General features: G+C 63.9%; 113 protein-coding genes and 3 tRNA genes (2 of these 116 only partly in view). 61 read left to right on the forward strand and 55 right to left on the reverse strand.

Translation table 11 applies throughout. The annotated features are described in order from the left end of the window. From ACQY80_RS16520 to ACQY80_RS16530, 3 genes are all read left to right on the forward strand, one after another. Positions 1-574, forward strand: partial view of an amidohydrolase family protein gene (locus ACQY80_RS16520; RefSeq protein WP_428681788.1) — the end only. 2,669 nt of this gene lie to the left of the window's left edge; the window shows 574 of its 3,243 coding nt (coding positions 2,670-3,243); its start codon lies beyond the left edge, outside the window; it ends in the stop codon at positions 572-574. Between the two features lie 90 nt (positions 575-664). Next, positions 665-754: transfer RNA gene (locus ACQY80_RS16525), tRNA-Ser, on the forward strand. A gap of 35 nt (positions 755-789) precedes the next feature. Further along, positions 790-2,511 carry a hypothetical protein gene (locus tag ACQY80_RS16530; protein WP_428681790.1) on the forward strand — a complete coding sequence of 574 codons (1,722 nt, stop codon included), beginning with the start codon at positions 790-792 and terminating at the stop codon, positions 2,509-2,511. Between the two features lie 48 nt (positions 2,512-2,559). Here the strand turns inward: ACQY80_RS16530 and ACQY80_RS16535 are convergent, their stop codons facing one another. Beyond that, positions 2,560-3,195 carry a Yip1 family protein gene (locus ACQY80_RS16535; RefSeq protein WP_428681792.1) on the reverse strand — a complete coding sequence of 212 codons (636 nt, stop codon included), beginning with the start codon at positions 3,193-3,195 and terminating at the stop codon, positions 2,560-2,562. Positions 3,196-3,377: 182 nt separating this feature from the next. On the opposite strand from ACQY80_RS16535, the gene hspQ reads away from it, so the two are divergent. Then, a complete protein-coding gene (gene hspQ / locus ACQY80_RS16540; protein WP_428681794.1) occupies positions 3,378-3,764 on the forward strand; it encodes a heat shock protein HspQ in 387 nt (128 codons plus the stop codon). A 19-nt stretch (positions 3,765-3,783) separates the two neighbouring features. Here hspQ and ACQY80_RS16545 read toward each other — a convergent pair whose 3' ends face one another. Further along, positions 3,784-4,656, reverse strand: a complete 873-nt coding sequence (locus tag ACQY80_RS16545) for an ABC transporter permease (protein ID WP_428681796.1) — start codon at positions 4,654-4,656, stop codon at positions 3,784-3,786. Between the two features lie 110 nt (positions 4,657-4,766). Here ACQY80_RS16545 and ACQY80_RS16550 point away from each other — a divergent pair, with 110 nt between their 5' ends. Together ACQY80_RS16550 and ACQY80_RS16555 are read left to right on the forward strand one after the other, a co-directional pair. Continuing rightward, positions 4,767-5,450: a GcrA family cell cycle regulator gene (locus tag ACQY80_RS16550; protein WP_428681798.1), complete on the forward strand. Its 684-nt coding sequence runs from the start codon at positions 4,767-4,769 to the stop codon at positions 5,448-5,450. Next, entirely contained in the window at positions 5,447-5,848 is a 402-nt protein-coding gene (locus ACQY80_RS16555; RefSeq protein WP_428681800.1) for a PaaI family thioesterase, read from the forward strand. The genes ACQY80_RS16550 and ACQY80_RS16555 overlap by 4 nt, the downstream gene beginning before the upstream one ends. A 48-nt stretch (positions 5,849-5,896) precedes the next feature. On the opposite strand, the gene ACQY80_RS16560 is transcribed toward ACQY80_RS16555, so the two are convergent. Next, positions 5,897-6,742, reverse strand: a complete 846-nt coding sequence (locus tag ACQY80_RS16560) for an outer membrane protein (RefSeq protein ID WP_428681802.1) — start codon at positions 6,740-6,742, stop codon at positions 5,897-5,899. A gap of 170 nt (positions 6,743-6,912) precedes the next feature. Between ACQY80_RS16560 and parE the strand changes: the two genes are divergently transcribed. Then, on the forward strand, positions 6,913-8,892 hold the full coding sequence (parE, locus tag ACQY80_RS16565; protein ID WP_428681804.1) for a DNA topoisomerase IV subunit B: 1,980 nt from the start codon (positions 6,913-6,915) through the stop codon (positions 8,890-8,892). A gap of 8 nt (positions 8,893-8,900) precedes the next feature. Next, positions 8,901-10,226 carry a serine hydrolase gene (locus ACQY80_RS16570; protein ID WP_428681806.1) on the forward strand — a complete coding sequence of 442 codons (1,326 nt, stop codon included), beginning with the start codon at positions 8,901-8,903 and terminating at the stop codon, positions 10,224-10,226. Here the strand turns inward: ACQY80_RS16570 and ACQY80_RS16575 are convergent. From ACQY80_RS16575 to uvrC, 7 genes are all read right to left on the reverse strand, one after another. Further along, complete coding sequence (locus ACQY80_RS16575; protein ID WP_428681808.1) at positions 10,223-11,014, reverse strand: LysR family transcriptional regulator; 792 nt, start codon at positions 11,012-11,014, stop codon at positions 10,223-10,225. The two genes, ACQY80_RS16570 and ACQY80_RS16575, sit on opposite strands and share 4 nt — an antisense overlap. Then, positions 11,011-11,412, reverse strand: coding sequence for a Co2+/Mg2+ efflux protein ApaG (gene apaG, locus ACQY80_RS16580; protein WP_428685903.1), 402 nt, complete (start codon positions 11,410-11,412; stop codon positions 11,011-11,013). Before apaG ends, ACQY80_RS16575 begins: the two co-directional genes overlap by 4 nt. A 17-nt stretch (positions 11,413-11,429) precedes the next feature. Beyond that, a complete protein-coding gene (locus ACQY80_RS16585; protein ID WP_428681810.1) occupies positions 11,430-12,638 on the reverse strand; it encodes a trans-sulfuration enzyme family protein in 1,209 nt (402 codons plus the stop codon). 16 nt (positions 12,639-12,654) lie between these two features. Then, a complete protein-coding gene (gene leuB / locus ACQY80_RS16590) occupies positions 12,655-13,656 on the reverse strand; it encodes a 3-isopropylmalate dehydrogenase (protein WP_428685905.1) in 1,002 nt (333 codons plus the stop codon). A gap of 95 nt (positions 13,657-13,751) precedes the next feature. Further along, positions 13,752-14,489, reverse strand: coding sequence for a DNA repair protein RecO (gene recO / locus ACQY80_RS16595; protein WP_428681812.1), 738 nt, complete (start codon positions 14,487-14,489; stop codon positions 13,752-13,754). Further along, positions 14,477-14,869 (reverse strand): PaaI family thioesterase, encoded by a 393-nt coding sequence (locus ACQY80_RS16600; RefSeq protein ID WP_428681814.1) that lies wholly within the window; start codon positions 14,867-14,869, stop codon positions 14,477-14,479. Before ACQY80_RS16600 ends, recO begins: the two co-directional genes overlap by 13 nt. Positions 14,870-14,880: 11 nt before the next feature. After that, complete coding sequence (gene uvrC / locus ACQY80_RS16605; protein ID WP_428681816.1) at positions 14,881-16,815, reverse strand: excinuclease ABC subunit UvrC; 1,935 nt, start codon at positions 16,813-16,815, stop codon at positions 14,881-14,883. 68 nt (positions 16,816-16,883) lie between these two features. On the opposite strand from uvrC, the gene ACQY80_RS16610 reads away from it, so the two are divergent. Continuing rightward, positions 16,884-17,603: an SDR family oxidoreductase gene (locus ACQY80_RS16610; RefSeq protein WP_428681819.1), complete on the forward strand. Its 720-nt coding sequence runs from the start codon at positions 16,884-16,886 to the stop codon at positions 17,601-17,603. An 81-nt stretch (positions 17,604-17,684) separates the two neighbouring features. Beyond that, positions 17,685-18,116 carry a surface-adhesin E family protein gene (locus ACQY80_RS16615; RefSeq protein ID WP_428681821.1) on the forward strand — a complete coding sequence of 144 codons (432 nt, stop codon included), beginning with the start codon at positions 17,685-17,687 and terminating at the stop codon, positions 18,114-18,116. A gap of 63 nt (positions 18,117-18,179) precedes the next feature. On the opposite strand, the gene ACQY80_RS16620 is transcribed toward ACQY80_RS16615, so the two are convergent. The 8 genes from ACQY80_RS16620 to ACQY80_RS16655 form a co-directional block, all read right to left on the reverse strand. Continuing rightward, positions 18,180-18,728: a F0F1 ATP synthase subunit B gene (locus ACQY80_RS16620; RefSeq protein WP_428681823.1), complete on the reverse strand. Its 549-nt coding sequence runs from the start codon at positions 18,726-18,728 to the stop codon at positions 18,180-18,182. Beyond that, positions 18,721-19,218, reverse strand: coding sequence for an ATPase (locus tag ACQY80_RS16625; RefSeq protein ID WP_428681825.1), 498 nt, complete (start codon positions 19,216-19,218; stop codon positions 18,721-18,723). Before ACQY80_RS16625 ends, ACQY80_RS16620 begins: the two co-directional genes overlap by 8 nt. A 71-nt stretch (positions 19,219-19,289) precedes the next feature. Beyond that, complete coding sequence (locus ACQY80_RS16630; RefSeq protein WP_037515205.1) at positions 19,290-19,520, reverse strand: F0F1 ATP synthase subunit C; 231 nt, start codon at positions 19,518-19,520, stop codon at positions 19,290-19,292. Between the two features lie 42 nt (positions 19,521-19,562). Further along, complete coding sequence (locus ACQY80_RS16635) at positions 19,563-20,315, reverse strand: F0F1 ATP synthase subunit A (protein WP_428681827.1); 753 nt, start codon at positions 20,313-20,315, stop codon at positions 19,563-19,565. A gap of 61 nt (positions 20,316-20,376) precedes the next feature. Then, on the reverse strand, positions 20,377-20,706 hold the full coding sequence (locus ACQY80_RS16640; protein ID WP_428681829.1) for an AtpZ/AtpI family protein: 330 nt from the start codon (positions 20,704-20,706) through the stop codon (positions 20,377-20,379). A gap of 208 nt (positions 20,707-20,914) precedes the next feature. Beyond that, entirely contained in the window at positions 20,915-21,310 is a 396-nt protein-coding gene (locus ACQY80_RS16645; RefSeq protein ID WP_428685907.1) for a YdbL family protein, read from the reverse strand. A gap of 16 nt (positions 21,311-21,326) precedes the next feature. Continuing rightward, the gene (locus ACQY80_RS16650) at positions 21,327-21,542 is read right to left on the reverse strand and encodes a YnbE family lipoprotein (protein ID WP_428681831.1); all 216 of its coding nucleotides are present in this window, start codon (positions 21,540-21,542) and stop codon (positions 21,327-21,329) included. Further along, positions 21,539-24,697 carry an intermembrane phospholipid transport protein YdbH family protein gene (locus ACQY80_RS16655; RefSeq protein ID WP_428681833.1) on the reverse strand — a complete coding sequence of 1,053 codons (3,159 nt, stop codon included), beginning with the start codon at positions 24,695-24,697 and terminating at the stop codon, positions 21,539-21,541. Before ACQY80_RS16655 ends, ACQY80_RS16650 begins: the two co-directional genes overlap by 4 nt. A gap of 183 nt (positions 24,698-24,880) precedes the next feature. Between ACQY80_RS16655 and radC the strand changes: the two genes are divergently transcribed. Both radC and rnk read left to right on the forward strand, forming a co-directional pair. Continuing rightward, on the forward strand, positions 24,881-25,567 hold the full coding sequence (gene radC / locus ACQY80_RS16660; protein WP_428681835.1) for a RadC family protein: 687 nt from the start codon (positions 24,881-24,883) through the stop codon (positions 25,565-25,567). Between the two features lie 219 nt (positions 25,568-25,786). After that, complete coding sequence (rnk, locus tag ACQY80_RS16665) at positions 25,787-26,206, forward strand: nucleoside diphosphate kinase regulator (RefSeq protein WP_428681837.1); 420 nt, start codon at positions 25,787-25,789, stop codon at positions 26,204-26,206. Between the two features lie 62 nt (positions 26,207-26,268). Here the strand turns inward: rnk and ACQY80_RS16670 are convergent, their stop codons facing one another. Together ACQY80_RS16670 and ACQY80_RS16675 are read right to left on the reverse strand one after the other, a co-directional pair. Next, on the reverse strand, positions 26,269-26,727 hold the full coding sequence (locus tag ACQY80_RS16670) for a calcium-binding protein (protein ID WP_428681839.1): 459 nt from the start codon (positions 26,725-26,727) through the stop codon (positions 26,269-26,271). 14 nt (positions 26,728-26,741) lie between these two features. Next, positions 26,742-26,999, reverse strand: a complete 258-nt coding sequence (locus tag ACQY80_RS16675; RefSeq protein WP_428681841.1) for a hypothetical protein — start codon at positions 26,997-26,999, stop codon at positions 26,742-26,744. 197 nt (positions 27,000-27,196) lie between these two features. On the opposite strand from ACQY80_RS16675, the gene purB reads away from it, so the two are divergent. The 9 genes from purB (at position 27,197) to ACQY80_RS16720 (ending at position 34,899) form a co-directional block, all read left to right on the forward strand. After that, positions 27,197-28,507 carry an adenylosuccinate lyase gene (gene purB / locus ACQY80_RS16680; protein WP_428681843.1) on the forward strand — a complete coding sequence of 437 codons (1,311 nt, stop codon included), beginning with the start codon at positions 27,197-27,199 and terminating at the stop codon, positions 28,505-28,507. Positions 28,508-28,705: 198 nt separating this feature from the next. Next, a complete protein-coding gene (locus ACQY80_RS16685) occupies positions 28,706-29,071 on the forward strand; it encodes a lipopolysaccharide assembly protein LapA domain-containing protein (RefSeq protein WP_428681845.1) in 366 nt (121 codons plus the stop codon). Further along, positions 29,068-29,739, forward strand: a complete 672-nt coding sequence (gene pyrF / locus ACQY80_RS16690) for an orotidine-5'-phosphate decarboxylase (protein WP_428681847.1) — start codon at positions 29,068-29,070, stop codon at positions 29,737-29,739. Before ACQY80_RS16685 ends, pyrF begins: the two co-directional genes overlap by 4 nt. Positions 29,740-29,749: 10 nt before the next feature. Beyond that, the gene (locus ACQY80_RS16695; protein WP_428681849.1) at positions 29,750-30,379 is read left to right on the forward strand and encodes a phosphoribosylanthranilate isomerase; all 630 of its coding nucleotides are present in this window, start codon (positions 29,750-29,752) and stop codon (positions 30,377-30,379) included. Continuing rightward, positions 30,376-31,587, forward strand: coding sequence for a tryptophan synthase subunit beta (gene trpB, locus ACQY80_RS16700; RefSeq protein WP_428681851.1), 1,212 nt, complete (start codon positions 30,376-30,378; stop codon positions 31,585-31,587). Before ACQY80_RS16695 ends, trpB begins: the two co-directional genes overlap by 4 nt. After that, positions 31,584-31,907, forward strand: a complete 324-nt coding sequence (locus tag ACQY80_RS16705; RefSeq protein WP_428681853.1) for a hypothetical protein — start codon at positions 31,584-31,586, stop codon at positions 31,905-31,907. Before trpB ends, ACQY80_RS16705 begins: the two co-directional genes overlap by 4 nt. Further along, positions 31,904-32,695 (forward strand): tryptophan synthase subunit alpha, encoded by a 792-nt coding sequence (trpA, locus tag ACQY80_RS16710; RefSeq protein WP_428681855.1) that lies wholly within the window; start codon positions 31,904-31,906, stop codon positions 32,693-32,695. Before ACQY80_RS16705 ends, trpA begins: the two co-directional genes overlap by 4 nt. Beyond that, positions 32,692-33,543 carry an acetyl-CoA carboxylase, carboxyltransferase subunit beta gene (gene accD / locus ACQY80_RS16715; RefSeq protein ID WP_428681857.1) on the forward strand — a complete coding sequence of 284 codons (852 nt, stop codon included), beginning with the start codon at positions 32,692-32,694 and terminating at the stop codon, positions 33,541-33,543. The genes trpA and accD overlap by 4 nt, the downstream gene beginning before the upstream one ends. Before the next feature lie 18 nt (positions 33,544-33,561). Beyond that, a complete protein-coding gene (locus ACQY80_RS16720; protein WP_428681859.1) occupies positions 33,562-34,899 on the forward strand; it encodes a bifunctional folylpolyglutamate synthase/dihydrofolate synthase in 1,338 nt (445 codons plus the stop codon). Here the strand turns inward: ACQY80_RS16720 and ACQY80_RS16725 are convergent. From ACQY80_RS16725 to ACQY80_RS16735, 3 genes are all read right to left on the reverse strand, one after another. Continuing rightward, positions 34,896-35,639: a PLDc N-terminal domain-containing protein gene (locus tag ACQY80_RS16725; RefSeq protein WP_428681861.1), complete on the reverse strand. Its 744-nt coding sequence runs from the start codon at positions 35,637-35,639 to the stop codon at positions 34,896-34,898. The genes ACQY80_RS16720 and ACQY80_RS16725 overlap by 4 nt on opposite strands. Before the next feature lie 5 nt (positions 35,640-35,644). Continuing rightward, complete coding sequence (locus ACQY80_RS16730; protein ID WP_428681863.1) at positions 35,645-36,982, reverse strand: AmpG family muropeptide MFS transporter; 1,338 nt, start codon at positions 36,980-36,982, stop codon at positions 35,645-35,647. Positions 36,983-37,100: 118 nt separating this feature from the next. Then, on the reverse strand, positions 37,101-37,538 hold the full coding sequence (locus tag ACQY80_RS16735; protein WP_428681865.1) for a response regulator: 438 nt from the start codon (positions 37,536-37,538) through the stop codon (positions 37,101-37,103). 155 nt (positions 37,539-37,693) lie between these two features. On the opposite strand from ACQY80_RS16735, the gene ACQY80_RS16740 reads away from it, so the two are divergent. Next, the gene (locus ACQY80_RS16740) at positions 37,694-38,539 is read left to right on the forward strand and encodes a pseudouridine synthase (RefSeq protein WP_428681867.1); all 846 of its coding nucleotides are present in this window, start codon (positions 37,694-37,696) and stop codon (positions 38,537-38,539) included. Continuing rightward, entirely contained in the window at positions 38,539-39,081 is a 543-nt protein-coding gene (gene rsmD, locus ACQY80_RS16745; protein ID WP_428681869.1) for a 16S rRNA (guanine(966)-N(2))-methyltransferase RsmD, read from the forward strand. The genes ACQY80_RS16740 and rsmD overlap by 1 nt, the downstream gene beginning before the upstream one ends. Here rsmD and ACQY80_RS16750 read toward each other — a convergent pair. Beyond that, positions 39,068-40,333, reverse strand: coding sequence for an MFS transporter (locus tag ACQY80_RS16750; RefSeq protein WP_428685909.1), 1,266 nt, complete (start codon positions 40,331-40,333; stop codon positions 39,068-39,070). The genes rsmD and ACQY80_RS16750 overlap by 14 nt on opposite strands. A 115-nt stretch (positions 40,334-40,448) precedes the next feature. Between ACQY80_RS16750 and ACQY80_RS16755 the strand changes: the two genes are divergently transcribed. The 3 genes from ACQY80_RS16755 (at position 40,449) to ACQY80_RS16765 (ending at position 44,614) form a co-directional block, all read left to right on the forward strand. Then, complete coding sequence (locus ACQY80_RS16755) at positions 40,449-41,318, forward strand: Rossmann-like and DUF2520 domain-containing protein (RefSeq protein WP_428681871.1); 870 nt, start codon at positions 40,449-40,451, stop codon at positions 41,316-41,318. Positions 41,319-41,387: 69 nt separating this feature from the next. After that, positions 41,388-43,679, forward strand: a complete 2,292-nt coding sequence (locus tag ACQY80_RS16760) for an ATP-dependent helicase (RefSeq protein ID WP_428685911.1) — start codon at positions 41,388-41,390, stop codon at positions 43,677-43,679. Positions 43,680-43,753: 74 nt separating this feature from the next. Continuing rightward, the gene (locus ACQY80_RS16765) at positions 43,754-44,614 is read left to right on the forward strand and encodes a DUF4349 domain-containing protein (protein WP_428681873.1); all 861 of its coding nucleotides are present in this window, start codon (positions 43,754-43,756) and stop codon (positions 44,612-44,614) included. Between the two features lie 70 nt (positions 44,615-44,684). Here the strand turns inward: ACQY80_RS16765 and ACQY80_RS16770 are convergent. After that, positions 44,685-44,760: transfer RNA gene (locus tag ACQY80_RS16770), tRNA-Ala, on the reverse strand. Between the two features lie 109 nt (positions 44,761-44,869). Between ACQY80_RS16770 and ACQY80_RS16775 the strand changes: the two genes are divergently transcribed. Continuing rightward, positions 44,870-45,886, forward strand: coding sequence for an NADP-dependent oxidoreductase (locus ACQY80_RS16775; RefSeq protein WP_428681875.1), 1,017 nt, complete (start codon positions 44,870-44,872; stop codon positions 45,884-45,886). A gap of 15 nt (positions 45,887-45,901) precedes the next feature. Here ACQY80_RS16775 and ACQY80_RS16780 read toward each other — a convergent pair whose 3' ends face one another. After that, the gene (locus ACQY80_RS16780; protein ID WP_428681877.1) at positions 45,902-47,299 is read right to left on the reverse strand and encodes a DEAD/DEAH box helicase; all 1,398 of its coding nucleotides are present in this window, start codon (positions 47,297-47,299) and stop codon (positions 45,902-45,904) included. Positions 47,300-47,414: 115 nt separating this feature from the next. After that, a complete protein-coding gene (locus ACQY80_RS16785; protein ID WP_428681879.1) occupies positions 47,415-47,945 on the reverse strand; it encodes a hypothetical protein in 531 nt (176 codons plus the stop codon). A gap of 185 nt (positions 47,946-48,130) precedes the next feature. Between ACQY80_RS16785 and ACQY80_RS16790 the strand changes: the two genes are divergently transcribed. The 3 genes from ACQY80_RS16790 to ACQY80_RS16800 all read left to right on the forward strand — a co-directional run bounded on the left by ACQY80_RS16790 (position 48,131) and on the right by ACQY80_RS16800 (position 51,010). Next, positions 48,131-49,555: an FAD-binding oxidoreductase gene (locus ACQY80_RS16790; protein WP_428681881.1), complete on the forward strand. Its 1,425-nt coding sequence runs from the start codon at positions 48,131-48,133 to the stop codon at positions 49,553-49,555. A gap of 113 nt (positions 49,556-49,668) precedes the next feature. After that, a complete protein-coding gene (locus ACQY80_RS16795; protein ID WP_428681883.1) occupies positions 49,669-50,445 on the forward strand; it encodes a SapC family protein in 777 nt (258 codons plus the stop codon). A 10-nt stretch (positions 50,446-50,455) separates the two neighbouring features. Then, the gene (locus tag ACQY80_RS16800; protein WP_428681885.1) at positions 50,456-51,010 is read left to right on the forward strand and encodes a cytochrome b; all 555 of its coding nucleotides are present in this window, start codon (positions 50,456-50,458) and stop codon (positions 51,008-51,010) included. 36 nt (positions 51,011-51,046) lie between these two features. Here the strand turns inward: ACQY80_RS16800 and ACQY80_RS16805 are convergent, their stop codons facing one another. Continuing rightward, a complete protein-coding gene (locus ACQY80_RS16805; protein ID WP_428681887.1) occupies positions 51,047-51,304 on the reverse strand; it encodes a DUF1674 domain-containing protein in 258 nt (85 codons plus the stop codon). Between ACQY80_RS16805 and ACQY80_RS16810 the strand changes: the two genes are divergently transcribed. Next, positions 51,303-52,601: an RsmB/NOP family class I SAM-dependent RNA methyltransferase gene (locus ACQY80_RS16810; protein WP_428681889.1), complete on the forward strand. Its 1,299-nt coding sequence runs from the start codon at positions 51,303-51,305 to the stop codon at positions 52,599-52,601. The two genes, ACQY80_RS16805 and ACQY80_RS16810, sit on opposite strands and share 2 nt — an antisense overlap. Here ACQY80_RS16810 and ACQY80_RS16815 read toward each other — a convergent pair. From ACQY80_RS16815 to ACQY80_RS16825, 3 genes are read right to left on the reverse strand one after another with little or no spacing between them, the layout of a single operon-like run. Further along, the gene (locus tag ACQY80_RS16815; RefSeq protein WP_428681891.1) at positions 52,593-54,365 is read right to left on the reverse strand and encodes a tetratricopeptide repeat-containing protein; all 1,773 of its coding nucleotides are present in this window, start codon (positions 54,363-54,365) and stop codon (positions 52,593-52,595) included. The two genes, ACQY80_RS16810 and ACQY80_RS16815, sit on opposite strands and share 9 nt — an antisense overlap. Next, positions 54,362-55,522 (reverse strand): YARHG domain-containing protein, encoded by a 1,161-nt coding sequence (locus ACQY80_RS16820; RefSeq protein ID WP_428681893.1) that lies wholly within the window; start codon positions 55,520-55,522, stop codon positions 54,362-54,364. Before ACQY80_RS16820 ends, ACQY80_RS16815 begins: the two co-directional genes overlap by 4 nt. 52 nt (positions 55,523-55,574) lie before the next feature. After that, a complete protein-coding gene (locus ACQY80_RS16825) occupies positions 55,575-57,311 on the reverse strand; it encodes a DUF885 domain-containing protein (protein WP_428681895.1) in 1,737 nt (578 codons plus the stop codon). 126 nt (positions 57,312-57,437) lie between these two features. Between ACQY80_RS16825 and ACQY80_RS16830 the strand changes: the two genes are divergently transcribed. The 4 genes from ACQY80_RS16830 to ACQY80_RS16845 all read left to right on the forward strand — a co-directional run bounded on the left by ACQY80_RS16830 (position 57,438) and on the right by ACQY80_RS16845 (position 61,650). After that, the gene (locus ACQY80_RS16830) at positions 57,438-58,748 is read left to right on the forward strand and encodes an MFS transporter (protein WP_428681897.1); all 1,311 of its coding nucleotides are present in this window, start codon (positions 57,438-57,440) and stop codon (positions 58,746-58,748) included. Positions 58,749-58,900: 152 nt separating this feature from the next. Then, a complete protein-coding gene (locus ACQY80_RS16835; RefSeq protein ID WP_428681899.1) occupies positions 58,901-59,569 on the forward strand; it encodes an RBBP9/YdeN family alpha/beta hydrolase in 669 nt (222 codons plus the stop codon). After that, positions 59,566-60,486, forward strand: a complete 921-nt coding sequence (cysK, locus tag ACQY80_RS16840) for a cysteine synthase A (protein WP_428681901.1) — start codon at positions 59,566-59,568, stop codon at positions 60,484-60,486. The genes ACQY80_RS16835 and cysK overlap by 4 nt, the downstream gene beginning before the upstream one ends. A gap of 6 nt (positions 60,487-60,492) precedes the next feature. Next, positions 60,493-61,650 carry a cell wall hydrolase gene (locus ACQY80_RS16845; protein ID WP_428681903.1) on the forward strand — a complete coding sequence of 386 codons (1,158 nt, stop codon included), beginning with the start codon at positions 60,493-60,495 and terminating at the stop codon, positions 61,648-61,650. A gap of 17 nt (positions 61,651-61,667) precedes the next feature. On the opposite strand, the gene ACQY80_RS16850 is transcribed toward ACQY80_RS16845, so the two are convergent. From ACQY80_RS16850 to ACQY80_RS16870, 5 genes are all read right to left on the reverse strand, one after another. Then, positions 61,668-62,804: a zinc-binding dehydrogenase gene (locus ACQY80_RS16850; RefSeq protein WP_428681905.1), complete on the reverse strand. Its 1,137-nt coding sequence runs from the start codon at positions 62,802-62,804 to the stop codon at positions 61,668-61,670. A gap of 76 nt (positions 62,805-62,880) precedes the next feature. Beyond that, a complete protein-coding gene (locus tag ACQY80_RS16855) occupies positions 62,881-63,630 on the reverse strand; it encodes a 3'(2'),5'-bisphosphate nucleotidase CysQ (RefSeq protein ID WP_428681907.1) in 750 nt (249 codons plus the stop codon). 3 nt (positions 63,631-63,633) lie between these two features. After that, positions 63,634-65,535 (reverse strand): sulfate adenylyltransferase subunit CysN, encoded by a 1,902-nt coding sequence (gene cysN / locus ACQY80_RS16860; RefSeq protein ID WP_428681909.1) that lies wholly within the window; start codon positions 65,533-65,535, stop codon positions 63,634-63,636. Positions 65,536-65,653: 118 nt separating this feature from the next. Next, a complete protein-coding gene (cysD, locus tag ACQY80_RS16865) occupies positions 65,654-66,559 on the reverse strand; it encodes a sulfate adenylyltransferase subunit CysD (RefSeq protein WP_428681911.1) in 906 nt (301 codons plus the stop codon). 87 nt (positions 66,560-66,646) lie between these two features. Further along, positions 66,647-67,543 carry a LysR family transcriptional regulator gene (locus ACQY80_RS16870; RefSeq protein WP_428681913.1) on the reverse strand — a complete coding sequence of 299 codons (897 nt, stop codon included), beginning with the start codon at positions 67,541-67,543 and terminating at the stop codon, positions 66,647-66,649. 100 nt (positions 67,544-67,643) lie between these two features. On the opposite strand from ACQY80_RS16870, the gene ACQY80_RS16875 reads away from it, so the two are divergent. From ACQY80_RS16875 to ACQY80_RS16890, 4 genes are read left to right on the forward strand one after another with little or no spacing between them, the layout of a single operon-like run. Beyond that, entirely contained in the window at positions 67,644-68,813 is a 1,170-nt protein-coding gene (locus ACQY80_RS16875; RefSeq protein WP_428681915.1) for an isovaleryl-CoA dehydrogenase, read from the forward strand. Then, the gene (locus tag ACQY80_RS16880; RefSeq protein ID WP_428681917.1) at positions 68,810-69,160 is read left to right on the forward strand and encodes a hypothetical protein; all 351 of its coding nucleotides are present in this window, start codon (positions 68,810-68,812) and stop codon (positions 69,158-69,160) included. Before ACQY80_RS16875 ends, ACQY80_RS16880 begins: the two co-directional genes overlap by 4 nt. A gap of 2 nt (positions 69,161-69,162) precedes the next feature. Continuing rightward, entirely contained in the window at positions 69,163-69,576 is a 414-nt protein-coding gene (locus tag ACQY80_RS16885; RefSeq protein ID WP_428681919.1) for a VOC family protein, read from the forward strand. Next, positions 69,573-69,854 carry a hypothetical protein gene (locus ACQY80_RS16890; RefSeq protein ID WP_428681921.1) on the forward strand — a complete coding sequence of 94 codons (282 nt, stop codon included), beginning with the start codon at positions 69,573-69,575 and terminating at the stop codon, positions 69,852-69,854. The genes ACQY80_RS16885 and ACQY80_RS16890 overlap by 4 nt, the downstream gene beginning before the upstream one ends. 20 nt (positions 69,855-69,874) lie before the next feature. On the opposite strand, the gene ACQY80_RS16895 is transcribed toward ACQY80_RS16890, so the two are convergent. Next, a complete protein-coding gene (locus tag ACQY80_RS16895; protein ID WP_428681923.1) occupies positions 69,875-71,962 on the reverse strand; it encodes a M13 family metallopeptidase in 2,088 nt (695 codons plus the stop codon). A gap of 146 nt (positions 71,963-72,108) precedes the next feature. On the opposite strand from ACQY80_RS16895, the gene ACQY80_RS16900 reads away from it, so the two are divergent. The 6 genes from ACQY80_RS16900 to ACQY80_RS16925 are packed head-to-tail and all read left to right on the forward strand — an operon-like array spanning position 72,109 to position 77,779. Continuing rightward, positions 72,109-73,707 (forward strand): carboxyl transferase domain-containing protein, encoded by a 1,599-nt coding sequence (locus ACQY80_RS16900; protein ID WP_428681925.1) that lies wholly within the window; start codon positions 72,109-72,111, stop codon positions 73,705-73,707. 2 nt (positions 73,708-73,709) lie between these two features. Next, positions 73,710-74,183 (forward strand): DUF4262 domain-containing protein, encoded by a 474-nt coding sequence (locus tag ACQY80_RS16905; RefSeq protein ID WP_428681927.1) that lies wholly within the window; start codon positions 73,710-73,712, stop codon positions 74,181-74,183. Beyond that, entirely contained in the window at positions 74,180-76,018 is a 1,839-nt protein-coding gene (locus tag ACQY80_RS16910) for an acetyl/propionyl/methylcrotonyl-CoA carboxylase subunit alpha (RefSeq protein ID WP_428681928.1), read from the forward strand. Before ACQY80_RS16905 ends, ACQY80_RS16910 begins: the two co-directional genes overlap by 4 nt. After that, positions 76,015-76,473, forward strand: coding sequence for a GNAT family N-acetyltransferase (locus tag ACQY80_RS16915; protein WP_428681930.1), 459 nt, complete (start codon positions 76,015-76,017; stop codon positions 76,471-76,473). Before ACQY80_RS16910 ends, ACQY80_RS16915 begins: the two co-directional genes overlap by 4 nt. Before the next feature lie 2 nt (positions 76,474-76,475). After that, positions 76,476-76,928: a MaoC family dehydratase gene (locus ACQY80_RS16920; RefSeq protein WP_428681932.1), complete on the forward strand. Its 453-nt coding sequence runs from the start codon at positions 76,476-76,478 to the stop codon at positions 76,926-76,928. Beyond that, a complete protein-coding gene (locus ACQY80_RS16925) occupies positions 76,928-77,779 on the forward strand; it encodes an HpcH/HpaI aldolase/citrate lyase family protein (RefSeq protein WP_428681934.1) in 852 nt (283 codons plus the stop codon). The genes ACQY80_RS16920 and ACQY80_RS16925 overlap by 1 nt, the downstream gene beginning before the upstream one ends. Here ACQY80_RS16925 and ACQY80_RS16930 read toward each other — a convergent pair whose 3' ends face one another. From ACQY80_RS16930 to hisI, 6 genes are all read right to left on the reverse strand, one after another. Next, on the reverse strand, positions 77,780-78,796 hold the full coding sequence (locus ACQY80_RS16930; RefSeq protein ID WP_428681936.1) for a TIR domain-containing protein: 1,017 nt from the start codon (positions 78,794-78,796) through the stop codon (positions 77,780-77,782). Positions 78,797-78,853: 57 nt separating this feature from the next. Next, positions 78,854-80,341 carry a phospholipase D-like domain-containing protein gene (locus tag ACQY80_RS16935; RefSeq protein ID WP_428681938.1) on the reverse strand — a complete coding sequence of 496 codons (1,488 nt, stop codon included), beginning with the start codon at positions 80,339-80,341 and terminating at the stop codon, positions 78,854-78,856. Positions 80,342-80,387: 46 nt separating this feature from the next. Further along, the gene (locus ACQY80_RS16940; protein WP_428681940.1) at positions 80,388-82,190 is read right to left on the reverse strand and encodes an acyl-CoA dehydrogenase C-terminal domain-containing protein; all 1,803 of its coding nucleotides are present in this window, start codon (positions 82,188-82,190) and stop codon (positions 80,388-80,390) included. A 67-nt stretch (positions 82,191-82,257) separates the two neighbouring features. Further along, on the reverse strand, positions 82,258-82,689 hold the full coding sequence (locus ACQY80_RS16945; RefSeq protein WP_428681942.1) for a MerR family transcriptional regulator: 432 nt from the start codon (positions 82,687-82,689) through the stop codon (positions 82,258-82,260). Positions 82,690-82,754: 65 nt separating this feature from the next. Next, on the reverse strand, positions 82,755-83,291 hold the full coding sequence (locus ACQY80_RS16950) for a hypothetical protein (protein ID WP_428685913.1): 537 nt from the start codon (positions 83,289-83,291) through the stop codon (positions 82,755-82,757). Next, positions 83,284-83,658, reverse strand: a complete 375-nt coding sequence (gene hisI, locus ACQY80_RS16955; protein ID WP_428681944.1) for a phosphoribosyl-AMP cyclohydrolase — start codon at positions 83,656-83,658, stop codon at positions 83,284-83,286. The genes ACQY80_RS16950 and hisI overlap by 8 nt, the downstream gene beginning before the upstream one ends. Before the next feature lie 142 nt (positions 83,659-83,800). On the opposite strand from hisI, the gene purF reads away from it, so the two are divergent. The 3 genes from purF to ACQY80_RS16970 are packed head-to-tail and all read left to right on the forward strand — an operon-like array spanning position 83,801 to position 86,450. Further along, positions 83,801-85,258: an amidophosphoribosyltransferase gene (gene purF, locus ACQY80_RS16960; protein ID WP_428681946.1), complete on the forward strand. Its 1,458-nt coding sequence runs from the start codon at positions 83,801-83,803 to the stop codon at positions 85,256-85,258. Between the two features lie 10 nt (positions 85,259-85,268). Continuing rightward, positions 85,269-85,997 (forward strand): SDR family NAD(P)-dependent oxidoreductase, encoded by a 729-nt coding sequence (locus tag ACQY80_RS16965; RefSeq protein WP_428681948.1) that lies wholly within the window; start codon positions 85,269-85,271, stop codon positions 85,995-85,997. Between the two features lie 60 nt (positions 85,998-86,057). Next, the gene (locus ACQY80_RS16970) at positions 86,058-86,450 is read left to right on the forward strand and encodes a hypothetical protein (RefSeq protein WP_428681950.1); all 393 of its coding nucleotides are present in this window, start codon (positions 86,058-86,060) and stop codon (positions 86,448-86,450) included. Between the two features lie 6 nt (positions 86,451-86,456). Here the strand turns inward: ACQY80_RS16970 and ACQY80_RS16975 are convergent, their stop codons facing one another. Genes ACQY80_RS16975 through ACQY80_RS17000 form a run of 6 tightly spaced genes read right to left on the reverse strand, consistent with a single transcriptional unit; the run spans position 86,457 to position 94,240 of the window. Further along, entirely contained in the window at positions 86,457-87,632 is a 1,176-nt protein-coding gene (locus ACQY80_RS16975; protein ID WP_428681952.1) for a serine hydrolase domain-containing protein, read from the reverse strand. 20 nt (positions 87,633-87,652) lie between these two features. After that, positions 87,653-88,933: a class I SAM-dependent methyltransferase gene (locus ACQY80_RS16980; protein ID WP_428681954.1), complete on the reverse strand. Its 1,281-nt coding sequence runs from the start codon at positions 88,931-88,933 to the stop codon at positions 87,653-87,655. Positions 88,934-88,978: 45 nt separating this feature from the next. Next, entirely contained in the window at positions 88,979-90,355 is a 1,377-nt protein-coding gene (locus ACQY80_RS16985; RefSeq protein WP_428681956.1) for a cryptochrome/photolyase family protein, read from the reverse strand. Further along, positions 90,352-91,305 carry a metal-dependent hydrolase gene (locus ACQY80_RS16990; protein WP_428681958.1) on the reverse strand — a complete coding sequence of 318 codons (954 nt, stop codon included), beginning with the start codon at positions 91,303-91,305 and terminating at the stop codon, positions 90,352-90,354. Before ACQY80_RS16990 ends, ACQY80_RS16985 begins: the two co-directional genes overlap by 4 nt. A 38-nt stretch (positions 91,306-91,343) precedes the next feature. Continuing rightward, positions 91,344-92,381 carry a 2-oxoacid:ferredoxin oxidoreductase subunit beta gene (locus ACQY80_RS16995; RefSeq protein ID WP_428681960.1) on the reverse strand — a complete coding sequence of 346 codons (1,038 nt, stop codon included), beginning with the start codon at positions 92,379-92,381 and terminating at the stop codon, positions 91,344-91,346. Next, positions 92,381-94,240, reverse strand: a complete 1,860-nt coding sequence (locus ACQY80_RS17000; protein WP_428681962.1) for a 2-oxoacid:acceptor oxidoreductase subunit alpha — start codon at positions 94,238-94,240, stop codon at positions 92,381-92,383. The genes ACQY80_RS16995 and ACQY80_RS17000 overlap by 1 nt, the downstream gene beginning before the upstream one ends. Before the next feature lie 185 nt (positions 94,241-94,425). On the opposite strand from ACQY80_RS17000, the gene ACQY80_RS17005 reads away from it, so the two are divergent. Continuing rightward, complete coding sequence (locus ACQY80_RS17005; RefSeq protein WP_428681964.1) at positions 94,426-95,367, forward strand: alpha/beta hydrolase; 942 nt, start codon at positions 94,426-94,428, stop codon at positions 95,365-95,367. Next, on the forward strand, positions 95,364-95,837 hold the full coding sequence (locus tag ACQY80_RS17010; protein ID WP_428681966.1) for an RNA pyrophosphohydrolase: 474 nt from the start codon (positions 95,364-95,366) through the stop codon (positions 95,835-95,837). The genes ACQY80_RS17005 and ACQY80_RS17010 overlap by 4 nt, the downstream gene beginning before the upstream one ends. Here ACQY80_RS17010 and ACQY80_RS17015 read toward each other — a convergent pair. Further along, on the reverse strand, positions 95,798-96,487 hold the full coding sequence (locus ACQY80_RS17015; protein WP_428685915.1) for a uracil-DNA glycosylase: 690 nt from the start codon (positions 96,485-96,487) through the stop codon (positions 95,798-95,800). The genes ACQY80_RS17010 and ACQY80_RS17015 overlap by 40 nt on opposite strands. A 23-nt stretch (positions 96,488-96,510) precedes the next feature. Here ACQY80_RS17015 and folK point away from each other — a divergent pair, with 23 nt between their 5' ends. Then, positions 96,511-97,047: a 2-amino-4-hydroxy-6-hydroxymethyldihydropteridine diphosphokinase gene (gene folK, locus ACQY80_RS17020; RefSeq protein ID WP_428681968.1), complete on the forward strand. Its 537-nt coding sequence runs from the start codon at positions 96,511-96,513 to the stop codon at positions 97,045-97,047. 43 nt (positions 97,048-97,090) lie between these two features. Then, a tRNA-Lys gene (locus ACQY80_RS17025) sits at positions 97,091-97,166 on the forward strand. A 15-nt stretch (positions 97,167-97,181) separates the two neighbouring features. On the opposite strand, the gene ACQY80_RS17030 is transcribed toward ACQY80_RS17025, so the two are convergent. The 3 genes from ACQY80_RS17030 to ACQY80_RS17040 form a co-directional block, all read right to left on the reverse strand. Then, positions 97,182-97,418 (reverse strand): hypothetical protein, encoded by a 237-nt coding sequence (locus ACQY80_RS17030; protein WP_428681970.1) that lies wholly within the window; start codon positions 97,416-97,418, stop codon positions 97,182-97,184. A gap of 135 nt (positions 97,419-97,553) precedes the next feature. Beyond that, on the reverse strand, positions 97,554-98,651 hold the full coding sequence (locus tag ACQY80_RS17035) for a flavin reductase (RefSeq protein ID WP_428681972.1): 1,098 nt from the start codon (positions 98,649-98,651) through the stop codon (positions 97,554-97,556). A gap of 106 nt (positions 98,652-98,757) precedes the next feature. Next, complete coding sequence (locus tag ACQY80_RS17040) at positions 98,758-99,738, reverse strand: NAD(P)H-dependent flavin oxidoreductase (protein WP_428681974.1); 981 nt, start codon at positions 99,736-99,738, stop codon at positions 98,758-98,760. A 119-nt stretch (positions 99,739-99,857) separates the two neighbouring features. Between ACQY80_RS17040 and ACQY80_RS17045 the strand changes: the two genes are divergently transcribed. The 6 genes from ACQY80_RS17045 (at position 99,858) to ACQY80_RS17070 (ending at position 105,557) form a co-directional block, all read left to right on the forward strand. Next, entirely contained in the window at positions 99,858-101,045 is a 1,188-nt protein-coding gene (locus tag ACQY80_RS17045; protein ID WP_428681976.1) for an acyl-CoA dehydrogenase family protein, read from the forward strand. Positions 101,046-101,150: 105 nt separating this feature from the next. Continuing rightward, complete coding sequence (locus tag ACQY80_RS17050) at positions 101,151-102,245, forward strand: acyl-CoA dehydrogenase family protein (RefSeq protein WP_428681978.1); 1,095 nt, start codon at positions 101,151-101,153, stop codon at positions 102,243-102,245. After that, positions 102,242-102,745, forward strand: a complete 504-nt coding sequence (locus ACQY80_RS17055) for an acyl-CoA dehydrogenase family protein (protein WP_428681980.1) — start codon at positions 102,242-102,244, stop codon at positions 102,743-102,745. The genes ACQY80_RS17050 and ACQY80_RS17055 overlap by 4 nt, the downstream gene beginning before the upstream one ends. Further along, positions 102,691-103,446, forward strand: coding sequence for an acyl-CoA dehydrogenase family protein (locus tag ACQY80_RS17060; protein ID WP_428685917.1), 756 nt, complete (start codon positions 102,691-102,693; stop codon positions 103,444-103,446). Before ACQY80_RS17055 ends, ACQY80_RS17060 begins: the two co-directional genes overlap by 55 nt. A gap of 11 nt (positions 103,447-103,457) precedes the next feature. Then, on the forward strand, positions 103,458-104,240 hold the full coding sequence (locus ACQY80_RS17065) for an SDR family NAD(P)-dependent oxidoreductase (protein ID WP_428681982.1): 783 nt from the start codon (positions 103,458-103,460) through the stop codon (positions 104,238-104,240). A gap of 66 nt (positions 104,241-104,306) precedes the next feature. Beyond that, positions 104,307-105,557 carry an acetyl-CoA C-acetyltransferase gene (locus tag ACQY80_RS17070; RefSeq protein ID WP_428681984.1) on the forward strand — a complete coding sequence of 417 codons (1,251 nt, stop codon included), beginning with the start codon at positions 104,307-104,309 and terminating at the stop codon, positions 105,555-105,557. Positions 105,558-105,567: 10 nt separating this feature from the next. Here ACQY80_RS17070 and ACQY80_RS17075 read toward each other — a convergent pair whose 3' ends face one another. Then, complete coding sequence (locus tag ACQY80_RS17075) at positions 105,568-106,941, reverse strand: alkaline phosphatase PhoX (protein WP_428681986.1); 1,374 nt, start codon at positions 106,939-106,941, stop codon at positions 105,568-105,570. A gap of 131 nt (positions 106,942-107,072) precedes the next feature. Between ACQY80_RS17075 and ACQY80_RS17080 the strand changes: the two genes are divergently transcribed. The 3 genes from ACQY80_RS17080 to ACQY80_RS17090 all read left to right on the forward strand — a co-directional run bounded on the left by ACQY80_RS17080 (position 107,073) and on the right by ACQY80_RS17090 (position 109,891). Further along, entirely contained in the window at positions 107,073-108,203 is a 1,131-nt protein-coding gene (locus tag ACQY80_RS17080; protein ID WP_428681988.1) for a CaiB/BaiF CoA transferase family protein, read from the forward strand. A gap of 102 nt (positions 108,204-108,305) precedes the next feature. Continuing rightward, on the forward strand, positions 108,306-109,109 hold the full coding sequence (locus ACQY80_RS17085) for a crotonase/enoyl-CoA hydratase family protein (protein ID WP_428681990.1): 804 nt from the start codon (positions 108,306-108,308) through the stop codon (positions 109,107-109,109). A 2-nt stretch (positions 109,110-109,111) separates the two neighbouring features. Continuing rightward, positions 109,112-109,891 (forward strand): tyrosine-protein phosphatase, encoded by a 780-nt coding sequence (locus ACQY80_RS17090; RefSeq protein WP_428681992.1) that lies wholly within the window; start codon positions 109,112-109,114, stop codon positions 109,889-109,891. A 7-nt stretch (positions 109,892-109,898) separates the two neighbouring features. Here the strand turns inward: ACQY80_RS17090 and ACQY80_RS17095 are convergent, their stop codons facing one another. Next, positions 109,899-110,829: the 3' portion of an amidohydrolase family protein gene (locus tag ACQY80_RS17095; RefSeq protein ID WP_428681994.1), read on the reverse strand. It continues 404 nt past the right edge of the window; the window shows 931 of its 1,335 coding nt (coding positions 405-1,335); its start codon lies beyond the right edge, outside the window — the gene reads right to left on this strand; its stop codon occupies positions 109,899-109,901.

Below are 110,829 nucleotides of genomic sequence, written 5' to 3' on the forward strand. Positions count from 1 at the left end.
GGGCCAGACCAAGACCGATTACACCCCGACGCTGGTCGTCACCTATGGCGGCCCCGCTGGAGATCCCTATTGGCGGGCGCACACGAATGTCTGGGAGGACCCGATCCTGTCACGCCACGCGCCGCCCGCCGAACTTGCCGCGAACAACAAGCGCCGCGTGATCGCGCCCGAGAGCGACTATGTCGACGATGATTCGGCGCGCGAAGCAAAGAAGATCGCCGATGCGGGCCGCATGGTCTCGATCGGTGCACACGGGCAGCAGGCAGGCCTTGGCGCGCATTGGGAGATTTGGTCGTTCGTGCGCGGCGGGTGGAGCAATATCGACGCGCTGCGTGCCGCGACAATCATGCCCGCGACCTCACTCGGCTATGCGAAGGACGTCGGGTCGCTCGAGCCGGGCAAGCTGGCCGACCTTCTGATCCTCGATGCCGATCCCACGCAGGAGATTCGCAATACGGAGAAGATACACCGCGTGATGCTCGGTGGGCGGCTCTACGATCCGCTGACAATGAACGAGGCCGAGACGGGCAATCGCAAGCGCCAGCCCTATTGGTGGGAAGCCGACAAGCCCTGAACATCAATCGATCCCTGTGCGGTTCGCGATTTTGTGACGAGAGGGTTGCAAGTCTCGCGAGCCGCCGCTAGGGGCGTCTCCTCTCAGCGAGGAGAGTTGGCTGAGTGGTCGAAAGCGTCGCACTCGAAATGCGAAGTGCCGGCAACGGTACCGAGGGTTCGAATCCCTCACTCTCCTCCATTTTTCTTCCCTAGCGAATTGATAGCCCACCCCTTTTGGGGGGAACCCCGTCGGCTAGCTTTGACACTCGGTTGAGGCTGGTTCCCACGACGGCTACCCTACCCTTCGAAGCTGCGGGCGATCGAGTCATTTCCGGTAAAGGATGCGGCGTGCACCCTGCCGTACGACGGCATAGGGTCCGGAGAGCGATTATCATGAAACGGCACGACCGGCCCATTTTCCCTCATCAGCTACCTCGTCTTTCGCGGCGCGAGATTCTGGCGGCGACGGGCGTGCTCGCTGCGATGCCGTCGAACATCGTCGCCGGAGCGCAACAAACGCCGAGCCTGACCGATTTCGGCGGTGTTGGTGACGGCGTGGCGGACAATTTCGAAGCCTTGAAAAGGGCGCTCGCTGCGATCGGCGCCTCGGGTACGCTCTATATCCCGCCCGGCAACTTCAAACTGCATGACGATAATGCCGCCGCAGGCGCGCCCCCGTTGACTTTGGTCGACGGGCAAAAGCTTCTGGGCCAGCCGGGGCGCTCGATACTGACATTTTCGCGCCGAAAGCTCTCCGCCTTCTATGGACTGGGGATCGCGGGCGACGGAATTCTGATCGAAGGGCTGGAGTTTCGATGTCTGTCGGCGCGTCCAGGCTGGACTGCCGCGGTTGGTATCACCGGCGACGCGAGGAACACGACGTTTCGCCGCACCTCCTTCGTCGGACAGGGCGGACGATCAGGTTATTATGGCGTTCTGCCGATCGGGGCCGATCTCGATCATTTCACGATGGAACAGTGCCATTTCCAGAGCCTCGACTTCGGGTTCCTCCGTCAGACGTCCGACACCGCAAGCTATCGCTATCTGGCGTTTCTCGATTGCACCGGCACGGACTGCACCGAGGTGATCGAAATCAACGCACCCGGCCTGCTGCTGGCCGAGACCCGCGTGGGTTCGGCGACACTTCAGAAGATTACGGACCCGGATGGTGGCGCCATTCCCGCAACGGCGCTGAAGAAGGGGCAGCCAATCCGTTCCGACGCCTTCCCCGCCGGCACGACCGTTGCCGGAACCGATCGATCGGGCCAGCCGATCTTCAGCAGCGCCGCGACTTCCTCTTCGCGTCCGGGCAAACCGGTCCGGCTATCCTCTGGGAGCGCCTCGCACGGGCGGATAAGCAATCTAAGGGTCCGCAATATCGGCCAATGGGCCGTCGGGCTCGCCAATTGCGACGATTGGGATATCGATGTGACGGGCGACATGATCGGGCACGAGCTTGTCCATATCGAAGACGCGAGCCGAAACATCCGCATCAAGGTTTCCGGAACGAACACCAATTTGCAGCGCGGCGTTGTCGGCAGTCCCGATGCCGAGAACGGCATGGTCCAGATTTCGTCGGGATGCAGCGATATTCGCGTCGAGTTCGCTTCGGTCGACCTCCGCCGGACAACAAGCGCCAATCCCGTCGGTCTGTGCGTCTATCCGGGTGGAATCATGGGGACGACGGGACGCGAGGTTGCGCCAAAGGGCATTCGCGTCGCGGGCCGGATCATCTGCGGAAGCAGGGGGCGCGCCGTTGTCGCCTTCGAAAGCGAGCTTATGTTCGACGACCTTTCGGTCGTTGTAACTTCGGCGCTGGATGCGCTCGTTCCCCGGATGCGTCTTGCGGGGTGCAGGATATCGGGAACCGTGCGAACCAATATTCCTCAGCAATCGCTGGTTCTGCAGGAATCCAACAGGCCTGTAGGCGCGATCCAGGTGGTCGCGGCGGAATAGGCTCACCAATGCGGCCGCCCCGGATAAACCGGGACGGCGGCTGGTTTGCTATCTGATAGTGAGGAGCGCCGGCGCCGATACGGCTGCAACCACCGCACCGACGATGAGGAAGAGCACGATCGCGACGAGGATCACGACCACCGTGTAACCGAGGGCTTTGTCCTCCGGGGCTTTCATCAGCACGGGCAGGCCAAGATACAGGATGTAGAGGCCATAGAGCCCGAACAGCACGCCGATGATGGCAAGCGCCGGGATCAGCCCGAAAATGCCCCCTACCCAGCCGGCGGTGCCCGTATAGGCGGCGACCTTCAGCGCCTGCACCTGATTCTTCTGGCCACCAAAGTTAGGAGCAAGGCCATCAATGACCAAGGCCAGAATGAAGACGGTCGCGAGAGCAAGCCCGTAAGAGACGATCGCCGACACCAGCGCCCCGACGATAGGGGGATGGTACGTCACGCCGAGAATGGTGATGCCGAAGACTTGGCCGCCGATAAAGCCGGCCAGCGGGCCGATCGCCGCCAGTACAAGAACATAGGGCATATAGATCGACTGGGTGGTCGCCGGTTCGGCGGCGATGACCGGCCAGGTTTCCTTAGGCTTCAGGAGGATGTCCTTCGCGCGCTGGATAATCCCTGCGGCGGGACCGCCGACGGGCGTCGGGCTGGTAGGTGGCGTGTCGGTCATGAAATGCGTCTCCCCTTGTTAGGCGGCCCGCAACCCGATCCGGTCGAGCGAAAGCTGCAGGGGCAGTCTAGCCCTGTTGGCCCACGCATCTGTAACCCCGGTCACAGCCGGGATTCGGCTTGCTACGGTCGTGCCCACTGTAACGGGGTTGAAACGGGCGTAAATAGCCATAGATTGAAATCATGACCGCTCGAACTTCATCCGATTTCCGGGATTCGATCCCGCCCCATGTTGCCGCTCCGCTCATCGAACGGGCACGTTTTGCGCCGGGCGACATCGTGCGGCATCGCATGTTCGATTTCCGCGGCGTGGTGTTCGACGTCGACCCGGTCTTCGCGAACAGCGATGAATGGTATGAGGCGATCCCCGAGGAAATTCGTCCCGCAAAGGCGCAGCCCTATTATCATCTGCTCGCCGAAAATGACGATTCCTCCTACATTGCCTATGTCAGCCAGCAGAATTTGGTGAGCGATGCCGAGCATGGCCCTGTCGATCATCCACAGATAGAAGCGATGTTCGACGGGCTGGTAAAGGGCCGTTACCGCGTCCGCGCGATTCACCGTCACTAAGGCAAAGGCTGAGAGGCTGTCAGGCCTTCAGCTTCCACCCAGACGCCAGCAGGCGATATGTGATCACACCGAGCACTAGGTTGACGGCGAGCAAGAAGAGCGCCGCAGTCAGCACCGGGTTCGCGATCGTCGAATCGACGGTACCGATGAATCCGTAACGGAAGCCCATGATCGCATAATAGACGGGATTAGCGTGAGCGATGGTCTGGAACCAGGGCGCCAGCCGATCGATCGAATAGAAGGTTCCCGATAGCAGCGCGAGCGGCGTCACGACGAAATTGGTGACGGCGGCGGCGTGATCGAACTTCTCGGCCCATACCGATGTGATGAGACCGAGGAAGCCCAACATCATTGCGCCAAGCACGCCGAACAGCGCAACCGCCCACAGATGATCAGGGCCGACATGCACGCCGGGCCACAGAAGCATCGCAAGCCACAGCGCACAGCCGACAAGAATCGCGCGCGTGACTGCGGCGCCGATCAGCGCGATGATCAACTCGCCGACCGCAAGCGGGGGCATCAGATAGTCGACGATTGTCCCCTGGATCTTCCCGACGAGCAGCGAGAAGCTGGAATTGGCGAAGCTGTTTTGCAGCATGGCCATCATGATCAGCCCCGGCGCGATGAAGTCAGCGAAGGGCACGCCGATAACCGTGCGCCCCGCGCCGCCGAGCGCGACGGTGAAAATGACAAGAAAAAGAAGCGTGGTGATCGCCGGTGCCCAGATAGTTTGGAGCTGGACCTTGAAAAAGCGGCGCACCTCTTTGACATATAGGGCCTGCAACCCCGGAACGTTCAAAGCCCGGATATGCGGAACACCGGGTTCGGCGAAAGCCGGAACCGCGGCCGGATTTGTCGAGTCGGGGCGCGAAATTTGGGGCTGGTCGTTCATGGCGTTCTCGCCTATCGCCTCCCCGATCTTACCGCAAGCTGGGCAGTGACGGCGCCGGTCCTTTCGGGATCGCCGGCTGACGGGCAGCGTGGAATGATGAGGAACTATATATGTCATGGACCGATGAGCGCATCGAACAGCTGCGCAACATGTGGGAAAAGGGGCTGACTGCCAGCCAGATCGCTGACGAGCTTGGCGGGGTCAGCCGCAATGCCGTGATCGGCAAGGCGCATCGGTTGGGGCTGAAATCGCGCCCGTCGCCCGTGAAGGCGACGGAAAAGGCTGCGAAGCCCGTCAAGGCGCCCGTTGCGCCAAAAACGTCGTCGCCCGCTCCGGCGCAGCGTGCGGCAGCGCCCGTCGCTCCACGCCCGGTTGCTGCTGCGCCGAGGCCCGAGCCGAAGCCCGTCACCGAAGATTCGGACGAGGATGGCGTCGAAGCAGCCCCGAAGCCCGATGCGCCGCGGATCGTCTCGATCGGCCCTGGTGGCTTCATTCGTCAGGGCCCTGGCGATCAGCAAGCCCCGATCCCGCCTGCGCCGCCGCGCCGTCTCGTACCTGCAAAGCCGAGCCCCGAGATCGCCGACAAGACGAGCCTGCTCGATCTCAATGACCGTATCTGTCGCTGGCCGATGGGGCATCCGGGCGAGCCTGACTTTCATTTCTGCGGCGTCGCGGTGAACCCCGGATTCCCCTATTGCGTCGAGCATTGCGGCCGCGCCTATCAGGCGCAGTTGCCCCGCGGCACGCGTCGCCCGCCCCCGCCCCCGCCGTTCGGCGGACCGCGGGTCCGTTGAAGCCTTTCGGGCAGGATTTCCAGTTCGCTCAAGCGCTCGGCCTTCAAATGGTCGAGCGCGGCGGCGGGCGTTGCACGATGGCGATCGACGTCGATCGCGATCAGCATTTCAGCCCGCAGGGGGCAGCGCATGGCGGCGTTGCCTATTCGCTTGCCGACACCGCGATGGGCGGCGCTCTGACTAGCCTGCTCGATGATAACCAGTGGTGCGCGACGCTCGAAATCAAATTCAACTATCACGCCCGCGTTGTAGAAGGCCGGCTGACGTGTGAGGCCGAGGTCCTGCATCAGGGCAAGCGCATCGCCAATATCGATGCCCGCCTTTACCAGCACGGCAAGCTTGTCAGCAGCGCAAATGGCAATTTCGCGATCTTCCCGGCGCCCGGCACACAAGCGTAAGGCGCCGGACCCAAGGGCCCGGCGCCTTCGATTCCGCTTCCCGAGAGGTCAGAAGCGGAAGCTGAGCGTGCCGCGGACACTATGCGTCCGGAAATGCGGATCACTCCGCTGGATGTCGGTACCGCCTCCGTTCAGCAGAAACGGGTTGGTCGCCGGATTGGCGGTCCCCTGCCCGACGCTCACAACATAGTCCTTGTCCTTGAGGTCGGTGTAGAGATACTCGAGCCCGATCGCGATGTTGTTGCTCACCATGATCTCGGCACCGCCGCCGGCGGCGTAGCCCCAGCCATTGGTCTTGCCGGTGTCGGCGAAGCTGTTGGCGGTGTTGGTGGTGGCGAATTTGTTGTCGAGCCGGGCATAGGCCGGACCGCCGGTGACATAGAAGAGCGCCCCGCCGCCCGGCGTATAGCCGGCACGAAGCCGGGCACTGGCTTGGTAATCGGCTTCGCGGCTCAACGTGTAGGCCGCAGGCGTCGTCGAAAATCCGCTGACGCTGTCGCGCGCTTCACTCCGGCCTCCTTCGATCAACGCGCCAAGGACGAAATTGCCCATCCGGCGGTCGTAGCCCACACGTCCGAAATATTCAGGTCCATCCTTATCGTTGCGGCAGCCCAGATTGGCCGTGCCAGTCGCGGCGCCGTTACAAAAGCCCGGAGCAAAGGCGTCGGTGCCGCCCACGGTGTTGACGGGATCGCCATAGACCCCGTCGCGATCAGTATCAAAGATCAGCGTTTCGCCGCGGTCGCTGCCCTGCAGCGTGCCGCCGCCGCCAATCGAAATATAAGGTCCGTTGAAGTCCTGTGATCTATCGCGATCGCCGCCAGTGTCTTGCGCGATAGCGGGAGCGGCGATCATTGAGGCCGCGGAAACAGCAAGGAGAGCTGCGAATTTCATTTTATTTCTCCACTTTTTGAATGACTTTGCAGTCGGCGGAGAAACTCGCGGCGATGGGGTAAGTTTCCCCCTGTGCCTAAAACGGGACGAGCCGAGCCATATGCAAGCGCCGCCGTCAGGCCCGAAAACCAAGCTTGCCAGCGCCCTTTCCTGCCCCGTATAGCCTGAGCATGAGTCACGATTTGTTCGACGGCGACCAGCCCGCTACCGAAAGCTACAATGCCTCCCAGATCGAGGTACTTGAGGGGCTGGAGCCCGTTCGCCGACGGCCGGGCATGTATATCGGCGGCACTGATGAGCGTGCACTCCATCATCTTGCCGCCGAAATCATCGATAACAGCATGGACGAGGCGGTTGCGGGTCATGCCAGCCGAATCGAAGTCATCCTCGACGTCGGCAACCGCCTGACCGTGATCGACAACGGCCGCGGCATGCCGGTCGACCCGCATCCCAAGTTTCCGGGAAAGTCGGCGCTTGAGGTCATCATGACGATGCTCCACTCGGGCGGCAAGTTCGAGGGGAAGGCCTATGCCACCTCCGGCGGTTTGCACGGCGTCGGGATCAGCGTCGTCAACGCGCTTTCGATCGATACGGTAATCGAAGTAGCCCGATCGAAGCAATTATACCGGCAATCCTTTTCGCAGGGGCTTCCGCAAGGACCGCTTGAGGAACTTGGCCCGACGCCGAACCGCCGCGGCACCAGCGTCTCGTTCATTCCCGATCCGGCAATTTTCGGCGAGCACGGCCGTTTCAAACCGCAACGCCTCTATCGCATGGCGCGGTCGAAGGCCTATCTCTTCGCTGGCGTAGAGATCCGCTGGAAATGTGCGCCAGAGCTGATCGGCGACGATACGCCGGCAGAAGCGGTGTTCCAGTTCCCCGGCGGCCTTGCCGATCATCTGAAGGAACAGATCGGCACGCGGGAATGCGCAACGGCCGAACCTTTCGTCGGCCGCCAGGATTTTCCGGGCGATCAGGGCCGCGCCGAGTGGGCGATCGCCTGGCCTTTGTGGTCCGACGGTAGCTATAGCTGGTATTGCAACACCATCCCCACGCCCGCCGGCGGCACGCACGAAGCGGGGCTTCGTTCAGCGCTGACCAAGGGACTGCGTGCCTTCGGCGAATTGATTGGTCAGAAAAAGGCGGCGCAGATAACTGCCGAAGATGTTTTCAACGGCGGCGAGATGATGTTGTCGGTGTTTATCCGCGACCCGCAGTTCCAGAGCCAGACCAAGGACCGGCTTTCGAGCCCGGAGGCCACGCGCCTGACCGAAAACGCCGTACGCGACCATTTCGACCATTTCCTGTCCGATAACATGGATCGCGGCCGCGCGCTGCTCGGCCTGATCCTCGAACGCATGGACGAACGGCTGAAACGCAAGGCCGAGCGGGAGGTAAAGCGCAAGACCGCGACGAGCGGACGCAAGCTCCGCCTGCCCGGAAAATTGACCGACTGTGCCAATGATGGCCCGGAAGGTACTGAATTATTTATTGTTGAAGGCGACAGTGCCGGCGGCAGCGCCAAGCAGGCGCGCGACCGCAAGACGCAGGCGATCCTCCCGATCCGCGGCAAGATTCTTAATGTGGCGAGTGCCAGTGCCGACAAGATCCGTGCCAACCAGGAAATCGCCGATCTCGCGCTCGCGCTGGGGTGCGGGATGCGGAAGGATTGCGACGCTGACCGCCTGCGCTACGAAAAGATCGTGATCATGACCGATGCCGATGTTGACGGCGCTCACATCGCCACATTGCTGATGACATTCTTCTTCCAAGAGATGCCTGACATCGTTCGCGAGGGGCATGTCTATCTTGCCCAGCCGCCGCTCTACCGCATCACCGCAGGATCGACCTCGGCGTACGCGCGCGACGACGCCCATCGCGCCGAGCTGGAGGCGACGCTGTTCAAGGGCAAGCGCGTCGAGGTCGGCCGCTTCAAGGGGCTGGGTGAAATGAACCCGAACCAGCTCAAGGAAACCACGATGGATCCGGCGACCCGCTCGCTGCTCAAGGTCACGCTGCCGCAGGAATATGAGGAACGCCAAGGGGTCAAGGACCTGGTCGACCGGCTGATGGGCAAGCACCCCGAGCACCGGTTCCAGTTCATTCAGGCGAATGCGGCGACGCTCGACGAGGCGGCGATCGACGCCTGAGGAGGCCTATGGCACGCGGCTGGACGGCTGGATTGGGAGCTGGGCTGCTTGTGATGGCAGCCACGCAGGCGACTGCCCAGGAGAGCGCCAGCCCTCCCAGCCCGTCCACCGCTTCCAGCACCGCTTTTGACCGAAAAGCGCAGCAATTGGTCGATGTTATCAACGACAACATCGGATATGATGCCTATTTCGCCCCGATTTTTCAGGCCGCAGTGCCCGAGACGCAATTCAAATCAATGATCGCCGGCATCGCGACGCAATATGGCCGCGCGCTCGCTATCGACGCCGTGAACGCGCCAAATGGCCGCTCGGGATCGCTCCGGTTGCGGTTCGAGAAGGGGGTGGCGACCGTGCTGCTCGATGTCGGCGCGGCGCCAGATGAGCGCGTTACGGGCCTCCGCATCACCGGCTTCGTCATGGAAAACGACAGTTTCGCGCGGATCGCAGGCGAATTGGCTACCCTGCCCGGTTCAACGGGGTTCCTGGTGGCCGAGATCGACGGAAACAGGCTGGTCCCGCAGGCGTCTGCCGAGGCCGACCGGCAATTCGCCGTCGGATCGACCTTCAAACTCTATGTGCTTGATGAACTTGCGGCCCAGATTGCCGCAGGGCGGCGCAAATGGGACGATGTCGTCCCCCTCTCGCACCCAAGCTTTTCCTCGCTGGCGACAGCAAACTGGCCGAAAAATACGCCTGTCACAGTCCAGACGCTCGCCAACTGGATGATTTCAGTCAGCGACAATGGCGCCGCCGATACGCTGATCCATCTGCTCGGTCGCGAGCGGATCGAGGCACGGATGCGCGACGCGGGCCATAGCGCGCCGTCGCGCAACGTCCCCTTTCTCACGACCGTCGAAGCCTTTGCGCTGAAGGGCAATAATTTCGCCGAATTGCGCGAGGCTTATGTCAAAGGCAATGATGCCGCGCAGAAAAAGCTGCTGGATAACAACGAAAATCGGCTGATTCTGGCCAATGTTGACGGCGTTAGCTTCGTCGAAGGTCCGCGTTTCATCGACAGCCTCGAGTGGTTTGCGTCCCCCAATGACATCGCCCGACTTATGGTCGATCTGAAGGATCGGGCCTCCAACCAGGCCATGTCATCCCTATCTATAAACAATGGCTTAGGAGTCGAGGCTGGTGAGCGGTGGAGCTTTCTTGGCTACAAGGGCGGATCGGAGAATGGCGTCCTCTCGATGAGCTTTCTCGGCCAGCGAAAGGCCGATTCGAAGTGGTTCGTGATCACGGCAAGCTGGAACAACCCGGCGGCCAATGTTGACAGCGTGCAAATGGTTGGTTTCATGACGCGATTGCTCGCGCTGACCGCCAAAAACTAGGCTGTCAGCGCCGCAACCAGCGCCTTCACCTTGGCCTGTCGCCATTGCGGCGTCGGAGCGACGAGCCAATAGCCGCGCTTTACGGCGAAAGCCTCTCGCACCAGCCGCACGCGACCGGCAGCAATGTCCGCCTCGGCAAGCATGGCAGGTACGTTGGCATGGCCCAGCCCGTTCGCGGCGGCATCGATAGCCAGACCGGCATCACCGAGCCGAAGAGCCGGTTCGCCTTCCTCGACGGGGCAGCCGGGCCATGCGATGCGCGTGTCGCTCGCGCTTCCGGGACCGGCAACGGTCACCATGGCGGGTTCGGCCAGCGCCACGCCCTCATGCTCGCCGGATCCGTCGGTCCAGAAGATCGCGAGATCGAGGTTCGCCTCGGTGAAATCGATCCCGCCGTCGGTCGACACCAACGTAAAGCGCACGTCGGGCGCTTGCTGGCTGTAACGCGCGAGCCGCGGCGCGAGCCATTTGGCGGTAAGGTCGCGCGGCGCGGCAATGGTCAGCGACTGCGACGATTGTCCCGCCTGCATGGCCCGCACAGATTCCTCGAACTGCAGGAAGCCCTGGCGAAGCGCATCGAGTCCGGCCGTGGCCTCGCCGGTCAGCTCGAGCCCCTTTGGCGTACGCCGGAAGAGAACAACACCGAGCATGTCCTCCAGCGCGCGGATCTGCTGTCCGACCGCGGCGGGGGTAACCGCAAGCTCGTCGGCGGCGCGCGTGAAGCTGAGGTGCCGGGCAGCGGCATCGAAAACGCGAAGCGCGTTGAGAGGCAGGTGGGTGCGCTTCATGATGCGGTCGCTGGCGACTGCAAGGGAAATTCCGGGATTGCGATCAGCATTTGCGAGCCATCGCCCATCTCCATCGTATAGCTGCCGACCATCGCCCCGCCTGCCGTCGGAAGCGGGCAGCCCGATACATAGTCGAAGGCCCCGCCGGGCGGGATCAGCGGCTGTTCGCCGACGACACCCTCTCCCTCGACCTCACTGATCTGTCCGCGTCCGTCGCTGATCCGCCAATGTCGGGTCAGCAGCTGCGCCGCGACATCGCCATGATTCTCGATCCGGACATGATAGGCCCAGAACCAGCGGCCGAGTGCCGGGTGCGACTGTTCGGGCAGATAGCTGACCGACACGCGCACCGTGATCGACCCCGTGGTTGCCGAAAAGGGGAAGAAGGAGTCGATCATCATGAGCCCAGCGTCGCCTAAAGCCCGACCTTGGTCAATGCCTGGTCCAGATCGGCGATCACGTCGCGCGGATCCTCCAGCCCGATGTTGATGCGCAGCAGTCCTTCCTCGACCCCCATGTCCAGCCGGGCCTCGGGCGCCACGCCATAATGCGTCGTCGTCCACGGGTGGCAGCACAGGCTGCGCGAGTCGCCGATATTATTGCTGATATCGACGAGCTCGAGTGCGTTCAGGAAGGCCATTGCCTGCACCGAACCGCCGTCGAGCACAAAGGAGAAGATCGGACCGCAATCGTCCATCTGGCTTTTCGCGAGATTATGCTGCGGATGACTCGACAAACCCGGATGCAGGATGCGCGGGACACGCCCTTCGACAAACTTGCCGACCGCCAGCGCATTTTCCGACTGGCGCCGGGCGCGCAGATCGAGCGTCTCCAGCCCCTTCAGCACCACCCAGGCGTTGAAGGGCGACAGATTGGGGCCCGTGTTGCGCTGAAACGGCAGCAGCACGTCGTTGATGAATTTCTCGGTCCCGCATACCGCGCCAGCGAGCACGCGGCCCTGCCCCTCCATCAGCTTGGTCGCCGAATAGGCGACCACGTCGGCGCCGAAATCCATCGGGCGCTGGAGCACACTCGTCGCGAAAGCATTGTCGACGACGGTCGTGATCCCGTGTGCCTTGGCGAGCGAGCAGACGTGGCGCATGTCGACGATGTCCATCGTCGGGTTCGCCGGCGTTTCGAAAAAGAAGACCTTGGTGTTCGGCTTGATCGCCTTTTCCCACGCATCATTGTCGCGACCGTCGATGACGGTCGTCTCGATCCCGAAGCGCGGACAGAGATGATCGACGAGCCAGCGGCACGAGCCGAAGGCGGCCTTGGCCGCAACGATATGGTCGCCCGCCGAAAGCTGGCAGAGCAGCGCGGTCGTCATCGCGGCCATGCCGGTCGCCTGGGTGCGACACGCCTCGGCGCCTTCCATCAGCGCGATGCGTTCTTCGAGCATCGCGACGGTCGGGTTCTGCAGCCGCGAATAGGTCATACCTGCCGACTCGCCGGCGAAACGCGCCGCGACGTCCTCGGCGCTGTCATAGGTGTAGCCCGAGGTCAGGAAGAGAGCCTCTGACGTCTCGCCATGCTCACTGCGCCAGGTGCCACCGCGCACGGCCTGCGTTGCGGGGTGCCAGTTCTTCGTCTTGCTGCGATCGAAACCCGTCGTTTTCTTCATGTGTCTGATCCGTAATCTAGTTCTTCAGGGCTGCAACAACGGCGTCGCCGAGTGCGGCCGTCCCCATGGTACCACCCAGATCGGCGCCACGGCATCCATCGGTGAGTATCTTCGCCACTGCCGCTTCGATCCGCGCCGCGCTGGCTTCGTCGCCGCCCGAATGGCGGAGCAGCATCGCGAGCGACAGGATCATGGCCAGCGGATTGGCGACGCCCTTCCCTGCGATATCGGGGGCGCTGCCGTGGATAGGCTCATACAATCCCTGTGTGCCTTCGCTCAAGGACGCCGACGCGAGCAGGCCGATCGAACCGACGCACATCGATGCCTGATCGGACAATATGTCGCCGAACAGATTGCCGGTCACAACGACGTCGAACTGCCCCGGATTGCGCACGAGCTGCATCGCGGCATTGTCGACATACATGTGGCTGAGCGCGACGTCGGAATAGTCGGCCGCAACCTCGATCACCACGTCGCGCCAGAGCTGCGAGGTTTCGAGAACATTGGCCTTGTCGACCGAGCAGAGGCGTTTCTGGCGCCCCTGGGCGGCCTTGAACGCAACATGCGCGATCCGCCGCACTTCGCTCTCGCTGTACGACATGATGTCATAGCCCTCGCGCTCGCCGCTCGTGGTCGTGCGCGTGCCCTTTTCGCCAAAATAGACGTCACCGTTGAGTTCGCGCACGATCAGCAGATCGATTGCAGACGCGACCTCGGGACGCAGCGCCGAACTGTCTTCGAGCCCAGCAAACAGCTTCGCCGGGCGCAGATTGGCGAATAGGCCGAGTTCGGAACGAAGACCGAGGATCGCTTGCTCGGGTCGCAGATGGCGTTCGACGGAATCAAAACGCGGGTCGCCGACCGCGCCGAAGAGGATGCCGTCGGCCGCTTTCGCTTTCGCCAGCGTCTCCGGCGGCAGCGGATGGCCAGTGGCCTCATAGGCGGCCCCGCCGACGAGCGCGCGGTCGAGCGTTACCGGGAGTGCGAGCGCGGCAAGCACCTTCTCGGCCTCCACCATGATCTCGGGACCGATACCATCGCCGGCCAGCAGCAGGATTTGCACTTGTCTCGCCCTTTCGTGTCTTCGCGAGCCGCTTAGACAGCGGCGGCGCGTCACGCAACCGCCCTGCCCAGCCGGTCGAGCAATCTTTGCCTTACCGTCAGCAAGTCGCGATTGCGGCCGTCGAGAACATCGCGGTCAAGGAAATGGCCGGTGATGGCCAGTGCATCGAGGACATCCGACATGGCAGGATTGCTATCCTCGCCGCGCAGGAAAGCCGGCAGGCGAAACAGACGCTCTTCATAACCATACGCGGCACCGATGCTGACCGCGCCACCAGATTTGGGGCTGACGAAGGCAAGATCATTGGACGAGCCAGTGACAACGCATTCTTCGAGATTCAATCCGAACCCCAGTTCGGCGAGCAGCAGCAATTCATAGCGCGCCAGCGCGGCCGCCCATTGCCGCGCCGACGGGGCGACACCGATTGCGTCGAGAACCGCAGATAGTGCGTCGTAGAGCGCAGGATAGAGCTGGTTTTCGGGCAAAGTCCCCGCGGTCAGGCTGGTTGCCCAATCGATCGCCGCTGCGGCCAAAGGCTCGGCGAACAGCGGCGCGCGGCTCTCCTGCAACTCGACCGTCGCACCGCCCAGCTGGTCTTCGGTTCGCGCCCGCAGTTCGAGCGCGACCAGATTACCCGGGACCAGGATCGGTCGCAGCCGCCGCGACCGTCCGCCGCGAACATAGCCGGCGATCAGGCCTGCCTCCCGTGTCAGCGCGCGCAGGATCGCGCCATGCTCGCCATGCGCGCGGACCGCGCAGACGACAGCATCGGCAGTCAGGCTGGCCAAAGCACCATCTGCGTCTGAGTCACCAGTGCGACCTCTGCCCCCTCCTCGGTCCGGATGCGCGTCTGCCATACTGACAGGCGCTTGCCGATCTTGACCGGGGTCGCCTCGCCGACAAGCACCGATCCGACCGGGCCCCCGCCGAGGAAATTGGTCTTGCTCTCGATCGTCGTCGTACCTGTCGCGCCCTCGGGCAGCGTCAGAAAGGCGCCGACCGCGCCGAGACAGTCGGCGAAGGCCATGATCGCACCACCGTGGACGATATGTCCGGCAGTGCAAATTTCGGGCCTGACGGGCAGCTTGCCCGCCACCCTGTCTTTGCTGCCTTCATGGATAGTGACGCCCAGCGTTCCCGCGAGCGGCATGCTTGCCGCGAAATCCATGTATCCCTCCCTCAGCTTCCCGGATTGTAGAAATCATAGACCGCCTGCGCGACCGCCGCGCTGACTCCCGGGGCCTTCGTCAGATCTTCCAGACTGGCGCTGCGGATCGCGCGCGCGGTGCCGAAGTGCATGAGCAGCGCTTTCTTGCGCGCGGGGCCGATGCCCGGCACCTCGTCGAGTGGCGAGCTTCCCATCGCCTTGGCGCGCTTCTGCCGGTGCGCGCCGATCGCGAAACGGTGCGCTTCGTCGCGGAGGCGCTGGATGTAGAAGAGCACGGCATTGTTCGTCGGCAACGTGAACTCGCGCCCGTCGGGCAAGTAGAAGGTTTCGCGCCCGGCGTTGCGATCGGGGCCCTTGGCGACGCCCACATACGGCAGATCGTCGATCCCCAGTTCGGCGAGCACCGATCCCGCGGCCGATACCTGCCCCTTGCCGCCGTCGATCAGCACCAGATCGGGCCATTCGCCCTTTGTGCGTTCGGGGTCTTCCTCGATCGCACGCGCAAAGCGGCGCTGGAACACCTCGCGCATCATCGCAAAATCATCGCCGGGCTGTGTTTCGGGGCGCTTGATGTTGAATTTGCGATAGGCGCCCTTGATCCAGCCCTCGGGCCCCGCGACGACCATCGCGCCTAGCGCATTGGTGCCCTGGATATGACTGTTGTCATAGATTTCGATCCGCTGCGGGGCATCGTCCAGATCGAACAGATCGGCGAGTTCGCGGCCGAGTTTTGCCTGCGTACTGCTTTCCGCCAGCCGACGGTCCAGCTCCTCGCTGGCGTTGCGCACCGCCTGTTCGAGCAGGCGCTTGCGATTGCCACGCTGGGGAACGCTGATCTCGACCTTCCGCCCCGCAATTTCGCCCAGCGCCTCGGCGAGCAGCTCGCATTCGTCGGGCTCACGGTCGACGAGGATGGTCTTCGGGGGCGGCACGCCCTCGTAAAATTGCATCAGGAAGCTTTCGAGCACCTCGCCCTCGGGCACACCCGCGACATGCGCCGGAAAGAAGCTGCGATGCCCCCAATTCTGCCCGCCGCGGATGAAGAAACCCGCAATGCACAATTGCCCACCCTTGGCCGCGAGCGCAAACACATCGGCATCGCCGAGCCCTTCGGCGTGCACCGACTGGCTGCCCTGGATGAAGGTCAGCGATTTGAGCCGGTCGCGGAGCACCGCGGCCTGCTCGAAATCCATCGCGTCCGCGGCCTTGGTCATGGCATCGCCGAGCCGCTTCTGCACCGCGGTCGAGCGGCCTTCGAGGAAGTCTTGCGCGTCGCTCACCAGCCCGGCGTAATCGTCCTTGCTGATCCGGTCGACGCAGGGCGCCGAACAGCGGCGGATCTGGTAAAGCAGGCACGGCCGCGAGCGATTGGTGAAGAAACTGTCGGTGCAGCTTCTGAGAAGGAAGGTCTTCTGCAGCGCGTTGAGCGTGCGATGAACCGATCCCGCGCTGGCGAACGGCCCGTAATAGCGCCCCTTGGCGCGCCTTGCACCGCGATGCTTCTGGACGCGCGGGAAATCATGATCGGTGCGTAGCAGGATGAATGGGAAGCTTTTGTCGTCGCGCAGCAGCACATTATAGGGTGGGCGATAGCGCTTGATGAGTTGCGCCTCGAGGAGCAGCGCCTCGGCCTCGCTGTTCGTCGTCACGATTTCCATCGCGCGCGTCTGCGAGACCATGCGCTGGAGCCGTTGCGGCAGGCGCGCAACCTGCGTGTAATTGGTGACGCGGTTCTTCAGCGCGCGCGCTTTCCCGACGTAGAGCACGTCACCGCGCGCATCGAGCATGCGGTAGACCCCCGGTCGGACGGGCAGTTTTCGGACGACGCCGCGGATGATATCGGCGCCGCGCTCCAGGTCAGGCTTCTCGGCCCCCTCCCCCTCGCCGCGGACGACATAGGCCGATTTCTCTTCATTGAATCGATCGGGAGCGTTCGGGCGAGCCATGATTTTGCATGTAGGCGAAGGCGATGCGCCCCGCCATAGTGCGCGAGGTAAAACATAGGAGGGGTCTTATGGATATTCGTGGAAAGCTGGCGCTGGTGACCGGAGGCAGCGACGGGATAGGGCGTGAAATCGCGCTGCAATTGCAGGCCGCAGGCGCCGATGTGATCGTGACGGGGCGGTCGGCCGACAAGTTGCAGGCGATGGCGGGGCTCGGCTTTGGCACGATTGCGGGCGACCTGTCGACATCGGCGGGCGTCGATGCCGTCGTGAACGGCATAGCCGGCAAGCCGCTCGCCATCCTCGTCAACAACGCCGGTGTCGGCAGCGAATATGAGCTCGACAAGCCCGACACGCTGGAGAGCGCCGAACAGTGCATCCGCACCAACCTCGATGCCCCGATCGCGCTTTGCACCCGGCTGCTGCCGGCGCTGCGCGCGCAGTCCGAAGCGGCGATCGTCAACGTCACCTCGGGGCTTGCGATCGCGCCGCGCGCCGGCGGTTCAATCTATTGCGCCACCAAGGCGGGCCTGCGGAGCTACACGCAAGCGATCCGCCATCTGCTGAAGAACAGCAATGTCCGCGTGATCGAGGCGCTGCCGCCGGTCGTCGAGACCAATATGACGGCGGGGCGCGGCGGGCGAAAGATGAGCGCGCATGATTGCGCCGCCGAGATCGTCCACGGCATCCGCACCGGCAAGAGCGAGGTGAACGCCGGGATGGTGAAGATATTGCAGCTGGTGAACAGCATTTCCCCCGCGCTGGCGCGGCGGATCATGATCCGGTTCTGAGCCGAGGCTCTCTTCTTTTTTCTTTCAGCCCAAGGCGGGCCGTGGCACCTCGTGAACGGGTCGCGTCACGGGGAGGGAATCATGCGTTTGATATTTACCGCCGCCTTGCTCGCGCTCGCGACGCCCGCGGCTGCCGCTCAATGGTATATGGTCGGGGGCAATGACGGGATGCGGACCTATGTCGACCTGTCGAGCCTGAGAACGCTCGACAACAAGATCATCGGCGAAGTGCTCAGTATCTATGCGGAGCCGATGGATGACAGCGACATCTATGGCGCCAAAATCCGCGAAGAGTTCGATTGTTCGGGCAAATCTTTCCGGACGCTGGAGTATAGCTATTATCGCGCCGATGGCGGTTTCATCGAAACCCAGCCGTCCGAAACGATCAACCAGCGCAAGACGAGCGCGCCGGGCAGCATCAACGAGGCGATCATGGATTTCGCTTGCTATCGCAAGGGCGGCAACCTCATCGGCGAACCCTTTCAGCACGCTGCGTCCGAACTGGGTCGATAGGCAAAAGAAAACGGGCGCTCCGCCAAAGCGGGGCGCCCGTTTTCTGTTACTTCAAAAAGAAGATCAGCCCTTGGCGACCGAGGCGATCGCGTCGTCGACCAGCGCCTTGTCGGCCTTCGCATCATGCTTGTCGGCGATCAGCTTGGCCGCTGCATCGGTCGCAGCCTTCGCGGTAGCGGCGCGGACTTCGGCAAGTGCACCGGCTTCGGCCGCTGCAATGCGGTCCTCTGCCATCTGCTTGCGGCGGGCGATAAGTGCAGTGGCTTCGTCCTTTGCCTTGGCGACAAGCGCCTCGGCCTCGGCATCGGCGCGGGCGCGCAGTTCGTCGGCTTCCTTGGCAGCGCGGGCGAGCTTCGCCTCATATTCGGCCTTCAGCGATTCCGCGTCGAGGCGGAGCTGTTCGGCTTCCTTCAGCTGCTTCGAAATCTCGGCAATCTTGTTGTCGAGCATGCCAGCAACCAGCGCCGGCACCTTTTTCCACAGCAGGATGCCGATGAAGAGCGCCATCGCGATCGAAACCCATGCCGTGGCATCGATGATACCGAACGATTTGGGCTCGCCGGGCGCAGCCGCACCCGCCGCTTCCGACAGGATGAAGAGGAAATCAGCCATGGAGCACCGCCTTCACCGCTGCCTTGGCATCTGCCGTGGCAACTTTCGCACCCGACAGCTTGGCGACAAGGTCGCTCGCTGCTTCGGCCGCAACCGATTCGATTTCTGCCATCGCCGACTTGCGCGCTGCACCGATATCGGTTTCGGCAGCGGCCAGCTTCCCGGCCAGTTCGGCATCGACCTTTGCGAGGCGCTTTTCGGCGTCGCGCACGGCCTTGTTCTTGGCATCCTGCACCGCCGTCTGCGCCGCGGCGCGGCTCGCGTCGCTTTGCTGGCGATAGCTTTCCTCAAGACTATCGGCCGAGGCATGCGCTGCCTTTGCCGCCGCGAGATCGTCGGCGACCTTGCGGTCGCGCGCATCCACCGTCGCCTCGATCTTCGGCAGCATGCCGCGTCCGATGACCAGGAAAACGAAGCCAAAGGTCAGCAGCACCCAGAAAATCTGCGATGCGGCATACCAGCTTTCAGCGAATTGGCTGATTTGAGGCATGGATACTCTCGACCGACAAGAAGAAAAGCAGTCGCGGGGCCCGCTTCAGCGAGCCGGCCCCGCAAACGGGATCAGGCTGCCTTGAGGTACAGCAGGATCGCGATAAGGAACGACAGCAGGCCGAGAAGTTCGGCGGCCGCGAAGCCGATGAACAGGCGGCCCTGCTGGCCGTCGGCAGCAGCCGGATTGCGCAGCGCGCTTTCGAGGAAGCTACCGAACACGTTGCCCACACCGATGGCGGCCATACCGGCACCGATAGCGGCCAGACCGGCGCCGATGAGCGAAGCAGCTTGAACGTCCATTTTATACTCCTTGGGAAAAACGTTGATTATACAGTTGAAATATCAGTGCAGATTGATCGCGTCGTTCAGATAGAGCGACGTGAGCAGCGCGAAAACATAAGCCTGGATGCCTGCTACCAGCAGCTCGAGACCGCTGATGCCGATCATCAGAGCCATGCTGGGAATGCCGACACCGATACCGATCGCGGGGTTTGCCGCGAGGCCATCGATGATGAACGAGGCGAACACCTTCATCAGCACGTGCCCGGCGGTCATCGCAACAAACAGTCGCAGCGCAAGGCTGAACGGGCGAACGAGGAACGACACCAGCTCGATCACAGGGATCAGCCACATCAGCCAGATCGGGGTGCCATGCGGCACGAAGAGCGAGAAGAAGTGCAGGCCGTGGCGCCAGAAACCGACGATCAGCACGATCGCGAAGCTGAGGATCGCTAGGAAACCGGTGATCGTGAAATGGCTCGTCACGGTGAAGGGGTGAATACCGAACAGCCCGAGCGGCGCGAGGCCGAGTATGTTTAGCATCAGGATAAACATGAAAAGCGAGAAGACGTAAGGCGTATATTTCCGGCCTTCGGGGCCGATATTGGCGTTCATCATGCTCGTGATGAAGCCGGTAAAGCCTTCGACGGCAACCTGCCAACGGCCCGGAACGAGCTGACGCTTCATGCCACCGAGCATGAACACCCAAAGCAGCAGACCGGCAACGATCATCCACAGCGCGCTGGTGGTGAAGGCGACCTCATGACCCCCGACATGGAACATGTCGAAAATCTTCTGCACCTCGAACTGGTGCATCGGGTCCACTTTGCCTTGATCCGCCACGCGATACCTCGCCTAAATCCCAGTCAAACCAGCGTCAGTCCGGCTTCGAAGGCCGGACGTTCGCTATCCGAAATATGTTTCTGAAGGCCACGATCACTCCAAGGAAGAGCACGACCAACAGGCCCCAAGGTGCCGTCCCGGCGAAATGATCGATTGTCCAACCGACCAGAGCGCCACCACCGATCCCACCCAACAGTTCAGCCAGAACGCGGTTGCCGAGCTTGTAATTCGCATCGGTCTCCGGTCCGGCATTCACCGCGGTCCGTTTCGCTTCTGCGGCTTCGGCCCGGTCCAATCGCTCTTCGAGCGAGACCAGGCGCGAATCCTCCGAAGCTGGTTCAGGATCGCTGCCATTCTCCGTCATCTTGCGCCATCCTCCTGAAGTGAAACCGGAATATTCCGATTCAACCTGCGAAAAAAGGCCCGAAAATTCGGGAGACCCCTAAGGCGCGGTCCGTTTAGGAACGACGCCCCCTTAAGTCAATGCTTGTGGCATATCCCGCAAAAATGCCGCCGCGTTTAGGGGCGCGGCGGCATATGCGGCCCGCAGGCCGCCTTGTAAAATATAGCGGTTACGGACAGCCGGAGGCGCGTACCGGGGGACTGCCGTCGCGCGTCAGCCAGCGGCCGTCGGGCGCCTTGTATTTCTCGCCCGGTTTGCTCTTGGCGATCAGGTTACAGCCGGTCACGAATGCAAACTGCTCGACCGTGCTGCCCGCGGGCGCGCCACTGGTGTAGGCGGCCTTGCGTTTGATGTTGATATCATTGACCAGATCGCGCACCGCCGGGGTCGGGGTCGAGACGAAGCCCAGATAGCCGTCGGGCTGCTCACCGATCTGCCCTGCCGTGCGTGCGGCCTCATAGGCCGGATCGCGCTGCGCCATTGCGGAGGGTACAGCCAAGGCAACCGCTGCCGTTGCAGCAACTGCGGCCACTGCCCATCCCGCCGGTTTCCACTGTTTGATCATCGTCATTCCTACCTCGTCAGAATATGCCGCTATTCTGCTCAACGAGCTTTTTGGCGTCTCCATCAAGCTTGTACAGGATTTCCTGCTTGATGTTGATATTCAGGTTGATCTCGATCGGCTTGTCAGGGGTCGCGATCTGGACACAGCCGCCAAGCGCCATAGCCCCGATCATCACCGTTGCAATCCGAACACCGATACCCGGCCTCCCTGCTCCATTCTTGATCGTCTTCATCGCACAGGCTCGCTTTCTGGTGGCTGAACGGTATCGGAGGTGCCGGAAGCGGCCGCTTCCTGTTCCTCGATCAGCTTCGACAAATTCTGTTCGACCCAGACGGTCGGATCGTAAAGCCCCTTGGCCGATGTGACCAGCTGGCGGAAGGGGCCGGTAACCTTGACGTTGAACACCAGCGGGATCTTCGCGATCTGGTTGGTCAGGAAATTCCGCGTCGCGCCCTCACCCTGTCCGACCCCGCCGAACCGGATATCGGTCACCATCTCGCCGTCCAGATTGCCGTTCAGGATGATCGTGAGGTCGTCATATTTGAGCGAACGGAGCGCGCCAAAAGCAAAATTGGCGATCGTGCCGAGATTGTGATTCGAAAGCTCGCCGACATAGGCCAGCGTCCCGCCGCCATCGCGCGCGTCGATGCGCCCGTTCTCGATCCGTCCGCCGAGTCCGTCGAAGACCACGGGTAGCGTTCCGTCGAACTTGCCCGTCGCATTGATGTTGTCGAAGCCGAAATTCTGCAGGAAAACTGCCGCTTCGACCCCGACGACATCGAAGCTCAGCCGTCGCGGCTGGTCGGCTGCGAAATCGATCGTCGTCGGATGGAGCAACAGTTCGCCGCCGGCAAAGGGCCAGCGCCCACCCTCGATGCGAACGCGATTGTCGCCGATCAGCTCATATTCGATCTCGCCATCGACCACCGGAATGCCGGGATTGATCTCGCGGATCGAAACCTTCTGTCCCGGCGCCGTCCGCAGCCCGATCAGGTCGTCGAAGCTGATTGTGGCGCTAAGGCCGCTTACCGGACCGAACGCTGCGGCGAGGTCGGTGTTTGCGGTGGCGAATGCCCCGCGGCTCGTAACGCCCTGCGGCGTCCATTCGATACGCCCGTCGCCGACGACTGATCCCTGAACATTCGCCACGACGCCAAGCGCGAGCGGCGTCAGCATGTCGGGCTGGAACGCTTCGCCGAAGCGCAGTTCCTTGACCTTGAGGTCAGCGAAGCCCGTGCCGTCGCCCAGCTTGTGATGAATGACGGTGTCGAGGATTCTGACGCCTTTCTCGCGCTCGCTGAAGCCCGCCGTCGCATCGATCGCGCCGTTCGCCAAGCGCAGGCTGGCGTCGCGGCTGACAAGCGGAGCGAAGCGGGCTTCGGGCGCGGCGTCGGTGAGCAGCAGCCCGCCGTCGAGCGACAAGGCGCCGCCCGCGTAGCGCCATGCACCGTTGATCTCGCCCATATTCAGCGGCACCGCGCCGATCTTGCCGCTCGCGCCCGACAGATCGCCGGCGAGGCCCTGCGGCGTCGTGCGTCCCGAAACACGCTGGGCGGCGAAACGCGTCACGCTATCCCCCTCGCCCAGCCGGACGTCGGCCATCGTCGCCGCCCAGCGCATGGTCGCAAGGTCGATCTCGCCGCTCCGCGCATCGAACGCGAAGGGCGATGTTCCGCTCGAGCCGCGAAGCCGGAGGCCCGAAATGCGTATTGCGCCGCGCAAGCCGGCGGGGCCGGCGCTCAGTAAGGGCGCCCCGGGGCGGCTGCACAGATCCACTCCGGTCGCGCCAATCCGGAAGCCCGACACCGCCACGCGATCGACGCCGATCCGCGTGCAGCCCCCGTTCAGCGCCAACGCGCCCGTCGAGGCCAGCGCGCCGGCGAGCGGAACGCGGAGTCCCTCGACGCGCCCACCCGCGAGCGGTCCGGAGAGTTCGGCGGTCGTCGAAAAGCGCAGCAGGCCGCCGTTGCCCGAAAAGCGAACCGGGGCGAGCGCCAGTCGGCTCCCCTTGGCGTCATAGGCGTCGAGCCGGGCGGTGCCCGACAAGAGGCCGTCGGCGCGCCGATCGAGCGTCAGCGCCCCGGAAGGAATATCGCCGCCGCCGAAGCGCCAGTCGCCCAGAACCGTGACCGCAGGCTGCGGCGTTCCGAAAATATAGGCGATCCGGCTGTCCGGGCTTCCCGCGATCCGCGCGCCGCTGCCACTCGCCAGTTCGGGCGCGATCAGCTCGACGCGTGCGGTCTGCCCTTCCCCCGCCAAGGCGAAGTCGGCATGCCCGCCTATGCCTATCCCGCCAAGAGCATGCGAGAAGGCCGCCGCGGCGCGTTCGGCGAGCGGTCCGACCGGGGTTCCGGCGAGGCCCTTGACGCTGTCGGTGAGGGACCGCCGCAAAGCGATGCTGCCGCTGGCCTCGGCAAAGCGGATGCTGCCCGCAGCCGTCGGGGCCTTGCTTCCGGCGGCGCCTTTCGCCTCGATATTCACCGACTGCGCCGCGAAATCCGGGCCACGAAGCCGCGTCATATCGCCCTTGAGCGCAAAGGTCGTGCGCGCACTCGTTCCGTCGAACGAAGCCTTTACCCCCAACCGTTCGGCCATGAGCGACATGGCGGCAAGCTTCGCGATGCTCGCGTCGGCGGTGCCGCGCCAGCTCTGAAGATTTTCGGATAGCGAAACGTCGAGTGCGATCTGGGGTGACTGGGCGGTCACGCTGCCGTCGGCGCAGCGCAAGGATTCGCCGCGGAGCGGGCCGGTCAGCTGTGGCCGGACATTGCGAATGGCGACGGTCCCGTAGAAGGTCGCGCCGGTGGCCGAACAGCCCGCTGCCATGATCGACGGAGCGATCAAGGCCAGTTTGCCATTGAAATTCCGGCGCAGATTTCCGCTGCCGTTCAGCGACGCGCCGAGATCGCCCCACGGCGTTTCGACGCGCGCCCTAGCATCGGCAAGCCGCACCTGCAGGTCGGGCAAAGCGAAGGGGGTCTTGTCCGTCGGGTCACGAAACTTGTCGAGCGAGCCAAGCGACAACTGGCCGTCGACGAGGCGGCCATAAAGCCGCACGCCGTCCGCCGTCATTCCCGATACGTAAGGCCCCGAAAATCCGTAACCGATCGTCACCTCGACGCGCTTTGCGGTCAGGTCGGGGCGCGCCGGATCGCCGATCACAAGATTCGACAGGCGCTCGGACCCGAAACCAATGGAGTCGATCGTATATTGCGCCGGGATGCCGCGGCTATCGAGCTGGTCGCGGATGACGCGATCGGCAATCGGCTCGCGCGCGAGCCAGAGCGCCGCTGCGAGCACGACCACCGCTCCGGTGGTCAGCCAGCGCTTCTTGAACAGGATCTTGCGAAGGCGCAGCGGCGGGCGCGAAACGGATTCGTCGCTCATCGCGCGGTCCGGCGGAAGGTGGGGCCCGATGACGTCATGATGTCGAACTTCCGGCCCTCATCCGCTTCATTGCAGAGCGATAACGCCGAAATGGCGCAATTGGCTGCAATAATAAGGACGTTGCCATAGGCCGCCGACCTTATGGCCGTTGAGTGCACCCCACAAGCTGGTTATGCCCGACGCATGGGGGAAGACGCGCCGACGCCCGATCACGCAGGACATCGCTCGCGGTTGCGCGCGCGATTGCTCGACGATGCCGACGGGCTCGCTGATTATGAACTCGTCGAATATCTTCTCGCGCTGGCGATCCCGCGCCGCGACACCAAGCCGCTCGCAAAGGCACTACTCCGCGAATTCGGTTCGCTCAAGCAGCTGATCGCCGCCGATCCCGAATCGCTCCGCCGTGTCGACGGAATGGGCGATGGGGCGGTGGCAGCGCTCAAGATCGTCCGCGCCGCCGGGCTGCGGATGCTCAAGAACGAGTTTCGGGAAAAGCCGCTGCTGTCGAGCTGGGATGCGCTGCTCGACTGGCTGCGCGCCGACATGGGGCCGATCGACATCGAACGGGTGCGGGTTCTCTATCTCAATTCGCGTAACATGCTGATCCGCGACGAAGTGGCCAGCGAGGGATCGATCGACCAGTCGGCCATCTATGTGCGCGAAGTGGTGAAGCGCGCGCTCGAGCTGGGCGCGGCGGCGATCATCCTCGTCCACAACCACCCGAGCGGCAACCCCGAGCCGAGCCGGCAGGATATCGCGATCACCCGCGACATCGCCGACGCGGCGGGTAAGCTCGGCATCGTCGTGCACGACCACATAATCGTCGGCGGCGCCGAGTTTCGCAGCTTGCGTGCGATGGGGCTCATCTGACACGCCTTTACTTGCGGCGCCGCACGCGACATCATCGCGTCATGCAGAATCGGCTTCGCCATCTTCGATTCCGTTTTCACGGGGGACAGCTTCTCGCGGGCATCTAGCCCCGGGTTCCGGTGCTTATGCCCCGCGACCCCGGGGTGAAATTTCAGCCATTGTCCGAATGGAGAAGCGCGCGCTGCGCTTCCCCCTCCCCTTTTGCGGAAAGCCTGCACCATGACCATACGAAGGCCGCGCCGGCGGCCATCCATCCATATGATCGACCGCGAGGCCGATGCGCTTGCGGACCTTGCCGTCAGCGTCGAACGGCGCCTGCCGCAGGTCAGCGCCCTGCTGATCGACGAGATTTCGCGTGCGACGGTTCACAGCGCCGCCGAAATTCCCCGCGATATCGTGACCATGTCGAGTCAGGTGGACTTTATCGACGAAGCAAGCGGGGCGACACGCAGTGTCCAGCTGGTCTACCCGCATGAGGCGGATATCGACGCAGGACGGATCTCGATATTGACGCCGATCGGCGCCGGGTTGATCGGTTTGCGACGCGGGCAATCGATCCGCTGGCCGGATCGCGACGGGCGCGAACGCGCCTTGTCGGTTATCGCCGTTGCGCAGCCGCCTCGACCGGCCGCGGCCTGAAAAGATGCAGTCGCCGGATCGCTCCGACGGCTGCACATTTTCCTCTTGTGGCGAGCCTGGTATCAGGCGCCGCGCGACAGGAAACCGGTGAGCTCTTCCTTGCTGACCGCACCCGACTTGTCGGCATCGGCGACAGTCCAGGCCTGACCGATCCATGTCTTCACCTGCTCCGACTCGGGGTCGACCGAAGGCTCTGTCGCCGTGCGCAGCTTCTTCATCCAGGCCGAGAATTCCGACTGGTTGAGGTCGTTGCTCTTGTCAGCGTCGTAGGAGGCGAACTCCTGGTTGACGATCTGCGCAACCTGCGTTGGTGACGCTGCAGTGCCTGACGGTGCGGGCTGCGCAGCTGCGTCCCCGGCGGGCGGCGCGCTTTCAGGCGCGGGCGCCGGTGACGGCTGACTGGTTGCCGGTTCGGCCTGTTCGGTCGGCGGTGGGGCGGCGGGATCAGCCGGGGGCGTTCCCTGCGCGAAGGCGGGGACACTGATGGTGGCCGCACCGATGATAAGCATATGCTTCAGCATGGTATTTCTCCTGGTTACTGCGGCGACGAGTCAGGTTCCGGGGCGGGTTCGTCCTTCTTTTCCGAATCCGGTTCCTGCGTCGGGGCGGGGGCGCTGTCGGGCGCCGGCTGCGCCTTGTCGGTGTCGCTCTGATCATCCGGCACCGGCGCCGTATCGGGCTTGGCCGGTTCCGACTGGGTCGGAGCGGGCTGGCCGTCTGCAGGTTCCGCCGTCTGCGCGATGGCAGGGAAGCTGACAGCAGCAGCACCGATCAAAAGCACATATTTCAGCATCAATTCACTCCTGTTGCGGCGGCGGCTCGATGGCGCGCGGCCTTTCTGGAAGGGGCATGAAAGCAACTCGCCTGATTTCCCGAAAGTTGCGGCCGTGCGGCGATTGGCGAAACCGCTCGCCCCTGCTAGGGGGCGGCCTGTCGCGGTTCGGAACAGATTCCGCGATCTGGCGCCTCGAATAAAGAGAAGGAAATACAATGGTTCCCCGCTACGCCCGACCCGACATGACGGCAATCTGGTCGCCGGAGAATCGTTTTCGCATCTGGTTCGAGATCGAAGCGCACGCGACCGACGCGCTCGCTGAACTGGGTACCGTGCCCAAATCGGCAGCGAAAGCGCTGTGGGACTGGTGGGCCACCAACCCGAAGATCGATGTCGAGGCGATCGACGCGATCGAAGCGGTGACGAAGCATGACGTCATCGCCTTTTTGACGTGGGTGGCAGAGAATGTCGGCGACGAAGCGCGCTTCATGCATCAGGGCATGACAAGCTCTGACGTGCTCGACACCTGTCTTGCGGTCCAGCTCAGCCAAGCGGCTGATATCCTGCTCGCCGACCTCGACGCATTGCTCGAAGCGATCAAGCGCCGCGCCTATGAGCACAAGCTGACCCCGACGATCGGCCGCAGTCACGGTATCCACGCCGAGCCGGTCACCTTCGGTCTCAAGCTCGCCGAAGCTTATGCAGAGTTTTCGCGCTGCAAGCTGCGCCTGCAGGCCGCGCGCGCCGAAGTCGCGACCTGCGCGATCTCGGGTGCAGTTGGCACTTTCGCCAACATCGACCCGCGCGTCGAAGCGCATGTCGCGGCAAAGCTCGGCCTTGCGATTGAGCCCGTCTCGACGCAGGTCATCCCGCGCGACCGTCACGCGATGTTCTTCGCCGTGCTCGGCGTTATCGCCTCGTCGATCGAGCGCCTGTCGGTCGAAGTCCGTCACCTTCAGCGCACCGAAGTGCTGGAGGCCGAAGAATATTTCTCGCCCGGCCAGAAGGGCTCGTCGGCGATGCCGCACAAGCGCAACCCGGTGCTTACCGAGAATCTCACCGGCCTTGCCCGGATGGTGCGCAGCGCGGTTATCCCCGCGATGGAAAATGTCGCGCTGTGGCACGAGCGCGATATCAGCCACTCGTCGGTCGAGCGCTTCATCGGCCCCGACGCGACGATCACGCTCGATTTCGCACTCGCGCGCCTGACCGGCGTCGTCGACAAGCTGCTCGTCTATCCTGAGCGGATGCAGAAGAATCTCGACCGCATGGGCGGCCTCGTTCACTCGCAGCGTGTGCTGCTGGCACTGACGCAGGCGGGCGCGAGCCGCGAGGACAGCTATGCGCTGGTGCAGCGCAATGCGATGAAGGTCTGGGATTCCGACGGCCAGCTCTCGCTGCCCGAACTGCTGAAGGCCGACGCCGAGGTCACGGCGCGCCTCTCGCCCGACCAGCTCACCGAACTCTTTGATCTTGGCTATCATATGAAGCAGGTCGACACGATCTTCGCGCGGGTGTTCGGCTAAAGGGCTCCTCCCCGTTGCGCAGCAATGGGGAGGTGGCAGCGCGAAGCGCTGACGGAGGGGCTGTAACCCCGCCCCTCCACCACTCGCTACGCGAGCGGTCCCCCTCCCCATGCCTACGGCACGGGGAGGATCAAGAACTGGAAACCTGCGCTAATCTGTCATAGGGTCGGCAAAGGGCCGACAGAGGAGCAAGGCAAAGTGGGAATCCTGCGGACGATTATCTGGGTCTTGCTGACCGCCGTGCTGGTTGCTTTTGCGGCCATGAACTGGGATTCGGTGGACGTCACCATCTGGCCGACGTCATCAATCCCGGGCAAAGCGTTGATCTGGTCGACTAAATTGCCCGCAGTCATCCTAATCTCTTTCGCAATCGGCTTTTTTCCTCCTTGGCTAGCACTTCGTGCCGCCCGCTGGTCGCTGAAACGTCGTCTTGAGAGTAGCGAGCGCCAGCTTGCCGACATGCGCGCACTCGCGAACCGCCCAGTGGATCCGGCACCCGCCGCCACGCCGGTGACCGATGTTCCACCCGCCCCCACTGACCTCTTCTCTACGGACAAGCCATGAGCCCCATCTATCTCGCCATCGACACCCCGCACCTCGACGCCGCGCTGACGCTGGCGCAAAAGGTGCGCCACCATGTCGGCGGGTTGAAGCTGGGCCTCGAATTCTTCTGCGCCAACGGCCATCACGGGGTTCACGAGATGGCGAAGTTCGGCCTGCCGATCTTTCTCGACCTCAAACTGCATGACATTCCGAACACCGTCGCGAAGGCGATCCAGGCGCTGCGCCCGCTGGAGCCCGCCGTCCTGACCGTCCACGCCGCCGGCGGCCGCGCGATGATGGAAGAGGCGAAGGCCGCGGCGGGCCTCAATACCAAGGTCGTCGGCGTGACCGTGTTGACCAGCCTCGATGCGCCCGATCTGGACGACATCGGCGTCGGGGGCACGCCGCACGATCAGGTTGTCCGCCTCGCCGAACTCTCCCACGAATCCGGCCTCGATGGCATCGTCTGCTCGGGACAGGAAGTGAAGGCCGCGCGAAAGGCATGGCCCGGCGGCTTCTTCGTCGTTCCGGGTGTTCGCCCCGCCAGCGGCAATGCCGGCGACCAGAAACGGATCGTCACCCCGGCGCAGGCGATGACCGACGGCGCCTCGATCCTTGTGGTCGGCCGCCCGATCAGCCAGTCGACCGATCCCGATCTCGCCGCGCGCGAGATCGAAGCTACGCTCTAGGACATTTCCCATGCCGCCTTTGGTGAAGATTTGCGGGCTGTCGACGCCCGAAACGGTCGATGCCGCCATTCGCCTGGGCGCGACGCACATCGGTCTCGTCCATTACGAACCGAGCTCGCGCCACGTCGATCTCAAGACCGCAGCCGCGCTTCGCGAGCATGCGCGTGGCCGCGTCAAGGTCGCGCTGCTGCTTGTCAACGCATCGCAGCAGGTGACCGGCGAGGCGCTGAGCAAGGTGCGCCCCGATATCATCCAGTTCCACGGCAACGAGACGCCCGAATGGCTCGCCGCCGTCAAACGACTGGTGCCTGCCGAGGTCTGGAAGGCCGTCGGCCTGAAAGATGCAGGAACGCTCGAACGCATTCGCCAGTATGACGGCGCCGCCGATCGCATCCTGTTCGACGCCCCCGCGGCCGCCCTGCCCGGCGGGACGGGCACGCGGTTCGACTGGACGCTGCTCAGCGACCATCGTCATTCGATCGACTGGGGTGTCGCCGGCGGGCTGACACCGGCCAATGTCGCGCAGGCGATCGCCGAGACCGGCGCGCCGCTCGTCGATGTCTCCTCGGGCGTCGAAAGCGCGCCGGGCGTCAAGGATGTGGACAAGATCGCCGCTTTCCTTAAAGCCGCCGGACGATGACCCAGCTTCCCAACAGTCTTCGCACCGGCCCCGACGAGCGCGGCCATTTCGGTCAATTCGGTGGCCGCTATGTCGCCGAAACGCTGATGCCGCTGATCCTCGATCTCGAGCGTCACTATCGCGCGGCGCAGGCCGACCCGGCGTTCAAGGCTGAGTTCGACTATCTGCTCAAACATTATGTCGGCCGCCCCAGCCCGCTGTGGTTTGCCGAGCGACTGACGGAACATCTTGGTGGCGCGAAGATCTATCTGAAGCGCGAGGATCTGAACCACACCGGCGCGCACAAGATTAACAATTGCATCGGGCAGATCCTGCTCGCCAAACGCATGGGCAAGACGAAGATCATTGCCGAGACCGGTGCGGGCCAGCATGGCGTCGCCACCGCGACCGTCGCCGCGCTGTTCGGCCTGCCCTGCACGATCTTCATGGGCGCGGTCGACGTCGCGCGGCAGCAGCCCAATGTGTTCCGTATGAAGCTGCTCGGCGCCGAAGTCGTCGCGGTCGAGAGCGGCGCGAAGACGCTGAAGGACGCGATGAACGAGGCGCTGCGTCACTGGGTCGCGAACGTCCACGACACCTTCTACATCATCGGCACCGTTGCCGGCCCGCACCCCTATCCCGAACTCGTCCGTGATTTCCAGTCGGTGATCGGCGACGAAGCGCGCGAACAGATACTCGAGGCCGAGGGCCGCTTGCCCGACATGCTGATCGCCCCCGTCGGCGGCGGATCGAACGCGATCGGCCTGTTCCATCCCTTCCTCGACGACGCCGAAGTCGAGATCGTCGGGGTCGAAGCCGCGGGCGAAGGTCTGGACGGCAAGCACGCCGCCAGCCTCGCGGGTGGCCGCCCCGGCATCCTCCACGGCAACAAGACCTATCTGCTGCAGGACGAGGACGGCCAGATCACCGAGGCGCACAGCATCTCGGCAGGCCTCGACTATCCGGGCATCGGTCCCGAACATAGCTGGCTCCACGAAATCGGCCGCGTCCGCTACGAACCCGTCACCGACGCCGAAGCCCTCGCCAGCTTCCAGAAGCTCACCAAGCTGGAAGGCATCATCCCGGCGCTTGAAAGCGCCCACGCGATCGCTGCCGCAGAGCGCATCGCGCCGACGCTGGACGAGGACAAGATCATCATCGTCAATTGCTCGGGGCGCGGGGACAAGGACATCTTCACGGTAGCCGAAGCCTTGGGAGTTAGGCTGTGAAAGTAGGGCTCGAAGAGTTCACAACGCGTCTGCACGAAGCGATGAACCAAGCAGCAGCCAGATATGGTGTTGCCAAACCTTCATCCGATACCATCGTCGAGCTCCACCTTGAAGGCGTACGGGATCGATCAATCGCCGAGGCCGCCGAGAAACTGTTTCTAGGTGAGGATCGTTTTTACAAATGCATCGATGTCTCGGTGCATCCACGTCGTAGTCCGGATATCTTTTTTGTCCGAGCGAGCGGTCATGAGCCCGGCTCGTGGGAAAGCAGCTTGAATCCGGAAACCACAGGTCCGTTCAATATTATGACGCCAGCATGACCCGCTTCGCCGCCGCCTTCGCCAAGCCGCATCCCGCGCTCGTTGCCTTCATCACCGGCGGCGACGGCGACACCGCCGCCAACCTTGATGCGCTCGTCGCGGGCGGGGCCGATGTGATCGAGCTCGGCATGCCCTTCACCGATCCGATGGCCGATGGGCCCGCGATCCAGGCGGCGAACCTGCGCAGCCTCGCCAAGGGCACGACGACCGCCGACCTGTTCGCGATCGCCGCCGCCTTTCGTGAGCGCCATCCTGACACCCCGCTCGTGCTGATGGGTTATGCCAATCCGATGACGATCCGCGGTCCCGAATGGTTCGCGGGCGAATGTGCCAAGGCTGGTGTCGATGGCATTATCTGCGTCGACATCCCGTCGGAAGAAGATCCCGAACTCGGCCCCGCGCTGCGCGCATCCGGTGTCGATCTTATCCGTCTCGCGACGCCGACGACCGACGCCGCGCGCCTGCCCGACGTGCTGAACGGTGCCAGCGGTTTCCTCTATTATGTCTCGGTCGCCGGGATCACCGGCCAGCAACAGGCCGCGCAGGCGAGCATCGAGGATGCTGTTGCGCGCCTGAAAGCCGCCACCGACCTGCCGGTCGCAGTCGGCTTCGGCGTCCGCACCCCCGAACAGGCCGCGCAGATCGCCAAGGTCGCCGACGGCGTCGTCGTCGGTTCGGCCTTTATCGACATCATTGCCGAGCATGGCGACGCTGCTGCGCCGCATGTGGAGGCCTTCACCCGTTCGCTTGCCGATGCTATCCACGGCGCAAAGGAGATCGCCGCATGAGCTGGCTCGACCGCGTTCGCAACGCCCTTCCCTTCACCGCCAAGCGCGATACCGCCGACAATCTCTGGCACAAGTGCCGCCAGTGCCAGCAGATGGTGTTCGTCAAGGAATGGGAAGACAATCTCAACGTCTGCCCGCGCTGCGACCACCACGATCGCATTGGCGCGACCGAGCGCTTCGCGCAGCTGTTTGACGGTGGCCTCCACGAACTGATCAGCGCCCCCGCAGCTCCCGAGGATCCGCTCAAGTTCCGCGATACCAAGAAATATGTCGACCGCATCAAGGCCGCGCGCGCGCAGACCGGCGACCGCGATGCCTATCAGAATGCCTTCGGGCGCATCTCGGGCCATGGCGCGGTCATCGGCGTGCAGGACTTCGCCTTCATGGGCGGGTCGATGGGCGTCGCGGTGGGCGAGGCCTTTGTTTCGGGCGTCGAGGACGCAATCCGTCGCGGCGTGCCCTATATCGCGATCACCGCCGCGGGCGGCGCGCGCATGCAGGAAGGCACGCTATCGCTGATGCAGATGCCGCGCGCGACCGTCGCGCTTCAGCGCCTGCGCCGCGCGGGCCTGCCCTATGTGGTGCTGCTCACCGACCCGACCACCGGCGGGGTCACCGCGAGCTATGCGATGCTCGGCGACATCCAGATCAGCGAACCCAAGGCGCTGATCGGCTTTGCGGGCCAGCGCGTGATCGAGAATACGATCCGCGAGAAGCTGCCCGAAGGGTTCCAGCGCGCCGAATATCTGCTCGATCACGGGATGATCGACATGGTCGTGCATCGCAAGGAACTGCCCGAAACGCTCGGCCGCCTGATCGGCTATCTCGCGCCCGAAAAGGCTGCCTGAGCAGATACGCAGGTCGCCATGGCCGACTTCGCCCGTTCCAGCGACCCTGCGGTGCAGGCCCAGCTTGATCGCCTCGCCGCGCTGTCGCCGGGGCGCGACATACTGGGCCTCGAACGCATCGCCGAGCTTTGCGCGCGGTTGGGCAATCCGCAGGACCGGTTGCCGCCGGTGCTTCATGTTGCCGGGACGAACGGCAAAGGGTCGACCTGCGCTTTCTTGCGCGCCGCGATCGAAGCTGCGGGACTGACGACGCATGTCTATTCGAGCCCGCATCTGGTCCGGTTCAACGAGCGCATCCGGCTCGCGGGCGGACTGATCGACGACCGCCTTCTCGCGGCATTGCTCGGCGAAGTCCTCGACGTCGCCGAGGGGCTGCAGGCGAGTTTTTTCGAGGTCACGACCGCCGCCGCCTTCCTGGCCTTTGCGCGCACGCCCGCCGACGCCTGCATTGTCGAAGTCGGGCTCGGCGGGCGGCTCGACGCGACAAATATCATCGCCCATCCGGTCGTCTGCGGCATCGCCTCGCTCGGCATCGATCATGAGGCCTTCCTGCTGGCGCCCGAGGATAATGTGCCCGCGGCCCCGATCGACCGGATCGGCTTCGAAAAGGCAGGGATCGCCAAAGCGGGCGCGCCACTGGTGATACAGGCTTATCCGCCCTCGGTACGCGCCGAAATCGCGCGACAGGCGGCGAAGGCGGGAACCAATGAGATTGCCCGCGACGACGCTTGGGATGCCGGTGTCGAGGGCGGCGCGCTCCACTATCGCGACGCAACGGGCACGCTGACCTTGCCCCTTCCCGCGATGGCCGGCGCGCATCAGGCGGACAATGCCGCGCTTGCCGTGGCGATGCTCCGGCATCAGTCGACGCTAGACATTCCCGAGCACGCATTCGCCGATGCGATGGCCCGCGCGCACTGGCCGGCGCGAATGCAACGCCTCGGCGCCGGGCCGCTCACTTCCATGCTGCAGCCCGGTGCTGCCTTATGGCTCGACGGCGGCCACAATCCCGACGCCGGCGCCGCACTGGCGAAGGCGCTTGCAGACAGGCCGCCGCTTCACATCGTTTGCGGTTTGCTCGCGAACAAGGATGCAACAGGCTTCCTGCGTCCCTTCGCGGACAAGATCGCATCGTTCCGGGCGGTGCCGATTCCGGGGCATGAACATCATGACCCCGCGGAGCTTTGCCGCCGGGTGCAAGCCGAGTTGGGCATCACCGATGCCCGGCCCTGCGACAATGTCGAAGCGGCGCTCGCTCTCGTTCGGGGAGAGCATATGGCGGGCGACGTGCTGATCTGCGGCTCGCTCTATCTCGCGGGTCTGGTTCTGGATCTGAACGGCGAAGCGCCGGTTTAGGACAGTTCGGCGAGCGTCTGCTTCGCCCACGCGTACATTTCGGCGTTCGCCTTGAGCGTTACCGGCGGCGTGCGTTTCGCCCGCATTTCGACTTCCTGAAGCAGCGCCTTGGCCCCGCGCCGGTCGCCGCTGACGATCATCAGCGCAGCCATCCGGCATCGCACTTCGTCACCCGGAACGCGCCCGACGATGTCGCGATAGATCGCAATGGCATCCTTGGCCCGATCATCGGCTTCGGCAATCTTGGCGCGCAGCAGCGCGCGTCGATCGAGTTCGGTCTGCGAGATGGTTTCGGGAAGCGCATCGATCGCGGCCTCCGCCTCGACCAAATAACCGGCTTCATAGGCTGCTTCGGCGATCCGCATGCCGATAGCACGATCCGTGTGCGGCGACAGTCGCTCGGCGGCGCGATATTGATCGAGCGCATCCGCATGGCGCCCGCGCCCCGTCAAGGCATCGCCCAGTTCGAGACGATGGCCGACGGTATCGCTGAACTCCACCGCGTCGCTGGCCGCCCGGACACGCCGTTCCGGGTCCATCCGGTCGGCGATCTTCGACTGTGCTTCGCGCACCCGACGGTCACGCGGCAGGCCCGGCAACACTTCGACGATGAAATAGGCGAGAATGCCGACCATCGGGAGGAAGGCGATCGCCATGATCCATGCCGTGTTGCGACCCGTGCGGAACACATGGACGATGCACAGCACCTGCAGCAGGAGGGAGATGATCAGGAAATGCATGGGAACTAGCCGGTCGGTGCCGTTTCGCTACTTTCAACCTTGCCCGCGGACCCTACCGACAGATCGACCAGACCGGTTCGCATCATCCACCAGAACAGCAGGATGCCCGGGACCGCCGCCACGGTGGTAAGAAGATAGAACTGCGTATAGCCGAAAGTTTCGATCAGCCCCCCTGCCGTCGTCCCGGTAACGAAACGCCCGACGATACTCGCCGCCGAAGAGATCAGCGCATAATGCGCTGCCGTGAAGCGCAGGTCGCAGAGTGCCGAGAAATAGGCGACGACGACGACACCGCCGATTCCGCTCGCAAAATTCTCGAACCCGATTGCACCAGCCATACCTAGATTGCTCTTCCCGGTTGCAGCCAGCAGAGCGAAACTGAAATTCGACACCGCCATCAGGATCAGGCTGACGAGTACAGAGCGCTTCATCCCCATCCGGGCATAGATGATGCCACCGACGAATATGCCGATCAGATAGGCCCAGAAGCCGATCCCGACATCATAGATGGCAATCTCGTCATTCGTATAACCGAGATCGTCGAACAGCAGGCGAAAGGTCAGATTGGCCAGCGTGTCGCCGATCTTGTGCACGAGAATGAACAGCAGCACGAGAAACGCACCCTGACGCCGAAAAAACTCGGTGAAAGGGCCGATGATCGACTGAAGAATCGCGCTGCCACCCTTACGCTGTGCCGGATCTCGATGCCGCTCGGGCTCGCCCAGCCACAGAGCCGCAACGACCGCCGGCAAGGCAAAGAGCGCACAGGAAAAATAGGCAGCCTCCCACCCGTGCCGTGCAGCGAGGTAAAGGGCCAGCGCTCCCGCCCCCGCCGATCCGATGCGCCAACCATATTGGCTCATCCCGGACCCGATGCCGAGCTGCTCCGGTTTCAGCGTCTCGATTCGATACGCATCGATAACGATGTCGAAGGTCGCGCCAGCAAACCCGACCAATATTGCAGCAATCGCAGTCTGGTATATATCGGCCTTTGGATCCTGCAGCGCGAGATTGGCAACCGCCGCCATCACCAGCACGGCAGCAAGGATCATCCACGATACTCGCTGCCCCATGCGGCCAAGGACGGGCAAGCGGACACCGTCGACGACCCATGACCAGAGCGGTTTCAGATTGTAGACGAGAAAGGCGAGCGTAAAGGCCGTCACCGTTTTCTTGTCGATACCGTCCTGCGCGAGCCGGGTGGTCAGGGTCGCGCCAATCATCGCATAAGGAAAACCCGATGAAACACCGAGCAGGAAAGCCGCAATCGGGGCCCTTTCCAGATAGGGCCGGATGCTGTCCCACCAGCCTCGTGGCGCCGGCGTTACGCTGTCAGCTTGCAAATTCCGCACTCCCCCTTCCGCATCCGCTACCGAATGCGTGACCTGATGATCATGGCCTAAAGGGTCACGGACAAATTGGAAGCGGCTAATTGGGCGAGCGCGGCGAAACGCCGCAGCGTCACGCCGCCTCGGGGCGCCAGAAGGTCGTGAGGCCGGTGACCTTGCGCGGCGCCTGATTCTTGCAGGTCATCATCTCGACCGCTTTCAGCGCCGAGACAAGCGCCGCGGCGCTATGCGGCTTGCCGAGGCACGCCACGGCGATATCCTGTGCATCGGCAGGACACTGGCCGGTCACCAGCAGCACGGCGATGCCACGGTCGCGCGCGATACGCGCCACCTCGCGGCCCGTCATGTCGCCGGCAAGGCCAAGGTCGAGCACAAGCGCATCGACCTGTTCGGTGGCGATCACGGCGACGGCGGCCTCGCCCGAATCGACGGTCGCAACAACGTCGTAACCGCTGTGCTTCAGCGTGTGCTCGTTATCGAACGCCGTCAGCGGGTCATCCTCGATGACCAGCAGGCGCTTGATGCACGACGGGCGGGACGCGAAGAGCATAAAAATTCCCTTTAATGGCGCCATGACTCGCTCTTGCCCTTCCTGCAATATCGCTTGTGCTTGCCATCGACGAAGCGACACTTTTCAGGCTATGAGCGTGATCACAAAGCCACACTGTTGTGTCCAAAAACGACAAGAAAGCCGCATCCGTTCCCATGACGACCCGCCGTCCACCCCGCAGTGCGCCCCGTTCGGCGCCGACCGATGCTCCGCGCGGGCGCCGCGCCGCGCGCGGTGTCGCCGCCGCACCGCGCAAGCCGCAACCCGAAACTGATCGCGAGGACGGGCCGCAACGGATCGCGAAGCTGCTGGCTCGTGCCGGCGCCGGCTCGCGCCGCGATATCGAACGGATGATCGAGGAAGGGCGTATCGAACTGAATGGTGAAGTCGTCGTGCAGCCGGCACCGCTGCTTTCCTCGATCGAGGGGCTGACCGTCGACGGCAATCCGGTCGCCAAACCCGTATCGACCCGCCTCTATCGCTTTTACAAGCCCGTCGGCTGCCTGACTGCTGCGCGCGACCCGAAGGGCCGCAAGACGATCTATGACGTCCTGCCCAAGGGTTTGCCGCGGCTGATGCCGGTGGGCCGTCTCGACTATAATACCGAGGGTCTGCTGCTGCTGACCAACGATGGCGAGTTCAAGCGCCAGCTCGAACTGCCCGCGAGCGGCGTCGAACGCACCTATCGTGCCCGCGCCTTTGGCGACGTCAGCCAGACGCAGCTGGAGGATCTGGTCGAAGGCGTCGAGATCGACGGCGTTCGTTATGGCAAGATCGACGCCAATCTCGAGCGCCGGACGGGGCGCAACCAGTGGATCGAAATGACGCTGACCGAGGGCAAGAACCGTGAGGTTCGCCGCGTTCTCGAGCATCTGGGGCTGCAGGTCAGTCGCCTGATCCGCACGCGTTACGGCCAGTTCACCGTCGAGGATCTGGGCGTCGGAACGGTCGAAGTCGTCGCGCGCGACGAACTGTTCCAGTTCCGCCGGCGACTCGGCTGATGCGCGTCATCGCTGGCGAATGGCGCGGCCGCAAGCTGCTCGCGCCGAAGAACGACGCCACCCGCCCGACCGCAGATCGCACGCGCGAGACGCTGTTTTCGATGCTCGCGAGCCGGGTCGGCAGTTTCGAGGGGCTCCATGTCGCCGACCTGTTCGCCGGCTCTGGCGCGCTGGGGATCGAGGCTTTGTCGCGCGGCGCCGAGCATTGCCTGTTCGGCGAGCAGGACCGCGACGCGCTCGATGCGCTGAAGAAGAATCTTGCCACGCTCGAGGCGAACGCTCGGGCCGACGTGCGCGCGGGATCGGTCCTCGCGCTCGGTCCAGCAAAGCGCAGCTACGACCTGCTGTTGTTCGACGCGCCTTATACGACCGGCGCCGGCAGCGTCGCGCTCGACAAGCTGAACCGGCTCGGCTGGATCGGCGCCGACAGCCTCGCCTCGATCGAAACGTCGGAGAAGGAAGTCGTTGACGTGGCGGGGTTCGAGATCGATGCCGAGCGCAAGGTCGGCAAGGCGAAGCTGACCCTGCTCAGGCCTCTGTGACCCGTCGCCGGACCATCATCAGGCCCAGCCAGCTGATTACGCCAGCCAGCGCAAGATAGAGCCCGACCGCAGGCGTCCCCCGCCACTCGCTGAGCGCCTGCGCGATAATCGGCGCCATCGCGCCGCCCAGTATCCCGCCGGCATTGAACGCAACCGACGCACCGGTGTAGCGGACATGGACGGGGAACAGCGCCGTGAGCCAGCTCCCCAGCGGGCCATAGACAAGCCCCATCACGAACAGCGCCGCCGCAAGACCCAGGAATATGATCAGCCAGCTCCCCGATGCGAGCGCCGGTCCGAAGACGAAGCCGATAAGGATCGTCGCCCCGCATCCCCACGTCAGCACGCGCTGCGCGCTCGTCGCGTCGCTGACATAGCCGGCGAAGACGATCCCGGCGGCCATGAACAGGATTGCGCCGAGCTGGACCAGAAGGAATTGCTCCTTCGGATAGCCGAGCGTCGTCGTCCCGTGTGCGAGCGCGAAGCTGGTCGCGAGATAGAAAATTGCGAAGCAGGCGACGACGGCGAAAATGCCGGCGAGCGTGGCGACCAGATGCGCGCGCAGCAACTCGCCGACGGGAACCGCGACGGGAGCCTCTTGCTTCAGCGCTTCGGCGAAGTCGGGCGTCTCGCCGATCTTGAGCCTGATCCACAGCCCCAGCCCCACGAGAACGGCCGAAAACAGGAAAGGAATGCGCCAGCCCCAGCTGGTGAAATCGGCATCGGACAGGGTCAGGCCGAGGATCAGGAACAGCCCGTTCGCGGCGATGAAGCCGACCGGTGCGCCGAGTTGCGGGAACATGCCGAAACGCGATTTCCATCCGGGCGGTGCATTCTCGACCGCGAGCAATGCCGCCCCGCCCCATTCGCCGCCAAGCCCGAAGCCCTGCCCGAACCGCAATATGCAAAGGAGCAGCGGCGCGACCCAGCCGGCCATCGCATAGGTCGGCAGAAAGGCGATCAGCAGCGTCGATCCGCCCATCAGCATCAGCGAGGCCACGAGCGTCGACTTGCGGCCGATCCGGTCGCCATAATGGCCGAACACGACCGCGCCGACCGGCCTTGCAAAGAAGGCGAGGCCAAAGGTCATGAAGCTGTACATCAGCTGCGCCGAGGCCGATTCTGCCGGAAAGAACAGCGGTCCGAAGACCAGCGCCGCCGCGGTCCCGTAGATATAGAAATCGTAGAATTCGACCGCCGTGCCGACGAGGCTGGCGGCGAGGATGCGCCGGTGCTTGCGATATGGTGCCAGATCCACGGGCAATACCCCTCCCCATTCGTTCCGGCGCGCTTTGACCGCCTTTTGGGGCCGTGCGCAAGGCGTATCGACATTGGCGCAGCATCGCTTCCCGCGCTAGACGGGGCCCATGGAAGATTTTCACCTCGGGCGGTTCGGCGTTGTCGGCACCGGACGCGTGGCGCAGGCACTGGCGCTGGCTCTTGCCGGTCGGTCAGCCGAACCGCCATGCATCTGGGGCCGCGCGCCCGAACGAGCGCGCGCCGTATCGGCACGGACCGGCGGCGAGGTCGCGGCATCGCTGGAAGAGCTGGCCGCTGCTTGCGACGTCATTGTCCTCGCCGTGTCCGACGATGCGATCGCTTCGGTCGTCGAAGACCTCACGCGCCTATGGCCTGCAGGCTCCAATCGCTTCGTCTTTCATGTCGGCGGTAAAAGCGGTGCCGCAATTCTCGACCCACTCCGGGCCTGCGGCGCGCTCACGGCCGCGATCCATCCCGCCATGACCTTTACGGGCGATCCCGAGAGGGAGATCGTGCGGATGGCGGAGGCGCGTTTCGCCGTTACCGGCGCGTCGAGCGACGCCCTCACGCCCGCCCGGGAGGTCGTTGCGCGCCTTGGCGGAATCGCGGTCGAGGTCGGCGAGGAGCAGCGGACGCTCTATCATGCGGCGCTTTGCCACGCCTCCAACCATCTAGTCACGCTGCTGGCCGGCGCGTTGGGCGCCCTGGCCCGAGCCGGGGTCGACGATGCCGCCGCGCTGGTCGCGCCGCTTGTACGCGTGGCGCTCGAAAATAGCCTCGACCGCGGTTTCGCTGCGCTGTCCGGCCCCGTGCTGCGCGGCGATGTCCAGACGGTCGAAGACCATGTCGCGGCGCTTCGCGTCGAATGTCCCGAACTGCTCGCCGCCTATCGGGCGATGGCGCTGGCCACGGCCGAGGAACTGGATCGCAGAGGTGCCGCAAGGAACGGCGGCGCTCTGCGCGACGCGCTGAAATGAACCGCAGCATACTGGACAGCTTCGTCGCTGTTCCCTAATCGTTCGCGCGTGAACGATACCTCCGCCTCGATGCCCGACCTTAGCCGTCCCCACCCTTCGGACCCGCCCTATCTGCAAGGGCTCAACGGCCCGCAACGACAGGCGGTGCTGACGACCGAGGGGCCGGTGCTGATGCTCGCGGGCGCCGGAACGGGCAAGACCGCCGCATTGACTGCTCGCCTTGCGCACATCATCGCGACGCGCCGTGCCTGGCCTTCCGAAATCCTGGCGGTCACCTTCACCAACAAGGCAGCGCGCGAAATGCGCGAGCGGATCGGACGGATGATCGGCGATGCGGTCGAGGGGATGCCCTGGCTCGGAACCTTCCACAGCATCTGCGCCAAGATGCTGCGCCGCCATGCCGAACTGGTGGGCTTGCAGAACAATTTTGCGATCCTCGATACCGATGACCAGCTACGCGTGCTGAAGCAGATCATTCAGTCCGAGGGGCTCGACGAGAAGCGCTGGCCGGCGCGCCAGCTCGCCGGGCTCATCGACAAGTGGAAGAACCGTGGCCTGACCCCTGCCGATCTCGATGCGGCAGACAAGGAAGCTTATGCCGACGGTAAGGGCCAGCATTTCTATGCGCTTTATCAGGCCCGGTTGAAGACGCTCAACGCCTGCGACTTCGGCGACCTGCTGCTCCATATGCTGGTGATCCTGAAGACGCACCGCGATGTGCTGGAGCAATATCAGCAGCGCTTCAAATATGTGCTCGTCGACGAATATCAGGACACCAACGCCAGCCAGTATCTCTGGCTTCGCCTGCTCGCACAGGCACGCAAGAATATCTGCTGCGTTGGTGATGACGACCAATCGATCTATTCGTGGCGCGGCGCCGAGGTTGCCAACATCCTGCGCTTCGAAAAGGATTTTCCCGGCGCAACGGTGATCCGGCTCGAGCAGAATTATCGCTCGACCCCGCAGATCCTCGCTGCCGCCTCGGCGCTGATCGCTCAAAACAGCGACCGTCTCGGCAAGACGCTGTGGACCGATCTCGACGCAGGCGACAAGGTGCGCGTTGTCGGCGTCTGGGACGGCCCCGAGGAAGCGCGGCGGATCGGCGAGGAACTCGAGACGCTCCAGCATCGCAAGGTCAGCCTCGACCGCACCGCGATCCTCGTCCGCGCGCAATTCCAGACGCGCGAGTTCGAAGACCGCTTCATCGCGATCGGTATGCCGTACCGTATCGTCGGCGGCTTTCGCTTCTACGAGCGCGCCGAAATTCGCGACGCCCTCGCCTACCTTCGCCTCGTCCAGTCGAACGCCGACGATCTCGCATTCGAACGGATCGTCAACGTTCCCAAGCGCGGGCTTGGCGACAAGGCGCTCTCGCGCATCCATCAGTTCGCGCGGATCGAGCGCGCACCGCTCTTCCACGCGGCGTCGCGGATCACCGAAACCGACGAGCTGACGCCGCAGGCGCGCCGCCAGCTCGCGAACTTCATCGCGCAGATGCGGAATTGGCAAAGCAAGGCGAACGAGCTGTCGCATCCCGAGCTGACCCAGCTGATCCTCGACGAATCGGGTTATACCGCGATGCTGCAGGCCGACCGCAGCGCCGAAGCCGCAGGGCGTCTGGAGAATCTTTCCGAACTTGTCCGTGCGATGGAGGAATATGAGTCGCTCGAGGCCTTCCTCGAGCATGTCAGCCTCGTCATGGACCGCGATAATGACGACCAGACCGAGACCGTCACGATCATGACGATCCACGCCGCCAAGGGGCTGGAGTTCGACCATGTCTTTCTGGCGGGCTGGGAGGACGGCGTCTTTCCGTCACAGCGCTCGATGGACGAAGGTGGCACCGCAAGCCTCGAAGAGGAACGCCGCCTCGCCTATGTTGCGATCACGCGGGCGCGGCAGCGCGCGAGCATCTATCATGCCGCGAACCGGCGCATCTATGGCCAGTGGATGAGCAGCATCCCGAGCCGCTTCATCGCCGAAATCCCGCCCGAACATGTCGACAGCGAGAACAGCTTCGGCGGTGGCCAAAGTCTGTGGCGCGCAAACTGGTCGGCGCAGGGCGATCCCTTTGCCCATGTCGCCGAGCGCCAGCCGGCGCGCACGATGACCCGCGGCCCGGCCTGGCAACGCGCCCTTGCCTCTTCGTCGACCGTCACGCGGGCGCCTGCGCCCAGCGAAAAGGGGCCTGCCGCATCGGTCGGCGCCAAACCCCGATCCGATCTCGCGATCGGGATGCGTGTCTTTCACGAGAAGTTCGGATATGGCGAGATCATCGACGTCGACGGCAACAAGCTCGAAGTCGAATTCGATCAGGCCGGCAGCAAAAGGGTTTTGGACGGCTTCGTCAAATCCGCCTGATTTTTATTGTCAACTATATCGGTTATGATATGCCATCTCCTGCGGCCAACGAGTCGCGCTTTGGGAGAATCTTCATGCGAAATAAGCTCTTAGCGGGCGCGATGGCGCTCGCCTTGGTCGGCTGCGGTGAAAAAGCAGCTGAGGATGCAAGCGTTTCGACTTCCAGCCCCGCGGTATCAGAAGAGGCCGCCAGCGACGCTGCGGCTCCGGATGTCGCGCTCAATGCCGCGCCGGGCGTCGCCTTCGATTATTCCTATACCTTCCGCCTTGCCGATGACCGGATATCCAAAGTACAGGAAGAGCATGCAGCGGCGTGCGAAACGCTGGGCGTCCAGCGCTGCCGCATCGTCGACGTCCGCTATCAGCTCAACGATGAAAAGCTCGTCGAAGCGCAGACTCAGTTCAAGCTCGACCCCGGCATTGCCCGCAAATTCGGTGCGGGCGCGATCGCCAGCGTCGAAAAGGCAGAAGGCGTGCTCGCCGACGCGAGCGTCAATGGCGAGGATGTCGGCACCGAAATTCTTGCATCGCAGCAGCGCAGCGCGGGTTCGGAGGCTGAAATCGCAAGGCTGGAGCAGCGGCTGAAGCAAGGCGGACTGGACAAGCGCGAACGCGCCGAATTGCAGTCGCAGATCGGCGCGCTCCGCGGACAGCTTGGCGAAGAACGGCAGAACCGTCGTGCCGGCGAGGCGCGGATCGCATGGACGAGCGTGGCGTTCAACTATGCCAGCGACGGCGGCCTGCCCGGCATCGGCAACGAGAATCCGTTCAGCAACGCGTGGACTACCCTGCTGGGTAGCGGCGGCACGCTGTTGTCCGTCCTGCTCGTCGCCGGTGCAGCGATCCTGCCATGGGCACTGCTCGTAGGCCTGATCATCTTCCTGTGGCGCCGCTTCCGCGGGCGGCCGACCGAACCGCCGGCACCTGCGGCATAAGCGTTTCGGGCCGGGGGCAGGCACGGTCTGTCCCCGGTCGATACGCTTTGCCGATTTGAGGAGGGGTCGCTGGTGGAGCCGAGGGGAATCGAACCCCTGACCTCTGCAGTGCGATTGCAGCGCTCTCCCATCTGAGCTACGGCCCCGCGACGGGCGGCTCTTAACGCTACAGATTGACAGTGGCAACGGCTTTTCTGACCTTCGTCATTCGGTCCATTTGAATTCGGTCGCCGGCAAAATGGGGGTGTGGGGACTATGGCCAAGGCATGGCATCTGACCAGCCGTCCGCAAGGACTGCCGTCGATCGACAATTTCGCGCTGCGTGATCTTCCCGACGAGCCGCTCGAGGCCGACCAGCTTCGCATCCGCAATGTCTGGCTGTCCGTCGATCCCTATATGCGCGGACGGATGAACGACGCGAAAAGCTATGCGGCCGGATTTCAGATCGACCATCCGATGACGGGCGGCGCAATCGGCGAAGTTCTGGAAAGCCGGATGGAAGGCTTTGCGCCCGGCGATCTCATCCTGCACATGGGCGGCTGGCGCGACGGTGGGATCATCGGCCTCGACATGATGCCGAACAAATTGCCGGTGGGCCTGCTCGAAGCCGGCCTGCCCCCGCAGACTTTCCTCCATAATATGGGGCTCACCGGCGGTACGGCGTGGATTGGCCTGCTCCGTGTCGCAGCCGCGAAGCCCGGCGATACGATATTCGTGTCCGCAGCGGCGGGTGCTGTCGGTTCGGCGGTCGTCCAGATTGCCAAGGCCCGCGAAATGACAGTTATCGGTTCGGCGGGCGGCGCCGAGAAATGCGCCTGGGTCAGCGACCTCGGTGCCGACGCGGTGATCGACTACAAAGCGGGAGCCGTGCTGCCGCAGCTTGCGGGGGCGCTCGAAACGCTCGGAAAACCCGGCATCGATGTCTATTTCGACAATGTCGGCGGCGAACATCTCGACGCGGCCTTTGCAACCGCCAATGATTTCGCGCGCTTCGCGATCTGCGGCATGATCGACGTCTATAACGACGGCAAGGTGCAGGAGATGCAGTATCTCGTCCGTTCGATCCCCGCGCGCATCCGCATGGAAGGGTTCATCTACACCGACCAGTTCATCGACTGTGCCGATGAATTTTATGCCGACATGGGCGGATTGATCGCAAGCGGCGCAGTGACGATACGCGAGACGGTGCGCGACGGGCTGGAAGCCGCGCCGGATGCCTTCCTCGGCCTCTTCTCGGGCGAGAATATCGGGAAAATGCTCGTCCGACTCTGACGCCGGACGAAGCCGTCAGCTTCCGAAACCGACCGAGAGGAATCCCGGCATCGGGCCGTTCCAGCCGTCGTCGGGACCGTCGTCGTCGTGCCGCTGCGTCGGCGCAGGCTTGCGCCCTGCATCCTTTTTGGGCGCGTCCGAACGCTTTGCTTCCGTGCGCCGCGGTTCGCGGTCTGCCTTGGGCGCCTCGGCCTTTGGCGCGTCGGCCTTGACCCGTGCGCCGCGATCCGAGCGTCCGCCGCGACGCGGTTCGCGCCGTTCGTCGGTGCTGCGATCGGGCTGGTTCTCACGCTCGGCGGGACCGGCGTCATGAACAGGAATCTGGTAACCGGTCAGCTTCTGGATATTGTCCAGCGCTTCGTCATCCGACGGCGTGACAAGCGTGAAGGCCCTGCCCTTCGCCCCCGCGCGGCCCGTGCGGCCGATACGGTGGACATAATCGTCGGGATGCCAGGGCGCATCGAAGTTGAAGACATGGCTCACGCCCTTGACGTCGAGCCCGCGCGCCGCGACGTCCGATGCAACGAGGACGTTGATCGTCCCCGCCTTGAAGCGGTCGAGTTCGGCGATGCGGCTCGACTGGTCCATGTCGCCATGGATCTCGCCCGCCTGGTAGCCATAGCGCTGAAGCGATTTCGCCAGCTCGCGCACGGTCGTCTTGCGATTGCAAAAGATGATCGCGGTGCTGATGTCCTCGGCTTCGAGCAGGCCGCGCAGCGTGTCGCGCTTGCCGCGCTCTGACGTCTTGACCACGAACTGCTCGATATTCTCGTTCCGGCTCGCCGGACGCGCGACTTCGATCGTCTTCGGATTCGACAGGAATTTGTCGGCCAGCTTCTTGATCGGCGGCGGCATCGTCGCGGAGAAGAGCAGGGTCTGCCGATTCGCAGGCAGCTTGGTGCAGATATTCTCGATGTCGGGGATGAAGCCCATGTCGAGCATGCGGTCGGCTTCGTCGATCACGAGCAGGTTGCAACCGGTGAGCAGGATCTTGCCGCGTTCGAACAGGTCCATCAGGCGGCCCGGCGTCGCGATCAGCACGTCGACACCCTTTTCGAGCGCCTTCACCTGATCGCCCATCTGCACGCCGCCAATCAGCAACGCCATCGAAAGCTTGTGATACTTGCCGTATTTCTCAAAATTTTCCGCGACTTGCGCGGCAAGTTCGCGCGTCGGCTCGAGGATCAGCGACCGCGGCATTCGCGCCCGAGCGCGGCCATGCGCGAGAATGTCGATCATCGGCAGCACGAAAGACGCGGTCTTGCCCGTGCCCGTCTGGGCGATGCCGATCATGTCGCGCATCATCAGCACGGACGGAATTGCACCCGCCTGAATCGGGGTCGCTTCGCTGTAGCCCGATTCATCGATCGCGCGCAAAAGTTCGTCGGAAAGGCCGAGGTCGGCAAATTTCATAAGGTCAAACTGTCCGGAAAATGTTTCAGCACGGCGTCCCACGCCAACCGTTGCTGCTGGCGCCATTGGGGAAACGTCCGGAAAAGTCAAGAAAAGGCGTCGGTCGCTCCAAGAATCAATCGTCGTCGCGCGCAACCGGAACCATCAGGCGAAATTTCTCGATTTGGCACTTGGCCCCTGTCCGCGCGTGAATCTCGTCGCGATCCTCGCATAGCTGCCCGTCCTTGGTGCCTTGCATGTAAAAACCCGCGTAAAAATCGAGCGCCCGGCATCCGCGATTGAGCTGCGCACGAAAGCGCTGCTTCTGCTTCGTGATCAGATCGATACTGTCACGCTGCGTCGCCTGCATACCCATGATGTTCCGCATCGCGACACATTTGGGTGCCTTCTTCTCTTTCCATTCGACGGGAGCCTGCCGCACCCGCATTTCGGGGGCCGGCGCTGCGGAGAAGTTGTTGAGCGACGAGCGCTGCGCCGGTACGCGAATGATCAACTGCTGCTCGATCACCACCTGCCAGAAACCGGCAGTCGCCTCGCCCGGCGCGGGAATCGATACGGCGACCAGCGGTTCGGGTGGCGTTGAAGGCATTGGTGCATCGGCAGCCGGCGCCCACAGCATCGCCAACAGGGCGGCAGCGGTCAGCACGATCGTGCGGCCGTCCTTCCGGCGCCCTGACAGACGTTGATCTTCACCCGCAGCTCCCGCTTCGATGCTGGACGAAAAGTCGCATATCGTCCATCGCCCCCTTTAACGCCTATGATTGAACATCAAATGAATTGATGTCGAGAGCTCTGCGGCCACTCGACGTCAATTTACGGAGGCCATTTGGCATGACGCGTCCCCCAACGCCTGCGCTGCTAGCCCGGCTGGCAGACCTTCTGGGTCCGAAAGGCTTCAGCATCGATCCCGATGTTCTGGCGCCGTGGCTGACCGACTGGCGCGGCAAATATCATGGCAAGGCGGCAGCCATGCTGTCACCGGCAACGACCGAAGAAGCCGCTGCCGTTGTTGCGCTGTGCGCGGCCGAAGGCGTTGCTCTTGTCCCGCAAGGCGGGAACAGCGGCATGGTCGGCGGCGCCACGCCCGACGCCTCGGGCGACCAGCTTCTGCTCAGTCTGCGGCGGATGAACTGGATCCGCCGTATCGATGCCCCAGCGCAGATCATGATCGCCGAAGCCGGCGTGATTCTGGAACACCTCCACCATGCCGCGCTCGACCAAGGGCTTCGCTTCCCGCTCACCCTCGGCGGCAAAGGCTCTGCGACCGTGGGCGGGTTGGTGTCGACCAACGCCGGCGGAACGCAGGTTTTGCGCCACGGCACGATGCGCGCGCTCGTCGCGGGGGTCGAGGCGGTGTTGCCCGACGGGAGCATCTTCGACGGCCTCGCGCCGCTCAAGAAGGACAATCGGGGCTATGACCTCAGGCATCTGCTTTGCGGAGCCGAAGGAACGCTGGCGATCGTCACCGCAGCAAGCCTGCATCTGGTCCCCGCCGCGGCGGCGCGACAGACGGCGTGGATCGGCCTGCAATCACCCGACGACGCTTTGGTCCTGCTCCGCCGCCTCGACGCGGCGCTCGGCAATGTTCTCGAAGGTTTCGAGATTATTCCGCATCGCAGCCTTGAAGCCGTGCTGCGCCACATTCCACAGACGCGCCAGCCGCTGGGCGCGGCGAGCCCCTGGTATGCGCTCGTCGAGCTCGCCGGAAACGATAGCGAGGCGCTCGGGCGCGGTCTGGAAGGCGAATTGACGAAGGCGATCGAGACTGGGCTCGCCGAAGACGCCGCGATCGCCAAGAGTGATCGGGAGAGCGACGATTTCTGGCGGCTGCGCGATTCGATTTCGGAGGCCGAGCGAGCCGAAGGGCCGGCGCTACAGCATGACGTGAGCGTTCCGGTCGACCTGATGCCGCGGTTCATCGCCGACAATCCCGCGCGCCTCGCAACCGCCTTCCCCGGCATCCGTACGGTGTCATTCGGCCATCTGGGTGACGGCAATATTCATCACCACGTCCAGCCGCCCCAAGGCGTCGATGCCGCCTCATGGCTTGCCGAACACGGCCTGGAAGCGAGCCGGATCGTTTACACCCATGTCGTCGAGCTGGGAGGCTCGATCTCGGCCGAGCATGGCATCGGGCAGATGAAGCGCGATATGCTGGCGGCGCTCGACAGCCCCGCGCGGCTCGCCGCCCTGCGAGCCATCAAGGCGGGCCTCGACCCTGCGGGTCTGTTCAATCCCGGCAAACTGATTGGCTGATCCCGGCGGCGGTCCATGCCATCGCCCCTTGCGCCGCGCGGCGCCTGCCAATAAGGCGCGCCATTACCCATTTTGTCCCGGAGCCTCCGGGGCACCCGATCCGGAGTTCGACCATGGCCACCGCGCCCGACAATAGCTTCCCGATTTTCTATAACGATCTCATCCCGCTTTCGAGTGTCGATCATGCGGATTACCGCGCGCGTCCGCTCGACAATGCCGAATTCCTGGTGCACCAGCATGCCGTTCCGCTGACGTCGGACGAGTTCGTGTCGGCATGCCGCTTTTACCCGATCGTCTTTTCGGCCGGTGAAAACCCGGTCCCGCTGGCGCTGATGGGCCTCAATGAAGGCGTGAACACGTTCGTGGACGCCGAGGGTAAGCTGCTCAATCCGGTCTATGTTCCGGCCTATATCCGTCGCTATCCGTTCCTTCTCGCCCGCCTCAATCCCGACAGCGAAGACCTGTCGCTCTGCTTCGACCCGACCTCGCCGGCGATCGGCAAGTTCGACGAAGGCGACGCGCTGTTCGAAAACGGTCAGCCGACCGAGCCTGTCAACGCGATCCTCGAATTCTGCAAGAATTTCGAGGAAGCCGGCCAGCGTACCGGTTTTCTGATGGAAGAGCTGAAGAAAGCCGACCTGCTGATGGATGGCGAAGTCGCGATCCAGCCCGATGGCAGCGACAAGCCCTATATCTATCGCGGCTTCCAGATGGTCGACGAAAACAAGCTGCGCGAACTGCGCGGCGACGTCCTGCGCAAGATGATGCAGAACGGCAGCCTCGGCCTCGTCTTTGCACACCTCTTCTCGCTGCAGTTGATGCGCGAAGTCTTTGCCGAGCAGGTCAAGGCTGGCAAGGTGCCGGAACTTATGCAGGTTCCGACCGTCTGAGGAGACTGATATGGCCACCATCGCCGATGCCGGAACGACCACCGATCCGCGCTACACGAAGGTGGCCATATGGCTGCACTGGCTGATCGGCCTGGCGGTGATCGTGAATATCGGTCTCGCGATGCTGACGGAAGATATGCCCCGCGAGGCCCATCGCACCGCGATGGACATCCACAAAGGGCTGGGCATGGCGATTCTCGCACTCACCCTACTCCGCATCCTGTGGCGTCTGGTTCACCGGGCACCGCCGCTTCCGCCCGAGACGCCCGGCTGGGAAAAATGGGCGAGCCGGATCGTGCATTTTCTCTTCTATGCGTTGCTCATCCTGTTGCCGCTGTCGGGCTGGGTATGGATGTCGGCCGCCGATCGGCCGATCGACTTCTTCGGTTTGTTCACCATCCCGTCGATTGTCGCACCCGACAAATTGCTGTCAGACACCATGCACGAGCGGCATGAGGTTCTGGGGCTGACGATGCTGACGCTGGTTGCCATCCACCTGCTGGTAGTGGCCAAGCATCAGTTCATTGATCGAAATAGACAGCTTTCGCGAATGAACCCGTTTTGACGCGGAAAACCCGTTTTGACGCGGAAGCTTCCGCAGTCAAAAATCGATCGCGATGCCTTTGAGTTCCCAGTCGCCGTATCGCACGGGGTTCCGCCCGCCCGGCTGGTCTTCGGCCTTGTCCTCGCAGATCGGCGCGGGCGACGGCACGGGGCTGTTCGTCCAGTTCGCCGGCGCTTTCACATGGGCCGGTCGCGCGGTTGCTCGCGGGGTGCCGCCCATATCGCTTTTTCCTTCTTTCGCGGTCATGATCCCCGCAACATAGGATATCCCTTGCCCCACGCCAACCACCGACATGGCTGATCGCCGTCCCCGCCGCGGTCGCGGCCCCGCCGAAGCCGATCCGCCGGGCACGGCGTTGCGCCGCGCCGCGCTGCGGCTGCTCGATGCCGTGCTTCGTCGCGGCGACCCTCTCGATATCGCGGCGCACGCTGCAACGCAGGGGCTCGCCCCCTCCGACCGCGCCTTCGCGATCGCGATCGTGTCCGAAACACTGCGCTGGATGGTCGATATCGACGGTCTGATCGATAGTGCAACCGAACAGATCCTGCCCGAAGATGTGAAATCGCGCGCAGTATTACGGCTCGCGCTGGCGCAATTGCTGGTTCTCAAGACGGCCCCGCACGCCGTCGTTTCAACCGCTCTGCCGTTGGTCGCCGGTGGGCCGCGACGGCTGGTGCACGCCCTGCTGTCGCGCGCGCAACAAGAGGAATGGAAGCTGCCCGACAGCGCCAACCTTCCCGAAGGCGTCGCCGAGCGATGGGCCGCGCAGTGGGGCGACGATATCGTCGCGTTGGCCGCGGCATCGTGGAGCGCACCGCCACCGATTGATCTGAGTTTCGCATCCGAGCCCGCCGACGGCGAGTGGGCCGATGCGATATCGCTCGCGCCGCTGCATCGCCGTCTTCCGCGCGGTCAGGCGGTCGAGACGATGCCCGGCTATCAAGCGGGCGGATGGTGGGTTCAGGATCTCGCCGCCAGCCTGCCGGCGCGCCTGTTCGGCGAAGGCAAGGGCAAAACCCTTCTCGATCTGTGCGCCGCCCCTGGCGGCAAGACCATGCAGCTCGCAGCCGCAGGCTGGAATGTCGTCGCGGTCGACTCGAGCACCAAGCGGCTCGCGAGGCTTTCGGACAATCTGGCACGTACCGGGCTTTCGGCGGAGGTCGTCCAGGGCGATATTCGCAAATGGGCGCCCGATGCACCGGTCGACGCCATCCTGCTCGACGCGCCTTGCACCGCGACCGGCATCTTCCGGCGCCATCCCGACGTGCTGCACCGTATCGAGCCGCGGCAGATCGACGAGATGGCGGCGCTCCAGGCAGAATTGCTCGACCGGTCTGCGGCATGGCTCAAGCCGGGCGGGATACTGGTCTATGCCACCTGCTCGCTGGAGCGCGCCGAAGGCGAGGATCAGATTGCCGCCTTCCTCGACCGCCACGATGGCTGGACGGTCGATCCGGTAAAGGCGGACGAACCGCCACCAGCTATCGTGCCCGATGGTGAGGGCTTTGTCCGTACCCTGCCGGGCCTGCTTGCCGATGCAGGAGGCCTTGATGGCTTCTTCGTCGCGCGACTGCGCGCGCCGTCAGGCTGACCGGCGCGAGAGGCGGTAGAGCGCCAGCTCGCCATAATCCTTGGCGAGCCGGACCTTGCCGACATAGTCGCAATCGAAATCGCGCGCATTTTCCAGCGCCAGCATCGCAGCGAGCGGCTGGGTGCAATAGACCTGCCCAACCAGCGTAACAGGTTCGATCCGCGCAGTGCGGGTCACTTCGGTCCCGTACCATAGCTCGTTCCCCACCACGGGGTCTGTACCGCGATAGATAGGCCCGAAATGGATGCCGGTCCGCATCCCGGCGCGTTGCCCGTCCAGCCGGAGCTCTGCCGGCAGCACGTCGAGCTTTTCCTGCATCGCGAGCGCGATCCGGGCGGCGGTTGCCGGATTATCGACCACCGCATAGACCGCGTCGCCCCAGGTATTGCGGAAGAGTACCGAGGCGCCGAATTCATCGAGAATGCGGCCGATCCCGCCCATTACCTCGTTCGCGAAGATCGGCAGTTCGGCTTCCCCAAGTTTCGAGAAACCGGCGAAATCGGCAAAGAGGATGGCATAAAGCCCGCGCCGTGTTCCCTCGGGCGGCTTCGGCGCGGGCGGAAAATCGAGGTTGCGGTCGAGATCGCCGACGGCGATCGTTACTGTCTCGCCTCCCTGCCCCTGCCATAGCGCGATATCGGCGTTCGTTCCGGCAATTTCGGCGCCCGAACGCGCAGCTACCGCCGGATCGACCACCGCGAGTTGGACCGCCACCGTCTCAAGCTCACGGGCGCGAAGCTTGGCTAATCCCATCGCGGTGTGCGAACCGAGGATGAACTGGCAGTCGTCACTGACATAGCCCGCGGTGCTGGCAAAATGGACCATCGCCGCTTCGTCGCGGCAACGGCGATAGCGTGGCACCCAATCCTCGCCGCCCGATTGCACCGACTGCGCGACGAAGTCATCCTCAGCGAATGGCAGCACGATCGTAAGGTCGATGCCCCGTTCCAGGGCCGCTTCGGCGAACAATATGTCGGCGCCGCACGCGAGCGGTCCGATGAGCGCCGACAATGGTTGCGCATCGAGCGCTGCGTTGATCGCCTTCACTGCGTTTGCTTCGCCCTCGCCACCCGCGCGGAACATTCGTCCGCAATAGACGCCGACCGGCGAGGGGCGCAGCAAGGCGGTGATTGCCGCGGCATGATCGGCCGCAACGGCTCCGCTCGCCGCAAGCCGCGCAATCTGACGACATGTCGACGCGCGATCCCCGGCACGACTGCCCGCCTGTCCATTCGCGGCGCGGGCATGGAGCAAGGCTTCATCGCACCGGCCCAGCAGCAGCAGCGCCTCGACTAAGGTCGCCTGATCCCAATAATTGTCGGCCGCTGCATTGCTTGCAATCGGCCCGGCAAAGGCCGCAGCGCGCTCGCGCTCGCCGAGCATGGCGTAGAGGCTCGCGGCGTTGATCGCCGGAAAATCGGCGCCCGACGCCTGAAAGGCGTGGTCATAGGCAGCGGCGGCCCTGCGGAGGAACGTCGCACGCTCGGCGCCATCATGATCGAAAGCCTCGTCTTTCCAGATCCGCCCTGCGAGAGCGAGACTGTCGACGTCGCCCTCCGCTGCCAGGTCGAGCTGCTCGTAAAGATGCATTGCGCCAAGGCTGTCGCCCGATGCCGCAAGCGCCCGCACCATCAGATAGCGCAGCCGCGGGCTCTCGATCCCGTCGCGCCGCGCCGCGGCGGCGCAGTCAAAGGCGCTGAGCGCGTCCCCCTCGCCCAGCCGCTGGGCGACTTCGGCCTCGATAGCGGCGGCGGATGCCGTCATTGTGTGCCGGTTTCGACCGACTTCAACAGCGCGACATTCGCTTTTTCGGTCGCCGACAGATCGACCGTGTCGCTGGTCGGCCGATACCAGGAGAACTGCCCGAAATGCGCTTGCAGGCCCGGGTCCTTGAAGCGGAAGCCCTTGCGCGCGAAAATCTCGTTGCGGGCGATACGGGCCTGATCCGCACTGAGACCTGCGACATCGGCCGCGCTCAGTGCGCGCGTCGACGAATCGGCAATGATGGCGCCATCGGCGGTCGATGCCGTCGAGGGCTTTGCCGCAGCGCCCGCACCGCCTTCGACGATCCGGATATACTTGCGGAACATGAAGCCCGTCGTGCCGTCGGCCTTGCGCACCCGCCACCACTGGCCGGACTGCTTGTAGGTGAGGAATTTCTCGCCCTCGAGCACCTTGCCGACAATCGCCGTGCTGCTGCCCTGCCCGGCGCGAATGTTGGTGAAGCCATCCGGATCATCGATCACCGCTGCAAGCGTGAAGGCTTCCGCAGGGGTTGCGGCCGCGGTTGTGGCGGCTGGCGTATCGGCGGCGGGCGTCGCGGCAGCCTCCGTCGCGGGCGTATTCGTCGCGGGTGCCGAAGACGGCTGGAGGATTTTCCAAGCCAGGAGTGCGAGCGCGACCACCGCGAGACCCAGCAATGCCCACGGAAGGAAGGACGATTTTTGAGCCGCAGGCTGGACCTGCGGTTCGACGGGCGCCGGCTTCGGGGTCGCCGCCGGTGGCGGCGGAGCAGCGGATTGAACGGCTTCGCGGCCGCACAGTTCTTCGAGGCTCATCAGAACCTTGCTCCAACCGCGGTGCCCGGGTTCTCCCTGCCAGTCGCTGAGATCGGCAAACTGGATCTGGTTGAAAGGCAGCGGCGGCATCACGTCGTCGATCGCGGTCTGCACCAGCTTTTTCTGGTTCCGCGCAACATCGGCTTCGGCGCGCACCCATTCGGATTGCGCCGACTGGTGCGACCAGACGACGATCGCGGCCTTCGCATTGCCGATCTTTTCGGTGATCACATCGCCATAGGAGCGGTGCGGCGGCAGCTCGGCGTCCCACCACACCTCATATCCCGCAGCGGTCACGGCCGCCGCGATATCGGCCACCCGCGCCTTGTTATCGCGCGAATAGGAAATGAAAACATCAACCATGGCTAGCCCCTTCGCTGAAGAGGCTAGCCGTGGGTCGTTCGATTCGCCAGCCTCAGAAGACTGCCTTCGGCGCTTCTTCTTTCATCATCGCGGCGCGGACCATCGGGATCGGCGGACCTCCGTAGGACAGGAACTCGTCGTGGAACGCCTTCCACTTCGTCCTGTCGCCCGCCCCGCCGTTTTTGGCTGTCCAGTCCTCGCGGAGCTTGCGGATCATCAGCTTGCCCATCGTGTAATTGAGATAGAGCGGATCATAGGTGCCCCGCGCGGCCTGCTGCTGCGCATTTCCGGCATCCTGATAGCATTGCTCCTTGAACAGCTTCTCGCTGTCGGCGACGGTCATGCCCTTGGTGTGAAGTCCGATCGCCGACAGGTAGCGGCAATCGCGAAGCAGGGCATTCGACAGCTGACCGATATGCGTTTCAGGGTCGCCGTTGCCGAGTCCCGCATCCCACATCATCTCTTCGGTATAATGCGCCCAACCCTCGGCGAAGGCGTAGCCGACGAACAGCTTGCCGAAGATGCTTTCGGAGCGATTCGAGTGGAGGAAGTTCAGGAAGTGACCCGGCCACACCTCGTGGACCGAGGTGAAGAGCAGATCCTTCTTGCCCGGAACGAATGCATCCTGCGTTGCCTTGTCCCACGCCGGATCGGGCGGCGAGATATAGTAAACCGACGGCAGGCCTTTCTCATACGGCCCCGGAATGTCGATATAGGCGCTGTTCTGACGGTTATAGGGCGGCGATTCCTCGACCTTGGCCTGTTCGGTACCCGGGATCGAAACCAGATCCTTTTCGACGAGGAACGCGCGAAGCGCCGGCAGTTGGCGCCGCGCTTCGGCGACCGGCCCGCCTTCGGGCTTGTCTGAATTCATCTTCTTCATGCAGTCGGCGATCGTCATGCCGGCGGCGTAGGTCGCGCACGCAGCCTTCAGCGCATCCTGGTTGCGCTTGAGGTCGGCCTGACCGATACGTTCCAGCTCGTCGAGCGGTGTGTCGACCGCCTCGTTGGTCAGGATCATCTTCGCGAACTTGTCGGCGCCGATCGCGTAGCCATCGGGGGTTCCGGGCTTCGACCCGATATAGGCGGCGAGATCCTTCATCGCCGCCGCGGCCTTCGCCGCAGCCTCGTCGAACTGCTTCTGCAGTTCCGGATCCTTGACCTCGGCAAAGGCCTTTTTCGCGTCACCGGTGTAATAGTCGGCAAAGCCCCCGAAGCCCGACGTGCCATATTTGACGAAAGTGGCAGGCAGCGGCAGCTTGACGTTCGCCTTGATCTGCTCGGTCGCCGCCGGAACTTTCTGCGCATAGGCGATGAACGCCTTCATCCGCGTCGTCGCATCGGCATAAGGGCGCGCAATATAGACGTTCGGGTCAAGCTGACCCACATACCAGGCGGGGTTCTTGTGCGGGAAATCGGCATCCTGCAGGAAGAAGAGCTGGCCCTGCGCGACATGCACCAGATAGTCGCGCTCGAACTTTTCGGCGTCGGTCATCTGGCCGTCGAACGCCTTGGCATCGGCGATGGTCTTTTCGAGAAAGTCGGTCTGCTTCTTGAGACCTTCGGCCGACCAGTCGGGAAGCTGGCCGTCGAATTCATGCTTGCCCTGATAAACCGCAAAATTCGGGTTCAACGGGAAATAGCCGGTCAGGAAATTGTCGCGAAACTCGGTCCAGGTCTTCGCGCTCGACGACGAAACCGACTTGTTGTCGGACGCGTTGCAGGCGGTCAGGACCAGTAGCGTCGCGGCCATCGCGGCGCCGCCGAAGCGGGCAAATTTGCGTGTCATTCGAAGGTCTCCCTCAATCGATGCGGGGCTTCTGCCACCGGCTCCGACGAATGACATCCGTTAATCGACGAACGGCATACGCATGCGCTCTGGACAGTCGCGAAATCGGCCTTAGGGCGGGTGTCGATGGCGACGATTTACCCACCCGACGGTGAAGAACCCGAACTGCCCAAAGCTGCAGTTCCCGATCCCTCTCCGCTCAGCTTTCCCGACTATCGCTATTATTGGGTTGCACGTTTCACCGCGGTGATGGCGACGATCGCGATGGTGGTGGTCATCGGCTATCAGCTCTATGATACGGCGCGTACCGATTACGGCATGTCGATCAAGGAGGCCTCGTTCCAGCTCGGCCTGCTCGGCCTGTTCCAGTTCGTCCCGCTGGCATTGCTGACGCCGGTTGCCGGCTGGGCTGCCGATCGATTCGAACGGAGAAGCGTCGCAATCTTCTCGAACGCGATCGACATCGGTATCGCGCTCGTCCTCGGCTGGTTCACCTGGACCGACGGCCTGACGCTCGAGCTCCTCTTCACCCTCGCAGCGCTTCACGGCGTCGCGCGCGTCTTTTCCGGCCCGGCAATGAGCGCGATCGCGCCGAACATTGTTCCGCCCGCCGTCCTGCCGCGTGCAATCGCGATGAGCAGCATCGCGTGGCAATCGGCGTCGGTGATCGGACCCGCAGCCGGCGGCCTCATCTACGCGGCGCACCCGACGTCGGTTTATCTGTTTTCCGCCGCGATGCTGGCGGTTTCCGCCTTTACGATCAGCCGCGTTCGCCCTGTCCTGCCGCCACCGGTCGAAGTCCGCCGCCATCCGCTGCGCGAGATGGCCGATGGTCTGAAATTCGTGTGGGTCGAGCGCTTCCTGCTCGGAACGATCACGCTCGATCTGTTCGCCGTCATTCTGTCGGGCGCCACAGCGATGCTGCCGGTCTATGCCCGCGACATATTGCACGTTGGGTCGGAGGGCCTTGGGTTGCTGCGCGCGGCTCCGGCACTGGGCGCAGCGGTCGTCGCCTTCGGCCTCGCCATCCGCCCGATCGAACGCAATGTTGGTGTGAAGATGCTGTGGGCTGTCGTCGCGTTCGGCCTCGCGACCGTCGTTTTCGGCCTGTCGACCAATATCATGCTGTCGCTCGCGATGCTGGTGCTGCTGGGTGCCGCCGACATGTTCTCGGTCTTCGTGCGCGGCACACTGATCCAGCTCAACACGCCCGACCATATGCGCGGACGAGTCAGCGCCGCATCGGGACTCGCCATCTCGGCGTCGAACGAGTTGGGAGAGATGCGCGCCGGCGTGATGGCGGCGGCGCTCGGGCCGGTCAGCGCCGTGGTCATCGGCGGCGCTGCGGCGGTCGGCGTCACCGCGTTGTGGTCGTGGCTCTTTCCCGAACTTCGCCATGCCAAGACCTTCGCATCCAGGATCGACAAGACCGACTGACGCGTTTCTGCGGCCCGGCGAAGACGCTCAAACGGCTCGTCGCAAACTGCCTTCCTCTCGCCACAAAGCGCTTGTCAATTAAATTGATTGAGTTATCTCGATTGCACCCGTCACCGCGGTTCCCCCTCCCTCCCCTTGATGGAGAACCCGCCATGCATAACGCCACCATCCGCCACAAAATCCTTACAATTCCGGGCCTGCACAACAGCGGCCCCACCCATTGGCAGAGCCTTTGGGAACGCAAGTTCGATGATGCAGAGCGAATCGAACTCGGCCGCTGGGCCGAACCCGATCGCGACGAGTGGGCCCGCCGTATCGGCGCGGCGATCGATGCGGAGAGCGAGCCGGTGCTGATCGCCGCGCACAGTCTTGGCTGCCACGCCTTCGCTCACTGGTTCGCCGCCGCGAGTACGCTGACCCGCAGCCGCATCGCCGGCGCCTTGCTGGTCGCTCCCCCCGATATGACACGGCTGCAACATGAAAAGCGGATCACCGGCTTCGCCGACACGCCGGGCTTCACTTCGCGCACGCCGATCATCGTCGTCGCGAGCGACAATGACCCCTATGCCAAGACCGCGCACGTCTGGCGCCTTGCGCGGCAATGGGATGCGCGCTTCGTCAACGCCGGGCCGTTCGGCCATATCAACGCCGACTCGGCGATCGGGGACTGGCCTTATGGACAGTATCTGCTCGCCTCGTTACAACCCGCGCCCGTGCCGGTCCTGGCCGACGAGACCCAGTGGCTTCGTGCCGGAGACTGGCCGAATCGCGTCCGCCGCGACCCGCGGTTCGAATTCAAGGAAAGAGCGCACCGATCATGAAAGCCAATTCGATCCTCGAGACCATCGGGAACACCCCGCATATTCGCGTGGCCAAGCTGTTCCCCGACGCCGAAGTCTGGGTGAAGTCGGAACGCAGCAATCCCGGGGGATCGATCAAGGATCGGATCGGACTTGCCATGATCGAGGCGGCCGAACGCGACGGCAGCCTGAAAGAAGGCGGCACCATCGTCGAGCCGACGTCGGGGAACACCGGCATCGGCCTCGCGATGGCGGCCGCGGTTAAAGGTTACAAGCTGGTGCTCGTCATGCCCGAAAGCATGTCGATCGAGCGCCGCCGGCTGATGCTCGCCTATGGCGCGACCTTCGATCTGACGCCGCGTGAAAAGGGCATGAAGGGTGCGATCGAGCGCGCGATCGAGCTGATCGAAACGACCCCCGGCGCATGGATGCCGCAGCAGTTCGAGAATGAAGCGAATATCGACGTGCACGTCCGCACGACCGGTCCCGAAATCCTTGCCGATTTCAAGGATACGCCGATCGACGTGCTGATCACCGGTGTCGGCACCGGCGGCCACATCACTGGTACCGCGCAATTCCTGAAGCAGCATTGGCCGAACCTGAAGGTTTACGCCGTCGAGCCCGAAGCCTCGCCGGTCATTTCAGGCGGGCAACCCGCGCCGCATCCCATCCAGGGCATCGGGGCCGGCTTCATTCCGCGTAACCTCCACACCGACCTGCTCGACGGCGTGATCAAGGTCGATGCCGCAGCCGCGAAAGATTTCGCGCGCCGCGCCGCGACCGAGGAAGGCATGCTTGTCGGAATCTCTTCGGGTGCCACGCTTGCTGCAATTCAGCAGAAGCTTGCGGAGCTGCCTCCCGGCACCCGGGTGCTCGGTTTCAACTATGACACCGGCGAGCGCTATCTTTCGGTTCCCGATTTCCTTCCCGAAATCTGAACCCCTATGATGATCGCCGAAGGCGAACGGGTGGTGCCATTACGGCGCGACTGGACGGGCTGGCTGTTTGTCGCGATCACCGTGGCTGCGCTCGTCGCGGTTCTTTACGCAAGCGGTCATGGTGCGTCCGGAAAGCATGGCGCTCGGCCGCATCCGGTCGCGCCGCCTGCTGACGTCATCCCCGAAGTCGCGCCGATGGACCTCGCGCCGGTGACCGAAGCCGACGCGCGCACCGAAAATGCCGAGATCCCGATTGTCACCAGGGATTTCGTTGCGCCGCGGCCGTTCATCTACGCAGGCAGCGGCGACGGTCGTGCGCGGGCGCGCGACTGCCTTGCCGCCGCGATGATCTATGAAGCCGGCGACGATGCGAAAGGCCAGCAGGCCGTCGGGCAGGTCATCATCAACCGGGCGCGCCATCCCGCCTTCCCGAAATCGATCTGCGGCGTCGTGTTTCAGGGATCCGAACGGACGACTGGCTGCCAGTTCACCTTCACCTGCGACGGCGCACTGAACCGCCGCTATTCGGATGCCGCCTGGGCCCGCGCGCAGGCGAATGCCGAGATGATGCTGTCGGGCACGACCTATCCCAAGGTCGGGCTCGCGACGCACTATCACACCGACTGGGTCCGCCCCTATTGGAGCGACAGCCTCGAGAAGATCGCGATCGTCGACACGCACCTGTTCTTCCGCTGGCCAGGCTATTGGGGAACGCCGGGAGCGTTTCGCGGCGCGGTGTCGGGCAATGACGTCGGGATCCCCAAAATGGCGGCGCTGTCGCCGGCGCATGCCGTGGCGCTTGGTACGCTGCCGACGACCGAACTCGCCGGCGTCGACGCCAACGCTGCAGTCGGCGAAGCCAAGGTCGTCACCGGAGCCGGCGATGCCGCTGGCCGCGACACCATCTATGTCGCGCTCGACCGAAAGGCGGCGCCCGAGAGTTTCGTGACGACGGCGCTCCGCCTGTGCGGCAACAAACCCTATTGCAAGTTCATGGGCTGGACCAACCCGACGCTGAAGCCCGACAGCGACGCGATGAACGACACGCAGCGTTCGGCGATGACCTTTTCCTATCTCCGCGACGACAAGGCGGGCTTCGAAAAGGCGCTGTGGAATTGCAGCGAATACAAGCGCGACGACGCGCGTCAGTGCATGAAGCGCTGACGCGCGGCGAGCTCGCGTCAGGCGTTCGGCCGGATCAGATATTTCTCGCCGGTGCGCTTCGCATTGTAAGCGTGCGCGGTGTCGAGGCTGAGAGCCTCGGTCAGCGAGATTTCGTGGCTGTAGTTGCTCTTGAACGTCGTGGTGAGTTCATCGACGACGCGCTTGCGCATCCGTCCGACGACTTCCATCCCCGCCTTCGCCATGAAGGGTGTGAGCAGGAAGCCGGAGAGCGACCAGGTCAGACCGAAACTGCGGTTGAGGACGGTCGGCCCGAGGTCGAGCGCGCCATAGATATAGACCTGCTTGAACGTGTCGGAGCCATAGCGGCTGTAGTTGGTCATGCGCTTGACCGCGGCGACTTCCATCGCCGACAGGATCTGGCCCGCCAGCTTGCCGCCGCCGATCGCGTCGAAGCCCAGCGTCGCACCGGTCTCGACGATCGCATCGACGAGCTTGTCCTGAAAATCGTCGGCGCTGCTGTTGACGATATGCTGCGCGCCGATGCCCTTCAGGATTTCGACCTGCGCGTCGCTGCGCACGATGTTGACGAGCGGGATGCCGTCCTTGGCGCAAATCTTGACCAGCATCTGGCCAAGGTTCGACGCCGCAGCAGTATGGACGATCGCGCTGTGGTTCTCCATCCGCATCGTCTCGGTAAAGGCCAGCGAGGTGAGCGGATTGACGAAGCAGGACGCGCCATCGACCGGGTCGGTGCCTTGGGGTAACGCCATCGTCATCTGTACCGGTACGCAGCGATATTCGGCGTACATCTCACCGCCGAGCAGCGCGACGGTCTTGCCGACAAGCGCCTGCGCCTCGGGATTGCTTCCCGCCGCGACGACCACGCCGCAACCCTCGTTGCCGATGAGCAGCGCGTCGCCGATACGGCCACCCATCGCGCGCATCCCGGGAGGCGGCACGTCGGCGGTGATCATCGGCAGGCCATCGCGCGTTCCGGCGCGCGCGGTCGACATGTCGGCGCCTCCGAACAGCAGGCCGAGGTCGGACGGATTGATCGGGGTCGTCAGCACCTTCACCAGCACTTCATGTGGCTTTGGCTCGGGCATCGGGCGACGTTCAAGATAGACCTCGAGCTGCCCTTCGGGCTTCACGAGCGTCACCATGACGAGATTGGTTTCAGGCAGGTAGGTCATCGCGCGTCTCCCGTTGTTCGGTTTTTCGATGCAACCGAGTTAGGGCGCGGGCGCTGCGCTGGCAATGCTTCGCCGGTCAGCCGGGCGAATATTCCGCCGCAAGTTGCAGCACCTGTCCGGCAAGCTCTTTCCGGCAGATCAGCAGATCGGGGAGATAGGGGTTGGCGCAATTATAAACGAGCGGCGAACCGTCGACGCGGCTGACATGCAGCCCCGCGGCCACCGCCACCGCAGCGGGCGCGCAATTGTCCCACTCATATTGGCCGCCGGTGTGCAGATAGATGTCGGCCTCGCCGCGCACGACGGCCATCGCCTTCGCGCCTGCCGAACCCATCGCGAGCAACTCGGCCCCGATCTTTTGCGCCACATAGACGGCTTCGGCGGCGGGTCGGGTCCGGCTGACCAGCATTTTCAGCGGGCTGTTCGCGGGTTCGAGCGGCTTCGGCGATCCCGAGGTCAGCGTCAGGCCAAGCCCCGGAAGCGCGACCGCACCTATGGTCGGAACCCCGTCGACCGCGAGTGCGACATGCACCGCCCAATCGCTTCGCCCCTCGCTATATTCGCGCGTGCCGTCGAGCGGGTCGACGATCCAGGCGCGGCTGCTGTCGCAGCGTATGATATTGTCCTTTTCCTCTTCGGACAGGATGGCGTCATCGGGCCGCGCGGCGCGCAGTTCGTGCATCAGCATCGCGTTGGCACGGGCATCGCCGGCCTGACCAAGGGCCTTGCCGATGAACTCGCCCGACGCCTGAAGCTCCAGCAGGATCGCGCCTGCTGTCGTTGCAAGCCGTTCGGCCAGCTGCTCGTCGCTTTCCCCCGCCGTCATGCCTTATCCCAACAAGCGATCGATGATCAGGTCCGCCGCTTCTTCGGGCGTCATCGCGGTCGTGTCGATACGAATTTCGGGCGTCTCGGGCGCCTCATAGGGGCTGTCGATACCTGTGAAATTCTTGAGCTGGCCGCTGCGCGCCTTTTTGTAGAGGCCCTTCACGTCGCGCTTCTCGGCCTCCGCCAGCGGCGTGTCGATGAAGATTTCGAGGAACTCGCCCTCGGGCAGCATCGAGCGCACCATGTCGCGCTCGGCCCTGAAGGGCGAAATGAAGGCGGTGATCACGATCAGACCCGCATCGGTCATCAATTTGGCCACCTCGCCGACGCGGCGGATATTCTCGATCCGGTCGGCCTCGGTGAACCCCAAGTCCCGGTTGAGGCCGTGGCGGACGTTGTCGCCGTCAAGCAGGAAGCTGTGGCGGTTCATCCGGTGCAGTTTCTTTTCGACCAAGTTCGCGATCGTCGACTTGCCCGAGCCCGACAGGCCGGTGAACCAGAGCAGCGCGGGCCGCTGGTTCTTGAGGCTGGCGCGCATGTCGCGGTCGATGTCGGTCGCCTGCCAATGGACATTCTGCGCGCGGCGGAGGCTGAAGTGCAGCATGCCCGCGGCGACGGTCGCGTTGGTGAGCTTGTCGATCAGGATGAAGCCGCCGAGCGTTCGGTTGTCGCCATAGGCCTCGAAGACGATCGGCTTGTCGGTCGACAGTTCGACGACGCCGATGCCGTTTAGTTCGAGCGTCTTCGCCGCGAGATGGTCGAGCGTATTGACGTTGATCTCGTACTTCGGCTGGTGAACCGTCGCCGAGACGCTCTGCGTTGCGAGCTTCAGCCAATAGGCCCGGCCCGCGATCATCGCCTCGTCGGCCATCCAGACGAGCGTCGCCTCGAACTGGTCGGCCGCCTCGGGTGGCGCATCGGCGGCGGCGATCACGTCGCCGCGCGAGCAGTCGACCTCGTCGGCGAGCGTCAGTGTGACCGACTGCCCCGCGACGGCCTCCTCAAGATCGCCGTCGAGCGTCACGATGCGGTCGACCGTCGTCGTCTTGCCGCTGGGCAGGATGCGCACCGCATCACCCGGCTTCACCTTGCCGCTCGCAAGCTGGCCCGAGAAGCCGCGGAAATCGAGGTTCGGGCGATTGACCCATTGCACAGGCAGGCGGAACGGCTTTGCTTCGTCGGCGGCCGCGCCGATCTCGACCGTTTCGAGATGCTCGATCAGCGCCGGCCCCTTGAACCAGGGCGTGTTGTCCGAGAGCGCGGTGATATTGTCACCCTTGAAGCCCGAGATGGGGATCGCGGTGAAATTGGTGATCCCGATTTCGCTGGCAAAGGCGCGGTAGCTGAGCAGGATGCGCTCGAACACCGTCTTGTCGTAACCGACAAGGTCCATCTTGTTCACCGCCAGCACGATGTGCCGGATACCGAGCAGATGTGCGAGAAAGCTGTGGCGGCGCGTCTGGGTGAGCACGCCCTTGCGCGCGTCGATCAGGATCACCGCAAGGTCCGCGGTCGAAGCGCCGGTGACCATGTTGCGCGTATATTGCTCATGCCCCGGGGTGTCGGCGACGATGAACTTGCGCTTTTCGGTCGTGAAAAAGCGGTAGGCGACGTCGATCGTGATCCCCTGCTCGCGCTCGGCGGCGAGCCCATCGACGAGCAGCGCGAAATCGATCTCCTGCCCCTGCGTGCCGACGCGCTTGCTGTCGGCTTCGAGCGCGGCGAGCTGGTCCTCGAAGATCATCTTGCTGTCGTAGAGCAGGCGACCGATCAGCGTCGACTTGCCGTCGTCGACCGAACCGCAGGTGATAAAGCGGAGCAGCGACTTCTTCTCATGGCCAGCCAGATAGGCGTCGATATCCTCCGCGATCAGCGCGTCGGTGACGTAAACAGGATCGGTCATATCTTTTTCTTCGTCATTCCCGCGAAGGCGGGAATCCCGCTTCGTCCATTGGTTCCGAAAGAGGCCCCCGCCTTCGCGGGGGTTGACCCCTCGTCAATCTGAAGATTGACGTTGCGGGTCAAAAATACCCCTCCTGCTTCTTCTTCTCCATACTTGCGTCGCCACCATCCTTGTCGATGATGCGGCCCTGTCGTTCGCTGGTGGTGGTCAGCAGCATTTCCTGGATCACTTCGGAGAGGGTCTTTGCTTCGCTCTCAACCGCGCCGGTCAGCGGATAGCAGCCGAGCGTGCGGAAGCGCACCGACCGTTCGACCGGGACTTCGCCATCCCTCAGCGGAAAGCGATCGTCGTCGACCATAAGCAATAGCCCGTCGCGCTCAACCGTAGGGCGCGGCGCGGCGAAATAGAGCGGTACGATCGGGATATTTTCACGCGCGATGTACTGCCAGATGTCGAGCTCGGTCCAGTTCGAGATCGGGAAGACGCGGATGCTTTCACCCTTCGCCTTGCGGGCGTTGTAGAGGTTCCAGAGTTCGGGCCGCTGTTTCTTGGGATCCCAGCCGTGGCTCGCGGTGCGGAATGAAAAGATGCGCTCCTTGGCGCGGCTCTTTTCCTCATCGCGCCGCGCGCCGCCAAAGGCGACGTCGAAGCCGTGGAGGTCGAGCGCCTGCTTCAGCCCCTCGGTCTTCCACATGTCGGTGTGCAGCGGACCGTGGTCGAACGGATTGATCCCTCGCTCCTTCGCCTCGGGATTCTGATAGACGATCAGATCCATGCCGCTTTCGGCCGCCATCCGGTCGCGTAACTCGTACATCGCCTTGAACTTCCACGTCGTATCAACATGGAGCAACGGGAATGGCGGCGGCGAAGGATAAAAGGCCTTGCGCGCGAGATGGAGCATCACCGCGCTGTCCTTGCCGACGCTGTAGAGCATCACGGGCTTGGCCGCGTCGGCCATCACTTCGCGCATGATATGAATGCTCTCGGCCTCGAGCCGGTCGAGATGGGTCAGCGTATCGGTCATGCCCCGCCCTTGCCGCCCGATCATGGCGCGATCAAGCTGTATGGGCTTTGGGCGCTGCAAGCCAGACTTGTGAGCCTCGCGTTCCGGCTAGCCATCGACCCTTGCTTCCTGCCAGTCCGCCGCGGCGCGCCGGATTGCCGGCAGCACCCGCGCGAGGCGCCCCTCCATTTCGGGCTGGGCGCGCCAGGCGGGGTCGAACAGCAGCCCGAGTTCGCGGCGAAACTCATAGCCGCTGACCTTTATCGGGACGATGCCGTCGATCGCAAGCGAGACCGGTGCGGTGGTGATCCCCACGCCCGCCGCGACCATGCGCAGGCAGCGCTCGTCGCTGTCGCTGCGCAGCGCGAAGCGCGGGCGGACGCGATGACGGGTAAAGAAGCGGCTTGTCGCGTCGAGGAATTCGCACGAACGGCGAGCGATCATCGTTTCGGGCGCCAGCTGCTCGGGCGCGACCTCGCCCTGCCCCGCCAGCGGATGATCCGCCCCGACAAACATCACGACGGGCTCTTCATAGAGGGCGATCACATGCGGGTCGCGCTCACCACTACGCAACGGCGCGATCGCCGCGTTCAGACGCCCTCCGTGGATCGCGGCGCGAAGTTCGGAGTCGCTGTTCTCGCTGATTTCCAATGCGAAGTCGCGCGCGAGCAGCGCCGCAATGCTCTGGAAGAATTCTCCCGGCACCGACCGGATCGTGCCCAGCTTCAGCACCGGCTTGTCGCTTTCCTCGGCGCGGCCGAAGCTGTCGGCGGTGCGGAAGCCCCGTTCAAGATCGCGCGCAATCGGGAGGAAGCGCCCACCCGCTTCGGTCAGGCGAATCTGGCGGCGATTGCGGATGAACAGCGGCGCGCCGACGAGGCGTTCGAGGTCGGCGACGCCGGTCGAAAGCGCCGGCTGAGTAACGCGGATTTGCTGCGCGGCGCGGGTGAAGCTTCCGGCGTCGACCACGGCGAGGAACTGGCGGATGTGCGAGCGCTTTATCATAAATATTTCTTATGCTGAAACGCATGAAGTTTCAATTTTCATATAAACGCGCCTTGGGGCACAACCCCAGCATGTTCCGCCCCTGACTGAAGGGATCCCCATGCGCGCCACCCCCGATTTCGATTTCGCGCTCGGCGAAACCGCCGATATGATCCGCGACACGACTGCCCGCTTCGCCGACGAACAGATTGCCCCGCTGGCTGCGAAAGCGGACGCCGAGGACTGGTTTCCGCGCGACGAGCTCTGGACGCAGATGGGCGCGCTTGGCCTGCATGGCATCACCGTCGAGGAAGAGTTCGGCGGACTTGGCCTAGGCTATCTCGAGCATGTGATCGCGGTGGAGGAAGTGAGCCGCGCGAGCGCCGCGATCGGGCTCTCCTACGGCGCGCACTCGAACCTCTGCGTCAACCAGATCCGCCGTTGGGGCAATGCCGCGCAGAAGGCGAAATATCTCCCCAAGCTGATCAGCGGCGAGCATGTCGGCAGCCTCGCCATGTCCGAGGCGGGCGCGGGCAGCGATGTCGTATCGATGAAGCTGAAGGCCGACAAGGTTCAGGGCGGCTATGTCCTGAACGGGAACAAATTCTGGATTACCAACGCGACCTGTGCGGACACGCTGGTCGTCTATGCGAAGACCAGCCCCGAGGCCGGGTCGCGCGGCATCACCGCCTTCCTGATCGAAAAGGATATGCCGGGCTTCGCCATAGGGCAGAAGATCGACAAGGTCGGCATGCGCGGCTCGCCGACCGCCGAGCTCGTCTTTACCGACTGTGAGGTCAGCGAAGATCAGGTGATGGGGCCCGAGAATGGCGGCGTCGGCGTGCTGATGTCGGGGCTCGATTATGAGCGGGTGGTGCTCGCCGGGCTGCAGCTCGGGATCATGCAGGCGTGCCTCGACACGGTTATCCCCTATGTTCGCGATCGCAAGCAGTTCGGGAAGCCGATCGGATCGTTCCAGCTGATGCAGGCGAAAGTCGCCGACATGTATGTCATGCTCCAGTCGGCGCGCTCCTATGTCTACAACGTCGCCAAGGCGTGCGACGCCGGGCAGACGACGCGCTTCGACGCCGCTGGATGCATCCTGCTCGCGAGCGAGAATGCGGTGAAGGTCGCGGGCGAAGCGATCCAGGCACTGGGCGGCGCGGGATATACGAAGGACTGGCCGGTCGAGCGCTACTGGCGCGACGCCAAGCTACTCGATATCGGCGCGGGGACGAACGAGATCCGCCGCATGCTGATCGGCCGCGAACTGATCGGCGCCGGCGCGTGATCTGGCTCTGGCTGTCGGCCGCCTTCATGGTGACGACGGCCATCGTTCACGGCGTTCTGGGCGAGCGGCGGCTGATCCAGCCTCTGATGACGCTCGATCAAGGCGTGATGGGCGTCGACCTCGCGCGCAAGGTTTTTCGTCTTGCGTGGCATGCGCTGTCGCTGCTGATGCTTGTATCGGCCGCCTCGGTCGTCTGGCCCGGCACGCCGCATAGGTTGATCCTGCTGATCGGCGCGGCGTGGACCGCGACAGGGCTGTTCGATGCAGCCTATACGCGCGGCAAGCATATCGGCTGGCCGTTCCTGACCGCGTCGGGCATCTTCGCCGTCATCGGCGCGTTGACATAAACATGCGCGGGCTTGTCCACCACATCGACCTGACGGTCACCGACAAGGAGCGGTCGCGCGTCTTTTACGACGCGGTGTTGGGGTTCTTCGGCTATCGGCGTTCGGCCGATTATGACCATGGCAGCGACTGGGACCGCGAGGGCGAGCCGTTCCATTCGATCGGCATCATCGAAGCGCGCGGGCCGGGCGCAGAGCGCGCGCACGATCGCTATTCGCCCGGCCTCCACCATCTTGCATGGGCGGCCGAAAGCCGCGACGATGTCGACGCGCTCCACGATTTGCTGCGCAGCATCGGCGCGACAATCCTCGACGCGCCCGCCGATTATCCGCGCTATGGCCCGACCTATTATGCGGTCTTCTTCGCCGATCCCGACGGGCTGAAGCTGGAGTTCGTGTTCGGGGCGACGGGCGTATGAGCGACACGCTGCTCGACGCACTGCAATATTATGGCGCCGCCGCCGCAACGCTCGCGGCACTGCTCGTCTCGCTCAACCTTGGCGAGCGGTGGAACGGCTGGGCGTTCGTGATCTTCGTGACGAGCAGTCTCGCGCTGATCGCCTGGGGCTTCCTGCAACCCGACAGCGAAGGCATCGGCTGGCAGAATGTCGCCCTGCTCGGCATCAATCTGGTCGGCGTCTACAGCCATTTGATCCGCCGGAAGAAACCGGCGGCAAAGAAGGAGGGCGGAGCATGACACCCCGCCCTGCATGTCGGTCAGCCCCAGACGCGCACGCGCTTGTCGGGCGCGAGATAGAGCTTGTCGCCTTCCTTGATGTCGAACGCCTTGTACCATGCGTCGAGGTTGCGGACGGTCAGCGCACGGTACATACCCGGCGCGTGGCCGTCGGTCGCGATCCGCGCGCGCAGCGCCTCGTCGCGCATCTTGGTCGCCCAGGTCTGCGCATAGGCGATGAAGAAGCGCTGGTCGCCGGTGAAGCCGTCGATCACCGGCGCTTCCTGTCCCTTCAGCGACGCGCGATATGCGTCATAGGCCGCCTGAAGACCCGCGACATCAGCGATATTCTCGCCCAGCGTCAGCTTGCCATTCACGGCGAGGTCGGGGAACGGCTTGTACCCGTCGTACTGCGCCGACAGCGCCGAGCCGGCTTCCTCGAACTTCTTCAGGTCTGCGGCGGTCCACCAGTTGCGGAGCGCGCCGGTCGAGTCGAACGCCGCGCCATTGTTGTCGAAGCTGTGGCTGATCTCGTGTCCGATCACCGCGCCGATCGCACCGTAATTATAGGCCGGGTCGGCCTTGGCGTTGAAGAAGGGCTGCTGCAGGATCGCGGCGGGGAAGTTCAGTGCGTTCTGGACCGGCAGGTTGACCGCGTTGACGGTCTGCGGGGACATCCACCATTCGGCCTTGTCGAACGGCTTGCCAATCTTGGCGAGCTGATGCGCATATTCGGCCTTCTCGCCCGCGACGACGTTGCCATAGGCGTTGTCGGCGCTGACAGTGTAGCTGCCATAATCGCGCCAGGTTTCGGGATAGCCGACGCCGACGACGATCGTCTCGACCTTCTTGATCGCTTCCTTCTTGGTCTCGGGCGCCATCCAGTCGATCGCGTTGACGCGCTTGGCGAAGGCCGCCTTGATGCCCGTCACCATGTCACCGACTTCGGCCTTCGCCGACGCCGGGAAATATTTCTCGGCATAGACGCGGCCGACCGCGTCGCCGAGGTCGGTGTTCAGCGCGTCGAGCGCGCGCTTGTCGCGGGTGCGCTGCTGCGGTGTGCCCGCAAGCGTCGTGCCGTAAAAGGCAAAGTGCGCGCTATCGAGCGCGGTCGGCAGAACGTCGGTGTGGGTGTTGATCTGGTGGAACGCGAGCCAGTCCTTCCACGCATCGAGCGGCTCCGACGCGACAAGCGCCGACAGGCCGGTGATCGCCTTCGCGTGATAGGCGCCAAATTTAGAAGCCTTGTCGAGGCCCGCGGCGGCAAGATAAGCGTCCCAGTCGATGCCGGGGGCGTTCTTTGCAAAGTCCGCCTTGGTCCAGACGCCCGCCGACTTGGCGAAGTCCTCGCTCTCCGACCGGTTGGCGTGCGCTTTCGCGATCTTGACCTCGAGATCGTAGATGCGCTTCGCCTTCGCCTCGACGTCGCTCTGGCCAGCGGCGGTCAGCAACTGAGCGATATAGGCCTGATATTGCGTGCGGATCGTCGCCATCTTGGGATCGGCGGAGAGATAATATTCGCGCTCGGGCAGACCAAGGCCGCCCTGCAGCACATAGGGGATCACCTCGCCGGGGGTCGCCAGACCCTGCGTCACGAAGACGCCAAAAAGGTTCTCGGTCGCGAAATCGGTCGCGTTCAGCGGATCTACGTCGGCGCGCGTCTGTTCGCCCAGCACCTTCGACAGGCCGGCCTTGTCGCTGATTGCGGCGAAGCGCGCCAGATCGCCCTCGACCGGCTTCATGCCGGCAGCGTCGATCGCCTTGGTGTTCATATAGGCGTTGTAGAAGGCAGCGATGCGGCCATCGTCGGTCTTGGGATCGCCGCCGCTCTTGACGATCGCGTCGACCAGTTCGCGGGTCCGCTTCTCGGTTTCGAGGAAGGCGATATAGAAAGCGCCGATCGACGAGCGGTCCGCCGGGATCGCGGTCGTCTTCTGCCAGTTGCCGTTGGCATAAGCGTAGAAATCGTCACCGGGCTTCACGCTGGTGTCCATCGCGGCCTTGCTGATGCCGAGCTCGGTTCCAACGGTGTAGGTCGCCGCCGCCTTGTCGTCGCCCTTCGAACAGGCGACCGGGCCAGCGACGATCGCGGCGGTGGACAGCAGGATGGCGAGTACAGCTTTTTTCATAGCAAAGACCTTGTTCTTACGGGGGCACGCACGGGGCATAGGCCTGTGACGAATTGGTTTCAACGCCAACCAATTTCGGCCTGCGCTCCTTTTCAATCGACGAACGGCAGGGTAGTTCCGGACGAATATCAGGGAGAGAGTTTGACGTGAGCGCACCAGTTCTTGGCACGATGATCAACCCGGACAGCGACGCGTTCCGCGCCAATGCTGCGCACAATCGCGGCCTGCGCGACGAGCTGTACGCGCGCGTCGCCGAAGCGGGGCTCGGCGGCAACGAAAAATCACGCGAACGGCACACGAGCCGCAGCAAGCTGCTCCCGCGCGAGCGCGTCGAGCGGCTGCTCGATCCGGGCTCACCTTTCCTCGAGATCGGCCAGCTTGCCGCGGGCGACATGTATGAGGGCGAAGTGCCCGGCGCCGGCATGATCGCCGGCATCGGCCGAGTGTCGGGACGGCAGACGATGATCGTATGCAACGACGCCACGGTGAAGGGCGGCACCTACTATCCGATGACGGTGAAGAAGCATCTCCGCGCGCAGGAGATTGCCGAGACCAACCGCCTGCCCTGCGTTTACCTCGTCGACAGCGGCGGTGCGAACCTGCCGCATCAGGATCAGGTCTTTCCCGACCGCGACCATTTCGGGCGCATCTTCTTCAATCAGGCGAATATGTCGGCGAAGCGCATCCCGCAGATCGCCTGCGTTATGGGAAGCTGCACCGCAGGCGGTGCCTATGTGCCCGCGATGTCCGACGAGACGGTGATCGTGCGCAATCAGGGCACGATCTTCCTCGCCGGCCCGCCGCTGGTGAGGGCCGCAACGGGGGAAGAGATCAGCGCCGAGGATCTGGGCGGCGGCGACCTGCACGCGAAGAAATCGGGCGTCGTCGACCATCTTGCCGAGAATGACGAACATGCGCTGACGATCGTCCGCGATATCGTCAGCCATCTCGGTGCCGACGAAGGCTTCAAGGTCGAAATGAAAGACCCACGGCCGCCGAAATATGATCCCGAAGAGCTGTACGGCATCGTCCCGCAGGACGTGCGTGCGCCTTACGACGTGCACGAGGTGATCGCGCGGATCGTCGACGGCAGCGAGTTTCACGAGTTCAAGGCGAATTATGGCGCATCGCTGGTGTGCGGCTTCGCGCATATCTGGGGCATTCCGGTCGCGATCCTCGCGAACAATGGCGTGCTGTTCAGCGAGTCGGCGGTCAAGGGCGCGCATTTCATCGAGCTGGCGCAGCAGCGGCGCATTCCCCTGCTCTTCCTGCAGAACATCAGCGGCTTCATGGTCGGCGGCAAATATGAGGCCGAGGGCATCGCCAAGCATGGTGCGAAGCTGGTGACCGCGGTCGCAACCGCGACGGTGCCGAAGATCACCGTACTGATCGGCGGCAGCTTCGGCGCGGGCAATTACGGCATGTGCGGGCGCGCCTATTCGCCGCGCTTCCTGTTTAGTTGGCCGAACAGCCGGATCAGCGTGATGGGCGGCGAGCAGGCGGCGAGCGTGCTGGCAACGGTCCACCGCGACGCCGACAAATGGACCCCCGAGGAAACTGAAGCCTTTAAGGCGCCGATCCGCCAGAAATATGAGGATGAGGGCAACCCCTATCACGCGACCGCGCGCCTCTGGGACGACGGCATCATCGACCCCGCGCAGACGCGCGACGTGCTCGGGCTGGCCTTTGCTGCAACGCTGAACGCCCCGGTCGAAGACCGCAGCTTCGGCGTGTTCAGGATGTAATGATGGGCAGCGACTTCGAAAACTGGCTTTGCGACACAGTCGATACCGTCGGGTGGGCGGTTCTGAGCGTCGCGCCGCGAACCGATAGCGATGATCCCGAAGAATGGTTCTCCTATTCTATCGGGCTCACAAAGACATTCGGTTGGCCGGAATTGATTTGCTTCGGCCTCACGACTGAAACCCGGCGCCATATGATCAACGATGCGGTCGAAGAATGTCGGCGAAAAGAGCTAGCGCCAGAGGCAGGGTTTCGACTTTCCGAGGTTCTGAATGGCTATGATACGCTGTTGGCCGAAGGTTCCTCAATTCCCGACAGCTATTTTGGATCGGCTGAATGGTTCGCCAAGCAATCGGATGTCGACCTGCCAATCAAACGCCTCCAGCTTCTTTGGCCAGATGCAGACGGGTATTTTCCGGACGATAACCGTTGCGCCGAAGATGTTCGTTTTGAACAAACTCCATTGGAAAAATCATGATCAGTTCCCTCCTTATCGCCAATCGTGGCGAAATCGCCTGCCGCATCATCCGTTCCGCGCGCGAGATGGGCATCCGCACCGTCGCCGTCTATTCGGACGCTGACGCCAAGGCGCTGCATGTGCGCGAAGCCGACGAGGCCGTGCACATCGGGCCGTCGCCGGCGCGCGAGAGCTATCTGATCGGCGAGAAGATCATCACCGCCGCAAAGGCGACCGGGGCCGAGGCGATCCATCCGGGTTACGGCTTCCTGTCGGAGAATGCCGAGTTCGCTCAGGCGGTCGCCGATGCGGGTCTCGTGTGGGTTGGCCCGAAGCCTTCGTCGATCACCGCGATGGGGCTCAAGGACGCCGCGAAAAAGCTGATGGCCGATGCCGGGGTGCCGGTGACGCCGGGCTATATGGGCGAAAATCAGGACCCCGCCTATCTCGCCGAACAGGCCGGGCAGATCGGCTACCCCGTCCTCATCAAGGCGGTCGCGGGTGGCGGCGGCAAGGGGATGCGCAAGGTCGACGCCGCGGCCGACTTCACCGATGCGCTCGCTTCGTGCCAGCGTGAGGCGGCGGCATCGTTCGGCAACGATCATGTGCTGATCGAGAAATATATCCTCACCCCGCGCCATATCGAGGTGCAGGTGTTCGGCGACACCCACGGCAACGTCGTCCACCTTTTCGAGCGCGATTGCTCGCTGCAGCGCCGTCACCAGAAGGTGATCGAGGAAGCCCCTGCCCCCGGCATGGACGAAGCGACGCGCGCCGAACTCTGCGCCGCCGCGGTGCGCGCGGCGAAGGCGGTCGACTATGTCGGTGCCGGCACGATCGAATTCATCGCCGACGCGTCGGAGGGCCTCCGCGCCGACCGCATCTGGTTCATGGAAATGAACACCCGGCTGCAGGTCGAGCATCCGGTGACCGAGGAAATCACCGGCGTCGATCTGGTCGAGTGGCAGCTCCGTGTCGCGAGCGGCGAGCCGATTCCGCTGAAGCAGGAAGAACTCGCGATCAACGGCTGGGCGATGGAAGCGCGGCTCTATGCCGAAGACCCCGCCAAGGGATTTTTGCCGAGCATCGGCAAGCTCGAACTCTTCCAGCTCCCCGAACATCTCGGCCGCATAGACACCGGCGTTTACGAAGGCGCCGAGGTTTCGCCCTTCTATGATCCGATGATTGCGAAGGTTATTGCGTATGGCGAGGATCGCGAGGAGGCGCGCGAGATGCTGTCGGAGATGCTCGAGGACAGCGCGATCTGGCCGGTGAAGACCAATTCTGCCTTTCTTATCAACGCCCTCGATCATCCCGACTTCGTTGCGGGCACCGTCGACACCGGACTGATCGGACGCGACGGCGACAGCATGACCGCCGAACCGGTGCCGACCGAGACCGCGCTGACCAACGCCGCGATGGCGATGGTTCCGCGCGTCCTGCAATCGGGCTTCCGCCTCAACGCGCCCGACGTGCGCACCGCACCCTTCCTGCTCGACGGCAAGCGCGTCGATGTGGCCCTGCACGGTCCGGGCACGGATGAGCCCGCCCCCGCCATGCTCGTCGCCGAAAGCGGCGCGGTGTGGCAGCTTACGCCCTGGCGCGCCGCAGGCGGAGCGGCAGGTGGTGCAAGCGACGGCGCGATCCTGTCGCCGATGCCCGGCAAGATCATCGCGGTTGATGTCGCGGCGGGCGACAAGGTGACCAAGGGGCAAAAGCTGCTTACCCTTGAAGCGATGAAGATGGAGCACAGCCTGACCGCACCGTTCGACGGTGTTGTGGCGGAACTCAATGCGAGCGTGGGTGGACAGGTCCAGGTCGAGGCGTTGCTCGCAAAGATCGAGACTGCCGAGTGAGCGACCTGATCCTCCGCGATGCGTCGGTGGCCGACCTTCCGGCCATCCTCGCAATGCTCGCGGAGGATACGATCCCGGCGAACCGCGAGGCCGATCCGTCGGACCCGCGCTATCTGGCGGCGTTCGAGGCGATCGATAGCGATCCGAACCAGCGCCTGATCGCGGCAGAATGCGATGGCCGGGTCGTCGGCACGATGCAACTCAGCTTCCTGCCGGGACTTTCCTTTAGAGGAAGCTGGCGCGGATTGATCGAAGCGGTACGGATTGTCGCCGATCTGCGCGGCCAGAAACTGGGCGAGCGGATGATCCTGTGGGCGGTCGAACAATGTCGCGGCCGTGACTGCAAGCTTGTCCAGCTTTCGTCGTCGGCTACACGCACCGACGCGCACCGCTTTTACGCACGGCTCGGCTTCGTGCAGAGCCATGTCGGCATGAAATTGCATTTGAGGGATTGAAGATGGCAGGCAAGTTTTTCGACGAGTGGCAGATCGGTGAGACGATCACGCACGAGATCCGGCGCACGGTGACCGAGACCGACAATCTGCTCTTTTCGACGATGACGCATAATCCGCAGCCGCTGCACCTAGACGCCGAGGCAGCGAAGGCATCGGAGTTCGGCCAGATCCTCGTCAACGGCACCTTCACCTTCAGCCTGATGGTCGGGCTGTCGGTCGGCGACACGACGCTCGGGACGCTTGTCGCCAACCTCGGCTATGACAAGCTCGTGATGCCAAAGCCGGTGTTCATCGGCGACACACTGCGCGCCAAAACCGAGGTGATCGGCCTGAAAGAATCTAAGTCGCGCCCCGGCGCGGGGATCGTGACCTTCCTCCATCGCTGTATCAATCAGCGGGACGAGATCGTATGTCAGTGCGAGCGGGCGGCATTGATCAAGGGAAAGGTCGCCTGATGCGCCTGCGTTCACTCCTCTTCGTTCCCGGCGATCGTCCCGAGCGCTTCGCCAAGGCGGCCGCGTCGGGCGCCGATGCGATCATCCTCGATCTCGAGGATTCGGTTTCTCCGGCAAACAAGGAGGCCGCGCGCACAGCGATCGCCGACTATCTGGCGGGGACACGCGAAGCCATCACGCTGGTGCGCGTCAATCCGCTCGACGGGCATATGACCGCCGCCGATGTCGCGGCGATCATCGGCGGGCGACCCGACGCAATCATGCTGCCCAAGGCCGAAGGCGCGCCGAGCATCCAGCAGCTCGACACGATCCTGCGCAGCGAATCCGTTCCCGACGCGTCGTTGCCGCCGATCCTGCCGATCGCGACCGAAACGCCCGCGGCGATCTTCACGCTGGGCAGCTATCGCGAAGTCCGCGACCGGCTGATCGGGCTGACGTGGGGCGCCGAGGATCTGCCCGCCGCGATCGGCGCGACGACGAGCCGGAACGCCGACGGCAGCTATACCCAGCCCTATGAGGTCGCGCGCGCGCTGACGTTGTTCGCCGCACACGGGGCAGACGTCTCGGCGATCGACACGGTGTTCCCTGCGATCAAGGATGAGTCCGGGCTTGCCGCCTATGCGGCGCGCGCGCGACGCGACGGTTTCACCGGCATGATGGCGATCCATCCGTCGCAGGTGGAATCGATCAACGCCGCCTTCACCCCATCCGACGACGAGGTTCAGAGCGCGCAGGCGATCGTCGATGCCTTTGCCGCCAATCCAGGCGTCGGGGTGTTGCAGATCGACGGCAAGATGGTCGATGCGCCGCACCTCAAGCAGGCGCAGCATATCCTGTCGCTGGCGGACTGATCAGGCGCCGCACGCGGGGCCGCGGAGCCATTTCTGCGTTTCGTGGCTGCGAAAGCGGACCATGCCCTGGCTCGACTGCATGGTGACGACATTGTCGAATTCCATGCTGGTACGCGTGTAGGTTCCGCGAACGGTGATCTGCAGATTGCCCTTTGGATCATTTCCGGCGGGCTTGCAGTTGAGATAGCCGCTGATCCGACCGCCGTTCATCTTGAATGCGCCGATCGTGCATTTCGCTTCATGGCCGGGATCGAACAGCAGGACGTCCGGTTTCGCGGCGACGGCGGGGGTGATGCAATCTTCGGGATCGGGATCGGTTTCCAGCACCTGCTTGAACTGCGCCACGAATTCGGGCGCCATTTCGGGAAAGAGGATTTCGACGACTTCGCGCTTGCTCGTCCAGATGCCGGGTTCAATCGGATTGTCGGCGACGGCCGCGCCCGGATCGCTCGCCGCCGGGCCGCGGGTCTGCCACCATATCCCGCCGCCAAGCAGTCCGACCAGCGCTGCCCCGCCGGCAAGAGCCACCCAGAGCCGGTTTCGCTTTCCCACCGGCGCCGGTTCCGCGACCTTGACCGTCGATACTGCTGGCGTAGTGCCCGGCGTCATTGCAGCCACGATCCGGCCGGCGGCCTGCTCCTCGCCCGCGAACCAGTCGATCCACTGATAATCCTTGAGCCAATAGGCGAGCCCTTGCGCCTGAATATCCTCCAGCCGGACGGGCAGGATTTGCTTGTTGCTGTCTTCGCCCAGCATCAGTTCGCGTTTTACATGGCGTGACTGGTCCGATTGCGTGCAGAGGAGCAGGATAATCGCATCCGACCGCCCGATCTGGTCGAGGATCGCCTGATCGAAAGCAGTTCCCGCGGCAATGTCGTCGGGGGCGAGCCAACCGTCGATGCCGTGCGTGGCGAGAAGCTGCTTCAGCCTCCGCGCGGTATCGACCTGCGAGCTGTGATGGCTGATGAAAGCGGAAAGCCGCTTCGGGGCGATGGGCGTGGGTCCGGCATCCGTCATCGGGGATGATCATATGGGCCAAGTCCATGACCGCAAGTGATTATCCGCACAGGCGTTTCAGCTTTTGCGTCGCATGTGGCGCCGCATCCAGTCACGGCCGCGATGCCAGCTTTTCTTCAGCCCGCGTTCGGTCAATCCCTCGAACATCGCATCGGGGCTCGTCGGGTCGAGCAGCTCGTTATTGGCGATGAATTCGTCCATCGGCCCCGGCGGAACCAGATCGAGCCATTCGAGCGAACGGCCACCATTGCGCAGCCCCTCGATCGTTTCGATCAGCGAACCCGTTGCTTCGAAGCGCTGCGCAACCTCGGCTGGTTCGACGTCCAGATGCTCCGCGATCAGCGATTCCCGCAAACGGCGGATCACCGGCTCGACGCCATGATTGGAGGGAAGCGCAGCGTCGATCGTGACATCGCACTCGCTATCGAGCCCCATCGACCGGTTGTTGAGATTGGCAGAGCCGACACGAATTGCACGGTCGTCGACGATTGCCGTCTTGGCGTGAACATAGATGGACTCGCCGCCGGCGGTGCGCGGATAATAGACGCGCAGCCTGTCGCCATGCTTCGACTTCGCGACCGCACGCACGAGCTGGACGCGCGCGGCATCCATCGCCATCTGCTCAAGCCAGCCGTCGGCGGTTTCGGGCATCACCATTACAAATTCAGGCGGGTCATCCTCGTTAAGCCGCCCGGCAATTGCAGCGGCGATCTTGCCGCAGGTGAAATATTGATTCTCGAAATAGATGAAGCGCTTCGCGGCGGCGATCATGTCGAGATAGAGTTGTTCGATCTCGCGGATTTCAACGGCATCGCCATATTCCGCGCGGGTGCGCGAGATGGCGACATCGACGCCTGCGAAATCGGTCTCCAGATCGTCTGGCCACCCTTCCCCGGTTCCGTTGATCTCGCGCAGCGGCTTCTTCGTCGCGCGTTGCCAGCGTTCGTTGCCGAGGTCGGCGAGCGCGTTCCCGACCGGGCCGGCCAGCAGCATCGTGCTGTCGTGCCAAGGCATATACGGCTTGCCGTCGGGCGCGGTGCGGTGCGGATCGCCGTCCTTGTGCTCGCGCGTATCCCAGCGCCGCGCGCCGACGTCGATCCCGCCGCAGACGGCGAGATGATCGTCGAACACCGCCACTTTCTGGTGATGGCTACACCCCAGGGGATGGGCGCTATCGAGCCGAAAGCTGATCGACCGTGTCAGTTTCCAGCGCGCGATCATCGAGACGATACGCGGCATCGCGAACTGCTTCAGCCCGCCGAAATTCCAGCGCAGGATGTCGATATCGCGATCGGGGCATGTCTTTGCGAGACGCAGCAGATAATCGCCGAGCGGTTCGCCCTCTCCGTCCTTGTCGGGTTTCAAAGCGATGCGCGGATCGAAGTCCCAGCCGATCAGCAGGATGCGTTCCTTCGCATCGGCCATCAATTGTTCGAGCAGCGCATAATAGTCCGCAGCATCGACGATCATACGCGCTTTGTCGGCGCGCTCGATCCGCCAGCAATTGCGGCCTTCGACGACAATCGGTGTCAGGTCAGTCCCCATCGCCGCCTCCACGCTTGGTGGCGGCGATGGTTGCCGATCTTCACCCTCAGGCTGCGAAAAATTGTTCGGGGGTCAGCGCCATCATCGCGTCGCTGCCCGCCTCGATCTTGCGGCGGAGCGAGCCGGCGTCGGGAATGAAGCGCTCACCGAAGTGGCGCGCGGTCACGATCTTCGCCTCGAGGAAGGCCTTGTTCCCGCGGCCTTCGTCAAGCGCCTTCTGCGCCGCCTCCGCCATGCGGAGCCACATCAGGCCCAGCGCGACGATACCCGCAATATGCATATAATGGTGCGCGCCGGCACCGACATTGTTCGGATTGGTCATGCCGTTCTGCATGAACCACATCGTCGCGGACTTGAGTTCGCCATTCGCCTTTTCGAGGCGACCTGCGAAATCGGCAAAAGCGGGCTTGTCCTTCGCCGCAGCGCATTCGGCGTCGACGATCGCGAACAGCGACTGGATCGCGCGGCCGCCGTTCTGCGCGAGCTTGCGGCCGACGAGGTCCATCGCCTGAACGCCGTTCGCGCCTTCATAGATCATCGTGATGCGGGCATCGCGCACATATTGCGACATGCCCTGTTCCTCGATGTAGCCGTGGCCACCGAAGACCTGCTGCGCATTGGTCGCGACCTCATAGCCCTTGTCGGTGCCATAGCCCTTGATGACGGGGGTAAGCAGGCTGACGAGGTCATCGGCCTGCTGGCGCTCCTCTTCGGTTTCGGCGACATGCGCCAGATCGACCTGCAGCGCGCCCCACAGGCAAAGCGCACGCAGCCCCTCGACCACCGCCTTGCCGTCCATCAGCATGCGGCGCACATCGGGGTGGACGAACAACGGATCTGCCTTTTCCTGCGGATCCTGCGGCCCGGTGAGCGCGCGGCCCTGACGGCGGTCGTGCGCATATTGGACGGCATTCTGGAAGGCGATGTCAGCCTGACCCAGCCCCTGGATCCCGACGCCGAGGCGCGCGGCGTTCATCATGACGAACATCGCCGCGAGGCCCTTGTTCTCCTCGCCGACCATCCAGCCCTTGGCCCCGTCGTAGTTCATGACGCAGGTCGAGTTCGCGTGGATGCCCATCTTGTGCTCGATCGACCCACACGACAGCGTGTTGCGTTCGCCCAGCGAGCCATCTTCGTTCAAGAGGAACTTGGGCACGATGAAGAGCGAGATGCCCTTCACGCTGTCAGGCGCGTCGGGGGTCTTCGCGAGGACGAGGTGGATGATGTTGTCGGTCAGGTCATGCTCGCCCGACGAGATGAAAATCTTGGTGCCGGTAATGCCATGGCTGCCATCGCCGTTCGGCGCCGCGCGGGTACGGATGAGGCCGAGATCGGTGCCGCAATGCGGCTCGGTCAGGTTCATTGTCCCGCCCCACTCCCCCGAAATCATGCGGGGCGCGTAAAGGGCTTTCTGCTCATCCGATCCCTTGACAAGGATCGCAGCGACCGCGGCCTGCGTCAGGCCGGGATACATCGAAAAGGCCTGGTTCGCGGCCATGCGATATTCCTCGACCGGAAAGCCGACGACATGTGGCAGACCCTGGCCGCCGAATTCCTCGGGCTGAGTCAACAGCGTCCAGCCCGCGTCGCAATAGGCCTTATAGGCTTCCTTGAAGCCCTCGGGCGTCGTGACCGAGCCATCCTCGTGCCGCGTGCAGCCTTCCTGATCGCCCGAATAGTTGATCGGGAACAGCACTTCCTCGCAGAATTTGCCGGCTTCGGTCAGCACCGCCTCGACCATGTCGGGGGATGCATTGGCGAAACCGGGCAGGTTCGCATAGCGCTCGATCCCGAGCACTTCGTTGAGCTGGAACAGCGTGTCCTGGATGGGGGCGCGATAGGCAGGCATGACTCGTCTCTCTGAAAAACAGGTGGCTTAGCTATAGTCTCGCCCGGGGAGGCCGTGAAGCCGAAGCTCAGTCGACTTTATGGCCGGCATCGACCTTTTTCACCGTATCGATGAAACGTGTCAGTTCCTCGACAGCGCTGTCGATATCGTCACGCTGACGCTGCAGAAGGCCGATCCGCTGCCGGCATTTCTCGATCGTCACCTGGCGCTGGGTCTTGCGACCGTCGCCGACGTCGTAGAGGTCGATCATCTCGCGAATGTCGGCCAGACTGAAACCGGTGCGCTTCGCACGCAGAATCCAGGCGAGCCGCGCGCGGTCGCGCTTCGAATAGATACGCGACAGCCCCTTGCGCGACGGGCTGATCAGCCCCTCATCCTCATAAAAGCGGAGCGCGCGGGCGGTAACGCCGAATTCTGTCGACAGATCGGTGATGCTGAACTGATCGCGGCCGAGGTGATCGGGCGTATCGATATGGGCGTGGCCGTATTCTTCGGTCATGATGGGAGGATAGTTTCCGTTGACGTGAACGTCAAGGCTGGCCGGCAGGATGAAATTGTTCCGTATCAGTCCGCGCAAGGCCGAATGATATTGCCGCGTCCGTCGCGAATCTGCAAGCGTTTCGCGTCGGCTTCGGACCAGCTTGCGCGCGGCAATCGAAGGCCGGACAGCGAGGCTCGCGCGGGGCAGAGACTATCGCATTGCGAAGGGAGCTTTCCCGGCAGACGCAGCTCGTCTTCCTCTTCATGGACGACAGCTTCGCATCCCTCGACACCGGCGAAGCGCAAACGCCAACCGCCGTCCTCCTGAGCGATCGCCCCCTTGGCTGTGCATGACAGTCCAGGACCGTAGGAGGCCGTTACCGCGAAGCGCCATTGCCCGAGACCGTCGGGGACCGCGCACATCGCGTCGCGCCCGAGTTCGTGGGCGCGCTCGAACACACCGGTCGGGGTTGCCGTATCGGGACGCACGACGCCGCGTTCGCGCGCCGCGATTTCGAGCGGGTTGTCAGCGTCGATCGCACCGCCGGCATTGCCGCCGCCCCGGTCGCAGCCCGCCAGAGCGAGCACAAACGCCAGCCAGACGATGCGGCGATCAGGCATCGTCACCGAGAAACGTCAGCGAGCCGTCGACTTCGACGCGGCGATAGAAGCAGGAGCGGCGTCCGGTGTGACAGGCCGGCCCCTCCTGCACGACACGAAGCAGAAGCGCATCCTGATCGCAATCGACCCGCATCTCGGCAAGCGCCAGTCGATTCCCTGACGTCTCGCCCTTCAGCCACAGCGAACGGCGCGAGCGCGACCAGAAATGCGCAAACCCGGTTTGTTGAGTCAGGCGGATCGCGTCGTGATTCATGTGCGCAACCATCAACAGCATACCACTGTCCGCGTCGATGACGATCGCGGTAACGAGCCCGGCGGCGTCGAAGCGCGGCAGGAAGCGGTCGGTTTCATCGCTATTCTGATCCATGCACAGCGCTGTAGAGCAGGTTTGCCGCCGCCGTAACCCCGTTCGGGTCGCCGCTGTTACAATAGTGTGAAGTTGGGGGGCGACATTTCAAACAACCCTCCCTATATGCGCGGCAGTCATCGCCCCTCGCTGCCGGAACGACATGCTGACGACCCATCCTTTCGACGACGACAAGCTCCGCGAGGAGTGTGGCGTCTTTGGTATTCACGGCGCGGAAAGCGCCGCTGCGGTTGTCGCGCTGGGGCTGCATGCCCTGCAGCACCGCGGACAGGAAGCCGCGGGCATCACGGCCTTCGACGGCAAGGATTTCCACACCCATCGCGCCATGGGCCATGTCGCGGGCAATTTCGACCGCGACGAGATCATGCGTCAGCTCGCCGGCGCGTCGTCGATCGGGCATGTGCGCTATTCGACGACCGGCGAAACTGCGTTGCGCAATGTGCAGCCCTTGTTCGCCGATCTTGCGACCGGCGGTTTTGCCGTCGCACATAACGGCAATATCTCGAACGCGACCGCGCTCCGCAAGATTCTCGTCCGCCGCGGATCGATCTTCCAGTCGACGAGCGATACCGAGGTGATCATCCACCTTGTGGCCACGTCGAACTACCGCACCCTGCTCGACCGGTTCATCGACGCGCTGAAGCAGGTCGAGGGCGCCTATTCGCTGATCTGCCTGACCGCAGAGGGCATGATCGGCTGCCGCGATCCGCTCGGCATCCGCCCGCTCGTTATTGGCAAGCTCGGCGACGCGCACATCCTGGCATCGGAAACCGTCGCGCTCGATGTGGTGGGCGCCGAATTCGTCCGTTCGGTCGAACCGGGCGAACTGGTGATCATCCGCGACGGCGAACTGACGTCACACCGTCCCTTTGCAGAACGCGACGCGCGGCCCTGCATCTTCGAATATGTCTATTTCTCGCGCCCCGATTCGATCGTCGAGGGCACGAGCGTCTATTCGGTCCGCAAGGCGATCGGCGCTGAGCTCGCGCGCGAGAATGCGGTTGATGCCGACCTTGTCATTCCCGTGCCCGATTCGGGCACGCCCGCGGCGCTTGGTTATGCGCAGGAATCGGGCATTCCCTTCGAACTCGGGATCATTCGCTCGCACTATGTCGGGCGCACGTTCATTCAGCCGGGCGACAAGGTCCGTCACCTCGGCGTCAAGCTCAAGCACAATGCAAACCGCGCGCTGATCGCCGGCAAGCGCGTGATCCTGATCGACGATTCGATCGTGCGCGGCACGACGAGCCTCAAGATCGTGCAGATGATGCGCGATGCCGGGGCGGCCGAGGTGCATATGCGCATCGCGAGCCCGCCGACACAGCACAGCTGCTTCTATGGCGTCGACACACCCGAACGCGCAAAACTGCTCGCAGCGCAGATGACGGTCGGGCAGATGGCGAATTTCATCAACGCCGACAGCCTGTCGTTCCTGACGATCGACGGCCTGTATCGCGCGCTAGGCGAAGCGAAGCGAAACGACGACCTTCCCCAATATTGCGACGCCTGCTTCACCGGCGACTATCCGACGACGCTGACCGATTTCGACGAGAACAGCATCGACGACCAATTTTCGCTGCTTGCCGAGCGCGTTGTCTGACGGAATGACCATGAAATCTGAAGAACTGGCGGGACAGGTTGCCCTCGTCACCGGTGCAAGCCGCGGTATCGGCGAAGCCATCGCCTTCTCGCTCGCGGCACGCGGGGCGCATGTCGTCATCACCGCGCGCACGCCGGGCGGACTCGAAGAGCTTGAAGACCGGATTCACGCTGCCGGCGGCAGCGCCACGATCGCCCCGCTCGACCTCACCGATGGCGACAGCATCGCGCGCCTCGCGAGCGCGATCGCCGAGCGCTGGCAGAAAATCGACATGTTGGTGCTCAATGCCGCCATGCTGGGGACGCTGACGCCGGTCGCGGCGATCGACGGCAAGGAATTCAACAAGCTGCTGACGCTGAACCTGATCGCGCAGCAGGCCCTGATCGCCAATTTCGACCCGCTGCTGCGCCGCGCCGCGAACGGCCGCCTGCTGGCGCTGTCGAGCAGCGTCGCGCGCGAGCCGCGTGCCTATTGGGGTGCCTATGCGGCATCAAAGGCAGCGTTCGAGACGCTGGTCATCAGCTATGGCGCCGAAATGCGGAACATTTCGACCCTCCGCACCGCGATTCTCGACCCCGGCGGCACCCGCACCCAGATGCGCGCGCGCGCCTATCCCGGTGAGGACCCGCAGAGCATCAAAGATCCGGAAGCCGTCGGCGAATATGTCGCCAAGCTGATGGTCGAGGGCTTTGACAGCACCGCTTTCCATGCGCTGCCCAAGGTGATGGTGGACGCTTAACCCGTTCTTTGCATATCTGTGCCAATTGCGGGCATAATCCCGCGTGGCAAAGGCAGAAGAATGAAAAGCAGCATCGTGCGATCCGTGATCGCGACCGTGGCCGGCATCGTCGTCGCTTTCGTGCTGCTGTGGCTGGCACAATATGCCGGCAGCGAAATTTCCCCCGCCGAGTATGATGTCGACACGGGAGAAATCCTGATTCCGCTGGGCTCGACGATCGCGCTGATCGTCGGCTGGTTCGTCGGAACCTTCGGCGGAGGGTGGCTCGCGATGCGTATGTCGGGCGGCGATGGGCCGGGCTGGATCGTCGCGGGCGCGGTGATCGGTGCCGCAGTCTACAGCGCAGCCGATTTTTCGGATACTTGGTGGATCATGGCGCTCGGCGTGCTTGTCCCGCTGCTCGCCGCCTGGGCCGCGAAGCGGGCGGCAGGCACGGCGCCTGCCGCCGCCTGAGCCTGCCTATTTCCCGGCGTCCTTGTCCACGGCCGCCTGCACTGCCTTGTAGAAAATCTCACGCGCACGGCCGACGCCTTCGGGATCGGTTGCGGTCGGCCAGTTGCCGTTTGAAGCGATAATGAGCTTGCGCTTGGGATCGATGAAAATCCCCTGCCCGAAGATGCCCTGAGCGGCGAAGCTGCCGTCGTCGTTCGTCCACCACTGATAGCCGTAGCCACGGCCCGGAAGGTCGATGTCGGCCTGCTTGGTTGTTGCCGCAGGAAGCCAGTCGTCGGGCAGCACCTTCTGCCCGCCCGCAACCCCGCCGTTCAGAATGAACTGGCCGAGACGCGCATAGTCCCTGAGGCTGGCCGAGATGCAGCAACCGCTGATCTCATGCCCCGTCGGGCCGAGCATCCACACCGCATCCTGCTCCATGCCAAAGGGGCCCCAGACCTTCTCCGACAGGTAATCCGAGAGCGTCTTGCCCGTTGCGCTCGAGACCAGTACACCGATCAGATTGGTTTCGCCGGTCTTGTAGACCCATTTCGAACCGGCAGGCGCTTCGCGTGGCAAGGTCTTCATATAGCTGACGGTGATATCCTCACCGGGGACGGGCTTTTGCAGGTTGAACTGCGCGACGTCGGACTTGGGATCGGTATAATCCTCGTTCCATTTGACGCCCGATGTCATCGTCAGAAGCTGCCGGACGCTGACATCGTCATAGGCCGAGCCACGCAGGCCCGGGATGTAGGCGGCGACCTTGTCATCGAGGCTCTTGATATAGCCGTCCTTCACCGCCGCACCGACGAGGGTCGAGGTGAAGCTTTTGGCGACCGAGAAGCTGGTCCAGCGGCCGGCAGCGCCATAGCCGAGCGCATATTTCTCCAGCCGGATCTTGCCATCCTGAACGATGATCAATCCCGCGTTGCGCTGCTTCGCCATATGCGCATCGACGTCGAGCCCGAGATCGAGCGGCTTGCCCTCGGGCAGCGGATACACGGTCCCGCCCGCCTTGATCCTGTGCACGACGACCTTTGGAACGGTCTCCATCGTGCGGAAGGCAAGGTCGCGTTGATCCTGGGTCCAGAACAGCACATTCAGATCCTTTGGCAGAGTGTCGGTCGTTTGTGTTTGAGCGGGACCGCCAAGCCCCAGCGCCGCTGTGCACAACAGCGCCGCCATCACGAATCTTCGCATCTGCCCCTCTCTCCCTGTTTTCAGGCTAGTTTTTCCAAAGTCACCTGCGCGACCTCGATCCCGCCGCCGCGGAAACCGCCCTCGCAATATTGCAGATAATAGCGCCAGAGCCGCACGAAGCGCTCGTCGAAGCCCGCTGGCAACTGGCCATTTGCGACCGCCGCGTCGAAACGCTCGCGCCACTGGCGCAGCGTCTCGGCATAGTCGCGGCCGAAGCGTCGCACATCGCGCCAGATCAAGCCGCGTTCCTCGGCCAGCGCGCGAAAGCGGCTTTCGGAGATCAGGCATCCGCCCGGAAAGACATAGGCCTGAATGAAATCGGTGCTGGCGGCGTAGCGTTCGAACAGCGCGTCGCTGATCAGGATATACTGGATAGCAGCACGACCGCCTGGCCGCAGCAAATTGGCAACCGCGTCCAGATAGGCCGGCCAATAGGCCTGGCCAACCGCCTCGACCATCTCGACGCTTGCGATCGCATCATACGGCCCTTCTGCGTCGCGATAATCGCAAAGCTCAATCCGCGAACGGCCGGAAAGGTCGACCGCATGGAGCCGGTGGTCGGCGATCTCGGCCTGTGCCGGCGACAGGGTGATACCCGTGTAGATGACATCGTGCCGCTCGACCGCGCGCTCGGCGAGCGCCCCCCACCCGCATCCGATCTCGAGCAGCCTGCCGCCCGAACGCAGGTCGAGCCGGTCGAGAATCGCATCGACCTTGGCCTCCTGCGCCTCCTCAAGCGACTGTTCAGGATCGGAGAAAAGCGCGCTCGAGTAGTTGAGGCCGGTATCGAGCCACAAGGCGTAGAAATCATTGCCAAGGTCGTAGTGCGCGTGGATATTTCGACGCGATCCGGCCCGGCTGTTGCGGTTCAGGAAGTGCGCAGCGCGATGGAACCAGCGCAGCGGCCCGCGCGAACGCCCCTCATTGCCCAATGTTTCGCCATTACGCATGAACAGGTCGAACAACGGCACGGGATCGGGCGAGGACCATTCACCTGCCTCCCAGGCGCGATACCAGCCAACGGAGCCTGACAGCGCAAGGCGGACGAGCGCAGCCCAGCTCTTGAGGTGGACGACCGCCGTCGGCCCCTTCCCGCGTCCGCCCAGAATGCGAACGCTGCCGTCGGGCAATTGTCCCTCGAGCGTCCCGAACGCGAGACCCGCGTCGATGCGGTCGAGCTGGCGATGAAAGAAGCTGGCCGGTGCAAGAGCCATCAACCGCGCCAGACCACCCCCCGAGCGAAACGCCCGGTCGGCGCGGAGCAGTTCCTTACCGCGGCGGGGGCTGACATGCGTGTTCATTACGCACCTTCCTGCCGCAAAAGCAGCACCCTGACAATCGCTCGTCTATGCTTTCATGACGTCATAGGCCGCAAGCGCCCGGGCGCGCGCCTCGCGATGTCCGATGATCTTTGCCGGATAGCTCGCAGGACGACCACCGGCTTCCTCGGGATCATGGATTTCCGCATCGCCGAGATGCGCAAGTTCGGGAACCCATTGCCGGATATAATCGGCCGCGTCGAATTTCTCCGACTGCGAAAGCGGCGCCATGATCCGCGGGAACATGTTGCTATCGACGCCGGTTCCGGCGACCCATTGCCAATTAACGCTGTTGTTGCCGTAGTCCGCATCGACAAGGGTATCCCAGAACCATTGCTCGCCACGGCGCCAGTCGATCAGCAGGTGCTTGATCAGAAAGCTCGCGGCGATCATCCGCACCCGGTTGTGCATCCACCCCGTGTTCCAGAGCTGGCGCATCCCGGCATCGACGACCGGATAGCCGGTACGGCCGCGCTGCCACGCCCTTAGGTCGGCATCGGCTTCACGACCGGTCCGCCAGCGCATCGCATCAAAAGCCTCGCGCGCGCTTCGCCCGCCATAGTCCGGAAATTGCAGGATCACATTCTGCGCATAATCGCGCCAGCCGACCTCCGAGAGGAAGACATCGACCGATCCGCCCGCAGCGGCAACGCGGTGCCAGACATAGGCGGGCGAGACTTCGCCGAAATGGAGATGCGGCGACAGGCGCGAACTGCCCTCGACCGACGGCAGATTACGGCGCGCGTCATAATCCGCCGCTTCGTCGACAAAATCGGCAACGCGCGCGCGGGCGCCCTCTTCCCCCGGTATCCATTCGGCCGCGAATCCGGTCGCCCAGTCCGGACCCGCCGGCAACAGCCCCCAATCGGCAAGCTTCTCCGACCGTGGCCACTTCGACGGCGCAGCGATCTCGCCTGGGCGGTTCGCCGGCGATGACGGCGGCATTTGTTCCTTCAGCGCGCGCCAGAAGGGCGTGTAGATCTTGTAGAGCCCTCCGCTTCCGGTCGTGACCGAACCCGGCGGCGCGAGGTAATTGCCGTCGTGACAGACGAGATCGAGTTGCTTCGCGACCGCCCGCTCGGCGTTGCGCCACCATGGCTCGTAATGACGCAGCGCGTGCACCTGCCCTGCGCCGCTTTCCTTCGCAATGTCTGCGAGCTGCTCGCCGCACTTGCCGCGACGGAGGATCAGGCGCGATCCCTTTTCACGCAGCGCTGCGTCGAGGCTGGCCAGACTGTGATGTAGCCACCATCGCGACGCGGCGCCCATCGCACGATGCTTCGGCGTCTCGTCGTCAAGGATATAGACCGGAATCACCGGCCCTTCGGCCGCGGCGGCGACCAACGCCGCCTGATCGGACAGTCTGAGGTCGCGGCGAAACCAGACGATGATGGGCGCGGTCATTCGGGGTAGCTTGCGGTATCGGGGGCCTGCACATGAATCGTAAAGCGATCACGCGCGAGCGGCTGCATATAGCGCTGATCGCTAAGGATGATCGCATCGCTGTCGCTCTCGGCAACCGGCATCCGGGCCCAGAAGAGGAACGCCCGCGCTGCCGGATCGCCTTTGACCCATGTTTCAAGGCGCACATCGTCCATACCGGTAGGCTGGCCGCTGATGTCTAGTTTTCCGCCGACGCCCGGCGTGAAGGAACCGCTGCCATAGCGATCACCATCACGCCAGAATATGTCGCGCGTCCAGAAGGCCAGCGGCGGCGGACTGGCAACGACGAGCGGCGCCTGATGCCCGCTGGCCAGCAGCGATGCCGCCGCCCCTCGCTCCGCCGCGCCCGTTATCAGGCCATTGGCAAAGATGTAGGTACAGACGACGGTGAAACCGGTCCACGCGGGCCTCCTCCAGCTTGCCGTGCCCTGGCGTTCGCGGCGCAGCGACAGCCACACCGACACACCGAGTGCGAGCCAAATCCAAAGATCGATGATGAACAGCGTATCGGCATAGAACCAGCGATGGCTGAACGGCTCGAGCAAGCGAACTCCATAGTTGTTGAGCCAGTCGAGCGCAGGATGGCTCAGGCAGCCGATGATGCAGAGCGCAAGCAACCAGCCCTTGTCGATCGGCAAGCGCGTTTCAGGCCGTGTGCCGCGCCGCGTCTGCCAGCGATCGAAGGCGATCAGCAACCACCAGAGGATCAACGGCAGAAGTATCAACGCGATCGGCCCGTGCGTAACCCCGCGCCGCATCGAGAGCGACTCGATGCCATAGATCGCGCAGCCCGCGTCGATATCGGGCAGGTTGGCGGCAAGAATAAGCGCCGGCATCGCAAGGCCGGTCTTCTTCTTGAGCCCCATCTGGCCTAGCACGGCGCCGACGAGGCTGTGGGTCAGGTTATCCATGCGGACCTATAAATCCGACCCGGGCCAGAGCCGCAAGATCAGAGTTCGGGGCCGCCCTCGGTCACCGTCCAGGTCTGCCCCTTCTTGAGCAGGGTCTGGAGGTCCGCCGTCTTGCCCTCTGCGGCCACCTTGTTCTGGCGGACGACGTCGGCTTCGAAGGTCGGGCGCGGGTCGTCATAGAGGACGCCGAGCGCCATCGGGAACTCGCCGAAGCGCATCTCGACGAGCATGTGCGCGACGCTGCGATTGGTGACGTCATGGACGATCACGCCTGCGGCCTCCCAATCGCCATCGACGACATCGACGGTCTTGAGGTGCAGTTCGTCTGCGTCGAGCGCGATCCCCTTGGTGCCCTTGGCATAGAGCATCGGTTCGCCGTGCTTGAGCCAGAGTTGGCGGTCTTCGGCACCCTTCGGCGCGGCGAAATCCTCGAACACATCCTTGTTGTAAACGATGCAGTTCTGGAAGATTTCGATAAAGGCCGCGCCTTTGTGGGCGTGGGCGGCCTTCAGGACGTTTGGCAATTCCTTCGAGACGTCGAACCCGCGCGCAACAAAACGTGCGCCAGCACCGAGAGCGAAGGCTGCCGGCTGTGCCGGACGGTCCACCGATCCATAGGGCGTCGAGGGGCTGGTGGTGCCGACGCGGCTCGTCGGTGAATATTGCCCCTTGGTCAGGCCGTAGATCTCGTTGTTGAACAGCATGATCTGGCAATCGAGATTGCGGCGGATCAGATGCATCGTGTGGTTGCCGCCGATCGACAGCCCGTCGCCGTCACCGGTAACGATCCAGATGTCGAGGTTCGGATTGGCAAGCTTCAGCCCCGTCGCGAACGCTGGCGCGCGGCCGTGGATCGTGTGGAAGCCATAGGTTTCCATATAATAAGGGAAACGCGACGAGCAGCCGATGCCGCTGATGAAGACGGTGTTCTCGGGCGCGGTGCCGATTTCGGGCATCGTGCGCTGCACCGCCTTCAGGATCGCATAGTCGCCGCAGCCGGGGCACCAGCGGACTTCCTGATCGGTTTCCCAATCCTTGAGCGTCGTCGTGCGCGCGATAGTGGTCATCTCGTTCATCAGAGGGCTCCCTCAATCGCGGCTTCGATTTCAGCGATGGTGAAGGGCTGGCCCGACACCTTGTTCACGGGCTTCGCATCGACCAGATACTGGTCGCGCAGCACGGTCTTTAATTGACCCGTATTCATTTCGGGCACGATCACCTTGTCATAGCTTTTGAGCAGCTCGCCCAGATTGGCAGGCAGCGGCCAGATGTGGCGGATGTGGATGTGGCTGACGTCCGCACCCTCGGCGCGTTTGCGGCGCACCGCCTGATGGATCGGGCCGAAGGTCGAGCCCCAGCCGACGACCGCGAGCTTGCCACCCTCGGCGCCCAGCTCGACGATCTGGTCGGGCACCTTGACGCCATCGACCTTAGCCTTGCGGATATCGGTCATCGCCTGGTGGTTCGACGATTCATAATTGATGTGACCGGTATCGATTTCCTTCTCGATCCCGCCGATGCGGTGGAGCAGGCCCGGCGTGCCCGGCTTGACCCACGGACGCTTGAGATTCTCGTCGCGGCCATAGGGCTTGAACCCGCCCTCCGGCGCTTCGGTCAGGAATTCGACCGGGAAGGCCTCATAGCTTTCGAGATCGGGCACGGCCCAAGGCTCCGCAGCGTTGGCGATGTAGCCGTCGGTGAGCAGAATGACCGGGGTCATATATTGCACCGCGACGCGCACCGCCTCGATTGCGCATTCGAACGCGTCGCCGGGCGAGCGCGCAGCGATCACGGGCATGGGCGCATCACCGTTGCGGCCATAGACGGCCTGATAGAGATCCGACTGCTCGGTCTTCGTCGGCAGGCCGGTCGAGGGGCCACCGCGCTGCGAATTGACGATGACGAGCGGCAGCTCGGTCATGATGGCAAGGCCCATCGCCTCGCCCTTCAGCGCGATGCCCGGACCCGACGAGCTGGTCACGCCCAGCGAGCCGCCGTAGCTGGCGCCGATCGCCGAACAGATCGCAGCGATTTCGTCCTCGGCCTGGAAGGTCGTGACGTCATATTCCTTGAGCCGAGACAGATGGTGCAGGATCGCCGACGCCGGGGTGATCGGATAGCCGCCGAAGAACATCGGCAGCTTCGCAAGTTGCGCGCCCGCGACAAGGCCGAGCGCGATCCCTTCGGCGCCGGTCAGCGTGCGGTACAGGCCCGGCGCAACGGGTGCGGGGTCGACATGATGCTGCTTGAGCGGCCCCGCCAGCTCCGCGGTCTCGCCATAAGCATGGCCCGCATTGAGCGCCGCGACGTTGGCGGCGGCGAGGTTCGGATCCTTCGCGAACTTGCCGTTGAGCCATTCGATCAGCGGCTGGCGATCACGGTCGAACATCCAGAGCGCGAGCCCCAGCGTCCACATATTCTTGCAGCGCAGCGCTTCCTTGTTGCCAAGGCCGAAGGGCTTCACAGCATCCATCGTCAACTGGCTGATGTTGAGCTTCAGAAGCTGCCATTTGGCGAGGCTGCCGTCGTCGAGCGGGTTGGCGTCATATTTCGCCTTGGCGAGGTTGCGCTCGTTGAACTCCCCCTCGTCGGCGATGATCAGGCCGCCCTGCTTGAGCTGCGGCACGTTGGTCTTGAGCGCCGCCGGGTTCATCGCAACGAGAACATCGGGCGCATCGCCCGCCGTCTCGATCGCCGAAGAACCGAAATTGATCTGGAAGGCGGAGACACCGAACAGGGTGCCCTGCGGCGCGCGGATCTCGGCGGGAAAATCGGGAAAGGTTGCAAAGTCGTTACCCGCGAGTGCCGACGAGAGCGTAAACTGACCGCCGGTCAGCTGCATCCCGTCACCGCTATCACCTGCAAAACGAACCACTACTGCATCGGAAAGGGGGGACTGCCGCTCGCCGGGCTTGTCCTCTACCGCTGTCGCCATTTTATTTGTCTGCCTCTGAATCTTGCGAACCTGTGACATTGGCCTAGGCCTCTGCGACGCCCGCCGCAATTCAGAAAAAATTGTGCGCCGCAAAGGATCAGCGCGGGGTGGGTTTCATTTCGCGATTGAATTTGAACGGCCGATGCCGAATAGCTGGCACCAGAACATAGCGAAGGGATGACAGGATGACCGACGGCACCAGCCACTACACGCGGCCCGATGTGGCCGCCTTTCTCGCTTTCCTGAACGCGCAGGAAGGCCCGAAGATGGAGGAGCTGCCGCCCGAGGGTGCGCGCGAAACCTTCCGGGCGATGGCGCAGATGGCCGACAGCCCTCGCGGAGAGATCGCCAAGGTCGAGGACCGCATTATCCCCGGTCCCGCGGGTGACATTCCGATCCGCATTTATGATAGTCATCCCGGCCGCGAGACCGGCCCGGTGCTGGTCTTCTATCACGGCGGCGGCTGGGTGATCGGTGATCTCGATACGCACGACGGCTGGTGCGCGGAGGCCGCACGCCAGCTCGATATGCCCGTGATCGCGGTTGATTATCGCCTGGCCCCCGAACACCCCTTCCCCGCCGCGCCGATCGACTGCGAGGCGGCGACACGCTGGGTTGCGGACAATATTCCCTGCACCGGGCTGGTGCTGGCCGGTGAAAGCGCAGGCGGCAACCTGACCATCGCGACGGCGCTGACCCTGCGCGACAAGCCGGCGTCGAAACCCGTTCTCGCGATCCATCCGATCTATCCTGCGGTGACGACGCACAATGACTGGCAGAGCTATCGCGATTTCGGCGAAGGCCATCTGCTCACCGAAGGCAGCATGATCTGGTTCGGCAACAACTATGCCGCCGACCCCGCCGATTATCGAGCATCGCCGCTCGATTTCCCGGCGGAAGGAATGCCGCCAACGGTGCTGACGACGGCAGGGCTCGATCCGCTCCGCGATCAGGGCCGTGCCTATGCCGCGAAGCTGGTCGAGGCAGGCGTGACCACCGTCTATCGCGAGGGTGCCGGGACGATCCACGGCTATATCAACCTGTCGCAAGCCATCCCGAGCGCCAAGGAAGATATCCGCAGTGCCTTGACAGCATTGAAGGCGCTCGTCACCGAAGCCACCGCATGAGTGACGACAACCTTCCCTACCGCCCCTGCGCCGGCGTGATGCTGGCAAACCGCGACGGCAAAATCTTCGTCGGGCAACGACTCGATTCGTCGAGCGAGGCCTGGCAGATGCCGCAAGGCGGGATCGATCCCGGCGAAGAGGCCGAGGAAGCCGCGATCCGTGAACTTGGCGAGGAGACCGGCGTCCATGGCGGACTCGTCGAGATCATCGCACGCAGCAAGACCGAGCATTTCTACGACCTGCCCGATCATCTGATGGGCAAGATGTGGGGCGGCAAGTATCGCGGCCAGCGCCAGTTCTGGTTTCTGATGCGCTTCATGGGCGAGGATGGCGACATCGACATCGCCACGAAGCATCAGGAGTTCCGGTCATGGCGCTGGGCGGAACTCGACGAGCTCGAAAAGCTCATCGTTCCGTTCAAGCGCCAGCTTTACCGCGCCGTCGTCGAGGAATTCCGCCCGCTCGTCTGATCCCGCAGCGCTAGCGCGCTTCGAAAGACATCGCCGAACATTTCGGGGGTAAGCCGCCCGGTGTTCGTGTTGTAACGCGAGCAATGATAGCTATCGACCAGATGGCGTCCATCGGGCAGCGCATGCAAGGCGCCATGCGCGAAAGGATATCCGGCGAGCCGGAGGCCTGCGGAGCGGAGCGTCGCATTATGCGCGATGCGACCGAGCGCGATGATCACCCGCACCGTCGGCAGCGCCGCAAGCTGTGCCTCGAAGAAAGGACGGCAGTTTGCGATCTCGGCTGGCGTCGGCTTGTTCCGCGGCGGCAGGCATTTAACGCTGTTGACGATGATGGCGCCATCGAGCGTCAGGCCGTCGTCGATCCGCGCGTCGTAGACGCCCCGGCTGAGGCCGAATTTCGCGAGCGTCGCGAACAGCAGGTCGCCCGCATAGTCACCGGTAAACGGGCGTCCCGTGCGGTTCGCGCCATGCTTCCCCGGCGCCAGCCCTGCAAAGGCAAGCCAAGCCTCCGGATCGCCGAAGGCATGGACCGGCGCGTTCCACCAGTCGGGATATTCGGTCCGGCATTCGCGCCGGAGCGCCACCAGCCGTGGGCAGCGCGGGCAATCGCCCGGCGGCTCGGTGCCGGGCAAGGGGCTACCAATCTCCATATAGCTGCGATAGGCGCTGCAGCATGACCAGCGCAACGCCAGCTTCCAAGGCTCCCTTGGCCCTCTATGCGATCGGCCTCGGCTCGAACCGCCGCCACGTCCGGCATGGAAATCCGCGACATATTTTGCTTGCGGCACTCGATGCACTCGAGAGCGACGACATCGAACCCGTCGATGTCAGCCCGATCATCGCAAGCGACCCGATCGGCCCGTCGCGACGACGCTATGCCAATGCGGTGGCGCTGGTTGCTTCGCCGCTGAGTCCCCCGGAGATGCTGGATCGGCTTCAGGGCATCGAAGTCGAATTCGGCCGCAGGACTGGTCAGCGCTGGAGCGCACGCACGCTGGATCTCGACATATTGCTCTGGTCCGGCGGCGCATGGAGCCGCGCCGACCTTACGATCCCGCATCCGGCGATCGCCGAACGCGCGTTCGTGCTCGGCCCGCTGCGGACGGTAGCACCGGGCTGGCGCCACCCGTTGACGGCGCGGACGGTACGCCAACTCGCCGCGCGGCTGATCCGCCCCAAGCCGGTTGACCAGAGCGCCGGGGCGCACTAGGGCGACGGCTCACTTCGGGCGCCGACACTTTTGGCGTCCCGTCGGGCCCTTAGCTCAGTCGGTAGAGCAACTGACTTTTAATCAGTAGGTCGCTGGTTCGAACCCAGCAGGGCTCACCACCTTTTATCATTGCATCACGGACTGGTCGGCGCGTCGTCGTCGTTCTTGTCGATGATGATGATCGCCGCGACACCGGCGAGAAGGCCGATCAGGCCGATGATCCAGCCCGAACTGCCGCCGAGTTCGTTGGCGTCACCTGCGGTCGACGTCACGCGGGCGCTATCCATCACTGGAGCGGCAGAGGCGGCGACCGGGACGATCGCAATCGATGCGGCGGCAAGACCGATCGCGGCTTTACGGATGATATGCATTGGAAATCCTCCACACTGGGCAATTGAACCCGACCAACGAGCTTCGGCAGGGATCGCTCCCGGCAGTTTGATGCCGGTTGCTCTGCTCGGCGCCTATTCGGCACGGACGGAGGATGGAGGAACGTTGTAGTCCGCTCAGGCGAAATGGAGGCGCCTGTATTTCCCGCGGAAATAGAGCAGCGGATCGCGATGCGGTTCGAATTGCGCGCGCACCACGCGGCCGACAAGAATGAAATGATCACCCGCTTCGTGCAGCGACTCGCGCTGGCATTCGAACGAGACGAGCGAGCTGCCGAGAAGTGGTACGCCCGTTTGCCCCGGCGCCCAGGGAAGGTTTGCAAAACGGTCCTCGCCTTTCGACGCGAAACGGTTCGACGCCGGCTGCTGTCCAATCTGAAGCACATTGACCCCGAAGTGCGCCGCGTCTCGAAGAATCGGTGCCGTTCCCGCAGTGTTCGCGACGCAAACGAGCAGCAGAGGCGGATCAAGCGAGACCGAGGTAAAGCTGTTCGCGGTAAGTCCCGCCGGGTTTCCGCTGGCATCGAGCGCGGTCACGATGGTGACACCCGTGGCGAAACAGCCCATCGCATCGCGCAGGGTGCGCGGGTCCGACCCGGCCTTGAACTCCATCGCCTCGCGCGGCTGTCGCCTCTCGAGGAAATCGAGGAGCTGGCCGAGCAGCGCTTCATCGCGATCGACGGCAAGGGCGATGTCGGTCTCCTCGATATCGACGCTCTCGCCGATCGGCAGTCCGGCGCGGAACGCATCGCTCGCCGGGGTGCATTCGGCCGGAGAAAAGCCGCCGCGAACCACGAGCGTGGGCAGCGCGAGCCGAGGCGCGGCAGCGACCGCATCGTCGGTCACGGGCATGTCGACGAGCACGAGTCCGGCGGCAAGATGCGCGCCATCAGGCGCCAGCGCCTGCGCGGCGACCCATCCGCCGCGCCGCGCCGCGACAACGACCGGGCGCGATCCCATCTGCGCAAGCACCGCGCGCAGATCCTCGACCTGCGCGACCTGATCGTCAGAATTCCAGTCAGACCCGACAGCCGGGCGCGGCTCGAGATTGACAACCCGCCGCCCGGACAGGACCAGCGCATCGGCAACGCTGCGCCACGCTTCGCGCCCCTGCCCTGCATCGGGCAAAAGCAGGATCGCGGGGTCGTTGTCGTCGCCGATCAGATCGGCCGACAGGCGGATACCGCCAAATCCCTTATATTCGACGATAGACAAGCGAATCCCTTGGCGGGCCCGCGGTCGCTGGTGCGGGCATGGTTACGGTGAGGGCACCAGCATAGCGGCACCCGTCACCGTGCCGCAAGGCGGCAGCTTCACCTTGTCAGCGGCGGAAGCCCGCGAGCCGCTGGTCGACGATCGCATCGGCCTCGCTGATGATGCGATCGATCAGTTCCTGACAGCTCGGGATATCGTGAATGAGACCCTGAACCATGCCGGCCCAGAAGACACCCTTGCTAAGGTCGCCCGTTTCGAGCAGTTCGCGCCCGGCCTTGCCATTCACCAGTTCGGCGACATCGGCGAAGGTCGCGTCGGGCTGAGCCAGACGGCGCACCACTTCTTCCGATACCGCGCTCTTGCCGACGCGCGCAGTGTTCTTGAGGCTACGGAAGATGAGGAAGCTGCCGCGCTCGTCATTGTCGACATAGGCCTGCTTCACATTGTCGTGGATAGGCGCTTCCCTGGTGGCGCAGAAGCGCGTTCCCATGTTCACGCCCTCGGCGCCGAGGCTGAGCGCCGCGACGAGGCCGCGCCCGTCGCCGAAGCCACCCGATGCGAGCATCGGGATCTTTACCTTGTCGGCGGCCGCGGGAATCAGGATCAGTCCCGGAATATCGTCTTCGCCTGGATGGCCCGCGCACTCGAAGCCGTCGATCGAGATGATATCGCAGCCGGCTTTTTCGGCCGACAACGCATGGCGCACCGCGGTACATTTGTGCAGGATCGTCACACCGTGCGGCTTCAGCATTTCCCAGATTTCACGAACCGCCTGCGTCCCTGCGGTTTCGACGATCTTGACGCCGCCGTCGATGATCGCCTGTGCATAGGCTTTGTAATCGGGGGCATTGATCGTCGGAAAGACAGTCATGTTCACGCCGAACGGCTTGCCGGTCATCGACCGGCAGCGCTCGATCTCGTCGCGCAGCGCTTCGGGGCTCGGCTGGGTCAGCGCGGTGAGGATTCCAAGACCACCGGCGTTCGAAACCGCGCTCGCCAGTTCGGCATAACCGACGCTCTGCATCCCGCCCTGAACGATCGGATGCACGATCCCCAGCATTTCCGTGATGCGCGTCTTGAAAGCCATGACATTCCTCCCTGATCGAACCTTACCTTACGGCATTGCTGCGCGCGGGCATGAATTAACTTGACGCTTACGTCAACGTCCGGTTGAGAGAATTCGATTAGAGCATGAAGGGAATCGGGATGACGGCGACGACGCACAGCGGAATTTCGGATCGGGCGCTGGCGATTGCCGCAAAGGTGGAAGCCTTTGTTCGCGAGATCGTCGCCCCTTATGAACAGGATCCGCGCCGCGACCATCATGGTGCCCCGACCGACGAACTCGTCATGGAGATGCGCGCGCACGCCCGCGCCGCTGGCGTCCTGACCCCGCACATCCTGTCCGACGGCAGCCATCTCAATCAGCGTGAGACCGCGGTAGTGCTCATCAAGAGCGGCCTGTCCCCGCTCGGTCCGCTCGCGTGCAACACGATGGCTCCCGACGAGGGCAATATGTATCTGCTCGGGAAAGAAGGCAGCCCCGAACTCAAGGAGCGCTTCCTGAAACCGATGGTCGCGGGAGAGGTCCGTTCGGCCTTCTTCATGACCGAACCCGCCGACGAAGGCGGCGCGGGTTCGGACCCGTCGATGATGCAGACCACCTGCCACCTCGACGGCAATCACTGGGTGATCAACGGCCGCAAGACGTTCATTACCGGCGCCGATGGCGCGCGCGTCGGTATCGTGATGGCCAAGGCGCAGGAAGGCGCCTGTATGTTCCTGGTCGACCTGCCCGACCCCGCAATCCGCGTCGACCATGTGCCGAACACCATCGACAGTTCGATGCCCGGCGGCCATGCCACACTGACCATCGAAAATCTGCGCGTGCCGGCGGATCAGATGCTGGGCGAGGCTGGCGAAGGATTTCGCTATGCCCAGGTCCGCCTCTCGCCCGCGCGCCTGTCGCACTGCATGCGCTGGCTCGGCGCCTGCATCCGCGCCAACGAGATCGCGACCGACTATGCGAACCGCCGCATGGCGTTCGGCAAGCCGTTGATCGATCACGAAGGCGTCGGCTTCATGCTCGCCGAAAATCTGATCGATATCAAACAGTCCGAATTGATGATCGACTGGTGCGCCGGGGTGCTCGACACCGGATCGCTCGGAACGGCCGAAAGCTCGATGGCCAAGGTGGCGGTGTCGGAAGCGCTGATGCGGATCGCCGACCGCTGCGTTCAGGTGATGGGCGGCACCGGCGTCACCGACAAGACGATCGTCGAGCAGGTGTTCCGCGAGGTCCGCGCCTTCCGCATCTATGACGGCCCGACCGAGGTTCACAAATGGAGCCTCGCCAAAAAGATCAAGCGCGACTGGCGCGCGGGCCTCGCCTGACAGGAGCATCAGTTGACTGTCATCGAACCGTAGCGTCAAAACACTTGACGTTTACGTTAACGTCCGGATGATGGCAGACAACGATAAGGGTAGAGGAACAGGCCGATGTCGATTTTGTACGACGAGGGGCAGGAAGCGATCGCAATCGAGTCGCGCCGCGCGCTCGAGGCGCGGGTCAGCAAGGACGAACTGCTACCGTTGCTCGAACAGAGCGGGAAATATCACGAGGGCTTCTGGACCACCGCGAAAGAACAGGGCTGGACCGCCCTCGCCCTGCCCGGGGCCTATGGCGGACTGGAGCTGGGCCTGGTCGAACTCGGCCTGATTGCACATCAGGCCGGGCGCTCCTTGAGTGGCGCGCCCTTCCTGACCTCGAGCTTCGGCGCGGCAAAGGCCATCGAACTCTATGGCAACGACACGCAGAAGCAGCGCTGGCTGCCCGGACTGGCCAGCGGTGAGACGATCGGCGCGGTGGCCTTTGCGGCGGGGGCCGATCCGCTTCCGGATCGCCCTGCTCTCACGCTCACCGAAGATCGTATCGACGGCACCGCGCAGGGCGTTTCCGGCGGTCTCTATGCCCATGTCGCCGTGGTGTTCGCCAACGGACCCGGCATGCCCGTCCTCGCGCTCGTCGACCTCACGGGAATCGAACGCAAGGCGGTCGCCAGTTTCGATAACAGCCGATGCATCGCCGATATCGCCTTCGCCGGCGCGCAGGCCGAGACACTTGCCGTCGGCGAAGCGGCGCGCGCGGCTGCGCTTCATATCCTCGCTCTACAGGCAGTCGTCACCGCGCACGAACAAACCGGCGGCGCGGAAGCCCTGATGGAGATCGCGCGCGACTATGCCATCACGCGCAAGGCCTTCGGTCAGCCGATCGGCGCCTTCCAGTCGATCAAGCACCGGATTGCCGAGCTCTATGGTCTCGTCGAACTCGCGCGCGCCAATTGCATCCATGCCGCATCGCGCGAGGGCGCCGCCGATTTCATCACCGCGGCCGCAGCCGCGCGGCTGTCCGGGATCGAAGCCTATGACACCGCGGCGCGCGACTGCGTTCAGATCCACGGCGGCATCGGCGTGACCTGGGAGATCGGGCTGCATCTCCACATGCGCCGCGCCCGTACCCTCGCGCTCGAACAGGGCAGCAGTTTCTTCTGGGAAGATATACTCGTCGACCGTCTTGCAGGAGAAGTCGCATGAGCGATCTCGAAGCCTATCGCAGCAAAGCCGCAACCTGGTGCGAATCCGCGGTGCCGCAATTCGGCAAGGCGGCGCGCAAGGGCCTCACCGTCGAGCAGGATCTCGCACTCGGCCGCCGCTACCAGAGCGCGAAGTTCGACGCCGGCTTTGCGGGGATCAACTGGCCTACTGAGCTAGGTGGCCAAGGCCTCGGCCATATCGAGAAAATCACCTTTGAAGCCGAGGAAATGAAGCACGGCTTCCCCAACGTCTATTTCGGGATCTCACTCGGCATGCCGGTGCCGGTGCTGATGCAGTTCGGCAGCGACCGCGAGTTCGTGAAGGAACGCGTGATCAAGGCCCTGAAAGGTGAGGAAATCTGGTGCCAGCTCTTCTCCGAGCCCTCGGGCGGCACCGATCTTGCCGGCCTGCGCACCCGCGCAGAGACCGACGGCAACGGCTGGAGATCAACGGACAGAAGGTCTGGACCAGCTGGGCACAATATAGCGACTATGGCGTGATTGTCGTCCGCACCGACCCGGCAGTGGTGAAGCACAAGGGCCTCACCTATTTCTGGGTCGATATGAGGGCACCGGGCGTCACCGTTCGCCCGATCAAGCTTGCCGGCGGTGACAGCCACGTCAACGAGGTGTTCTTCGACGACGTAAAGATCAGTGACGATCACCGCATGTCGCCGGTCGGCGGCGGCTTCGGGGTCGCTTTGACGACTCTGATGATCGAACGCTATGTCGCGACCGACAGCGCCGGCTTCGGCCCGCATCTCGACCTGTTCGTCGATCTTGCGAAAGATCTGAAACTGAACGGCAAGCCGGCGATCGAGGACGGGCGCATTCGGCAGCAGATCGCGCGGAACTATGCGATGCGCGCCGGTCTCGACTCGATCAACCGCCGGGCGCGACTGATGATGCAGGCCGGCATGACCCCCGGCCCTGAGGGCTCGCTGAACAAGCTCGTCGCCGTCCGGTCGCGGCAGAAGTTGTCCGAGCTCGCGCTCGACCTGCAGGGCACCGACGCCTTCCTCTTCGACGAGCATCTCTCACCGAAGGATGACTGGGCATCGAGCTGGATCAACGCGCCGACGGGCCGCATCGCCGGCGGATCGGACGAGACGCTGCTCAACACCATTGCCGAACGCATCCTCGGCCTGCCGCAGGATCATCGCCCCGACAAGGGCGTCCCCTTCAACCAGATTCCCGCCTGAGGAGCCTCCCCATGAAATTCGATTCCAGTACAGCAGCCGTGATTACCGGTGGCGCTTCGGGTCTCGGCCGTGCAACCGCCGAAGCGCTTGCCGCTGCGGGCGTGAAGGTGACGATCTTCGACATCAACGACGCGCTTGGTGAGGAGGTCGCACAATCGATCGGCGGGCTGTTCGTCCATGTCGACATCACCGACGAGCAGTCGGTTCTCGACGGCTATGCTAAGGCACGCGCCGCACATGGTCAGGAGCGCATCTGCGTCCACTGCGCGATGACCTCGCGTCGCGGCAAGACGCTCGCGTTCGACAAGGAAACCGGCGGCTATCGCCGCACGCCCACGGCCGACTATGCCTTTGGCGTCGAGGGCATCCTGACCGCCAGCTACCGTGTCGCGTCGATTTCGGCCGAAGGCATGGCGACGCTTCCGGAGATGGAGGACGGCGAACGCGGCGCGATTGTGCTGACCGCCTCGGTCGCGGCGCAGGACGGGCAGATCGGTCAGGTCATCTATGGTTCGGCGAAAGCCGGGGTGAACGGCCTCGTCCTGCCGATGGCGCGCGACCTCATGGATCTGGGCATCCGCGTCAATTCGATCATGCCCGGTGTGTTCGGCACGCCGCTGCTCAACAATATGAATCCCAAGGTGAAGGAAAGCCTCGAAGCTTCGGTCCCCTTCCCCAAGCGCCTCGGCAAGGCAGAGGAATATGCCAGCCTAGCAATGGAAATGATCCGCAATACCTATTTCAACGGCCAAGCGGTCCGCCTCGACGGCGCAATTCGAATGGCTCCCCGCTGAACCACCCGACGCCTCCCTTTTCATTCCCTAAGCGATTTTCCTAGAATCCCACGAAAGGAACTCTCCATGGCCGAAGCCTATATCATCGACGCCGTCCGCACCCCGCGCGGAATCGGCAAGCCCGGCAAGGGCGCGCTGTCGCACCTGCACCCGCAACATCTCGCCGCGACCGTCCTCGGCGCGATCCGCGACCGCAACAACCTCGATACCGCGACCGTCGACGACATCGTCTGGTCGACCTCGTCGCAGAACGGCAAGCAGGGCGGCGACCTTGGCCGCATGGCGGCGCTTTCGGCGGGCTATGACATCAAGGCCAGCGGCACGACGCTCGATCGCTTCTGCGGCGGCGGCATCAGCGTCGTGAACTTCGCTGCTGCGACCGTCATGTCGGGCATGGAAGATTGCGTCATTGCCGGTGGCACCGAAATGATGAGCTACACCTCGGCCTACGCCGCGGAGCAGGCCAATGCCGGTCTGCCCCCGCGCCTTATGGGTTCTGGCCATGACGCGCTCGACGAACTGCACCCGCAGTCGAACCAGGGCGTTTGCGGCGACGCCATTGCGACCATCGAAGGCATCAGCCGCGAAGCGCTCGACGCGCTCGCCCTCGTCAGCCAGCAGCGTGCCGATCGGGCGATCAAGGAAGGCCGCTTCGACAAGTCGGTCGTGCCGGTTCTCAACACCGATGGAAGCGTCGCGCTCGACCGCGAGGAATTCCCGCGCCCCGAAACCACGGCCGAAGGCCTTGCCGCACTCAAGCCGAGCTTCGCGGCGCTTGCCGATTTCGACCTTGGCGAAGGCGTGACCTTCCGCAAGCAGATCAACCGCCGCTACCCCGATCTCGAAATCCAGCATTTCCACCATGCCGGCAACTCGTCGGGCGTCGTCGACGGCGCGGCCGCCGTCCTGCTGACGTCAAAGGAATATGCCGAAAAGAACGGCCTGAAGCCGCGCGCGCGCATCGTTGCCTATGCCAATATCGGCGACGATCCGACGCTGATGCTCAACGCCCCGGTTCCGGCGGCGAAGAAGGTGCTCGAAAAGGCGGGCCTCACCAAGGAAGACATCGACGTCTGGGAAATCAACGAGGCCTTCTCGGTCGTTGCAGAGAAGTTCATCCGCGACCTCGATCTGGACCGTGAAAAGGTCAACATCAACGGCGGCTCGATGGCGCTCGGTCACCCGATCGGCGCGACGGGTTCGATCCTGATCGGCACCGCGCTCGACGAACTTGAACGCTCGGGCGGCCGCTATGGTCTGGTCACCATGTGCGCCGCCGGCGGCATGGCGCCGGCGATCATCATCGAGCGTGTCTGACCAGTCAGCCTCAGAACGGCCCGCGCACGGCTATCGTCCGTGCCGGGCTGTAGAGATTGAGGAACATCGTCTTTCCGTCGGGCGCGAAGCACACGCCCGCGCATTTAGTCTGCGCGGTTACCCGGGCAAAGGGGTAGACCTCGCCCTCCGGCGTAACGCCGCGCAGCCAGTTATCGGGCTTCGCGCCGCGGCGATCCTCGCAAACGATGAGATCGCCGCCCGGCGCAATGGTCAGATTATCGCCGAAGCTGAAGTGGTCCGGATCTGTCGATTCAAGGAACAGCTGCAGCTGGCCGGGGACGCCCGCTTCGGCCGCCGTTCCTTCGGCGGGCGACGGGCGATAGCGCATGATCTGCCCGCGCCGCGCGGGGCCGCCCGAGGTGCAGGTGAAATAGATTTCACCGTCGCCCCCGTGGATCCCCTCGCCGCGGGCAAAGATCGCAGCACCGGCCCTGGCACCACGCTTGCGGAGGTCGTCGGCGGGGCTTTCGACATCGTCAAGGTCGATCCACCGCACGGCCGCCCAGCCACGCGCGGCAAAACGGCTGCCCGCCCAGTTGCGCGTATCGGCCGACTGCGCGGGGTCGACGAACGCCAGCGACTGCAGCCGCCCGCCCTTGTGCAGCGCACCCGCCTGGGCCGGGAGAAAGCGGTAGAAGAGGCTCTCGTGTCGGTCTTCGGTCATGTAGATCGCGCCGCTTTTCGGGTCGCAGACTGCGGCCTCGTGATTGAAGCGCCCCATCGCGCGGATCGGTTCCGCCGAGACCAGCTTGCCGGGGGCGACGGGCATTTCGAAGACCCAGCCATGGTCCTGCCCGATCTTGCCGCTGCGGCGCGAGACATCTTCTTCGCAGCTCAGCCAGCTGCCCCATGGCGTCAGGCCGCCCGAACAGTTGCGGATCGTCCCGACGAGCGAGAGATATTGTTCGTCGACCGCCAGCGTTTCGGGATCGAGGATGATGGTCGAAACACCGCCGGGAAGCGCTTCGCCGCCACCGCTGCGGTAACAGTCGAACGCCGCGGCATCACCGCTGGTGCCGACCGGGCAGGCGCCGTAATCGAGTTCGTCTGGCCCAAGTTCATGGTTGCGCATCAGGCACAGGCGGCCGTCGGCGAGCGTCGTGCAGTCCATGCCGTCGGCGCTGTTCGGAACCTTGCGGCCATCGCTCATCGTCTGACCGAATTGCGAAACAATCTTGTACGAAAAGCCCGGCGGCAGGTCGAGGATTCCGGCAGGATCGGGCACCGGCGCGCCATAACCGCGCCCTTCGGCAAGCATCGCGGCGGAGACGTGGCGACTGTGGAGCGCGAGGCCGGCGAATGCGGTCGCCATCAAGCCGCGGGCAAAGCTGCGGCGATCGAGCGCGATGGATTGCGGTTCCATGGTGGCCCGATACGGGCGTGCGGTGACATGGGGACTGCAAAAGTCTGACAGTTCGGGGACAGTTTGAATTTCGCTGGCACATTAGTGCAACATTTTTGGATGGCCCGCGGGGCCGATAGGGAGACGACAATATGGCAGGTCCGCTGCAAGGCATTCGCATCATCGAGTTCGCAGGGATCGGTCCGGGCCCTTATTGCGGCATGATGCTCGCCGACCATGGCGCCGAAGTGATCCGCATCGATCGCCCCGGCGGCTTCATGGACCCGCGCGATCCGTTGTCGCGGAACCGTAAATCGATCACGCTCGACATGAAGAACCCCGACGCCGTCGCGACCGCCCGCGACCTCTGCAAGAGTGCCGATGGCATCATCGAGGGCTATCGTCCGGGCGTCATGGAGCGGCTTGGCCTCGGCCCCGATATCCTGCTCGCCGACAACCCGAAGCTTGTTTACGGCCGCATGACCGGCTGGGGCCAGTTCGGCCCCTATTCGCAGGCGGCAGGTCACGACATCAATTATATCTCGCTGTCGGGCGTGCTCCACGGCATCGGCCGCGCGGGTGAGAAGCCCGTTCCGCCGGTCAATTATGTCGGCGATTTCGGAGGCGGCGGCATGATGCTCGCCTTCGGCATGGCGAGTGCGCTGCTCCACGCGGCAAAGACCGGCGAAGGCCAGGTGATCGACTGTGCGATGACCGACGGGTCGGCGCTGCTCGCTGGCATGACCTGGGGCTTCCTGGCGGCCGGGCGGCTCAAGGACGAAGCGGGCGTCAACATGCTCGACGGCGCGGCGCATTTCTATGACACCTATGTCTGTGCCGACGGCAAGTTCATCTCGATCGGATCGATCGAGCCGCAATTCTACGCACTGCTGCGTGAAAAGACCGGTCTCGACGCCGATGCCTCGTTCGATGCGCAGATGGACCCGTCGCAATGGGGACCGCTCAAGGACAAGCTGACCGCGCTGTTCGCTACGAAGACGCGCGACGAATGGTGCGCGATCATGGAAATGACCGACGTGTGCTTTGCGCCGGTGCTCTCGCTGACCGAAGCGCCGCAGCACCCGCATAATATTGAGCGCGAAACCTTCCTGACCGTCGGCGGCGTCACCCAGCCCGCCCCGGCGCCGCGCTATTCGGCAACGGTCAACGATATGCCCGTCCCCGCCCCGGCAGTGGGTGCCGATAGCGAGGCCGTCCTCGCCGAAATCGGCTATGATGCCGACCGGATCGCGGCCCTCCGCAGCGGCGGTGCTGTTCGCTGACGCACTTCGGCGACCGGACGCCAGCGTGCGTCCGGTCGCCATCCTTGGCTTGCAAGCATGGATCGCGAGGCATAGCCTGCCCGCGAATGAGGAGAGATTTTGATGGGTGAGTTTCTGAGTGTCGAGCGGCGGGGCAAGATCGCGATCCTGACGATGATCAAGCCCGAAAGCATGAATGCGATCGGCACCCACGCCGATTGCGACGATATCATCGACACGCTCGGCACCCTTGGCGAGGATCGCAGCATCAGCGCGATCATCCTGACCGGCAGCGGCAAGGCCTTCAGCGCCGGCGGCAACCTGAAAGGCATGCAGGATCGTACCGGCATCGGCGTGCTCGACCAGCCCGATTCAACCCGCGCCAATTACCGCCGCGGAGTCCAGGCGGTGATCCGCGCCCTGATGGACTGCGAAATTCCGATGATCGCCGCGGTTAACGGCCATGCCATCGGGCTCGGCGCCGATCTTGCCTGCACCTGCGACATCCGCATCGCCGCCGAGAGCGCGAAATTCGCGTGCAGCTTCATAAAGGTCGGGATCGTCCCCGGCGACGGTGGCGCCTGGCTCCTGCAAAAAATTCTCGGCTACCCTCGCGCCGCCGAACTGTTTCTGACCGGTGACCGCTTCGACGCGGCGCAGGCGAAGGAGTACGGCCTCGTTACCGAGGTCGTTCCCGACGCGGAGTTGCTCGACCGTGCCATCGCCATTGCCGAGCGCATCGTCTGCAATCCGCCGCGTGCGCTGCGGCTTACCAAGCGGCTGCTCCGCGAGGCACAGCACAGCCGGATGAGCGACATCCTTGAACTCAGCGCCGCCTATCAGGCGATCGTTCATGAAACCGCCGACAATCGCGAGGCGATCAACGCCTTCGTCGAAAAGCGTCCCCCCGTTTTTACAGGAGATTGATCATGCTCGCCGAGCGCGTCCTGCCTTTGTCGGGCATCCACAATTTTCGCGACTATGGCGGCTATGGCGTCGAGGGCGGCGGACGGCTGCGCGACAATATGCTGTGGCGATCGGCGCATCATGAGGCGGCGACCGACGAGGATCTGGTCGCGCTCGACGCACTCGGTCTCGATACGGTGATCGATCTGCGCGGCGACGACGAACGCGAGATGCATCCGTGCCGCCGGTCCGAGAATTTTGCGGGCCGCGTGCTGTTCGCCGGCGGCATCACCGCCGGGCTGGCGCCGCACCTGCAGGCGGCGGGCGGCGCCATCGACGGCGAGACGGCGCGGGCGCGGATGATCGATACCTATGCGGGCATGCCGTACCGCCCCGCGCTCGTCGCAACGCTGCGGCTCTATCTCGCCGCGCTCGCCGAATATGACACGCCCAGCCTCGTCCACTGCGTCGCCGGCAAGGACCGCACGGGCTTTGCCGTGGCGATCGTCCACCGGCTGCTCGGGGTGCATGAGGACGACCTGATGCAGGATTATCTGCTCACCAACACTGCCGGCAAGATCGAGGAACGGATCGAGCAAGGCGCCGCGCATATCCGGTCACGATATGGCGCGGAGATTCATGAGGATGCGATCCGCGCGCTGATGTCGGTCAACCCCGCCTATCTCGACGCCGCGCTGGCGACGGTGCGCCGCGATCATGGCGACATTCCGACCTATGCCGAGGCCGTACTCAATCTGACGCCGAAGATGCGCGACGCGATCGTCGACCGGCTGGTGATCTGAAGCGGGCCTATTCGCCCTTCACCAGCACCCCGCCCTTCACCACCGCATCGACGTCCTCCAGCTGGCGGACGTCGGTCAGCGGGTCGCCGTCGACAGCGATGATATCGGCGTAGCGGCCGACCGCGATAGCCCCGACGTCCTTCTCGCGCCCGAGCGCCTCGGCCGCATTACGCGTCGCGGCCTGGATCGCCTGCAGCGGCGTCATCCCATATTCGACCATCACGCGGAACTGCTTGCCGACCTCGCCATGCGGCATGACGCCAGCGTCCGATCCGAACACCATCCGGACGCCGGCCTTGGTGGCCTTCCGGAAATTGTCGCGCTGAATCTGCGCAATCTCGCGATCCTTGCGCAGATTATCCTCGAGCACGCCATTCTTCGCGCCCTCGGCCTGCGTATATTCGGTATTGTAGATATCCATCGAGAACCACACCGGCTGCTTGCGCGCCAGCGCCATGCGGATGCCTTCGTCGTCGACAAGGCTGACATGCTCGATCGTGTCGATCCCCGCCGCAATCGCGGCACGGATGCCCGCGGCACCATGCGCGTGCGCGGCGACGCGCAGGCCCCATTGGTGCGCTTCGTCGGCGATCGCACGGAGTTCGACCTCCGAGACCTGAAGCTGGCCGGGTTCGGTGTTGCGCGAGAAGACCCCGCCGGTCGCGCAGACCTTGATCACCTCGGCGCCATATTTGCGCTGACGGCGAACCTGATAGCGAAACTCCTCGGGATTGTCGGCTATCCCCTCTTCCTTCCCGTCCTTCTTTTCGAGGCTGGGCGGCAGAAAGGTGCTGTCGCAATGGCCGCCGGTCGCGCCGAGCGCATAGCCTGCGGGAACGATCCGAGGCCCGACGGCATAGCCCGCGTCGATCGCCTGCTTGAGTCCGATGTCGTTGCGGTCGGACGAACCGACATTGCGAACGGTCGTGAAACCCGCA

Source organism: Sphingopyxis sp., assembly GCF_965279755.1.
GTDB lineage: Bacteria > Pseudomonadota > Alphaproteobacteria > Sphingomonadales > Sphingomonadaceae > Sphingopyxis.

Bases quoted from the DNA above. Each gene is read 5' to 3' on its own strand.
- ACQY80_RS16695 (WP_428681849.1), top strand. From the start codon at position 29,750: ATGCCGCCTTTGGTGAAGATTTGCGGGCTGTCGACGCCCGAAACGGTC.
- trpA (WP_428681855.1), top strand. From the start codon at position 31,904: ATGACCCGCTTCGCCGCCGCCTTCGCCAAGCCGCATCCCGCGCTCGTT.
- trpB (WP_428681851.1), top strand. From the start codon at position 30,376: ATGACCCAGCTTCCCAACAGTCTTCGCACCGGCCCCGACGAGCGCGGC.
- ACQY80_RS16815 (WP_428681891.1), bottom strand. From the start codon at position 54,365: ATGACGGCATCCGCCGCCGCTATCGAGGCCGAAGTCGCCCAGCGGCTG.
- ACQY80_RS16550 (WP_428681798.1), top strand. From the start codon at position 4,767: ATGTCATGGACCGATGAGCGCATCGAACAGCTGCGCAACATGTGGGAA.
- ACQY80_RS16825 (WP_428681895.1), bottom strand. From the start codon at position 57,311: ATGACACGCAAATTTGCCCGCTTCGGCGGCGCCGCGATGGCCGCGACG.
- rnk (WP_428681837.1), top strand. From the start codon at position 25,787: ATGACCATACGAAGGCCGCGCCGGCGGCCATCCATCCATATGATCGAC.
- ACQY80_RS17045 (WP_428681976.1), top strand. From the start codon at position 99,858: ATGACGGCGACGACGCACAGCGGAATTTCGGATCGGGCGCTGGCGATT.
- ACQY80_RS16620 (WP_428681823.1), bottom strand. From the start codon at position 18,728: ATGGCTGATTTCCTCTTCATCCTGTCGGAAGCGGCGGGTGCGGCTGCG.
- purB (WP_428681843.1), top strand. From the start codon at position 27,197: ATGGTTCCCCGCTACGCCCGACCCGACATGACGGCAATCTGGTCGCCG.
- apaG (WP_428685903.1), bottom strand. From the start codon at position 11,412: ATGATCGACTCCTTCTTCCCCTTTTCGGCAACCACGGGGTCGATCACG.
- ACQY80_RS16675 (WP_428681841.1), bottom strand. From the start codon at position 26,999: ATGCTGAAATATGTGCTTTTGATCGGTGCTGCTGCTGTCAGCTTCCCT.
- ACQY80_RS17010 (WP_428681966.1), top strand. From the start codon at position 95,364: ATGAGTGACGACAACCTTCCCTACCGCCCCTGCGCCGGCGTGATGCTG.
- ACQY80_RS16985 (WP_428681956.1), bottom strand. From the start codon at position 90,355: ATGACCGCGCCCATCATCGTCTGGTTTCGCCGCGACCTCAGACTGTCC.
- ACQY80_RS16755 (WP_428681871.1), top strand. From the start codon at position 40,449: ATGGAAGATTTTCACCTCGGGCGGTTCGGCGTTGTCGGCACCGGACGC.
- ACQY80_RS16795 (WP_428681883.1), top strand. From the start codon at position 49,669: ATGGCCACCGCGCCCGACAATAGCTTCCCGATTTTCTATAACGATCTC.
- parE (WP_428681804.1), top strand. From the start codon at position 6,913: ATGAGTCACGATTTGTTCGACGGCGACCAGCCCGCTACCGAAAGCTAC.
- ACQY80_RS16965 (WP_428681948.1), top strand. From the start codon at position 85,269: ATGAAATCTGAAGAACTGGCGGGACAGGTTGCCCTCGTCACCGGTGCA.
- cysD (WP_428681911.1), bottom strand. From the start codon at position 66,559: ATGACCGATACGCTGACCCATCTCGACCGGCTCGAGGCCGAGAGCATT.
- cysK (WP_428681901.1), top strand. From the start codon at position 59,566: ATGAAAGCCAATTCGATCCTCGAGACCATCGGGAACACCCCGCATATT.
- ACQY80_RS16835 (WP_428681899.1), top strand. From the start codon at position 58,901: ATGCATAACGCCACCATCCGCCACAAAATCCTTACAATTCCGGGCCTG.
- ACQY80_RS16940 (WP_428681940.1), bottom strand. From the start codon at position 82,190: ATGCCTGCCTATCGCGCCCCCATCCAGGACACGCTGTTCCAGCTCAAC.
- ACQY80_RS16875 (WP_428681915.1), top strand. From the start codon at position 67,644: ATGCGCGCCACCCCCGATTTCGATTTCGCGCTCGGCGAAACCGCCGAT.
- ACQY80_RS16905 (WP_428681927.1), top strand. From the start codon at position 73,710: ATGGGCAGCGACTTCGAAAACTGGCTTTGCGACACAGTCGATACCGTC.
- ACQY80_RS16775 (WP_428681875.1), top strand. From the start codon at position 44,870: ATGGCCAAGGCATGGCATCTGACCAGCCGTCCGCAAGGACTGCCGTCG.
- ACQY80_RS16895 (WP_428681923.1), bottom strand. From the start codon at position 71,962: ATGAAAAAAGCTGTACTCGCCATCCTGCTGTCCACCGCCGCGATCGTC.
- pyrF (WP_428681847.1), top strand. From the start codon at position 29,068: ATGAGCCCCATCTATCTCGCCATCGACACCCCGCACCTCGACGCCGCG.
- radC (WP_428681835.1), top strand. From the start codon at position 24,881: ATGGGGGAAGACGCGCCGACGCCCGATCACGCAGGACATCGCTCGCGG.
- cysN (WP_428681909.1), bottom strand. From the start codon at position 65,535: ATGACCGATCCTGTTTACGTCACCGACGCGCTGATCGCGGAGGATATC.
- ACQY80_RS16885 (WP_428681919.1), top strand. From the start codon at position 69,163: ATGCGCGGGCTTGTCCACCACATCGACCTGACGGTCACCGACAAGGAG.
- ACQY80_RS16615 (WP_428681821.1), top strand. From the start codon at position 17,685: ATGCGTTTGATATTTACCGCCGCCTTGCTCGCGCTCGCGACGCCCGCG.
- ACQY80_RS16610 (WP_428681819.1), top strand. From the start codon at position 16,884: ATGGATATTCGTGGAAAGCTGGCGCTGGTGACCGGAGGCAGCGACGGG.
- leuB (WP_428685905.1), bottom strand. From the start codon at position 13,656: ATGGTGGAGGCCGAGAAGGTGCTTGCCGCGCTCGCACTCCCGGTAACG.
- ACQY80_RS16930 (WP_428681936.1), bottom strand. From the start codon at position 78,796: ATGACGGATGCCGGACCCACGCCCATCGCCCCGAAGCGGCTTTCCGCT.
- ACQY80_RS16560 (WP_428681802.1), bottom strand. From the start codon at position 6,742: ATGAAATTCGCAGCTCTCCTTGCTGTTTCCGCGGCCTCAATGATCGCC.
- ACQY80_RS17085 (WP_428681990.1), top strand. From the start codon at position 108,306: ATGGGTGAGTTTCTGAGTGTCGAGCGGCGGGGCAAGATCGCGATCCTG.
- ACQY80_RS16630 (WP_037515205.1), bottom strand. From the start codon at position 19,520: ATGGACGTTCAAGCTGCTTCGCTCATCGGCGCCGGTCTGGCCGCTATC.
- ACQY80_RS16535 (WP_428681792.1), bottom strand. From the start codon at position 3,195: ATGACCGACACGCCACCTACCAGCCCGACGCCCGTCGGCGGTCCCGCC.
- ACQY80_RS16760 (WP_428685911.1), top strand. From the start codon at position 41,388: ATGCCCGACCTTAGCCGTCCCCACCCTTCGGACCCGCCCTATCTGCAA.
- ACQY80_RS16995 (WP_428681960.1), bottom strand. From the start codon at position 92,381: ATGAACGAGATGACCACTATCGCGCGCACGACGACGCTCAAGGATTGG.
- ACQY80_RS16910 (WP_428681928.1), top strand. From the start codon at position 74,180: ATGATCAGTTCCCTCCTTATCGCCAATCGTGGCGAAATCGCCTGCCGC.
- ACQY80_RS16570 (WP_428681806.1), top strand. From the start codon at position 8,901: ATGGCACGCGGCTGGACGGCTGGATTGGGAGCTGGGCTGCTTGTGATG.
- ACQY80_RS16870 (WP_428681913.1), bottom strand. From the start codon at position 67,543: ATGATAAAGCGCTCGCACATCCGCCAGTTCCTCGCCGTGGTCGACGCC.
- ACQY80_RS16800 (WP_428681885.1), top strand. From the start codon at position 50,456: ATGGCCACCATCGCCGATGCCGGAACGACCACCGATCCGCGCTACACG.
- ACQY80_RS16725 (WP_428681861.1), bottom strand. From the start codon at position 35,639: ATGCATTTCCTGATCATCTCCCTCCTGCTGCAGGTGCTGTGCATCGTC.
- ACQY80_RS16575 (WP_428681808.1), bottom strand. From the start codon at position 11,014: ATGAAGCGCACCCACCTGCCTCTCAACGCGCTTCGCGTTTTCGATGCC.
- ACQY80_RS16645 (WP_428685907.1), bottom strand. From the start codon at position 21,310: ATGATCAAACAGTGGAAACCGGCGGGATGGGCAGTGGCCGCAGTTGCT.
- ACQY80_RS16810 (WP_428681889.1), top strand. From the start codon at position 51,303: ATGGCTGATCGCCGTCCCCGCCGCGGTCGCGGCCCCGCCGAAGCCGAT.
- ACQY80_RS17070 (WP_428681984.1), top strand. From the start codon at position 104,307: ATGGCCGAAGCCTATATCATCGACGCCGTCCGCACCCCGCGCGGAATC.
- ACQY80_RS16655 (WP_428681833.1), bottom strand. From the start codon at position 24,697: ATGAGCGACGAATCCGTTTCGCGCCCGCCGCTGCGCCTTCGCAAGATC.
- ACQY80_RS16635 (WP_428681827.1), bottom strand. From the start codon at position 20,315: ATGCACCAGTTCGAGGTGCAGAAGATTTTCGACATGTTCCATGTCGGG.
- ACQY80_RS17000 (WP_428681962.1), bottom strand. From the start codon at position 94,240: ATGGCGACAGCGGTAGAGGACAAGCCCGGCGAGCGGCAGTCCCCCCTT.
- ACQY80_RS16820 (WP_428681893.1), bottom strand. From the start codon at position 55,522: ATGGTTGATGTTTTCATTTCCTATTCGCGCGATAACAAGGCGCGGGTG.
- ACQY80_RS16850 (WP_428681905.1), bottom strand. From the start codon at position 62,804: ATGACCTACCTGCCTGAAACCAATCTCGTCATGGTGACGCTCGTGAAG.
- ACQY80_RS16670 (WP_428681839.1), bottom strand. From the start codon at position 26,727: ATGCTGAAGCATATGCTTATCATCGGTGCGGCCACCATCAGTGTCCCC.
- ACQY80_RS16945 (WP_428681942.1), bottom strand. From the start codon at position 82,689: ATGACCGAAGAATACGGCCACGCCCATATCGATACGCCCGATCACCTC.
- rsmD (WP_428681869.1), top strand. From the start codon at position 38,539: ATGCGCGTCATCGCTGGCGAATGGCGCGGCCGCAAGCTGCTCGCGCCG.
- ACQY80_RS16975 (WP_428681952.1), bottom strand. From the start codon at position 87,632: ATGCGAAGATTCGTGATGGCGGCGCTGTTGTGCACAGCGGCGCTGGGG.
- ACQY80_RS16970 (WP_428681950.1), top strand. From the start codon at position 86,058: ATGAAAAGCAGCATCGTGCGATCCGTGATCGCGACCGTGGCCGGCATC.
- ACQY80_RS17080 (WP_428681988.1), top strand. From the start codon at position 107,073: ATGGCAGGTCCGCTGCAAGGCATTCGCATCATCGAGTTCGCAGGGATC.
- ACQY80_RS16625 (WP_428681825.1), bottom strand. From the start codon at position 19,218: ATGCCTCAAATCAGCCAATTCGCTGAAAGCTGGTATGCCGCATCGCAG.
- ACQY80_RS17090 (WP_428681992.1), top strand. From the start codon at position 109,112: ATGCTCGCCGAGCGCGTCCTGCCTTTGTCGGGCATCCACAATTTTCGC.
- ACQY80_RS17075 (WP_428681986.1), bottom strand. From the start codon at position 106,941: ATGGAACCGCAATCCATCGCGCTCGATCGCCGCAGCTTTGCCCGCGGC.
- ACQY80_RS16950 (WP_428685913.1), bottom strand. From the start codon at position 83,291: ATGCCTGATCGCCGCATCGTCTGGCTGGCGTTTGTGCTCGCTCTGGCG.
- ACQY80_RS16925 (WP_428681934.1), top strand. From the start codon at position 76,928: ATGCGCCTGCGTTCACTCCTCTTCGTTCCCGGCGATCGTCCCGAGCGC.
- ACQY80_RS16640 (WP_428681829.1), bottom strand. From the start codon at position 20,706: ATGACGGAGAATGGCAGCGATCCTGAACCAGCTTCGGAGGATTCGCGC.
- ACQY80_RS17005 (WP_428681964.1), top strand. From the start codon at position 94,426: ATGACCGACGGCACCAGCCACTACACGCGGCCCGATGTGGCCGCCTTT.
- ACQY80_RS16855 (WP_428681907.1), bottom strand. From the start codon at position 63,630: ATGACGGCGGGGGAAAGCGACGAGCAGCTGGCCGAACGGCTTGCAACG.
- ACQY80_RS16980 (WP_428681954.1), bottom strand. From the start codon at position 88,933: ATGAACACGCATGTCAGCCCCCGCCGCGGTAAGGAACTGCTCCGCGCC.
- ACQY80_RS16990 (WP_428681958.1), bottom strand. From the start codon at position 91,305: ATGGATAACCTGACCCACAGCCTCGTCGGCGCCGTGCTAGGCCAGATG.
- ACQY80_RS16545 (WP_428681796.1), bottom strand. From the start codon at position 4,656: ATGAACGACCAGCCCCAAATTTCGCGCCCCGACTCGACAAATCCGGCC.
- ACQY80_RS16935 (WP_428681938.1), bottom strand. From the start codon at position 80,341: ATGGGGACTGACCTGACACCGATTGTCGTCGAAGGCCGCAATTGCTGG.
- ACQY80_RS17055 (WP_428681980.1), top strand. From the start codon at position 102,242: ATGAGCGATCTCGAAGCCTATCGCAGCAAAGCCGCAACCTGGTGCGAA.
- hspQ (WP_428681794.1), top strand. From the start codon at position 3,378: ATGACCGCTCGAACTTCATCCGATTTCCGGGATTCGATCCCGCCCCAT.
- ACQY80_RS16890 (WP_428681921.1), top strand. From the start codon at position 69,573: ATGAGCGACACGCTGCTCGACGCACTGCAATATTATGGCGCCGCCGCC.
- ACQY80_RS16830 (WP_428681897.1), top strand. From the start codon at position 57,438: ATGGCGACGATTTACCCACCCGACGGTGAAGAACCCGAACTGCCCAAA.
- folK (WP_428681968.1), top strand. From the start codon at position 96,511: ATGACCAGCGCAACGCCAGCTTCCAAGGCTCCCTTGGCCCTCTATGCG.
- purF (WP_428681946.1), top strand. From the start codon at position 83,801: ATGCTGACGACCCATCCTTTCGACGACGACAAGCTCCGCGAGGAGTGT.
- ACQY80_RS16805 (WP_428681887.1), bottom strand. From the start codon at position 51,304: ATGTCGGTGGTTGGCGTGGGGCAAGGGATATCCTATGTTGCGGGGATC.
- ACQY80_RS16920 (WP_428681932.1), top strand. From the start codon at position 76,476: ATGGCAGGCAAGTTTTTCGACGAGTGGCAGATCGGTGAGACGATCACG.
- ACQY80_RS16780 (WP_428681877.1), bottom strand. From the start codon at position 47,299: ATGAAATTTGCCGACCTCGGCCTTTCCGACGAACTTTTGCGCGCGATC.
- ACQY80_RS17065 (WP_428681982.1), top strand. From the start codon at position 103,458: ATGAAATTCGATTCCAGTACAGCAGCCGTGATTACCGGTGGCGCTTCG.
- ACQY80_RS16600 (WP_428681814.1), bottom strand. From the start codon at position 14,869: ATGGATTTCGCGGCAAGCATGCCGCTCGCGGGAACGCTGGGCGTCACT.
- hisI (WP_428681944.1), bottom strand. From the start codon at position 83,658: ATGGATCAGAATAGCGATGAAACCGACCGCTTCCTGCCGCGCTTCGAC.
- ACQY80_RS16790 (WP_428681881.1), top strand. From the start codon at position 48,131: ATGACGCGTCCCCCAACGCCTGCGCTGCTAGCCCGGCTGGCAGACCTT.
- ACQY80_RS16740 (WP_428681867.1), top strand. From the start codon at position 37,694: ATGACGACCCGCCGTCCACCCCGCAGTGCGCCCCGTTCGGCGCCGACC.
- ACQY80_RS16720 (WP_428681859.1), top strand. From the start codon at position 33,562: ATGGCCGACTTCGCCCGTTCCAGCGACCCTGCGGTGCAGGCCCAGCTT.
- ACQY80_RS16585 (WP_428681810.1), bottom strand. From the start codon at position 12,638: ATGAAGAAAACGACGGGTTTCGATCGCAGCAAGACGAAGAACTGGCAC.
- accD (WP_428681857.1), top strand. From the start codon at position 32,692: ATGAGCTGGCTCGACCGCGTTCGCAACGCCCTTCCCTTCACCGCCAAG.
- ACQY80_RS16845 (WP_428681903.1), top strand. From the start codon at position 60,493: ATGATGATCGCCGAAGGCGAACGGGTGGTGCCATTACGGCGCGACTGG.
- ACQY80_RS17050 (WP_428681978.1), top strand. From the start codon at position 101,151: ATGTCGATTTTGTACGACGAGGGGCAGGAAGCGATCGCAATCGAGTCG.
- uvrC (WP_428681816.1), bottom strand. From the start codon at position 16,815: ATGGCTCGCCCGAACGCTCCCGATCGATTCAATGAAGAGAAATCGGCC.
- ACQY80_RS16650 (WP_428681831.1), bottom strand. From the start codon at position 21,542: ATGAAGACGATCAAGAATGGAGCAGGGAGGCCGGGTATCGGTGTTCGG.
- ACQY80_RS16735 (WP_428681865.1), bottom strand. From the start codon at position 37,538: ATGCTCTTCGCGTCCCGCCCGTCGTGCATCAAGCGCCTGCTGGTCATC.
- ACQY80_RS17030 (WP_428681970.1), bottom strand. From the start codon at position 97,418: ATGCATATCATCCGTAAAGCCGCGATCGGTCTTGCCGCCGCATCGATT.
- ACQY80_RS16765 (WP_428681873.1), top strand. From the start codon at position 43,754: ATGCGAAATAAGCTCTTAGCGGGCGCGATGGCGCTCGCCTTGGTCGGC.
- ACQY80_RS17040 (WP_428681974.1), bottom strand. From the start codon at position 99,738: ATGGCTTTCAAGACGCGCATCACGGAAATGCTGGGGATCGTGCATCCG.
- ACQY80_RS17015 (WP_428685915.1), bottom strand. From the start codon at position 96,487: ATGGAGATTGGTAGCCCCTTGCCCGGCACCGAGCCGCCGGGCGATTGC.